Here is a 110,254-nt window from a genome sequence, read left to right on the forward strand (position 1 = left end):
GCGAACTTTTGCAGGTCGGCGGCCTTGTGAACGTTGAAGTTGTCCCGGACGAGAACGATCGGGCCACTGAGCTGCTGGTGTGCTGCGATCAACAGGTCCCGGTAGTCGCGCCAGGAGAAGCTCTTGCACCCATCGCGACGGCCGTCGTCATGGCGGGGCCGGTAGATGAGCCTGGAGCGGTGACCGGGTTTGTCGCAGGTCAGCGCGGCGATGGAGATCCATCTGCGGGAGCGGCCGCGGACCCGCACCATCGAGGTCCGGCCGCGCTGTGACCAGGTCTTCGCGTGCGGCGGCGTCAGAGACGTCGTGAACTGAGACGTCGGCCAGGAGCGGTGTGGTCGCGAGGAAACGGCGACCGATTGTGCAACACAAGACCATTTTCAGGGGCTGGTCCTGTTTGGGAGGCGAGCTAGACTCCCAGCTAGATGATCTTCGGTAAGTTCTGGGGCATGACAGTACCGCGGGTTGGCGCGACAAGAGATGCCAAGGGTCTGGGTCTCGGTCACAGCCAAACGGCTAGGGCAGGTCGTAGACCGTGACTGCGACGCCGCGCTCGGTCAGCTGCTTGAGGATGAGCGGTTCGATCTGCTCCCAGGAGCCCCCTGCGAGACCCGCGCCGATCCGAGGCATGTGGACACTAGCTTGCAGGCTCAGCGATTCGTCGCCCAAAGTGGACAGGCAACGCTCCAGGGAGTCGTAGCGGATGGGCGGGCCGTCTTTGGTGGGCCGGATGCCGTGCTGGCCGATCAGGTTGGCAACCCATAGCTCGGGCTCGACCTGTACCAGCTGGATTGCACCGAGCTGGAAGTCGTGACCAGAGCGGTGCCAGGCCCGGTAGCTTGCTTCCGGCTGTGGCCAGCGCCGGGAGAGGGCAAGGACGAAGCCCTTGCCCCAGCCGCCGACGTCGTTGCACACGTGGCTGATGACCTTTGGTCCCTGGCCGTGGGGATGGGTGGCGTCGCCGGTCACATAAGAGATCACGGTGTGGAAGGTACGCCTGCGCTCTGACATTGGTGCCCAAGCGATCTTCAGTAGAAGACGTTCTGCGGATGTCGAGCAGCGGAGGCTGTGGCTTTCGAACGTTAACCGGGGCGATCGGCTGCATGGTGGTGCGGGCGGTCTCGGCGAGGATCTGGCCGGCGTGGGTGATGCGCAAGGTATCGCCGACATCCTCGACGGTCACGGTCGTTCCAGCGTGGCTCGATACCGACACGGATGTGGTCGGTGATGAGAGCTGGCGGCGGCTGGTCGAGGCTCGGGGTCGGCAGGGAGCAGATGGCCAGGTTGCCTGAACCGGATGAACTCGACGGTCAGATCAACCACGTCGGTTCCGTCAGTCGTCATCACCAGCAGCTGTCGGCCTGATTGGCGGCATCAGCATTGGCTCAGGCTGTGGTTCGGCTCAGGATCGGATGGCGGATCGGGAGGACGTGCAGGGCCGATGGCAGCCGCGGCAAGTGGTACGACTGGACATGTTCGCGCTGGGCTGCGGTGGTGGCGGACTGTGCGGGACACGGCGCGTCGGTGCGAGGGCGGGAATCGGCGTTGCGCTGGGAGTGGCAGGGCCGGACGTTGCTGGCGTCTGCTCCATCGACGAAACCAAGCCGGGTGCGTTTTCCCGGCTTGGGTTGATTTCGCGGCCTCTAGGCGGGCGGTCTCGGTGTGGCCATGGAATTACAGTTGGTGGCGGGCGAAGAGCTCCAGGTGATGGCATTGGGGGCAGCGATGAGCGTCCACTATCCATTTGGGGCGGCCCATCAGCTTGGGGCCGCCCAACAGTCCCCGTTCCAACTCGCCTTCCACCCAGACGTCGAAGGTGGGCTGTTGACGGTCGCTCAGGAAGCCTGGCTCCAGGCCCTGATGGCCGCAATGGGTGCACTTTTCATCAGACATTGGGCGATCATACGGACTGCAATTGGATATTCGAAGAGGTATGCGGCCGCGGTTTCAGTGGTGCGGAGGCCTGGACAGGGTCGAGTGGCTCTGTGTGGGCACGAAACGGTCGTCGGCCTCAAGGCCTACGATGATCGCCTCTTTCCTCTTCTCGCTCTGTCCGCCGAGAAGATGGCCTCGAACGAGGTGGCACGGTAGGTAGCGGGTGCCCATGGCTGAGGGTATGAGAGCTTTCTCGCCGGGGTCATCGAGTAGCTTCCATACGGCTTCTCAGGTCATTGCTCCGTTGCGGACGGTCTTGGCGATGTGGGCACCCCTTCATCGATGGGTGGCCGGCCCCGTCCGGATGAGGCGAGGGCGGTTGCCTGGTTGGGTGCTTCGGGCCGTGTTGGTGGTGCGGTCGTCCTGGTTGCGGGCTCCCGCGATCAGGAGCACGACTGGGTCGCTTTGACTGGTCGAGCGTACGGGAAGACCACGGCGATGGATCGCGTGCGGAGACGCCTGCGCGATCGACTCAGGTGCTCCGGTTACGTGGAACGTTCAGCGCCGTCCGTGCTTCCTGCATGAATTGGTCGATCAAGTCGCGTCGGACCTTCAGTGCGCCTCGGATTTGTATGGTTGTTTTTTGTGCGTTTTCAGGGTGGTTGGTCAAGTCGAATAGCATGAGGCTTACCAGTTCGGCGTCCTTCAGTGTGAGCTTGTTGGTCGCCACCAAGAGTGCGTCGTCTGTCAAGTGGAGCAGCTCGATTTCGCGCTTTGCGCGCCAGAGGCGGTCAAATGTCCGGAGAAGTTCGATGCGTTCGTGTTTGGTGAGTGGCGGAATTGCTTCATTGAGATCCATCATTCCGCTGTTGGTTACTGTCTGCCCAGGTGGCGGGTCACGCAAGTCGCGGATCACACAACGGTACAGTTCATCGTCGGCCTGGACGAGCTTGAGGTATGACCTTCTTCGATCCTGCTGCCAGCGCCTCAGATCGTCGCGCAGCCAGTTGCCCTGCTGGAGCAATGATTGCCGCCAGGCGCCGACAAGCACCCCGACCACAACGCCGACAAGGCCGACAACAGCCGGCAATACCTGCATCAAATGACGATCACCTCCGGGTCCTTCATTAGGAGGAAGTTGGGGCTCGGCCAGGGCGCGCGACTTATGAAAGCCCTGTGAAACGTCGACAATCAGCGGAAGTTGCAGTAGTAACAAGGGTAACGGCGCGACCCCAGAACCGCCCAAGATCGGCATGTAGCGTAGTTTCTTCGAGCATCGCTGGGCCCATTCAACGATTTACGGCCTACGGTCTTCGCTTCATACATGATTTCGCGATACGCATATTGATCGTTACATAACGCTATCGGTCGACGGCCTGCAGGTCGGTGCGTATTCCACGAAAGCGCACGCTACGAAACCCGTGCCCAGCGGGTCGGGACCCTTTGGGTGCATGGATCCGCGAAGTGCTGGCGAACGATGACAGCGAACGGAAGTGTTTGCGCGGATGGCCCATGTTCGGAGTAGATACGTGCAGGTGGAACGAGGGTGATCGCCGGATCGGCGATCACCGCCCTGTCGCGAGCTGTGACACTCCTTGGATTACGCAGGGGCGCATGGCTGGGCCAGGCGGCGTGATCCTGGTGGCAACTGAGTGGGCAAGCGTGGACGCTCGTGAGTGGGCCGAGCTAATCGAAGATGTCCTGCCCCTCGCGGCCTGATGGGTCCATGGTGAGCAGGTCCTCGTGAAGACTTCGTACAGCCCTGCCAGTGAGCTCGCCTGACGGCGTGGTTTCCATGAGGCTCCAGCCAGGGGCGTCCGCGGGTGCGTCGTCGTCGCGGCCGGAGGCGGTGAGGGTGTGAAGGAGGCCGAACGCTGTTTCGTAGGCTGCCACCTGGGCGACCCTCGCGAGGTCGGCAGGGTTCGCGCCGGCGGCGAGTAGTCGAGCGGCCGCGGGGATGTTCTCCAGTGCGCCTGGTGCAGCCCAGGCATTGATCAAGTCTGGCCATATGCGTCGCAGCGCCAGGAAGCGAGCCAACTGGGGTATGTCCTCCGAGATTTCTGACGCAGCCCATCCCTGAGGATCGTCGGCGCCCAGCGCCGCGAAGAGGTTCTGCAAGGTGCGCACTTTGGCGCGATCGTTTTCGTTCATTCCGTCATCTCAGCATGGGGCTTGTGATCTGCGACGGCCTCGCGTGCGTGGGGGCGTTGGTGGGTTTGCCGAGCGCGGCGGAGGATGAGTAGGTGCGTGTGTGTGCTTCTGACGTCGTTGACGTAGCGGGGCAGATTCCAGCGCAAAAATGCATGCGGGTTCTGGTCATCGCATTGCCCTCGCGTAATGGCGTGCGGCCGCGCTGATCGTTCCCGCGAGAGCTCCCGATAATGCTGCCAAGGTGCGTGCCCCTCATAGGTCCTTCTTTCTAGAGGCTCGGGGCGTTCAGGCGTGGAACCTTTGCTGGACCGGTGCGGCTGTTCCTGGGCACGATGGTCGCCTGACGAACCCGTCGTCGACGATCCCCGGTCCTCGTCGTGCCTGCGAGGGCATGGCCATGTTGCGGAAGGCCTTCATGCTGCCTGAACCCCCTGTGACCCCAGCGGCTTCCGACCCGGTTGCTCTTTTGGCGCGGTTGGTTGCCCTCGACTCCGTCAATCCCGACCTGGTGCCCGGCGGGGCGGGTGAGAGTGCCATCGCGGACTTCTGTGGTGAGTGGCTGGCCGGTCGGGGGTTCGAGGTGCATCGGGTGGAGGAGCGGCCGGGGCGTCCTTCGGTGGTCGGGGTCGCGCGTGGCACCGGTGGTGGACGGTCGCTCATGCTCAACGGCCATCTCGACACGGTCGGTCTCGCTGGTTACGACGGTGACCCCCTCGACCCTCGCGTCCACGACGGCAGGATGTTCGGGCGCGGGACGTTCGACATGAAGGGCGGCGTCGCCGCCATGATGGTCGCCGCCGCTCGCGCCACGGCCAGCGGTTCCCTGCGCGGGGACGTGATCGTCGCCTGCGTCGCCGACGAGGAGCACGCCAGCTTCGGTACCGAGGAGGTGCTGAAGTCCTTCACCGCCGACGCGGCGATCGTCACCGAGCCGAGCCATCTCGAACTCACCCTCGCTCACAAGGGTTTCGCCTGGTTCGACGTGGAGATCGAGGGGCGGGCCGCCCACGGCTCACGTCCTGAGCTCGGTATCGACGCGATCGTCAAGGCCGGTCACTTCCTGGTGGCGTTGGAGGACTTGGGTCGTCGCCTCGCCCAGGGGCCCGGTCACCCGCTTCTGGGCAACGGCACTGTGCATGCGTCGGTCATTCGGGGCGGCGAGGAGGCTTCCACCTATCCGGCGTACTGTCGCGTGACCCTTGAACGGCGCACCGTCCCGGGTGAGAGTGCCGACAGCGTCGAACGGGAGCTGATCGGCGTACTCGATCGCCTCACCGACACCGTCGCGGACTTCCGGTACCGGCTGATCCGCGGGCTGTATCGAGAGCCCTTCGAAGCCGATCCGCAGTCCCTGATCGTCCGGACTCTGAGTCGCCATGCCGAGAAGGCGCTGGGGCGCCCGCCCGTGATACGCGGCGAGGCGTTCTGGACCGACTGCGCCCTGCTGGACCGCGCCGGCATCCCCTGCCTGCTCATCGGCGTCGACGGCGCGGGCGCCCACGCGGCCACCGAGTACGTCGACCTCGCCTCGCTGCACCGCCTCACCGGCATCCTCGCCGACACCGTCGCGGACTTCTGCGCCTGAGTCCTCGACGGTGGCTGTTGTGGGCTTGTGCGTCTGAATTCTCGACGGCCACTGTCGTTGGTTTCTGCGCCTGAATCTGCGAGGTTCGCCGTCGGTGTGGTCGGAGTGGCATGGCGAGTCGGTCGTGGTGGTCGGTGTGCTCCCGCCCGGGTCTTGGTGTCAGTCCGTGGGTTCCGTGCCTGGTCGGCCGTTCTCCGGGCTCGTCTCCTCCGCGGCGTCAGCGGCTACCTCGCGCCGTTCCTCCTCGGCTCGCTGTTCGGGGTCGAGGGGTGGGTCGATCGGTTCCGCAGGGATGGGGCGGCGGGTCTCTCGTACTTCGACGCCTGCTCGGGCGGCTCGGGTGTCGGATTCTCCGCTCACCTGCCCGACGGCGGGCGGCATTTCCTCGGGGCGGCGTTGCTCGTCCTGTTCTTCCATGACACCGCTCTCTGCCCGGACACGCGCGGCACGAACGGGGAGCCCCCGTGTCGTGCCGGCGCGTATGCGAGTCGTAGTGGTGCGGGGTTTAGAAGGGGCCGCCGTCCGGGTAGCCGGCCTTGACGACTGCCTTGCGGGTCTTCGCATTGAGTTTCTTCTCGCTGATGACCTTGGCGGCGGCCGGTGCGGTGATCTTCACCTTGGCGCCCCAGCCCGAATATCTGGTGTCGGTGCGGAAGATCATCTGGTCGTAGGCAGAGCTGCCCTCGTCCGGGTACGTCGTGCTGTTGACGACCGTGCGGGTGAGCAGGTTGTTCTTGTCGAAGTACAGGCGGAACTCGACGGTGCCTTCTCCTGCGTTCTTGTCCTGCTGGAAGTCGACGAGCGACGCGGTTCCCTCGTATTCACCGGTCGTCACCATCGTGGAGTTCTTCAGCATGAACTGAAGATCCGCTGGAGTGATGCCATTGGTGAGTATGGAGTTTTCGCGCTCGCTGGTCTTCTCGTGGACCCAGGAACGGCCGGAAGGCAGTGCCTTGGCGATGCCGGGATTGGTCACGTAGGCGTTTCTGCCTTCGGCGACGACGCGGTAAGAAGGCCTCGACCCGTTCACGCGTGACGACATCCGGACCCGGAGGTCGGCCGCAGCCACCTTGCCCTTGCCGAAGGCCAGGGCGCCGGCCGTGCGGGTGCTCACCTTCACCTGCATGGACTGGCCGTCGATGGTGGCGTCGACGGTGATGCTGCTCGTCTCGGTGATTTTCACGCCTTTACCCGCGACCAGTTGGGCCTTCAGGGCCTTCACCGGATCTGCCGAAGCGGCGGCCTGTGCGGAGGCGACGGGTGCCGACTGAGCGGGTACGGCCACCGTGGACATGGCCGCGGCCGCCGCGACGAGGCCTGCTAAGAAGAGCTTCATCAGCGTCCTTACTCGGGGGGATATGGCAGGGAAGAGAGTAAGGGCGTGATGCTGGTGGGATGAGGGTTTTCCGGTAACAATCTCGCGCGGGCAGAGAATCGCCTAATGGCGGCGATGACTTTCGGTGGTGTTCACCATCATTCGCCCGTCCAGGGAGACCATCGTGAACTCCGGTACGAAGCGTTCGGTGAACTGGCCCGCCATACTTCGCTTGTGACTCGAGAAGGCGTATCCGCAAGTGCTGGATGAGCAGGAGGCCGGCTCTACTGGCCGTGGCGGCGGCGGACGATTTCGGCGATCCAGGTGGGGGCGTACGGTGACGTGCAGCCGGGGGAGGTCGGGTAGTCCTTGAGCACCTCGAGGCGCTCGCCGATGCCGATCGCGCGGGCGCGGTGCTCGGCGTGGTCGATGCCGATCTGCGCCAGGCAGTTGTTCATCGCCCATTGCAGACGATCTGGGGCGTCCTTCATCTCCGCCTCGATGACGTCGAGCAGCCCGGTGAGGTCGAGGACGTCGGGCTTCTTGGTCACGCGCTCGGTGGTCAGCGCCCAGCCGGCGCTCGCGACCGCCGGGTCGGGGTCGGCGAACCAGGCCAGACGCAGCTCCTCGGCGTGCGGGCTCTTCTTCACCACGTAGTTCACGAGCCAGTCGTGCACCTTGGGCGCGCGGGCCTCGCGCACCATGGTGTCGAGTTCGTCCCGCGAGAACGCCTTGGGACGGGCGATCAGGAGCGCCAGCAGCCGCGCCGCCGTGTCGTCCGTCGCCCACAGCCGGTACGCCAGCTCCTGCTGCGTCTTCAGCCGCTTCGCGACCGCGCGCAGTTTGCCGAGGTTCACCCCGTGATCGTCGCCGTGGCGCTCGTTCACCTCGCGCATCCTGGGGTCTTCGAGCTCGGCCAGTTCGGCCAGCACCTCGGCGAGCAGCGTCTCGGTGGGTGTCGTCGTCTCGGGCACCTCGGCCTCCGTCCATCGCGTGCGAGCTTCACCATACGACGGACGCCCCGGTGCTGGGCCCGGGCGATTACGGGAACGGGTGGACGATGGAGGTCCCCGTACCGGATTCGCCGGTCTTTCTCCTGGACGGCGTGAAGTCCATCGCCGGACGGGACAGGAAATGGCAGGTGATGGCGGCCAGGATCCAGACGGCGCCGACCCCGATGCCAAGCCAGCCACCGATGATCAGCGCCTCGTAGGACGCGTCGGCGTGCGGCGTGGCGCCGAAGTACTGGTTGTCCCGCATCAGGGCCCAGTGTTCGCTGGACCGGGCTGTTTCCCTGGCGTCCATCGCGTGGCGTTCCAGGAGGATGCCGGGGACGAGAACCGCGCAGCCGATCCACAGCAGGACGAACCGTGCGCGTTTGATGGTCACGTGCCGATGATGCCCGTCGTGCGGGACGGCGTCGAGATCGCGAGCGTCATCGGCGCGGCATCAGCGTCGGCGCGATCAGTTTCATGAGGGCCAGGACGTCCGCGGCGCTGTCGCGACCGGGCACCCCGCGCTTGAGCCGGACGGCGACCTCGAATCGGTCCTTGAAGAGATAGGCCCGGGCTTCGCCGGACGGGTTCTCCTCGCCGGCTTCCGGGGACGGGCCGGTCCAGTAGACGCCGATCGCGCCGGGAAGCAGCTCCGGCATCGGCGTGCCGCCGGTGCGCAGCCGCCGATCCATCACGGCGTCCTTCCATCCCTCGCCGACCTCGGCGACGTAGATCTCCAGCACGTCCTCTTGAGCGGGATTCCGGCCGTCGCGCACCTTGCACAGGTTCGCGAGGAAGGCGGGAGTGGGCCCGAGATCGAAATAGCCGTGCACGTCCATCTCATAGGTGGACAGGCCGGTCATCAGCTCGACGGCCCGAGCAGGGACGCCCCCGTCCTCCCTGTCGCAGATGTACGCGCCGGGGGACGGGGCCGGAGGGTCGGCGGGTAAGGGGGTGAGGTCGACCGGGTCCGACCCGCAGCCGGACAGCGCGGTGCAGAGCACGAGCCCCAGTGTGAGCAGGGTCACGGCTCTCGCGGGTGGATCGTGGGCGGGGCGAGCGTGGGCCTGCGTGGCGGGTCGCGCGCATCGCCGGTTCCCGTGGCGGCCCAGGTCGGGCGCGGGTTTCCGGCTTGCCGTCCAGTGCGGGGATGCGGGGCCGCTGATCACCTTACGCCGCGGGAAAAACCGGGTGACATTTCGTGTCACTTCGCGGAATCCTGAAGACTGGCGATGAGTTTTGTCGGTGGCACCGGTCAGTCTGTGTATGACCGCAACGTCCGCTAAGGCCCGCAGCTGGGACTCCAGCCATGCCCACGCCATAACCGATGACAACCCCGATCGAGGTACCGTGTCCAGCCTTCAGCTCGATTCACCTGCCACGCCCGCGACCGCCGTCCCGGGTCGCACCCCGGCCGTGATCCGGCTGCTGGTGCTGGCCACGTTCGTGGTCATCCTCAATGAGACGATCATGCTCATCGCGATCCCTGAGCTGATGAGCGCCTTGCAGATCACCGAGGCCACCGCCCAGTGGTTGTCGACCGCTTTCATGCTGACCATGGCCGCGGTCATCCCGATCACCGGTTGGTTCCTGCAGCGGGTGACCACGAGGCAGGCGTACGCCACCGCGATGGGCTTGTTCCTGCTCGGCACGGCGTTGGGCGGTCTCGCGCCGACGTTCGAGGTGTTGCTCGGCGCCCGCATCATCCAGGCGTCCGGTACGGCCGTGATGATGCCGCTGCTGATGACCACCTTGATGCGGGTCGTCCCCGAGTCCGACCGGGGCCGCGTGATGGGCAACGTCACGCTGGCGATCTCGGTCGCGCCCGCCATGGGGCCGACGGTCTCCGGCGCGATCCTGCAGGTCGGCACCTGGCGGATGCTCTTCGCGGTGGTGCTGCCCATCGCCGCGCTGATCACCTGGGGCGGGCTGAAGCAGCTCAAGAACATCGGCGAGCCGAAGGTCAGCACCATCGACTGGCTGAGCGTGGTGACCGCCGCCGCCGGTTTCGGTGGCCTGGTCTACGGGCTCAGCAGGTTCGAGGGCGGCGAGACCGGCACCGCGTTCGCGATCGTGGGGGGCGGTCTGGTCGCCATCACCGTCTTCGTCGTCAGGCAGCTGCGGCTGCAGAAGCGCGGCACGCCGCTGATGGACCTGCGCACGCTGCGCAACCGTACCTATCTGATCGCGCTGATCATGATGTCGATGGCGTTCATGGCGATGCTCGGCTCGATGATCCTGCTGCCGCTGTACCTGCAGAACATCCGCGGGCTCACCCCGCTGGAGACCGGGCTCCTGGTGATGCCGGGCGGTCTGGCGATGGGTCTGCTCGGTCCGACGGTCGGCCGCCTGTTCGACAAGTTCGGCGGCCGGGTGCTGGTCATCCCGGGCGCGATCGGGATCACGCTCGCGCTCGCCGGCTTCACGCAGGTCACGATGACCATGCCGTTCTGGCAGCTGCTCGGCCTGCACGCGCTGCTGATGGTGAGCCTGGCCGCGACGTTCACGCCGGTCTTCACCCTCGGGCTCGGCGCGGTGCCGCCGCACCTCTACTCCCACGGCAGTTCGATCCTGAGCACGCTGCAGCAGGTCGCCGCGGCCATCGGCACCGCGCTGGTGATCACCGTGATGAGCGCGCGGGCCGAGGTGCTGAAGTCCGAGGGCGTCGAGACTGCGGTCGCCACCCTCGACGGCATGCGGCTGGCCTTCATCATCGGCGCGGCGTTGTCCGTGGTCGTGATCATCACCGCGGTGCTGCTCCCGGCCCGCGCGAACAACACCGGCGAGCTCGACGAGCCGGCCAAGGGACACTTCGGCTGAGCACGAGTGCGGGCGCGAGCGTGGGCGGGGCCGGACAGGCAGCGGGGCAGATTACCGGGCTTGGCGGAGGTAGGCGGCGACCTCGGGGTTGCCGCCGTACTCGGCCCAGCCGAGCGGGGTCGCCCCGTGTTCGGCATCCTTGATCGTTGGATCCGCGCCCAGCTCGATCAACGTCCTGGCCGTCTCCACGTCGTCGTTCCAGGCCGCCGCGTGCAGTGGGGTGGCGCGGCTGAGGTGGTTGACGTCGAAGCCGAGACCGGCGAGCAGCCGTACGGCGCCTGGCTTGCGTTGCTCGGCCGCGTGGTTGATCAGTTCGGGGTGCTGGGCGAGCGCCAGTGCCGGCAGGTCCGGGCCCAGCGCGGCCACCGCCGCCGCGTCGGCGCGCATGCAGGCCGCGGCGAACGTCTCCAGCTCCGTCAGATCGGCCGAGGCCCCAGCTGCGGCGAGGAGTTCGGCGACCTCGGTGTGGCCGTTCATGAGGGCGAGCTCGTAGGGGGTGTGGCCGCCGAAAGCGGGATGGCCGCCGCGTCCGTCCACCTCGGCGCCGTGGGCGAGGAGCAGCCTGGTCCGCCGTGGGCCGCCGCGCAGCGCGGCGGTGGACAGTTCCTCGCGCAGCAGTTGCCGCGGTGACGGCAGCGTCGGTCCCAGCCGGACGTGCCACGCCCCGCCGGAACCCCGGCCGAGCCCGAACTCCAGCAGCAGCTGCAGGTGAGCGGTGTCGTCGGTGAAGACGCCGCCGAGGCCCCGGTTGTACAGGGTCTGGCTGTCGTTGGGGTCGGCCCCGGCGGTCAGGAGCAGCCTGGCCAGCGCCAGAGATTCGGGATGCGGTGGCTGGTCGCCTTCCCCGCCGCCGAACGCCCCGGTGAGCGCGGTGAACGGCGAGGTCAGCCCGTCCCAGAGGAAGCCGGCATCGGGGTCGGCGCCGTGGTTGAGCAGGAGCCCGGCCGCCGCCAGGTACCGGCCCGGCGTCCGCGCCTCGGCCGGGTGCCGGTCCGACGTCCCCGGCCGTGCGTCGGCCGGGGGCCGGAGCCGGGCGTAGGCCAGGTACAGCAGTGGCTCCCAGCCGAACGGGCCGCCCTGGGCGCGGGCGAGCGCGGGATCCCCGGCCAAGGTCTCGGCCAGGGCGTCGGCCGAGCCGGTCGCGGCCATGGTGAAGACGTTCGCGGTGGCCAGCGCCGGATGCCTGGACAGCAGCAGGTCGGCTTCGCGGGTGCGGCCCGGGTGTTCGGCGCCGTAGGTGAGGCAGGCCAGGCGCAGGAACTCCGTCGGCAGGTCCGGGCTGGACGCGACCCGGTGCGGCGCGCGGGAGTAACGCTCGACGGTGTCGAGGTGCGCTTTCAGCCGGGGCCAGCCGGTGAAGCCGTATTCGCGGGCGGTGACGAGCTGCGCGTCGGACAGCCTGGGCGTCCGCGGCGGCCGGGGGTGGAACTCGGCGAGGAGGCCGAGCGCCTCGGGATCTCCCGCCAGCGCCTGGCGGAGCAGCGTCTTGGCCTGCTTGCGGAGTCGTTCGAGGCTGGGGTTGTCGGGCAGGCGACGGACGGCCATCGCGGCCTCCTTTCCATCTGGCCTGGCGTCCGCTTGATCAGACCGGAAAAGAGGTCGGCCGGTGGTTCGATGAGGTCGGGTGGGCTTGGCCCTTCCCGCGGACCGGGGGCGCCCCGAACGCGCCACTTTCAGCTTATCCCCGGCACGGCTTATCCCCGGCACGGCGAATTCGCCCGCCATAAAACCTGTACAAAACAGACAAAGCGTCATAATCTCGGTCATGCCCCAGCCGGGGAGTGGCTGGGGCGCCAAACCTCTTCGCTCCCGGGTGCCGAACCTCTCCGCGCCCGCCCGCGCTCCGGCTCATGCTGCCCGATCGGGCACCGCTCTCCCGGCCCTTCCGGCGGCAAGAACACGTCGAAGCCGCGGCAAAGAACGTCCGGGCCCGCGATCCCGCCTGACACTGTCGTGCTGGCCAGGCGACAAATACCGCGGAGAGAGAGCGCATGCATCTAGTCGGAGATGACGAACAGTTCGATCGCCTGATCATCGCCGCCGAGGCGTACTGGGCGCACCGCCCGGCTAGCGCCGCAACCAGCAGATACGTCGTGGCCGAGGCCATGCACGAGGACGTCCGGGTCATCGTACGCAACCTCCTGATGGCCAACGTGATCTGCGAGCTGACGTCGTCCAGGCTGATCGTGCTCACCGGCACGGACGCCGAGTGGACCGAGGCGCTGTGGGAGGAGTTCGACGTCGAACGGGTCAGGCGGCTGGCCGAGGCGTTCGGCGCGGCCGAGGTCATCGACGCCCACGACCTCGTGGACCGCCACCTGGCCGACGGCGGCGACGGTCCGGCGCCGGGGATCGACCCGGAGGCGATGACCGCGATGGAGAACGCCACCCTGGTCAGACTGGCCAGGGTGCCCCGAATCCCGGAGGGGCCGCAGGACGAGCGGCAGCTCGCCCGCCGCCGCCGCACCAGGGCGTTCGCGGCCGTGTACGAGCGCCTGTTCGCCGAACGGGACGTGGAGGCGCTGGTCACCAGCCACGTGGACTACGACCAGTGGGGACTGGCGGTCGACGCGGCCATGCGCGGGAACATCCCCGTCGTGCACGTGCAGAGCACCGGGTCGATGAAGGCGTACGCGCTCTTCCCCGAGCGACGCAGGGGGCTGGGCACGTTCAGGGCCGAGCTGACCTGCCTGATCGGCGAGTTCTTCGACGAGCACGTCTGGCCGCACCGGGACCTCATCAGGCCGAACGCCGAACTGGTGGCCTGGCGGGCCAAGGTCAACCTGGGCCGCCCGAGCTGGTGGCGGGCCGGTCACGTGAGCAACTTCGAGCTGCACACCGAGACGGAACGCCGCCAGCTGCGCCGGCACGCCTGCGACAGGCTCGGCCTGGACCCCGACCGCCCGGTGCTCACCGTCTTCAACCACGCCGTCTCCGACGCTCTCGGCACGAACCGGGAGATCTTCCACGATCTCGCTCAATGGTTCGAGGAGACCGCGGACTTCGCCGCTGCGCACGATTCGGTGAACTGGCTCTTCCTCGACCATCCCAGCCAGGTCCGCTACGACACCACCGAGCACTTCGCGTCGGTCGCCGCCGGGCACGCCGGCCGTGGCCACCTGGTCTTCGCGCCCAGCCTGGTGTTGTCGAAGAACCTGCTGTGGAGCATGACCGACGTGGGCGTGACCGTGCGCGGCAGCGTCTCGAACGAGCTGCCCGCGTTCGGCATCCCCGTCGTCCAGGCCGGCTGGTCGGAGTGGAGCGGCTGCGGCCTGTCGCACGTCGCCAGAACGCGGGACGACTACTGGCGACTGCTCGGCGAGGCCATGGCCGCGCACGCCAAGGGCGAGAGCGTGCTCGGCGCCGAGCAGCGGGAACGGGCCAGGCTGTGGCTCTGGCTCTACCGCGGCGGCGCCGACGTGCCGGGCCCGCTGACGCCGCACTGGGAGATCGGGCAGGGCGACGAGTACCTGCAGACGCTCGCGGTCGGCATGCGGCACGTGGAGCGCGACGGCGACCCGTTCGTGTGCGCGGTGCGCCGGATGTGGGAGCGGCGCGACCCGTTGTTGTGCCGGTTCGACCTGCGGGACCCAGGAGCGCTGTCGAGCGCGCTGACGGGGTCGAGGAGTGCGGCATGAGCAACACGCTGATCCCCGGCACCGCCACCGGCTTCGACCGGCTCGTCGCCCCGGCCGAGCCGCCCGTCACGTTCACCGGCGGCCAGGAGCCCGCGCTGAAGGCCGTCGACCAGTTGCATCGCGGGGTGCACATCGTGGGCCGGTTCGCGAACTCGGGCCTGGCCGGCTTCAAGGTGGCCGCGCGTGGCCGCCGGCTGCGGGTCAAGGTCGTGATGACGGTGGACGCGGCCTCCGTCCGCGGCTGGCAACACGGCGAGGAACTCGACGCGGCGGCGCGGCCGGGCAAGTGCCTGCCGCGGCTCGTCCAGGTCCGCTCCCAGGGACGGCTGCGCCAGTGCCTCATGCTGGCCGGCGGCGGCGAGGTGCGCAGGGGCGTGGCGGTCTTCGACCTGCTGCCGGACGAGACCCCGGACGACGGCCTGATCTGCGTCGAGGCGCTGGACGTCACCGAGGGCCGCGACGTCTCCGGGGCGTTCAGGACCGCCGTGGCCGGCGCGGTCGGCGACGACGGCGTGGCCGGGCTGCGCATCGACAGCGTCGAGTTCGCCGAGTGCGAAGGCGAGCGGGCCGCGGCGCTCGACCCGCTCGATCCGCTCGACCGGACGCTCGACGGCTCGCGGTGCGAGGCGTCCTCGCTGGTCAGCTCCGGCGGGCTGGCCGGGCTCGACCGGCAGGGGCCGCGTCCGCTGCGCTCGCGCATGCTCGTGGTCAACCCGGTGCCGCCGGGGATGTTCGGCTCGGGCGGCGTCCTGACGCTCAGGCTCGGCTGCAGGACGGGTTCCAGCGCGGGCCGGGGCCGGGGGCGGCGGCCGTGGTTCGGCGGCGGCGGGACGTCCGCGGCGGTGACCGTCAGGAAGCTGCTGAGCGTCAAGGACGGCGACCACGAGCCGCCCACGCAGTCGACCAGCGGGGACATCACCGAGCTCACGCTGCCCGCGCCGACGCACGCGCCCGCGCTGGCGATCGTGGAGGCGAAGAAGGGCGTCGTCCCGACCCTGCTGTCCACGGTCTGGGCGCCATAGCGCGCCGGGATCGGTGAAACCGGCCGGGGCCCGCTGCCGTCTGAGACGGTATGAGAGCCATCGGGTTCCTGGCCGGGTTCGTGCTGCTCGCCGCCTGTGGCAGCGTCCCGGCGAACCCCGCGTCCCCGGCGTCCGGCGTGCGTTATCAGGCGGACCTGACCGTGCTCTCGGACGCCGGGCACGGACCGCAGCTCTGCTGGGAGGTCCAGACGTCCGCGCCGCCGCAGTGCGCCGGGCCGGACATCGTCGGGTGGGACTGGAGCGCGGTCGAGCACACCGAGGAGCGCGGGACGCGCTGGGGCCGATACCACGTGGTCGGCACCTGGGACGGGGCGCGGCTCACGCTCACCGAGCCCCCGGGCCCCGTCGACCCCGACGCCGAGCGGGGCGAGGAGACCGATCTGCGCTCCTCGTGTACCGCGCCGCCCGGCGGCTGGCGGCCGGTGGACCCGGCGAAGGCCACGGAGAAGGCCATGCGGGCCGCGATCCGGCGCGCCGAGCGGCTCGACGGGCACGCGGCCACCTGGCTCGACCAGAGCTACCTGGACACCGTCGACGGCTTCGACCTCGACGACCCCGATTCGGTGGAGCGGTACGGCAACGACTCGAAACGTCTCGTGCTGAACCTGCTCTTCACCGGCGACCCCACCAGGCACGAGGCAGCGATCCGCGAGCTCTGGGGCGGCGCGCTGTGCCTGGGCCGGGCCGAGCGCAGCGCCGCGGAGCTGGCCGAGGCCACGAAGCGGGCGGAGAAGGAGATCACGGACCGCGTCTACGTCGTGACGGACGGACGGGCAGGCCGGGTCGAGATCGGGCTCTGGGTGGCCACGCCGGAGCGGCAGCGCGAGGCCAACCGAAGGTACGGCGAGGGCGTGGTGGTGCTCAGGGGCCTGCTCCAGCCGGTGACCGGGTAGCGTCACACTCGCGCGTCCCGGCGGGTCTAGCGTTTGACGACTCGCCGGAAGAAGGGGTGACGCGGTGGACGAGCGTGAGTGGCTGGCCGAGCGCTTCGAGGGGCATCGGCCCAGGCTGCGGGCGGTGGCCTACCGGATGCTCGGCTCGATGAGCGAGGCCGACGACGCGCTGCAGGAAGCCTGGCTGCGGCTCAGCCGCACCGACGCGGCCGCCGTGGAGAACCTCGGCGCCTGGCTGACCACGGTGGTCGGCCGCGTCTGCCTGAACGTGCTGCGCTCGCGGGCCTCCCGCCGTGAGGAGCCCTACGATGTGCGCGTCCCCGACCCGATCGTCAGCCCGGAGCACGGCGTCGACCCCGAGCACGAGGCGCTGCTCGCCGACTCGGTCGGGCTGGCCCTGCTGGTGGTGCTCGACACGCTGACCCCGGCCGAGCGGCTGGCCTTCGTGCTGCACGACATGTTCGCCGTGCCGTTCGACGAGATCGGGCCGATGATCGAGCGTTCTCCGGCCGCGGCCAGGCAGCTGGCCAGCCGGGCCCGGCGCCGGGTGCGCGGCCAGGCGCCGGCGCCCGATCCCGACCTCGCCAGGCAGCGCGACGTGGTGAACGCCTTCCTCGCCGCCGCCCGCGACGGTGACTTCGACGCGCTGGTCGCGGTGCTCGATCCGGACGTGGTGCTGCGTGCCGACGGCGGCGTCGTGCAGGCCGGGCGTTCGGTCGTGCTGCGCGGCGCGCGGGAGGTGGCCGGTCAGGCGGTCATGTGGGGACGGTTGTCGCCGTTCGCGCGTCCCGCGCTGGTCAACGGGGCGGCCGGGGTGCTGGTGGCGCCGAAGGGCCGGCCGCTGTCCGTCATGGGGTTCATCGTCACGAACGGCAGGATCGCCGAGATCGACGTGATCGCCGATCCCGATCGGCTGAGCCGGCTCGACCTCACCGTGCTCGACACCTGACGACCCCGCGCGGTCGCGATCAGCCGCGGACCGCGCAGAGCAGGCGGTTGTTGCCGCGCTGCCAGAGCGGCCCGACCTCGCTGAACCCGGCCGCGCGCAGCGCCGTGACGTGCTGCGACAACATCGGGGACTCGGTGTGGTCGGTCCGCACGGCGGCGCGGGCCGCCGACAGGTTGACGAAGGCCGGGTCGGCGTTGATCGCGTCCCACCACGACCGCCAGTCCTCCGGCGGGTTCTCGGCGAACACCCGCTCGGTCTCCTTGTCGTGCACGGCCCGCTCCAGCCGGGCGAGCACGGGCGTGAGCGCGGGGTCGGCGTCGAGGTGGTCGCCGTTGAGCAGCAGGCCGCCCGGCCGCATGACGCCGGCCAGCTCGGTGTAGGCGCGGGTCAGGTCCTCCTCGCCGATCCAGTGCAGCGCCGTGGTGCTGACCGCCAGGTCGACCGGACGGTCCAGGTCGAGCGCGCGCGTCCAGCCGGGTACGCGCAGGTCGGTCTGGACGAACGTGAGCTGCGGGTAGGCGGCGCGGCCCAGCCCGAGCAGCAGCGGATCGGCGTCGATCGAGATGACCTTGGCCTTGGGCAGCCGGTCGAGCAGCCGCGCGGACAGCGAGCCGGGGCCGCAGCCCAGGTCGAGAACGAGCGGGTCGGCGCGACCGGCGGCTTCCGCGGCGTCGATCAGCGCGGTGAAGCGGGCCTCGCGGTCGGGCAGGTAGCCCTCCTGCTGCCGATCCCAGCGAACGATCCACTCGAGTGCGGCTTCGTGGGTGAGCATCGTCGTCGTCTCCTTGTGACCGTCGTCTAAGCTTTTGGTAGTCACAACCGTAGACCGGAAAGGTGTAACTGGTCAAGTGGATTACAACAGTCACACGGATGGAGTCGTCCGGGCCGCGGTCGGGCTGGTCAACACGCTGACGCCGGGGGAGCGGCGCGGGCGGCCGTACACGCCGCCGGCCGGGGACCTGGGCGGCGCCGCGACGAACGGGCTGCGCGCGGTCTACCCGACCCATCGCGCGGTCGTCGAGTCGGAGGGCGCCGAGCTGGCCGAGGTCGCCACGCGGCTGCGGGTGGTGTTCGCGGCCATCGCGGACGGCGACATCGACGCGGCCGCCGAGCAGGTCAACCTGCTGCTGGAACAGACCGCCGCGCGGCCGATGCTGGAGCGGCACGACGGCGAGCCGTGGCACCTGCACTTCCACGGCCCGGGCGGGACGATGGCCGGAGACTGGGCGGCGAGCTGCGCCACCGGGCTGGCGATCGTGCTGGGCAGCGAGTTCCACGACCGGCTGGGCGTCTGCACGGCGCCGCACTGCGACCGGGTCTACGTGGACGTCTCACGCAACGGCACCCGCCGCTTCTGCGGGACCGCCTGCCAGAACCGGGTCAAGACGGCCGCGTTCCGGGCCAGGAGCAAGACGGACCAGCCGTGAGCCCGGCGCTCGGATTCGACGGACGAGGCCCGATCCCCCTGCTCCAGCTCCCCGGGTGCGGCCGGGGAGCTGGAGCCCGTCATTCGGCGGCCAGCCGGTCCGCCTCTTCGTGCAGCGCCGCGATGAGCACGAGTTCCCAGTGGAGCTCGGTCAGTTCGGGCGCCCCATCCAGCAAGACGTGCATATCGGGCCTCCCTGTAGATAAGACGCCCCATATGTCACAAAGGTTTACGGAGTTCTAAAACGCCCCCAAGCGGATTGGCGAGGGCGCGACCTGTCGCCGGCCTGCCGGTAAAGCGTCAGGCCACACCGGACAAGCCTGACTTGCGATCCCGCTCCATCTGCGCCTGCACGATCGACAACCGTTCCTCGTTGATGCGCCGGCTGATCGCGACATAGGCGATCAACACCTTGTCGTAGGACGCGCGCGCCTCCTCGAACCTGTCGCGCAAGATCGGCACCAGGTCCGCGTCGCCTCGCCCCTCGGCCGCCAGGAGCAGCGTGCGGGCCTCGTCGACGATCTCTTCGGACCGCATCCGCGTCCGCCGCAACAGGGCCGAGCACTCGTGCAGCTCGGCCAGCCGAGCCGACGAGACGATGAACTCGGCCGTGTGCACCGCCGAGCCGTTCGCCGCAGGCCTGCGGAGATTCGATCCCATACCCGCCACCTCTCAGGTCAAGGTTGCCTAACTGTAGACGCGCGCAAACCTTCCGCGGATCACTCGGCCTCTGGGGTGGTAAGGCATCTCTCCCGGTGGAGAGCTTTCTACTTCCCGGTGGAAAAAGAGGCTCCCTGAACCTCATTCGGCAGGGGCAAAATGTGCTACTAAACGCGCCTAGATAGGGCTATCGGCGGTATACGGCGAATCTACGGGGATGGCAAAACCAGGGGATGAAGACCGCCGGATCGCCCCCGCGACGAGCGGTCACCGTCACATACTGAAATCAGACGGGAGCACTGAGTGACTCTGGGGTGGGCGCCGTGGTGGCATTGTCAGAAGCAGGCAACGGCGACGACGCGGCGGACGTCAGCGTCGTCATCCCGGCGCGCGACTGCCGCCCCTACCTCGACAGGTGCCTGACCGCCGCGCTCGTCCAGCGGGTGAAGAAGGAGATAGTCGTCGTGGACGACGGCTCCACCGACGGCAGCACCGACCTGCTCCGGCTCTACGCCGCCTACCACCGCGCCAGCGTCAAGGTCGTCCGCGTCGAGCACCGCGCCGGCGGCCCGGGACGCCCGCGCAACATCGGCCTGGAACACGCCACCGGCAGATACGTCTTCTTCTGCGACGCCGACGACTACCTCGGCCCCGAGGCGCTGGAACGCATGGTCGCGGTGGCCGACAGGAACCGCTCCGACATCGTGCTCGGCAAGATCGTCGGACACGGCAGGCGGGCGCCGGTGTCGATGTTCCAGTGCGGCGCCGACCGGGTCGACCTCGGCGACAGCACCGTCTACAACAGCCTGAGCTGCTACAAGCTGTTCCGCAGAGAAATGCTCGAACGCCACCGCATCAGGTTCGGCGAGGGCCTGGGGCTCGGCGAGGACGTGCACTTCACCGTGCACGCCTACTGCCACGCCAGGACGATCTCGGTGGTCGCCGACCACGACTGCTACCACCTGGTCGCCAGGCCGGGCCGGGCGCGGCGCTCGGTGCGCAAGGACCCGATCGCCTGGCTCACCATGATCCGCGGCCCGATGCGGCTCATGGCCGAGCATGTCGAGCCCGGCCCGCTGCGCGACCACCTGCTGCGCCGGCATTTCAGGCTCGACGCGTTCGCCCAGCTCGGCGGGGTGTTCCTGGAGTCCGACGACATCCAGCGCAAGAACATCGCCCAGGAGGTGGCGGCGCTGTGCGACGAGTGGCTGACGCTCGGCGTGGTCGAGCGGCTGAACAGCATCGACACCCAGCGGCTCGCCGCGCTGGGCGACATCGACCGCCTGGTCCGCCTGGCCCGCATCGAGAACGCCACCGTCCGGCGAAGACTGACGGGCCTGCGCTGGGACGGCGACCACCTGGTCATCACCGGCACCGCCGTGCTCGACGGGATCGGCAACGACGACGGGATCTCGATCGTGCTGCGGGCCAGGCACGTGCCGGGCTCGGAACTGGTCGTGCCGGCCGAGCGCAAGGGCGCCGCGTTCACCGCCAGGCTCGACGTCTCCGCCCTCGACTCGGGCGTGTGGGACCTGCGGGTGGCGGTCGAGGTCGAAGGCGTGGTGCGGTTCGGCAGGCTGGGCGCCGACCGCGACAGCGAGGTCACCAGGCCGCCGGCCAAGCTGTTCGACCGGGTCGTCGCGCTGCCCTACTTCACCAGGGACAACGGCAACCTCAGCGTCGACGTCGGCGGCCACGTGCTGGCGGTGCCCGGCGGCGCGACACTGACCGCCACCCGCTGGACGTTCGGCCGCCGGCTGGCCATGGACGGCCGCGTCGAGGTCGCGGGCGAGTCGCCGCCCCCGGCCGCGATCGGGCGGCTGGTCTGGCGCGAGCGCGACACCGGGCTGGAACGCGCCGAGCGGGTCGCCGGGCTGCCCGGCGGCTGTTTCACGGCCAGACCGGCGGTGGGCAGGTTCGGGCCGGGCACCTGGGACGCCTACCTGGAGGTCGAGCTCGGCGGCCCGCCCGCCCGCTTCAGGATCGAGGCCGACAACCGGACCGTGGCCCTGCCCCGCAGGTGGTGGGGGATGACCTTGCTGCGCAGCGTGCGGCCGTACGCGACCTCGGGCAAGGGGCGGCTGAGCGCGGCCGTGCGCAGGCTGACGCCGCGATCGGCGTTCAAAAGAATCACGCGCTAATTGCCATCCATATGCAGGTGCAAGACGATGTCCTAAAGTAGGGAGGCTTGTCCGTCCTCTTTGGGAGGGTTTGTCGTGCACGTACCCGATGGCTTCTTCAACGCGGCCGTCTCCGTCTCCGCGGGCGTGGTGGCCGCCGCCGGTGTCGCCGTCTGCCTGCGCGGGGCCAAGCGCGAGCTGGACGACAGGACCGCGCCCATGGCCGGACTCGTCGCCGCGTTCATCTTCGCCGTCCAGATGCTCAACTTCCCCGTCGCCGCGGGCACGTCCGGGCACCTGCTCGGCGGCGCGCTGGCCGCGATACTCGTCGGACCCTATACAGGCGTGCTCTGTATGGCGGTCGTGCTGCTCGTCCAGGGCGTCTTCTTCGCCGACGGCGGCCTGACCGCGCTCGGGATCAACATCACGATCATGGGCATCGTCACCGTGCTGGCCGGCTGGTGGATCTTCCAGCTCGTCACGCGGGTCGCCCGCGGCAAGGGCGGGGTGACGGCGGCGGCCTTCATCGCCTCGCTGATCTCCGTGCCGGTGTCCGCGCTGACGTTCACGCTGCTGTTCTGGCTCGGCGGCACCGCGCCGATCGAGGTGTCGGCGGTGGCCGCCGCGATGGGCGGCGTGCACCTGCTCATCGGCATCGGCGAAGGCGTGATCACCGCGGTGACCGTGGGCGCGGTGCTGGCCGTCCGTCCCGACCTGGTGTACGGCGCGCGCGGCCTGGCCAGGCCGCTGGTGCTGCGCGGCGCGGCGGGCACGACCACCGTGGCGGAGCCCGCGGCGCCGGCCGCGCCCGCCGCGCGCCCGCTCGGCTGGGTGTTCGCGGTCAGCGGCCTGGTGCTCACGCTGCTGCTGGCCGGGATCGTGTCGTTCTTCGCCTCGGGCGACCCCGACGGTCTCGAGCGGGTCGCCGAGGACAAGGGCTTCCTCGACCGGGCCACCGACCACCTGTTCGGCTCATCGGCCCTGGCCGACTACGGTGATGTCGGCGGCATCCCCGTCGGCGCGGCCGGGGTGCTCGGCGTGGTGATCATGCTGATCGTCGCCGGTGGCGTGGCCTACGCCGTCAGGAGCCGCGGCAGGGCGGCGAGCGAGAGCCGGTGATCGACGAGTGAGCGCGGGGCACCGGCACCAGCTCTACCTGCCAGGCGACTCGGCGGTGCACCGGCTGCCGCCGCAGTGCAAGCTGCTGGCCGTCTTCGCGTTCGCCGTCGTCGTGGTGGCCACGCCGCGCGAGCACTTCTGGGCCTTCGCCCTGTACGCGATCCTGCTCGCGGCCGTCGCGCTGACGGCCCGGGTGCCCCTGACGTACGTGCTGCGCCGGATGGTCATCGAGCTGCCCTTCGTGCTGTTCGCCTTCCTCATCCCGGTGATCGGCATGGGGGAGCGCACCACGGTCCTCGGGCTCTCGCTGAGCGTGGCCGGGCTCTGGGCGGCCTGGAACATCCTGGCCAAGGCCACGCTCGGGGTGATCGCCTCCATCCTGCTCGCGGCCACCACCGAGCCGCGGGTCATCCTCATCGGGGCGCAGCGGCTCCGGCTGCCGAGCCTGCTGGTGCAGATCGCCATGTTCATGCTCAGATACCTGGACGTGATCGTGGACGAGATGCGCCGCATGCGCGTGGCCAGGGAGTCGCGCGGATTCGAGGCCAGGAACTTCCGCCACGTCCCGGTCATCGCCCGCTCGGCCGGGGCCTTGTTCATCCGCTCCTACGAGCGCGGAGAAAGGGTGCATCTGGCCATGCTGAGCCGCGGCTACACCGGCCAGATGCCAACCATCCACGATATTTCGGCATCTGCCCGCGAATGGGGGACGGCGCTCGCCCTGCCCCTGCTGGCACTCGCTGTGTTGGGACTGACCTGGTGAACCCCGTGAACTCGCTCGAAGTCGACCGGCTGGCCTACGCCTACCCTGACGGCACCCAGGCCCTGTACGGCGTGGACCTGGCCATCGGGCGCGGCGAACGGGTCGCGCTGCTCGGACCCAACGGCGCCGGCAAGACCACGCTCGTCATGCATCTCAACGGCATTCTCACCGCCGGGCACGGCACCGTCACCGTGGCGGGCACCCCGGTGCGCAAGGACACGCTCAAGGAGATCAGGCAGCGCGTCGGCCTGGTCTTCCAGGACCCGGACGACCAGCTCTTCATGCCCACCGTCCGCGACGACGTCGCCTTCGGCCCGGCCAACGCCGGCCTGCGTGGCGCGGAGCTGGACCGGGTGGTCACCGAGGCGCTGGATCGGGTCGGCATGCTGGCCGCCGCCGACCGGCCGCCACACCACCTGTCGTTCGGGCAGCGCCGCCGGGTGGCGGTGGCCACCGTGCTGGCCATGCGGCCGGAGATCCTGGTGCTGGACGAGCCGTCGTCCAACCTCGACCCGGCCGCGCGCAGGGAGCTGGCCGAGATCCTGCGCTCGCTGGACGTCACCGTCCTCATGGTCACGCACGACCTGCCGTACGCGCTGGAGCTGTGCGAGCGCTCGCTCATACTCTCCGACGGCGTGATCGCCGCCGACGGGCCCACCCGCGACCTGCTCGGCGACCCCGAGCTGCTGGCCAGGCACCGCCTCGAGCTGCCCTACGGCTTCGCGGTGCCGGCCGCCGCCGTCAGTCGCGCAGAGGGGGAACGTGGATGACCACCAGCCGGTCGCCGGCCAGCAGGGCCGAGGCCCGGGGATCGGCGTAGGTGAGGGTCTGGCCGTCGCGTACCACGGCCACCACGAACCCGTCGGAGACCGAGGGGGCCTTGCCCACCTCCAGTGAGGTCACCGGCCGCTCGTAGAGGTCCAGGCCCTTGCCGTAGGCCAGGAAGTCCTCGATCAGGCTGCTGACGGCCGGGCTCTGGGTGGCCACGCCGAGCATGCGCCCGGCCGCGTCGGAGGAGGTGATGACCACGTCCGCGCCGCTCTGGCGCACCAGCGGGTCGTTCTCCGCCTCGCGGACGGCGGCCACGATCATGGCCGCGGAGTTGAGCTGGCGGGCGGTGAGCGTCACCAGGGCGGCGGTGTCGTCCCGCTGCGTGGCGATGATGATCTCCTTGGCGACCGGGACGCCCGCGCGGTTGAGCACCTCGCTGCGGGTGGCGTCGCCGTGGACGCCGACGAAGCCGTCGGCCGCCGCCTCCTGGATGATGCCGTGGTCGGGATCGACCACCACGATCGAGTCCTTGGTGCGGTCGTTCTCCAGGAGCGTCCTGCTGGCCGCCCGGCCCTTGGTGCCGAAGCCGATGATCACCGTGTGGTCGCGCAACCTGGCCCTCCAGCGTCGGATCCTGATGGCGTCGTGCGTCCGCCTGGTGAGCACTTCCAGCGTGGTGCCCACGAGGACGACGAGGAAGGCGATGCGCAGGGGCGTGACCGCCAGGATGTTCACGATCCTGGCCTCGGGTGAGACCGGGGTGATGTCACCGTAACCGGTGGTGGAGATGGAGACGGTGACGTAGTAGAGCGCGTCGAGCGCCGAGACCTGGCCGTCGGCGCCGTCGCGGTAGCCGTCCAGATCCATCATGACCAGCGCGAACATCGCCAGCACGATCGCCAGCGCGATGGCCACCCGGACGAGCACCGCGCGCAACGGGCCCAGTGCGATGGACGGCAGACGTACGCCTAGTCCCGTCTCGTCCTCCTGCATACACCTGATCGTAGTTTGTGCATGCCCGTACTTCGGGGATGTCGAAGTACAGTGGCTCATCGAGGAGGGGCCAAATGAAGCTGCGGCTTGCGCGACACGCCCTGGGTGACGCCGTGGTGGTGGCCGTTGAGGGCGAGCTCGACCTGTTCACCGCACCGTTCCTCCGAGATGAGGTGCGCGACGCCATCAAGCAGGACGGCGCCAGGCTCGTGCTCGATCTGCAGCAGCTGTCGTTCATGGATTCCAGCGGCCTGTCGGTGCTGATCGAGGCCTGGCGGCTGGCGACGGGCGAGGGCGGTGGGGTGTCACTGGCCGCGCCCCAGGCGCCGGTCGCGCGCATTCTCCGCACGACCGGGCTCGACCGGCGCATCAAGGTGTACTCCGACGTGGACAGCGCCGTGGGCGAGATTTAACCCACCCCGAGTAGAACTTCATTCGGTTGGCGGGTTAGGGTCCGGGATATGGACGTCAACGGATCTGCAGCAATCATCTCCGGCGGTGCCAGCGGCCTCGGCGAGGCCACGGCCCGCGAGCTCGCCAGGGCGGGCGCCACGGTGGTCATCGCCGACCTGAACGAGGAGCGCGGCAAGGCCGTCGCCGACGAACTGGGCGGCGTGTTCGCCAGGACGGACGTGTCGGACGACGACCAGGTGCAGGCGGCCGTCGACGCCGCCGTGGCCACCGGCAAGCCGCTGCGCGTGATCGTCAACAGCGCGGGCATCGGCTGGGCCGAGCGCACGGTCAACCGCGAAGGCAACCCGCACCACCCGGCCTCCTACCGCAAGGTCATCGAGGTCAACCTGATCGGCACGTTCAACCTCATGCGCATCGGGGCCGCCGCGATCGCCAGGACCGAGCCGGCCGACGCCGACGGCCAGCGCGGCGTGGTGATCAACACCGCCTCCGTGGCCGCGCTGGAAGGACAGACCGGGCAGCTCGCCTACTCCGCCTCCAAGGGCGGCATCGTGGGCATGACCGTGCCGGCCGCGCGCGACCTGGCCGCGATCGGCGTCCGGGTGAACACGATCTGCCCCGGCATCATCGACACCCCGATCTACGGCTTCAACCCCGACTCCGACGCGTTCAAGGCCAAGCTCGTCGCGCCGGTGGTCTTCCCCAAGCGCATGGGCCGCGCCGACGAGTTCGCCCACCTGGTGCACTCGCTCGTCCAGAACGACTACATGAACGCCGAGGTCATCCGCTTCGACGGCGGCATCCGCTTCCAGCCCAAGTGAGGTCTCGTGTCTGAAGAAGTGCTCGTCGAGGAATCCGGCGGTGAGTCCAACAGGGTCGCCGTCATCACGATCAACCGTCCCGCCGCGCGCAACGCGGTCAACGGGGCGGTCGCGCGCGGCATCGCGGCGGCGCTGGACGAGCTCGATGCCCGCCCGGACATCTCCGCCTACGTCCTGACCGGGGCGGGCGGCACCTTCAGCGCCGGCATGGACCTGAAGGGCTTCCTGTCCGGCGACTTCCCGGTGGTCGAAGGCCGCGGCTTCGGCGGGCTCACCGAGGCCCCGCCGAACAAGCCGCTGGTGGCCGCGGTCGAGGGCTACGCGCTCGCGGGCGGGTTCGAGCTGGCGCTGTCGTGCGACGTGATCGTGGCGTCGTCGGAGTCGAAGTTCGGGCTGCCCGAGCCCAAGCGCGGCCTGGTGGCCGGGGCCGGCGGCATCATGCGGCTGCCGCGCAGGATCCCGTACCACGTGGCCATGGAGATCGCGCTGACCGGCGACCACTACCCGGCCGCCCGCCTGTACGAGCTGGGCCTGGTCAACCGCATCACCGAGCCGGGCCAGGCACTGGCCGGCGCGCTCGAACTGGCCGCGAAGATCGCCGCCAACGCCCCGCTGGCGCTCGCCGCCACCAAGAAGGTGGTCATCGAGTCGCAGGACTGGCCGCTGGAGGAGATGTTCAAGCGGCAAGGGCCGATCATCAACCCGGTGTTCGGCTCCAAGGACGCCATGGAGGGCGCCGCGGCCTTCGCCGAGAAGCGCGCGCCCCAGTGGAAGGGCGAGTAGCGCACGCTCCCGCGCCCCTCCCGCCGGCCTGGCGCGGACGGGAGGGGCGTACCCGACGCATCCGGTCGTCTTCCTGCGTACGGTAAAGGAAGACGACCTTCTGGGGAGAGCGCATGAGCGAGCATTCGAGTTCCCGATTCGAGTCGGCCAAGCGCGGCGCCGGAGCACTCCTGTCGGGCGCGGCCGCCGCGCTCCTCGTCATGATCGGGCTGCTCGCCGCCATGTGGGCCATCGAGGTCATCGACTACATGCTGCCCGGCTCGTTCGACACCGAGTTCGGCATCGCCGGCTGGATGCCGTCCGGGCTGTTCGGGATCTTCTTCGCGCCCTTCCTGCACGTCGGATTCGCGCACCTCATGGCCAACTCGCTGCCGCTGCTCATCCTCGGCTTCCTGGCCGGGCTGCGCGGTCTGGGCAAGTTCTTCGCGGCCAGCGGCCTCATCGTGGTGATCGGCGGCCTGGGCACCTGGCTCACCAGCCCGGGCATCATCACCGTGGGCGCCAGCGGGCTGGTGTTCGGCTACTTCGGCTACGTCCTGGCCCGCGGCCTGTTCGACCGCAGCGCGATCGACATCGTCATCGGGATCGGCGTGGCCATCGCCTACTACTCGATCCTGTGGGGCCTGCTGCCGAACCAGGAGGGCATCTCCTGGCAGGGGCACCTGTTCGGCCTCATCGGCGGCGTGGTGGCCGCCTGGGTCTTGCGCCGTAAACGCCCGAGTATCTCCTACTAGCCCGCGTTATAGGCAAGAATGTTGCCTAAACGAGCCGGAAGGTAGATCAGTTGGCGAACCTGGGATCCCTCGAACGCGCGATCATGGACGTGGTGTGGGACACAGGCAAGCCGATGCGTGTCAGGGAACTGCTCGCCGCGCTGAACGAGGAGCGCGAGCTGGCCTACACCACCGTGCAGACGGTGGCCGAGCGGCTGGTGAAGAAGGGCCTGCTGACCCGTACGCCCTACCGCAACGCCTTCCGCTACGCCGCGACCAAGACGCGCGACGAGCACGTCACCGCGCTCATGCTGGAGGCCCTGGCCGGGAGCACGGACCGGCTGCCGGTGCTGGCCAGGTTCGCGCGGAGCGTCGCCGAGGAGGACGCGCTGGCCCTCCTCGACGAGCTGTCACGCAGGACGAATCAAAGACGCTCGACCACGTAGTCGACGCACGCCGTCAGCGCCTCGACGTCGGCCGGGTCGATGGCCGGGAACATGGCGATGCGCAGCTGGTTGCGGCCCAGCTTGCGGTACGGCTCGGTGTCGACGATGCCGTTGGCGCGCAGCGCCTTGGCCACCGCCGCCGCGTCGACCTCGTCGGCGAAGTCGATCGTGCCGACCACCTGCGAGCGGAACTCCGGCGCGGCGAACGGCGTCGCGTACGACGACTTCTCGGCCCAGGTGTAGAGCCGCTGGGAGGAGTCGGCGGTGCGGGCGGTGGTCCAGGCCAGGCCGCCGTTGCCGTTCATCCAGTCGAGCTGGTCGGCCAGCAGGAACAGCGTGGACACCGCGGGGGTGTTGTACGTCTGGTCCTTGGCGGAGTTGTCGATGGCGATCGGGAGGCTGAAGAACTCCGGCACGTACCGGTCGGTGGCGGCGATCTCCTCGACCCTGGCCAGCGCCCGCGGCGACATGACGGCGATCCACAGGCCGCCGTCGGAGGCGAAGCTCTTCTGCGGCGCGAAGTAGTAGACGTCGGTCTCGGCGATGTCGACGGGCAGGCCGCCGGCGCCGGAGGTGGCGTCGACCAGCACCAGCGAGTCGTCGGAGCCCACGCGCGTGATTGGCATGGCCACGCCGGTGGAGGTCTCGTTGTGGGTGAGCGCGTAGACGTCGATCCCGTCCTCGGCCACGGCCGTGGGGTGGGTGCCGACCTCGGACTTGATCACGCTCGGCTCGCCGAGCCACGGGGCCTTCTTGGCCACGGTGGCGAACTTCGAGGAGAACTCGCCGAACGCCAGGTGCTGGGACCTGGACCGGATGAGACCGAAGGACGCGATGTCCCAGAACGCGGTGGTGCCGCCGTTGCCGAGCACGACCTGGTAGCCCTCGGGCAGCGAGAACAGGTCGGCCAGGCCGGAGCGCACGCGGCCGACCAGGTTCTTGACCGGCTTCTGGCGGTGGGAGGTGCCCATGACGCTCGCGCCGGAGGAGGCGAGCGCGGCCAGTTGCTCGGTGCGAACCTTCGAGGGCCCGCAGCCGAATCGGCCGTCGGCGGGCTTGATGTCAGCGGGAATCACGATGTCAGCCACGTGCCCAGCGTACTGAGCCCGCCGAAATGCCTTCGCCCGGGTCCGGATTCTGAGACGGTGGCCTGCGCATTTCGGGGCGAGACATGAAAAACGGCCCGCGCGGGCGCTGCGGGCCGTTTGTCAGGTGCGGTGAGACGTCAGACGGTGCCGACGACCTCGGCGGCGCCGGGCACGTCGCTGAGCGGACGCGAAGCCGGGCCGGTGTAGTTCGCGCTCGGGCGGACGAGCCTGCCGGTGCGCTTCTGCTCCAGGATGTGCGCGGCCCAGCCGGCCGTGCGGGCGCAGGTGAACATCGAGGTGAACATGTGCGAAGGCACCTCGGCGAAGTCCAGCACGACCGCGGCCCAGTACTCCACGTTGGTGGCGAGCACCCGGTCGGGCTTGCGCGCGTGCAGCTCCTCCAGCGCGGCCTGCTCCAGCGCCGCGGCGACCTCGTAGCGAGGCGCGTCGAGCTCCTTGGCGGTGCGGCGCAGCACGCGGGCCCGCGGGTCTTCGGCGCGATAGACGCGGTGGCCGAAGCCCATGAGCCTGTTGCCCTTGTCCAGCTCGCTCTGGACGTACTTCTTGGCGTCGCCGAGCTGCTCGACGCCCTCGATCATGTGCAGCACCCGGGCCGGGGCGCCGCCGTGCAGCGGACCCGACATGGCGCCGACGGCGCCCGACAGCGCGGCGGCCACGTCAGCGCCGGTGGAGGCGATGACGCGGGCGGTGAACGTGGAAGCGTTCATGCCGTGCTCGGCCGCGGAGGTCCAGTACGCGTCGATGGCCTTGACGTGCTTGGGGTCGGGCTCACCGCGCCAGCGGACCATGAAGCGCTCGACGATGGTCTTGGCCTCGTCGACGCGGCTCTGCGGAACCATCGGCAGCCCCAGGCCGCGCGCGGACTGCGCGACGAACGACAGGGCCATCACAGAGGCACGGGCGAGCTGGTCGCGAGCCTCTTCGTCACTGATGTCGAGCAGGGGCTTGAAGCCATAGGCCGGAGCCAGCATGGCCAGCGCGCTCTGCACGTCTACGCGGATGTCACCGGAGTGGACAGGGATGGGGTACGGCTCCGCCGGGGGCAGGCCCGGCTGGAACTTGTTGTCGACCAGCAGGCCCCAAACGTGCCCGAACGGGACACGGCCGACCAGCTCTTCGATGTCGACGCCCCGGTATCGAAGGGCGCCCCCTTCTTTGTCCGGTTCCGCGATCTCGGTCTCGAAGGCTACAACCCCTTCGAGGCCGGGTTTGAAGTCGGACATACTCGGCCGCCTCCCTTTCTTGCCATGTTCCGGCAATGCCTTGATGTCGAGATACCGGCGGGTCAATTTAACCCCCTCCCAGCTCGTGCTCGGTTCTCGGACCCGCCGAAAGGCCAAACCCGCTGGTCGGGAGCGGTGCGTGGGATCTTCCACACAAGCGCGCAAGAATACCGTCTCGTGGATGCCACCCCGCGCCCGCCCGTGCTGGCGGGGCTTCGCCGGACGTACGAGGGCGAGCCGATGCTCGAAGCCGACCTCGCGTCCGACCCCATCGCCCAGTTCACCGTCTGGTTCCAGGACGCGCTCGAATCCGGACTGCCGGAACCCAACGCCATGGTGCTGGCCACCGCCTCGGCCGGCGGCCGCCCCAGCGCCAGAACCGTGCTGCTCAAGGGCTACGACGAACGAGGTTTCGTCTTCTACACCAACTACGAGTCGCGCAAGGGCCGCGACCTGACCGAGAACCCCCGGGCCTCCCTGCTGTTCCCCTGGCACCCGATCCGCCGTCAGGTGCGCGTCGAGGGCTCGGTGCGGCGGCTGTCGCACGAGGAGTCGGCCGAGTACTTCGACTCCCGCCCGTACGGCTCACGCATCGGCGCCTGGGCGTCCAGGCAGTCGGCCGTCGTGCGTTCGAGACAGGAGCTGGACGACCGCTACGAGGAGCTGGCCGCGCGCTGGCCCGAGGACCCGCCGGTGCCCGACTTCTGGGGCGGGTTCCGCGTCACCCCGGTCGAGGTGGAGTTCTGGCAGGGCCAGCTCGACCGCATGCACGACAGGCTCCGCTACCGCCGCACGCCACCCGGCTGGGCGCTGGAGCGGCTCGCACCGTAATCTCCGTGGAATGGCTATCGGGGAGCTGGTGAAACGTCACCTGGTGGACACCGCGCCCCTGTCCGTGCCCGCCTACCGGCGGTTGTGGATGGGGCAGGCGTTCTCCCACGTCGGCGTGGCGGTCACCGTGGTGGCCGTCAGCCAGCAGGTGTGGGAGCTGACCGGCTCCTCGCTCTGGGTCGGCCTGCTCGGCCTGGCCAACCTGGTGCCGCTGGTGGTGTTCGGCCTGTGGGGCGGCGCCGTCGCCGACGCGATGGACCGCCGCAAGCTGCTCATCACCGGCTCCTTCGTGGCCTGGGGCGGCACGCTGCTCATCCTGCTGCAGGCGCTGATCGGCCTGAACAACGTGTACGTCCTGCTCGCCCTGGTCGCGGTGAGCGCCACCGGCTTCGCCGTCACCTCGCCGGCCAGGGGCGCGATCATCCCCAGGGTGCTCGAACCCGAGCTGGTGCCCGCGGCCAACGCGCTCAACTCCCTGGTCTTCAGCCTCGGCGCGGTGGCCGGCCCGATGATCGGCAGCGTCGTGCTGGCCGGCGGCGGTTTCGCGGCCGCCTACGCCGTCGACGCGGTGCTGTTCGCCGGCGGCCTGTACGCCGCGCTCAGGCTGCCGCCGGTGCCTCCGCTCGGCCAGGTGCGCCGGCCGGGCGCGCGGGCCGTGTTCGAGGGCCTGCGCTTCATCGCGGGCAGCCCGGTGCTGCTGATGTCGTTCGTGGTGGACATCATCGCGATGGTGTTCGCGCTGCCCCGGGCGCTGTTCCCGCAGGCGGCGGCCGAGCAGTTCGGCGGCTCGCTGATCGCGCTCGGCTGGCTGACCTCCGCGATGGCCATCGGCTCGGTGCTGGGCGCGCTGTTCTCCGGCTGGGTCGGGCGGATCAAGCGTCAGGGCCTGGCGCTGGTCGTGGTGATCGCCGTCTGGGGCCTGGCGGTGGCGGCGGCCGGGCTGGTGGGCCCGCTGTGGCTGGTGGTGGCGTTCATGGCGGTCGGCGGCGCCGCCGACGTGGTCTCGTCGGTGTGGCGGCAGTCCATCCTGCAGCTCTACGCGCCCGACGAGATGCGCGGACGCCTGCAGGGGGTGTTCATGGTGGTCGTGGCCGGCGGGCCGCGCCTGGGCGACATCAGGGCCGGCGCGACGGCCACCGCCTTCGGCATGACCGGGGCCTGGGTCGGGGGCGGGCTGGCGTGCGCCGTCACCGTGCTGGTCGTCGGGCTCTCGGTGGCCGGCTTCAGGAAGTACCGGGCGGATTAGCGCCGGGCCCGGCCTGGGCGCGCGCTGTCAGGTCGCTGCGCGCGGCTAGGCCACGCGCTTGGCGGCCTGGAGATCGGCCAGGAAGCCCGCGTAGGCCGCGTCCCTGTCCGGGGCCCGCAGCACCGCCGACGGGTGGATGGTGGGCACCGCCAGCGCCTCGCCGAGCGGCACCGCCTCGCCGCGGTGCTGCGTCACCTTGAACGCACGCCCCAGCAGCGCCCGCGCGGCCGTGGCGCCCATCACCACCACGACCTCCGGACGCACCACCGACAGCTCGGCGTCGAGCCACGGATGGCAGGCGTCGATCTCGGCGGCCGTCGGTTTCTGATGGATGCGCCGTTTGCCGCGAGGCACGAAGGAGAAGTGCTTTACGGCGTTCGTCAGATATACGTCGTCCCGCGCGATCCCGGCCTCCTGCAGCCCTTTGTCGAGAATGCGGCCCGCCGGGCCCACGAACGGGTGCCCCCGCAGGTCCTCCTGGTCGCCGGGCTGCTCGCCGACGAGCATGAACCGCGCACGCGCCGGGCCTTCGCCGAACACCGTCTGGGTGGCGTTCCGGTACAGGTCACAGCCTTCGCAGCAGGCCGCGGCCCCGCGCAACGCGCCCAGATCCCGGCGATCGGGAAGGAACTGGGCTGCTCCGTTGTTTGCGTCCTTTGCCATCGCTGGTCGTTCTCCCCATAGGGTTTCCTGTAACCCCTGTGCCCGCGACGGACGGGCTCAGTCCCCGCTACGACCGGCGTAGCATGCAGATGGGAGGAGCCTTGACCGCACACGGCCTGATCGACACCACGGAGATGTATCTCCGTACGATTTACGAGCTCGAAGAGGAGGGCATCGTCCCCCTCAGGGCCCGCATCGCCGAACGCCTCCAGCAGAGCGGGCCCACGGTGAGCCAGACCGTCGCCAGGATGGAACGTGACGGACTGGTCCGCGTCGAAGGCGACAGGCACCTGTCGATGACCGACCTGGGCCGCACCCTGGCCACCCGCGTGATGCGCAAGCACCGCCTGGCGGAATGCCTGCTCACGCAGGTCATCGGCCTGCCATGGGAAGAGGTGCACATCGAGGCGTGCCGCTGGGAGCACGTCATGTCGGAGTCCGTCGAGACGCGCCTGGTGACGTTGCTCGACAACCCCACGGTCTGCCCGCACGGCAACCCCATCCCCGGGCTGAGCGAGCTGGGCGCCAGGGAGCCCGCCGAGGGCGGGGCCAACGCGCTGGCGTCGATGTCGGATCTCGCCGGACCCAGAGATGTACCCGTCGTGGTCCGCCGAATCAGCGAACAAGTGCAAAGTGATCCCGCTGTGATGCTTAAACTCAAGCAAGTTGGGATACAACCCGGACGCGAGGTGACGCTCGCGGCGAGCGACGACGGTGTGCGGGTGACAGGTGACGGAGACGCGAACGACACTCCCGCGGAGCTTCCGCGCGATGTTGCCGCGCACGTTTTTGTCTCCAAGCGCTGACGCGCGCGCGGCGGCTTGGTTGAATCCCTCCTGGGAGACCCTCCACTCCTACCTGGCCAAGACTGTTGCAGGAGCGCCCGTGGTCCGCTTTGCGCACATGCCACCCCGAGGAGTGGTCGCCGGATGAAGCGATGGGGGGATTTGTCGCAGGAAACGGCTGATCACCTTGCTGCCGGATCCGTGCTAGATCATGCAGAGATGGCGGTGGTGGTCACCGACCGTTTCAGCAATCTCCTCTACTGGAACCCGTTCGCGGAGAAACTGTTCGGCCGTCCGGGCAAGAGCGCCGCGCGCGATACGTCCGTGTTGTCGCTCGGCATCATGGAGAAGGATCACCCGCTGGCCGTCGAGCTGGCCAAGCACGTGCTCAAGGGCGGCGTGTGGGAGGGCACGTTCGACGTCAAGCGCGGCGACGGCACGATCGTCTACGTGCGCGCGCAGGCGGTGCCGCTGCGGCACGCGTCCGGCTCGGTGACGGGCATCGTCATCCTGGCCAGGGAGGCGCTGCGCAGCAACGAACGCGAGAAGGACCGCTTCGGCCTGCTCGAACGCATCGGCGAGCGGCTGGCGGGCTCCCTCTACGTCGAGGAGACGCTCAAGCGGGTCGCCGAGATGCTCGTGCCGCAGTTCGCCGACCACTGCTTCATCGAGCTGATGGAGGGCGACAGGCTCGTCCGCCGGGTCTCACAGCACGTGCAGGGGTGGAATCCGCCGTCGGGAACATGGATGCCGGTGGGCGCGGAGATCCGCTACCCCTCCGGCCACTACGCCGACACCGCCATGCGCCGCCAGGAGACCATCCTGGTGGAGGACTTCGCGACCAGCAGCTTCCCGATCCCGCACGAAGGCAGCGCCCGGCTGTGCGGTGAGATCGGCATGAGCTCGGCCATCGTGGCCCCCCTGTGCGTGCGCGGCGAGACACTCGGCCTGATGTACCTGGGCCTGTCCAACCTGACCGACCGCCGCAGCCCCCACTACGACGCCTTCGACCGCGACTTCGTCGGCGCGATCGCCACCCGGGTGGCGCTGGCCATCGACAACGCGCTGCTGTTCGAGGAAGAGCGGCACACCGCCGAGTCCTTTCAGAAGCACCTGCTGCCCAGGGCGCTGCCCCAGCTCGACGGCCTGGAGATCGCGGTCCGCTACTACCCGGCCGCGCCGCTGGCCTCCCACGGCCAGGGCATCCAGACCCAGGTGGGCGGCGACTGGTACGACGTCATCCCGCTGTCGGCCGGCCGCGTCGGCATCGTCATCGGCGACGTGGAGGGCCGGGGCGCCAAGGCCGCGGCCATCATGGGCCAGCTGCGCGCCGCGCTGCGCGCCTTCGCTCAAGACGACAAGTCGCCCGCCGACATCCTGGCCAGGCTCGACGAGTGGACCCGCATCATCGCCACCCCCGAGCAGGACGACACCGGCGCCGACATCAGCGTCCCGCCGATCGTGACCTGCCAGTACCTGGTCTACGACGCCTGGTCGCGGCAGCTCTCCTTCGCCAACGCCGGGCACGCGCCGCCGCTGCTGCTGGTCAACGGCCAGTGCGTCGAGCTCGACATCGAGGAGGTCGGCCAGCCGCTGGGCGTGCGGGCCAAGGGCATGCACGCCGACCTGGTCTACAAGGAGGAGACCCGCACGCTGCCGCCGGGCGCGGCGCTGCTGCTCTACACCGACGGCCTGGTCGACCGGCGCCCGGCCCGCGACGGGCGCATGCCGTCGGAGGCCGAGACGCTGGGCGTGCTCTGCGAGAAGCTGGCCAAGCTCTCCGACGCCGAGGTGGAGCAGATCGCCGACGCCGCCACGGTCGCGGTGCCCGGCGAGATCGACGACGACATGGCCATCCTGGTGGTGCGCTCCAGCGAGATCGACCTCGACGTCGAGGAGCGCACGTTCCCCGCCCAGCCCATCATGGTGGGTGAGGCGCGCCGCATGGCCTCCGAGGCGTTCTCCGGCTGGAACGTGCCGGAGGAGCGCGCGGAGCTGGCCTGCCTGCTGGTCTCCGAGGTCGTCACCAACGTGGTGCTGCACGCCTCCACCGCGAACGTGCCGCGCAGGGAACTGGTCGTGGAAGGGCCGCCGCTGCCGTTCGAGGAGTCCTGGGACATGCCGGGCTTCGAGGACGAAGTGATCAGCGACAAGGAGTTCACCCTCCGGCTGCGCAGGGGCGACGAATCGGTCTGGGTCGAGGTGTTCGATCAAGACCTGCGCCTGCCCCGCATCCGCAGCGCCGGCGAGAACGACGAGGGCGGCCGCGGCCTCTACCTGGTCGACCAGCTCGCGAAGCGCTGGGGTTCGCGTCCCACCAGGGAAGGCAAAGCGGTCTGGTTCGAGATTCCCACGCGCAGCCGCTGAATGATTCACTCGACCCCATGGAGCTGGCCTTCGAACGCCGGGGCACCGGCGAGCCGCTGATCCTGATCCACGGCATCGGCCACCACTGGCAGGCCTGGCTGCCGGTGCTCGACCGGCTGGCCGCCGAGCGCACCGTGATCGCCGTCGACCTGCCGGGGTTCGGGGTGTCTCCCGGGCTGCCCGACGGGATCCCGTACACGCCTGAGGCGCTGGCCGACGCGGTGGAATCGTTCTGCGCGCTGCTCGGCATCAGGGAGCCGCACGTCGCGGGCAACTCCCTCGGCGGGTACGTGGCGCTGGAGCTGGCCTCGCGCGGCGGGGTGCGCACGGCCACCGCGCTGTCGCCGGCCGGGTTCTGGACCGGGCCCGAGCTGCTCTACTGCCAGGCGGTGCTGCGGGCGATGCGGGCCTCGGCCAGGTCCATGCCGTTCGAGCGGCTCATCCGGACCGCCGAGAATCCGGCGTTGCGCGCGGTGAGCGCGGGCGTCCTGGTGGCGCGTCCGTCCAGGCTCTCGCCGACGGCGCTGATCGCCGCCTCCCAGGCGCTGGGCGCGGCGGCGGGGTTCGACGAGACGCTGGAGTCGTTCTCCGGCCTGATGCCGCCCGCGCCGCCCAAGGCGCCGATCACCATCGCCTGGGGCGAGCACGACCGGCTGCTGCCGCGCCGCCAGGCGGTACGCGCGGCCAAGTGGTCGGGGCAACGGGTGAAGCTGCTCAAAGGGTGCGGGCACGTGCCGATGAGCGACGATCCCGAACTGGTCGCCCGGGTGCTCCTGGAAGCCACCGTCTGAGCCGCTGACCTGCGGTTGTAACCCTTTTGTCGGTTCTCGCCAAGCAGGGGTGCGAATCGACGAAGGGAGCTCGACCGGTGCGTCGCGAACAGGCGAAGATCGCCACGGATCCAGTGGCTTTCGAAGCCTTCTACCGGCGGCACGTCGATGCGGTCACCCGTTTCCTGGCCCGCCGCGTCGACGACCCGCACACGGTCGCCGACCTGGTGGCGGAGGTGTTCGTGGCGGTGCTCGACTCGGCCCACACCTACCGGGCCGAGCTCGGCACCGAGATCGCCTGGCTCTACGGCGTGGCGCGCAAGACGATCTCGGCCGAGCGGCGGCGGGCGTACCGGCGGATGATGCTCACGGACCGGGTGAACGGACGGCGTCAGCTCGACACCGACGACCTCGCCAGGCTCGAGGAACGCATCGACGCGGAACGGGAGTCCAGGCGGGCCTTCGAGGCCATGGCCGAGCTGCCCGAGGGCGAGCGCGCCGTGCTGGAGCTGGTCGTCATCGACCAGCTCTCGGTCACGGAGGCGGCGCTGGCCCTCGGCATCCGGCAGGGGACCGCCAAGGTACGTCTGCACCGCGCCCGCAACACGCTGCGCAAGCTGCCCTTCGTCATGGATGGAGCATCTGGATGAGATACGAGGAGCAGTTGCTGATGGAACTCAAGGCCGAGATCACGCACCGGGCCGAACGCCGCCGCCGCCTCACCCGCCGGCTGTACGCCGGAGGGGCGGTGGCCGCGCTGGCCGCCGCGGCGGCGTTCGCGGTGCCGCTGCTGACGGGCACGGAGTCGCCGGCGTACGCGGTGAGCAAGAAGTCCGACGGGACGATCGGGGTGGAGATCCGCGAGTTCAAGGACGCCGACCGGCTGGAGCAGGACCTACGGGAGGCGGGCGTCCGAGCGGACGTCACATACATGGGTTCGGGCAAGATGTGCGCGAAGAACCGGGGGGAGATCCGCACGCTGCCCGACGACGCCATCCGCATGCGGCAGGGCGGCCTGGACATCGACCCCAGGCTCGTCGACGAGAACAGCACGCTGGTGCTGGAGTTCGCCGGGAACGACCGGGCGGACGACACTACTCCGGCGCCGCGGACGTGGTGGGTGCTGGCGACGCTGCAGATCGCCGGTGAGGTCGGGCCGTGCACCGTCATCGAGGACCCGACCTGGGACGACCCGGGCGGCCCCGAGGGCCGGCCGCCGGCCGGGAGCTAGCCGGGCGTCAGGCCAGGTTGGCGGCCATGCGGCGGAGCACGTCCACGGTGGTGGCGTACTCCTCGGGCGTGAGACCTTCCGCGGCCTTCCAGCGGAAGGCCCGCACCCGGTCGCTGATCGCCTCGTGCGCGGCCCGGCCGGCGGGGGTGAGCTCGGCGCCGGCCAGCCAGCCCCTGGCGGTCAGGCCGGCCATCGCGTCGTCCACCCCGGCGAACGGGGCCAGCGCGGTGACCGGGTCGTCTCCGGTGGTGGCCAGCGTGTTGAGCGCCTGCCATTCGCGCCGGCTCACGCCCTGCGCGGCCAGTTCCCGATCCATGGCCTCGTCGAGCAACGTGTCGAGCCGCTTGGCCCAGTAACCGATCGGCTTGTTCATGCATGTAATATAGCAACTATATGTATGAAGACAATGAAGTGGTCGCGGCCGTCGCCGTCGAACGGGCGATGGTGGCGATCAGGCGGCGGCAGAGCAGGCGGGCGCTGGCCCGCGCGCACGGCGCGCACACGGCGCCGGGCCCGGAGTTCGACGTGCTCGACGTGATCGAGGCCGCCGCCGAGCCGGTGTCGGTGGCCGGCGTGGCGCAGGCGCTCGGCGTCGACCAGCCGCGGGCGAGCAGGCTCGTCGCGGCGGCCGTGGCGGCGGGCACCGTGCGCAGGCAGGCCGACCAGGCCGACGGGCGGCGGGCGTGGCTGGTGCTCACCGACGCCGGGCGGGCGGCGCTGGAACAGGCCCACGGCCACCGGCAGGCGGCGTTCGCCGCGGCGATGTCGGAGTGGACGGAGGCCGAGCGGGCCGAGTTCGCCCGGCTGCTGACCCGGTTCGTCGCCGCCCTGCCCGGCGCCTGACCACGACTTCGGCGGTCGGCGGAGCGCCTGACCACGACTTCTGGGGTCAGCGGAGTGTCTGACCCCAGACCAGCAGCATGGCGATGACGAACACGATCATCACGCCGACGTAGCCCACCGGGCCCAGGCGCAGGGCGCGGCGCACGCGGTTGAGTCCCCAGGCGAACAGCAACGCCAGGAAGACCAGGAGGATCAGGCCGCTGTCCATGGTGACCAGTATGCGGCGCGACGCCGCTTCCCGCGCGGGGGAGGCGGCGCCGGATATGGGTCAGAAGCCGAAGGACCGGCCGATGATCTCCTTCATGATCTCGGTGGTGCCGCCGTAGATCGTCTGGACGCGGCTGTCGAGCCAGGCCTTGGCCACCGGGTACTCCATCATGTAGCCGTAACCGCCGTGCAGTTGCAGGCAGCGGTCGATGACCTTGTTCTGCAGCTCGGTCGTCCACCACTTGGCCTTGGCGGCGTCGACCACGGTGAGCTGCCCGGCGTTCAGCGCCAGGATGCACTTGTCCACGTAGTGGCGGGCGATCTCGGTCTCGGTGGCCAGCTCGGCCAGCACGAACCGGGTGTTCTGGAACTTGCCGATGCTGCGGCCGAAGGCCTGGCGGGTCCGGCAGTACTCGATGGTCTGCTCCAGCACCGCCTCGGCCGCGGCCACCGCCGCCACCGCGATCGACAGGCGCTCCTGCGGGAGGTTGTTCATGAGCTGGATGAAGCCCTCGCCCTCGGCCGGGCCGAGCCGGTTGGCGACGGGCACGCGCACGTTCTCGAAGAACAACTCGGCCGTGTCCTGCGCCTTCATGCCGACCTTGTCCAGGTTGCGGCCGCGGCCGAAGCCGTCCATGCCGCGCTCGACCATCAGCAGCGTGGTGCCGCGCGCCCCGGCCTCCGGGTCGGTCTTGGCCACCACGACCACCAGGTCGGCGTTGATGCCGTTGGTGATGAACGTCTTCTGCCCGTTCAGCACGTAGTGGTCGCCCTCGCGCACCGCCGTGGTCCTGATGCCCTGCAGGTCGCTGCCGGCCCCGGGCTCGGTCATGGCGATCGCGGTGATCAGCTCCCCGGTGACGAAGCCGGGCAGCCACCGCTGCTTCTGCTCGTCGTCGGTCAAGTCCACCAGGTACGGCGCCATCACGTCGTTGTGCAGCGAGAACCCGAGCCCGGACGCCGCGTTCCCGATGATCTCCTCGACGATCACCGCGTTGAACCTGAAGTCCGTGATGCCCGCCCCGCCGTACTCCTCGGGCACCGAGAAGCCGAACATCCCCAGCTCCCCGGCCTTCTTCCAGACCTCGCGGGGCACGATGCCGTCCTTCTCCCACTGCTCGTGGTGCGGCACGACCTCGCGGGCCATGAACTCGCGCACGGTCTCCCGGAACAGCAGGTGTTCCTCGTCGAAGAGGTCTCGCTGCATCAGTCGCCTCCCAGCGGATGTCGTGCACGACAGAATACGATTCTGTTACCCGGAGGTATACCCGGTTTCGGGGGACGGCAGGCTGCTGGGGACACGGGTTCATCACAAGTGCCGGAAGTTGTGGCGTTAGGCCTGCGTTACAGGTGGTTGCGACCCTAAGATCTACACTCGGTCTATTTGTGTGTGATCGGAGTGTCCCGTGACTCGGTGGCGCAAGGCGTTGCTCGCCGCATCGGTCGGATCCGTGGCTGCCTTAGGTCTAGTGGCGTTGCACAACGCCCCTGCCGCCGCCGCACCCGCCAACCTCGTGGTCAACTACAACTGCAAGCCTGCTCCGGGAACCACGAGGAGCATCGTCAAGTACGGCGATGTCAAGCTGGAGACGCGGCTCACCTTCGCCACCGACCTGTACAAGGGCGAACCGCTCAACTTCACCTGGAAGCTCGACCAGATCGGGGTCAACCGCTTCCTGTCGCCCGGCTACTACGAGGCCGGCGGCACGGTGCACGTGGTCGGCAAGGTCGAGCTCGCGAGCAGCTGGTTCGGGACCGTCAAGCCGCAGGGCGAGGCCACCCAGGCGCAGGCGTTGCGCCCGGAGTCGGTGCTCTCGCTGCCGGAGACGCTCTCCGACCCCGCGCACATGCATGAGACCGGCACCATCAGCGTCACCCCGAGCGACATCGAGGTCGACTTCCTGCCGCCCGACGGCGCCGCACTCGTCAACGACGGCAACGACAACGACAACCCGTCGGATCTGCAGATCCAGTACGGCGGAGCGTGGACGTCGCTGGACGACCGGCCGTCCTCGGAGAACCACGAGCACAACGACCTGCACGCGACCAGCCAGTCCGGCGCCTCCGCCGAGCTCAAGTTCGTGGGTACCGGCGTGCAGTACATCGGCCCCAAGGACAAGGACGCGGGCCCGGTGGACATCTACCTCGACGGCGAGAAGGTGGCCACGGTCAACCCCTCGCGCGACGAGTCCGACGACCCGGTCAACTCCGACCTCGACGGCGGCTTCGTCATCTGGGAATCCCCGGTGCCGCTGAAGTACGGCGAGCACACCATCAAGATCGTCAACGCTTCCGCCAAGGAGGCCTGGCTGGACGCGTTCCGGGTGATCACCGACTCCTCCCGGGTGCCGACCGGATACCACAAGGCGATCTGCACGCTCATCAGCGACCCGGTCTCCATCGAGGTGACCGTCAAGGAGCGGACGACTCAGCCGCCGACGAGCAACCCGCCGTCCAGCACTCCGCCGCCCACCAGCGGCGGCCCGACGACGCCTGGGCCGACCACCAACGGTCCGTCCACGCCGCCGCCGACCACCAACCACCCCGGTCCCGGGCATCCCAACCCGCACTACACCTGGCCGACCGGACGGCACGTGGCCGTGGCGCCCCCGGCCACCAGCACCACCACGACCACGGCCACACCCACGAAGACCGGCGCCACCGCCACCAAGTACGTCAAGGCGCAGGTGGCCAAGACGCCCCAGGGCGGTGTGGACACCGGCGAGGCGCCGGAGAGCCCGGCGAACGCCCCGTACGGCCTGATGGCCGCCGGATCCGTGATGCTGATCGGCAGTGCCGGCAGTGGGCTGCTGCTGCGCAGGCGTAAGGCCGCGCACGCGGGAGGAGTGAAGTGATGTCCGAGCGGAAGACGCCGATGCAGCGGGCGATGCCCGGGTTGCTGATCGCCGGCTCGCTGGCCGGTGTCGGCGCCGTCATGGTGGGCCTGCTGTCGCTCGCCCCGACCGTGGACGACGGCTCCAGCCCCGCGCTGGTGGCCCAGGACCAGCCCGGCGTGCAGATCGAGAACGCGGGCGCGTTCGTGCTGCCCGCCACCGTGGGTCCCGGCGGCGACGCGCCGCTGACCCCGGCCAGGCTGGAGGCGCCGCCGCCCCCGGCCGCCCTGCCCACCGTGGCCCCCATCAAGGCGCCCAAGACGAAGGCGGCCAAGGCCAGGCCGACGCGGATCAGGATCCCGAAGCTCAAGGTCAACGCCCCGATCGGCGCGGTCACCGTGGACATCAAGGGCAACCTGGGCGTCCCGCCGCTGTCCAGGCCGAACCAGACCGGCTGGTACCGCTTCTCGCCGGTCCCCGGCGAGGTCGGCCCGGCGATCATCAACGGCCACGTCAGCACCCGCAAGGGCCCGGCCGTCTTCGACCGCCTGCGCAACCTGGCCAAGGGCGACCAGATCTACGTCTACCGCTCCGACGGCAAGGTCACCCGGTTCACGGTGAGCGGCATCGAGCAGGCCAGCAAGTCCGCGTTCCCGACCAACCGCGTGTACGGGAACACGAACGACTCACAGCTTCGGTTGATCACGTGTGGCGGCGTCTACAACAAGCAGGCGCACAGCTACACGGACAACATCATCGTGTACGCAACGTTGTCCAAGAAGAAGGGCTGAGGGAAACCCGGGTGTGGGTTTCACGGTTTACGGGAACTTGACAGGGACAGTTCGTAGGATCCTTACCTAACCGTGACCCACGGCTGCAATTCTGGTACGCCTGTTGAAACTGCGCTGAAACGGAGAAGGACAGTGCCGACGTCCAAGGCGCACCGACGCCTTGCCATCAAGTCATCTGCTCTGGCTCTTCTCGGTGCGGGTATCTTCGGCGGGTTACCGGCCATCGCGGCTCTCGCGGAGCCCGTGACCGTCACGTACACCTGTGTTCCGCAGGGTGGCGGGAACAGCGTCTCGGTTCCCTTCGAGATGGAGCTGGAAGCCCCCTACACGACGCCGACCCCCAGCTCGACCGTCACCCTGAGCTGGGTGATCAACCAGCCGACCTCCACCGCCAGCGGCACACCGCTGCCGGCGTTGTCGAGCATCGCGCCGACGAGCACGATCGGGGCCACGGGCACGATCAGCCCGTCGGGCAGCGCCCTTCCTTCGGCGCAGGTGACGGCGACGGCCGTGGCCACGAACTACGCCAGCGTGGCCGCCCGGTCCCCGATGCCGCTGGCCACCATGGACTTCGTGGTCAAGCCGACCGCCACCGGCAACGTCATTCTCAAGGGCGCCGGTTTCTCGCTCAGCGTGAACGGCACCGTCTGGTACAACTGCGCCCCCGGCACCGGCGGCGGCCCGTCGATGACGCTGACCGTCGCCACCGGGACCAGCACCGCCACCACCAGCGCCAGCAACTCGCCCACCACGTCCAACTCGCCGACGAACACGCAGACGTCCAGCAGTCCCAAGCCGACCAAGACCACCACCCACTACAAGACCATCACCCCCAGCAGGAAGTCCCAGACCCCCAAGGCGGGTGCGGACACCGGCTTCGGCGGTGACATGGGTCCCGACGGGCGGATCTTCATCCTGGCCGGCGGCGCGCTGATCGGCGCCGCGGCGGTCGGCGGGCTGGTCATGCGACGGCGTTCCGTCCGCAAGGGCTGAGCGGCGTGTCGGGGCACTATCCGTACGGCGGCGCGCCGGTTCCGCCCGAGGACAAGGGCAGTACGGCGCTCAGGACCGTGCTGATCGTGGCGGCCATCGCGGGCATCGTGACCGTGGTGGCCGGGCTGCTGATCGTGGTGAAGTCGCCGGAGGAGTACGGCCTGGCGGCCAGGGACACCCTGGAGCTGCAGGCGCAGCCGAAGGAGAAGGCGAGCGGGCAGCCGCAGCAGGCGCTGTTCCAGGCGGCGCCCGAGGTGCCCGCCCCGCTGCCGCCGATCAAGGCCGCGCCGGCGATGCTGCCGTCCAGCCCGACCCGGCTGATCATCAGGAAGCTGGGGATCAACGCCCCGGTCAAGTCCCTCGGCCTGGCCAAGGACGGGACGATCCAGGTGCCGGCGGCGGAGAACTCGAATCTGGTCGGCTGGTACCGGAACATGTCCACCCCCGGCGAGGCCGGGCCCGCCGTGATGCTCGGGCACAAGGACACGCGCACGCGCAGCGCCGTCTTCAGCCGGCTGTACGAGCTGAAGAACGGTGACACGATCGAGGTCAAGCGGCAGGATGGCATCACGGCCGTGTTCCAGGTCGGCGGCATCGAGCAGGCGAACAAGAAGACTTTCCCCACCCAGCGCGTCTACGGCACGTACGAGAACGCGCAGCTGCACCTGATCACCTGCGGCGGCACGTACGACCGGACGAGCGGACACTACACCGACAACATCATCGTCTACGCGACGATGACGAGCTCCTATCGAAGCTGATCGCGGAGGCGGGCATGGGCTGGATGGCGAAGCGGAGACTGCGTACTGGCCCCACGGCGGCACTGCCCGCCAAACCGGCGCACGACGAGCTGCTGCGGCTCGTCCGGCTGGCCGATCCCGACGCCAGGAGCGATGGCGGCGACATCGTGGCGGTGGACGTGCGCATCCACGCCCCGGTCGAGGCCGAGCCCGAGCTGGTGGGCGGCGAGCTGGAGAAGGTGTGGGCGTGCCGGGTGTCGGCTGAGGGCCCGCTGCCGTTCGACTTCTTCGACCGCTACCTGGCCGAGGGCCTGGCCTTCCGGCTGGGCGGGCTGGCGGTGTGCCGGGGCGAGGTGAGCGATCCCGCCGACGCCGACCAGGGTGGTCCGGCGGTGATCGTCCCGGTGCGTCCGGAGCCGGAGGAGCTGGCGCCGCTGCTGGAGCTGCAGGAGGACGGGTTCACCTTCACCGCGGGCGAGGTCAGGGCGGCGCTGGTGCCGCAGGCGGGCCGGCCGCCGGCGGTGCGCGATCTGCTGCCGTACGCCACCGAGTTGACCGCGATCGAGTTGCGCGGTGACGAGCCGGTCAAGCTGGGCACGCTCGCGCTGGAGCTGTCCGAGGCCTTGAACGGCCTGGTCGTGGACCGGTGGCGGTTCCGGGTCGATACGGCGGAGGACCTTCTGCCTCCGGCGTAGCAGCCACAGAGCATCGTTCTGTTGTAGTCTCTCCTTAACAACCGAATAATGCTCGGTTTTCAGGAGGCACTGTGGCAGAGGCGTACATCGTTGGGGCGGTCCGCACCCCGGTCGGCAAGAAGAAGGGCGGGCTGTCCGCCGTCCACCCCGTTGACCTGGCCGCCCACACGCTGAAGGCGCTGATCGACCGCACCGGCGTCGACCCCTCGGCGGTGGAGGACGTCATCATGGGGTGCGTCATGCAGTTCGGCCCCCAGAGCCTGGACATCGCGCGTAACGCGTGGCTGTCGGCCGGCCTGCCCGAGACCACGGCCGGTGTCACGATCGACCGGCAGTGCGGCTCCTCGCAGCAGTCGATCCACTTCGCCGCGCAGGGCGTCATGTCCGGCACTCAAGACCTGGTCGTGGCGGCCGGGGTCGAGTCGATGAGCATCGTCCCGATGGGCTCGTCGATCACCGCCGCGCTCGAGAAGGGCATGCCGTTCCCGTTCGGCGAGATGTGGGTCGAGCGGTACGGCAAGCAGGAGATCTCCCAGTTCCGCGGCGCCGAGCTGATGTGCGAGAAGTGGGGACTCAAGCGGGACGAGCTGGAGCGGTTCGCCTTCGAGTCGCACCAGCGCGCTGCCAAGGCCATCGCGAACGGCTACTTCAAGGACCAGATCGCGCCCATCGCCGGCGTCGAGGACGACGAGGGCCCGCGCCCCGACTCCACGCTGGAGAAGCTGGCCGGGCTGAAGACGCTCAAGGAGGGCGGCCAGATCACCGCGGCCACCTCCTCGCAGATCTCCGACGGTTCCGGCGCGGTGCTGATCGCCTCGGCGCAGGCGGTCAAGGACCACGGCCTGACCCCGCGGGCCCGCATCCACCAGCTCGCCCTCATGGGCGACGACCCGGTCTACATGCTGACCGCGCCGATCCCGGCCACCCAGCGGGCGCTGCAGAAGGCCGGCATGTCGATCGACGACATCGACGTCACGGAGATCAACGAGGCGTTCGCGCCGGTGCCGCTGGCCTGGATGAAGGAACTGGGCGCCGACCCGGCCAAGGTCAACCCGAACGGCGGCGCGATCGCGCTGGGCCACCCGCTGGGCGGCACGGGCGCGATCCTGATGACCAAGCTGCTGCACGAGCTGGAGCGCTCCGGCGGCCGCTACGGCCTGCAGACGATGTGCGAGGGCGGCGGCCAGGCCAACGTCACGATCATCGAGCGTCTCTGAGCGAGGCGGGAGCGAAGGGGTGAGCCGCCGCCTCCATGGCGTTGGGAGGCGGCGGCTCGTTTCACTACCCATCCCGGTAGTTGTCTAGCGGCCCTTGGGCGGGATGCGCCTGGGCGGGGCGATGGGACGCTGCGGCAGTCGCTTCGGCAGCGGCAACGGCGGGAGCCCCTGACCGTTCTTGCGTGGGTTCTTCTTGGCTGCGCGGACGCGCATGAGACCAGCTCCTTTACGTAACTCACGACGCGGCGCGAACGGCCGGTCGGCAAGCTCAGCTGCCGCGTCTGCACGGACGAAGGCGGGAACGCACACCGCCGGACGGTTTCGCTGAGTTGGGCGCGTGGCCCGTTACTGGTAAAGGCGCATGTCGGTGACCCTACGCGGGCCCCGGATCCGGCCGCAAGCGATTTATCGGCCGACCAGCTGGCGCTCGAACCCGGTCACCATGGCCAGCAGCCCGGCGTCGAACCACTGGTCGTAGAACGCGGCCGCGGCCGGCTCCTGTGCGGTGCCGGGGGTGGTGCCGGGGGTGGTGCCGACCTGGGCCAGGGCGTGGCCCAGGACGTACACGCCGACCGACTGGACGGCGGTCAGCGCGTCGGACTGCGCGACGCCGCCCGCCTCGAACCGTGTCAGCAGCCCGGTGAGCAGGCGCAGCCCCAGATCGACGTCCACCGGGTGGGTGGCCAGCAGCGGGACGGCGTTCGGATGGGCCAGCAGCACCCGCCGGTACGACGCGCCGAACGCCATCAGCGCCTCCGGCCAGGCCGTCTCCTCGGGCTGCTCGGTGACGGACTCGGCGAAGATCCGGTTGACCACCTCGGCCAGCAGCGCCTCCCTGTTCGGCACGTGCCGGTAGAGGGACATGGCCGCGACCCCGAGTACGGTGCCCAGGCGGCGCATGGTCAGGGCGTCGAGGCCTTCGCCGTCGAGGATCTCGACGGCCGCCGCCACGATGCGTTCCGTGGTCAGCACGGCCGGCCGGCCGGGTCGTCCCTTCATGGGGTCAGCGTAGCGGCGAGCGTGGTCGCCAGCATGATCACGGACAGCACTCCCACCACCAGGTGCTGGACATCGATGACCACGTCCCGGCCCGCGGTCGGCAGGATCTTGAGCGTGCGGGCGTAGTCGGTGCGGTAGACCTCGTGCTGCGCCTCGGTGCTGAACCCGAAGTAGGGCAGCCACCAGCTCCACACGTGCCCGGCCAGGATCAGCGCGCACAGGGCGCTGGCCGCGATCAGTGACCAGGTCTGGTCCAGCGCGATTCCGGCCGCGATGAGCAGCGGGAACGGGTAGTTGATCGCGGCGGCGAGCAGCCGGTGCTTGAGGTTGCCCGGGGCCAGGTCGTTGAGCGGGTACATCGGGACCCATTCGGTGAGTGCGAGCCAGCCGAGCCAGACGAAGGGGACGACGAACGCGATCGTGTGCATGAACCGCTCCTCTTCTATTTGTGTACGACGTAAGCTTACGTCGTACACAAATTCTGCGCAAGCGCGTCAGGCGAACGGCCGCGGTCAGCGTCCCGGCGACGGCGGCGACCAGGAGGGTGATCGACAGCGGCACGGCGAAGTAGGTGAGCTGGCTCCAGGTGACCGCACGGCCGTTGAGCAGGAACGAGACCAGGTTCGGATAGAAGGCGAACAGCGCGGCGGGCAGCAGCACCGGGATCATCCGCAGCCCGATCCGCAGCCGGCTCCGGCCCGCCCGACGCGCGGCCCAGCGGCGGGCCCGCAGCACGCCCAGCGCGCCGAGCGCGGCCGACAGCAGCGCGATCGCGGCCAGCACCAGCTCAAATTGCTGCCGCTCACCCCCGCCCGGCGCCGGCGTCCTGCCCTCGCTCATCGCCGCCAGCCCCATGGCCACCGCGTACGTCTCGTCGGTCAGCGCGGCGTTGTTCGTCATGACGGCGAACCCGTAGCCGGTCTTCGGCGAGATGGCCTGGGCGGCGTTGTAGGTGAACAGGTTGCCCGAGTGCGTGAGCAGCCCGCTCTCGCCGTCGACGCCCCAGCCCATGCCGTAGTCGCGCAGCTCGCCCGGCGTGTGCATGGTACGCAGGCTCTGCGCCGAGACCAGCGGGGCGCCGTCGCCGGTCTGCGCGCTCAGCCACCTGCCCATGTCCGCGGCGGTGGTGATGACGCCGCCGCCTCCGCTGTCGTCGTGGAAGCCGGGCATCTCCGGACGAGACACCCACAGGCCGAAGACCGAGTTGTAGCCGTCGGCCGGCTTGATCTCGTCGTCGCTGAGCGCGCTGGTCTTCATGCCGAGCGGGCCGAAGACGCGCTCGCGCATGTAGTCGCCGAAGCGGCGGCCGCTCGCGGTCTCGACCAGCCGCGCGGCCAGGTCGTAGTTGACGTTGCAGTACTCCCACTTGGCACCGGGCTCGCCGGCGAGCTCGTCGTCGGCCAGGCGGGCGGTGTAGTCGGCGAGCGAGGTGGCGCTCTCCAGGTCGTCGATGTCGATCGTGCGGTCCGACAGGCCGGAGGTCTGGTTCAGCAACTGGCGCACGGTGATCCTGGACGCCCGCGGGTCGGCCATGCGAAATCCCGGCAACTGGGCGGCCACCGGCTCGTCGAGCGCGATCTTCCCGTCCTCCACCAGCGTCATGACGGCCATCGCGGTGAACGACTTGCTCAGCGAGGCCACCCGCATGGGGGTGTCGGCGGTGACCGGGGCGCCCGAAGAGTCATGGCCGTAGCCGGCCGCGTGCACGGTCTTGCCGCCCTGGGTCACCACGACCGACATGCCGGGCACGCCGCTGGACTCCATCGTCTGCCGGACATAGGCGTCGATGGCGGCGGGGGTCAGCTCGGCCGCCGAAGCGGTGGCCGCGGCGGGGGTCGCGGTGAACGTCAAGGCCGCGGCGAGGCCGATCAACAGGGATTTCATGCGAGAAACCTACGAAGCGGCGGCATCGCCGCGGATCGGCCGACCGGCCAGTCCCGACCCTGACGAAAGTAAGGAGTTCAGCCGTCCTCGGGGTCGGGCAGGCGGCCCGGCGCCGACTTCTGCACCTGCTGGAAGATCACCGACGTGCGGAAGCCGGTGATCTCCCTGCGCTTGCTGAGCCGGTCGAGCAGGAAGGCGTGCAGGTGGTCCAGGTCCTGCACGGCCACGTGCAGCAGGAAGTCGTCGCCGCCGGCCAGGACGAAGACGCTGAGCACCTCGGGCTGCTCGGCCACGGACTGCTTGAACGTGTTGATGACCGTGCGGCTGAGCGGGCGCACCTGGACCGAGACCATGGCCTGCACGCCGCGGTTGAGCGCCGCCGGGTCGATGTCGGCGTGGTAGCCGCGGATGACGCCGCGCCTGGTCAGCGCCCGCACCCGCTCCAGGCAGGTGGAGGGCGCGATGCCCAGCTTGCGGGCCAGTTCGCGGTTCGACTGCCGCGCATCTGTTTGGAGCAACCGCACGATCTCCGAATCAAGTTCGTCCATGACCGGATTCTCGCAGCTTGTTCCGGCCGTACGTTCGATCGGGCGGGGGTAGCGCCGAACGTCCGGACTAGCTTGGGCGCTCGTGACGACACGAATGACTGGACGGATGAGCGCGATGCAGGGCGCGGCGCTGCTGGTGGGCTGGTTCGCGGCGGGCGGCGAGCCGGGCAGGACACCGCTGCGCAGCCTCGGGCTGCTGGCCGCGCTCACCGTGCCGGTGCTGGTCACGGCGGCCGACCTGGACGTGCTCATGCGGGCCACCTCCGCCTGCCTGGCGGCCGTCACGGCGGTGGGCGTGCTGGCCGCGGTCCGCGCCCTGCCCGCCGGCCGGCAGCGGGGGACGGCCGTGGTGGCCGGTGCGCTGTCGGTGGTGGCGCTGGCGTGCTGCGGCGCGTACCTGCTCGTGCCGGCCGCGCTCGCCGTGGTGGCGCTGGTCGTGTCGCTGGTCGTGGCGCGGCTCGGGACTCGGCGCGGTTTTGGGGGTAGGGGCCTCTGAGCAAGCGGGTTATAAACGGGAAAAGGGCGCGGCCGTCGCCGGGAGGTGCCGATGAGCGAGCACGTCAAGTACGCCGAGGCCAGGCAGGTCGGAGAGCAGGCGCGGGAGAAGGAGTGGACGCGCCCGAGCTTCGCCAAGCAGTTGTTCCTCGGGGACTTCCGGCTGGATCTGGTGTATCCGGCTCCCCAGTTGTCCGAGGAGGCGGCCAAGCGGGGCGAGGAGTTCGTCCGGGCGGTACGCAGGTACCTCGACGCGCACGTCGACCCCGCGCTCATCGAGCGCACCGGGCAGATCCCCGACGAGGTGGTCAAGGGCTTGGCCGGGCTGGGCGCGTTCGGCATCACGACCAGCGAGCAGTACGGCGGGCTGGGCCTGCCCTACCTGTACTACTGCCGCGCGCTCACGCTGGTCGGCTCGTACTGCCCGGCGCTGGCCACGCTGCTGTCCGCGCACCAGTCGATCGGGGTGCCGCAGCCGCTGAAGATGTTCGGCACCGAGGAGCAGAAGCGCGAGTTCCTGCCGCGCTGCGCGGCGGGCGAGGTCTCGGCGTTCCTGCTCACCGAGCCCGACGTGGGCTCCGACCCGGCCCGCCTGTCCACCACCGCGGTACGCGACGGCGACGAGTACGTGATCGACGGCGTCAAGCTGTGGACCACCAACGGCGTGGTCGCCGACCTGCTCGTGGTCATGGCCAGGACCGGCAAGAAGATCAGCGCGTTCGTGGTCGAGGCCGACTCGCCCGGCATCACGGTCAAGCGGCGCAACACGTTCATGGGGCTGCGTGGCATCGAGAACGGCGTCACCGAGTTCTCGCAGGTCAGGGTGCCGGCCAAGAATCTGATCGGCAAGGAGGGCGAAGGGCTCAAGATCGCGCTCACCACGCTCAACACCGGACGGCTCTCGCTGCCCGCCACCTGCGCGGGCGGCGCCAAGTGGGCCGTCAAGATCGCCCGCGAGTGGGGCAACGCGCGGGTGCAGTGGGGGCGCAAGGTCGGCGAGCACGAGGCCGTGGCCACCAAGATCGCTTTCATCGCGGCCAGCGCGTACGCGCTCGAAGCCGTCTGCGACCTGACCGCCAGGATGGCCGACGACAAGCGCAACGACATCAGGATCGAGGCCGCGCTGGCCAAGCTCTACGCCTCGGAGCTGTCGTACCAGGCGCTGGACGAACTGGTCCAGATCAGGGGCGGGCGTGGCTACGAGACCGCCGAGTCGCTGGCCGCCCGCGGCGAGCGCGGCGTGCCGGCCGAGCAGATGCTGCGCGACTCGCGCATCAACCGCATCTTCGAGGGCTCGTCGGAGATCATGCGGCTGCTCATCACCAGGGAGGCGGTCGACGCGCACCTGTCGGCGGCCGGCGAGCTGATCAACCCCGAGGCGTCACGCCAGGAGCGCGCCCAGGCGTTGCGCCGGGCCAGTCGTTTCTACGCCAAGTGGCTGCCCTCGCTGGTGGCCGGCTCGGGCAACCTGCCCACCGCGTACGCCGACTTCGGCCCGCTCGCCGCCCACCTGCGCTTCGTGGAGCGGACCAGCAGGAAGCTGGCCAGGTCCACCTTCTACGGCATGTCACGCTGGCAGGGCAGGCTGGAGCACAAGCAGTCGTTCCTGGGCCGGATCGTGGACATCGGGGCCGAGCTGTTCGCCATGACCGCGGTCTGCGTCAAGGCCGAGGAGGACTCCCGCGACCTGGGACGGCGGCCGTACGAGCTGGCCGACACCTTCTGCCAGCAGGCCAGACGCCGGGTCGACGCGCTGTTCGAGCGGCTCTGGGACAACAGCGACAACGCCGACACCCGGCTGGCCCGATACGTGCTCGACGGCCGTTACACGTTCCTGGAGGAGGGCGTGCTCGACCCGTCCACGGACGGTCCGTGGATCGGGACGCCGCAGGGTGGGGAGAACGTCAGGCGAAAGATCCTTTGACGGGCGGTCTAGACCGGTTGTGAGCATTTTCCGATCCGACTGTTTTCAAACCGATACCGACCGGTATAGACCGGCTGGTGAACGCGGGCTTACTCTGGCGAAAACGCGTCGAGCTGCGGCTCGCGCACCCCCAATCCCTTTGGGCGGGGTCCGGTAGCTGGTACGGACCAGCCTCACCCGTCCGATGAGAAGGCGGTATCTCCAGTGAACATGAAGCTTGTGGGCGGCGCCGCTCTCGGCCTGGCGACCATGCTGGTCCTGTCCAGCTGCGGCTCCAGCACGCCCAGCACCGGTGGCGGCGAGACCAAGGCCAGCGGCGGCGGTCCGGTCACCCTCAAGATGGTGGCCGCCGACTACGGCGACGGCCCCGGCGCCCCGAACGCGGGCGAGGCCTTCTGGAAGGAAGTCGTCGACGGCTTCCAGGCGGCCAACCCGAACATCAAGGTCGAGGTCCAGGTCATCAACTGGAACGACATCGACAAGCAGGTCGCCACCATGGTCCAGAACGGCCAGGTGCCCGACATCCTGCAGACCGGCGACTACTCCGGTTTCGCCAAGGACGGCCTGCTGCACAAGGTCGACGAGGTCCTGTCCCCGAACGTGTCCGGCGACATGCTGCAGAAGTTCGCCGAGTTCGGCAAGGTGGACGGCAACGCGTTCGGCATCCCGTTCGTCTCCTCCGCCCGGGCCCTGTTCTACAACAAGGACCTGTTCACCAAGGCCGGCATCGCCGAGCCGCCGAAGACCTGGGACGAGCTCAAGGCCGCGGCCGAGAAGCTGAAGAAGGCCGGTGTCACCCAGCCGTTCGGCATGCCGCTCGGTCAGGAGGAGGCCCAGGCCGAGTCCTTCCTGTGGATGCTCGGCAACGGCGGCGGCTACAAGGACGCCTCCGGCAAGTGGGCGATCAACTCCCCGCAGAACGTCGAGACCTTCACCTACATGAAGGGCCTCGTCGAGGCCGGTCTGACCACCCCGAACCCGGGCACCAAGGACCGTAAGACGGTCTGGGAGGACTTCGGCGCCGGCAAGGTCGGCATGGTCAACGGCGGCCCCATGTCGATTCCGATCTTCGACAAGGCCGGTCTGAAGAACTACGGCGTCGCGCCGATCCCCGGCAAGGCCGGCCCGCTCGACACCACGCTGGGCGTCATGGACTGGATCATGGCGTTCAACAAGAACGGCCACGCCGAAGAGATCAAGAAGTTCATGGACTACTTCTACACCGGCCCGGCCGCCGAGAAGATCTCCGAGCTGTACAAGCTGCTGCCCGTCACCAACGGCGGCATCCAGAAGCTGTCCGGCGACGAGAAGCTCAAGCCGTTCCTCGACGCGCTGCCCAACGCCAGCTTCTACCCGTTCCAGGACCCCAAGTGGGCGGACGTGAACCCGGCGATCAAGCAGACCATCGGCGGGGCCGTCAAGGACGACCCGGCCACGGTCCTGGGTGAGCTCCAGAAGACCGCCGAGGCCAGCTGATCCATCGGTGGGCTGTACGGCCGGCGCTCTCGGGCGCTGGCCGTACCGTCATGGAAGGTTCCTCATGAAGAGATTGCGCGCCCTGGAGCCGATCGCCTGGGTCGGGCCCGCCGTCGTGCTGATCGCGTTGGTCGTCCTGTGGCCCGTGATCGAGATGATCCGCTCGTCGTTCCTCAGGATCAACCGGTGGGGCCTGGTTCAAGGGAGCAACTTCCCGGACAACTACGACAAGTTGTTCAACGAGAAGGACTTCTGGGACATCATGTTCCGCAGCGTGATCTGGGTGGTCGCGGTCGTCGGCCTCACCGTCCTGATCTCGCTCGCCCTGGCCCAGCTGTTCAACCAGCGCTTCCCCGGCCGCAAGGTCGCCCGTTGGGCTCTCATCGCCCCCTGGGCCGCCTCGGTGCTGATGACGGCGATCATCTTCAAGTGGATGCTCGACCCCGAGGTCGGCGTGATCAACCAGATCCGCGTGAAGCTCGGGCTGATCGACGCCATGGGCGGCGCGGCCGCCGACCAGCTCGGCGACGCCGCCAGCGCCATGCCGTGGCTGGTGTTCGTGGCCGTGTTCGTGTCGGTGCCGTTCACCACGTACGCGCTGCTGGCCGGCCTGGCCACCATCCCGGCCGACGTCTACGAGGCCGCCAAGATGGACGGCGCCACCAAGTTCAGGACGTACTGGTCGATCACGCTGCCGCTGCTGCGCCCGGCGCTCACCGTGGCCGCGCTGATCAACATGATGAACGTCTTCAACAGCTTCCCGATCATCTGGGCCATGACCCACGGCCAGCCCGGCTACTCCACCGCGACCTCCACGATCCTGATGTTCATCCTGAAGAACCGGGACATCGGTGAGTCCGCGGCGATGTCGGTGGTCAACTTCGCCATGGTGGTCGTGCTGACCGGGATCTTCCTCAAGGTCTCCCGCTGGAACAAGGAGGTGGCGTGATGGCCGTCAAGACCGCTCCCCAGGCCAGGCCGCGCCCCCACGCCAAGCCGCGCGGCGCCACGCCGCGCCGCATGCCCAAGATCAAGACGGTGCTCGTGGCCGCCAGCGCCTACGTCATCGCCTTCATCTTCCTGTTCCCGTACGTGGTGATGCTGCTCACCTCGCTGCGCTCCGGCGACTCGCTGCGCGAGGTGTCGTTCTGGCCGGAGGAGTGGGTGTGGTCGAACCTCACCAACTTCTGGACCAGCGGCCTGGCCGGCAACCTCTGGGTCACGCTCAAGGTCGCCTTCGGCTCCACGATCCTGGTCCTGCTGGTGGCGCTGCCGGCCGCGTACTACTCGGCCAGGCACAACTTCCGGGGACGCACCGCGTTCCTGATCTTGGTGCTGATCACCCAGATGTTCCAGCCCACGGCCATGCTGGTCGGCATCTACCGCGAGTTCTACCAGTTCGGCCTGGTGGACTCGATCTGGTCGCTGATCCTGGTCAACGGCGGGTTCAACCTGGCGTTCGCGGTGTGGATCCTGAACGCGTACTTCGCCTCGATCCCGCGTGAGCTGGAGGAGGCCGCGTTCATCGACGGCAACGGCCGCTTCGGCGCGCTCTTCCGGGTCACCCTGCCCCTGGCCATGCCGGGCGTGATCACCGCGCTGATCTTCACGTTCATCGCGGCCTGGAACGAGTTCGTCGTCGCGCTGACCCTGACCACCACGCCGGAGAAGCAGCCGCTGACGGTGGCGCTGAACTCGTTCATCGGCCAGTACCAGGTGGACTGGCAGAACCTGTTCGCGGGCTCGGTCATCGCCACCATCCCGGTGATCATCCTGTTCGCGCTGATCGAGCGGAAGGTCGTCGGCGGTCTCACCGCCGGATCGATCAAGTAGCTCCCTTCCCCGGGCCACTCCTCCCGCCCGGCCGACCCGCCCCACGTTCCTCCACGCGTGGGGCGGTTCGCGTTTTCAGTGGAAGGCTGACGGCGCCCTGGACGTTCCGGCACCTGGTCTAGGGTGCACGTCATGACCGATGACACCATCATCAACGAACCATCCCTGACCGCGGGCGAAGTGGAGATGTTGCGGTTCGCGCTGGACCGTTCCCGCGCCATGTTCGCCTGGAAGACCGGCGGGCTGGACGCTGCCGCGCTGAACCGGCCGCAGCCGCCGAGCTCGATGACCCTCGGCGGGCTGATCAAGCACCTGACGCGGGTCGAGGACGACACGGCGACCTGGCGGTTGTTCGGTGAGCGGCCCACGGCGCCTTGGGACACCGCCGAGAACGGCTGGGAATGGCAGTCCGCCGCCGCTGACACGCCCGATGAGCTCTACACCCGCTGGCGCGAGGCCGTCGCGCGCACCCGGGCCGCCGTCGACAAGGTGCTGGCCGACGGCGGTCTCGACCGGCCCGCCGGGTTCACGCCCAGCCGCGGAGGGCCGCCGCCCAACGTGCGCCGCGTCCTGGTCGACCTGCACGACGAATACGCCAGGCACGTGGGTCACGCGGACCTGTTCCGCGAGGCGGTGGACGGCCTGGTGGGCGAGGACCCGCCCCAGCCGTCGTAGGCGCACCGGCTGTGAGAATCCCGGCCCGGCCGGCATAGATCGAGGCGCTGCCCACGTCCTTGCCTGTGAACGGCGCGAGGAGGATGGGTGGATCCAGGATTTGATGCGGACTTCCGGCAGTTCGTCGTCGACCGGTCGGGGGCGTTGTTCCGCACCGCGTACCTCCTGACCGGCGACCGGCACGCCGCCGAGGACCTGGTGCAGTCGGCCCTGGCCAAGACGGCCGCGAAGTGGCGCGGTCTGCGCGATCCCGCCGCCGTCGAGGGCTACGTCCGCCGAGTCATGTACCACGAGCAGGTGAGCTGGTGGCGGCGGCGCTCACGGGTGGCGGAGGTGTCCACCGGCCGGCTGCCCGACCCGGCCGGCGACGGGCACGCCGACGCCGCGGACCTGCGCATGGTGATGCGCGCGGCGCTCGCCCGGCTCACCCCCAGACAGCGGACCATGCTCGTGCTGCGCTACTTCGAGGACCTCTCCGAGACCGAGATCGCGCGGTTGCTCGGCATCCGGGTCGGGTCGGTACGCAGCCAGATCTACCGCTCCCCGGAACGCCTGAAGCGGACGGCGCCGGAACTGACCACGGTGAGGGAGTTCGGATGAACCTCGAGAACCTGCTGCGTGAGACCCTCACCGACATGGCCGACGAGGAGCGGCCACCCGCGCCCGACCGTTTTCTCCGGGTTCGCGAGCGCCGTTCCCGTGGCCGCGGGCTCGCCCTGGTGGCGGCGTCGGCCGTGGCCGCGATCGCGATCGGCGCCGCGGTCGTGGTGCACGGGCCGTCGTCGCGGGCGCCAGGCGACGTCGCCGGGCCGCCGACCGCTCTCTCGCGGCCGGACGTGCGCGTGACCGTGGCGGCGGGCACGCGGCTCTCGCGGCTCTTCGCGGAGTTGTCGTCGCGCACCGGCCGGCCGGTGGCGGAGTTCGAACGGGCCGCCGCGGACGGCGCGGCGCTCGGCCTGCCGTCCTATGCCGGGGGGAAGCTCGAAGGGTTCGCCTTCCCCGGCGTCTACGAGTTCTCGCCCACCGCCGGCCCCGACGAGATCCTCAGGACGATGCTGACCCGGTTCGCAGCGGCGGCCGAGGACACCGGCCTGGTCGCCGGCGCCCGGCGGGCCGGCCGGACACCGCTGGAGGTGCTGACCATCGCCAGCATCGTCCAGGCCGAGGCGGGCCGGGCCGAGGACATGCCCAAGATCGCCCGGGTCATCCACAACCGGCTGAACAGGAAGATGCGGCTGCAGATCGACAGCACGGTCAGGTACGGCCTGGGCGAGCAGGCCACCGGCACGCTGCGCGCGCGGGATCTCAAGAGCCCGTCGCCGTACAACACCTACCAGCGCGTTGGCTTGCCGCCCGGGCCCATCGGCAACCCGGGCGAGGACGCCATCAGGGCCGCGCTGCGGCCGGCCGCCGGGCCCTGGCTCTACTACGTGACCACGGACCCGGCGAACGGCATCACGAAGTTCGCCGCCACCGAGGCTGAGTTCGCCGAACTGGTCGACGAGCAGCGCGGCGAGTAGCCCGGCGAGTAGCCCGCTAGGGGGCGGTGGCGCCGTCGGCGGCGGCCCGCTCGGTGAGCCGTTCGTGACGCTGGCGGGCGGCCTGCGGGCTGCCCAGGCCGAGACCGAACGCGATCTCCTGCCAGGTCATGCCGCGGCCCCTGGCCATCTCCAGCAGCGCCGTCTCCAGGTCGTCGAACTCGGCGCGGGCCCGGGGGAGCAGGGTCAGCGCCGCCATCAGGTCGGCCCGGTCCACCTCCGCCTCGCCGTCCATGGCCGGGGCCGCGCCGGAGAGCAGGAAGGTGACGAGCCGGACGGCCTCGTGCGGGCCGAGAACGTCCGGATGCACCTGGCGCGAGCGTGCCTGCGAATCGGCCGCGTGCCGCCCGGCGATCCTGAACAAGGCTTCGACCTCGCGCTGGGCCCGGGTCTGGTTGGGGTCGGGAGCCGTGAAGGGGTCGTCGGACGACCGCGTCGTGGAAGCCATGCCATCACGATGCCGTGCAAACTTCGTGTTGTCAACAAGTTGTTTTGAACGAAATGTTCAAGCGCTCTACTTGGTGAAACGGGCCAGGAGCAGCGCGAGCCGGTGGTCGTGGTATTCGCGCGGGAGCCGGCCGCCGCGCATCAGGGTCACCAGGCCGTGCAGGGCGGCCCAGAACGTCTCGGTCAGCAGGCCGACGTCGTCGCCGTCCGCGTGCGGGGCGATGGCCGCGGCGATCGTGTTGAACGACGCGTGCAGGGTGGCCGGCGCCTGCGGCGTGGCGAAGGGCAGGTCGACGCTCTGGCGGAACATGGCGTCGTAGAGCGCCGGGCGCTGCTCGGCGAACGCCACGTAGGCGGCGCTGATGCGGGCGAGTGCCTGGGCCGGGTCGGGAACCTGGCGGGCGGCCGCGTCCAGCTCTTCCGCCATGACCCCGAAGCCCTCCAAAGCGACGGCCGTCATGATCGCGTCCTTGCCCTTGAAGTGGCTGTACAGGACGGGCTGGCTGTACTCGACGCGCTCGGCCAGCCGGCGGGTGGTCACTGCCTCCCAGCCCTCGGCCTCGGCCAGCTCGCGCGCGGCCGTGATGATCAGTTTCTCGCGCTGGGCGCGTTCACGCTCCTTGCGTGCCTGAATCGACATGCTCAGAAATCTAGCACCGCTAGCGCCAGGGGCAATGCTCTGCTAGCGTCAATTCTGCTCCTAGCAGTGCTAGAAAATTTTTGGAGAAGTCATGCTCGTCACCATCGCCTACGGCCTCGCCATCGCCCTGAACCTGCTCTGCCTGCTCATCGGCGCGCGCTTCCTGTTCACGCCGCGCGCCGCCGCCGCGGGGTACGGCGTCCCCGCGAAGGAGGACGGCGCGTACCTGACGATCAAGGGATTGCGCGACGGCACCTACGGGCTGCTCGGCCTGGCCCTGCTGATCTTCGCCGGTCCCCACGCGGAGGCGGTGTTCATGCTGGTCGTCGCGCTGCTCCCGCTGGGCGACACCCTGATCGTGCTGCGCAACGGCGGCGCCAAGGCGGTGGCGTTCGGCGTGCACTTCGCGACCGCCGTCGCCATCCTGGTCAGCGCCGCCCTGCTCTTCGCCGTCTGAGCCGCGTCTTGGCCGCGTCTTGTCGGTGCCGGCTGGCATGCTTTCCCGCCATGGACACCTCCCGGTTCTGGAAGATGATCGAGGACACCCGCGCCCAGGTCTCCGACCCCACCGGCGACGCGGTTCCCGACCGGCTCACCGCGTCGCTGGCGGCGCTGCCACCGGCGGAGATCGCCGCGGCTGAGCGGGTGTTCTGGGATCTGATGGCCGCGTCCTACCGCAACCCCCTCTGGGCCGCCGCCTACCTGATCAACGGTGGCTGCTCCGACGACCTCTTCGACTACTTCCGCGGCTGGCTGATCAGCCAGGGGCGTGAAGTGTTCGAACGCGCCGTCGCCGACCCCGACACGCTGGCCGAACTGCCGGTCGTCAGAGCGGCGGCGGAGAACGGCGAAGACCTCGAGTGCGAGGAGATGCTGGGCGTCGCCCGGCGGGCACACGTCGCGGCGACGGGTGCGGAACCTCCGGCCGGCTCCTTCACCGTCCGGTACCCGGAACTCGATCCCGAGTGGAACTTCGACTTCGACGACGTCGCGGAGATGACCCGGCGGCTGCCTCGCCTGGCCGCCCTGTACTTAGCGCCGATCGGGCGCTGAGGCCGGGCCGCGCGAGGTCACTTGGGGACGCGGGCGACGCAGAAGACGGTCTGGCCGAAGGGCGGGCGGATGAACCGCTCGATGAGCCGGGTCGCCGGCACCACCGTACGGTCGTAGATCTTGACCAGGCGCGGGTCCGGGTAGCCGACGCCGCCCCGGCGGACCGCCGCCCACCAGGCGATGCCGCCCAGGAAGTTGATCGGCTTGAGCACGTCGATGTCGAGACCGGCCTTGGCGACCGTGGCGCGCAGGGTCTTGGGGGTGTAGCGCTGCACGTGGCCGACCTTGCGGTCGAAGTCTCCGTACAGCTGCATGTAGCCGGGCACCCAGATCACGATGCGGCCGCCCGGGAGCGTGACGCGGGCCAGCGAGCGGAGGGCTTCCGCGTCGTCCTCGATGTGCTCCAGCACGTTCATGAGCACGACCGTGTCGACCTTGTCCTTGAGCGGGATCTCGGTCGGCAGGCCGAACTGCAGGACGTCGATCTCGTCGCGGCCGGCGAAGCGCTTCTGCAGCTGCTCCACGCAGTACGGGTCGAAGTCGCTGACCACGAGCCGGTCGAGCCGCGGCAGGAACTGCTCGGCGAAGTGGCCCAGACCGGAGCCGATCTCCAGCATGGAACGGCCGACGTGCGGGGCGACCATGTCGAACTCGTACTGCCGATAGTTCTTGGCCTCGTCCCCACCCAGGTGGTTCTCCAGGGCCTCGTCACCGGCCGCCGGTTGCACTACACGGTCATACCCAGAAGACATAGTCCCGTTCCTTCGAGGGGGCACACGGATTTGCCTGAGTCTAGTGCCCAGATCGAAGGCCGACGGTCAAACGCTCTTCCCCCGGCGGCCTCGAATACGGTGGAATCTGACCCGACATGGACGACGACGAGGCGATTGCCCGTGCGCTCGAAGGTGACCTGGCGGCCTATGAGGTGCTGGTCGCTCGCTACAGCACGCTCGCCCATCGCACGGCCGCCATGCTCGGGGCCGGCGACGAGGCCGAGGACGTGGTGCAGGAGGCGTTCGTCAAGGCGTTCAGGCATCTGTCGAGCTTCCGGCGGGACGCGCCGTTCCGCCCGTGGTTGTTGCGTATCGTCGCGAACGAGACGCACAACCTGACCCGGTCGCGCGGGCGTAGGTCCGAGCTGGCGGTGCGGCTGAGCGCCACCGCCGACGTCAGGTCGCCGGACGATCCCGAAGGCGCGGCGGTCGCCACCGACCGGCGGGCCCGGCTGCTGGCGGCGGTGCGCGGGCTGCCCGAACGGGAACGTCAGGCCGTCGTGTGCCGGTACTTCTTACAGCTGACCGAAGCGGAGACCGCCCAGGTGCTCGATTGGCCCGTCGGCACCGTCAAGTCCAGCACGCATCGGGGGCTGGCCCGGCTGAGGGAGGAGGTGGGCGATGAACTCGGATGAGCGCGACCCTTCCGACGAGCCGACGCCTGCGTCCGACTCCGTCCCAGGCTCCGTGCCAGCCCCTGGGCCAGCCTCTGAACCCGCCTCTGAGCTGGAGGCCGAGTTGCTGGCGCTCGGCGGGCTGCTCGACCTCGACGCGCCCGCACCGCCGCCCGCGGACGTGGCCGCCCGCGTCCGCGCCCGCCTGGAATCCCCCGACGAAGCGCCCGGCGAAGCCTCCAGCGAAGCGCCCGACGAATCTCCCGACGAAGCCCCCGATGAAACGCCCGGCGAAGCCCCCGACGAGGTGTCCGGCGGGGCGCCCGTCAGGCGGCATCGGCCGGCCGGGCGTCCCACGCGTCCCGGGTGGTCCCGGCGGACCAGGTGGAAGGTGGTGACGGCGGTCGTTCTCGCGATCGTCGCCGTCACCGCGGCCACCCCCCAGGGCCGGGCGGCCGTGGCGCGGATCCTGCGCTTCGCCGGCATCGAGCTGCAGGTCGGGGAGACCACCCCGCCACCCGTCACCACCACCGCGCCGCTGCCGGGCGAACGCACCGTCCCGCCGAGCGACCTCGGCGGCCGGGCGAAGTTCCCGGTCAGGACCATCACCGCGCTCGGACCGCCAGAGAAGACCACCGTCGCCGACGCCGGCCGCGTGGTCTCGATGTTCTGGCCGGGCGGCATCAGGCTCGACCAGTTCGACGGCGGGGTCAGCCCGTTCTTCTTCAAGAAACTCGGGCCGCCAGGACCCGAGTACGTCCAGGTCGGCGGGCGGCAGGCGTGGTGGGTGCCCGGCGAACATCCGCTCGGCTACCTGTGGCGCGAGGACGGCTCGGTGCTGCCGCTGCGCCAGGCCGAGCCCACGCTCATCTGGCAGCGGGACACGGTCGGCTTCCGGCTGGAAGGCGCGGGGAGCAGGGAACGCGCGATCGAGCTGGCCGAATCACTCCGGTGAGCCTGCCGAATCACTCCGGTGAACTGACCAGCCAGCCGTCGATCTCCGTCAGCAGCTCCTTGCGCACCGACTCGGGCGCCGTGGACGACCTGATCGACTGCCTGGCCAGCTCGGAGATCTCGGCGTCGGTGAAGCCGTAGGTGTCGCGGGCCAGCTCGTACTGGCGCAGCAGCCGCGCGCCGAACAGCAGCGGGTCGTCGGAGCCCAGCGCGATGGGCACCCCGGCGTCGAACAGCCGCCGCACCGGTACGTCGCCGGCCCGCTCGGCCACGCCCAGGCCCACGTTGGACGTGGGGCAGACCTCGCAGCAGATCTGCCGGTCGGCCAGGCGTTCCATCAGCCGCGGGTCCTCGGCGGCGCGTACGCCGTGGCCGACGCGGTCGGCGGCCAGGTCGTCCACGCACTGGGCGACGCTGCGCGGCCCGAGCAGCTCGCCGCCGTGCGGCACGGCCAGCAGCCCGGCGCGCTTGGCGATCCTGAACGCGCGCTCGAACTCGCGTGCCTCGCCGCGCCGCTCGTCGTTGGACAGCCCGAAGCCGACCACGCCCTTGCCCGCGTACTGGGCGGCGAGCCTGGCCAGGGTGTTGGCGTCGAGCGGGTGCTTGGTCCGGTTCGCCGCCACGACCACCGCCATGCCCACCCGGGCGTGCTCGGCGGCCTTGGCGACGGCGTCCAGCATGAGTTCGAGCGTGGCGGTGAGCCCGCCGAAGCGCTGCGCGAACCCGGACGGATCGACCTGGATCTCCAGCCACCGCGACCCGGCGGCGGCCTCGTCCTCGGCGGTCTCGCGCATCAGCCGGTAGACGTGCTCGGGAGTGCTCAGCACGGACCTGGCGATGTCGTAGAGCCGCTGGAAGCGGAACCAGCCGCGTTCGTCGGTGGCCCGCAGCTTGGGCGGCCAGTCCTCTTCGAGCGCGTCAGGCAGGTGCAGTCCCTGTTCCCTGGCCAGTTCGATCAGCGTCGAGTGCCGCATCGAGCCGGTGAAGTGCAGGTGCAGGTGAGCCTTCGGGAGCGAATGTAGAGGCCGTGGCATTTCCATATCTTGCCACTCAACCCGCGGCCGGATTCGCGCGTCGGGGAGGTCGCCCCGGCTGCCTGAAGCGGGTGGACGGAGAGACCGGCCACAAGAAGATCGCCGAAGAGATCACAGCCACCGGCTGAACCAGCGGTATGGATGGGGCAAATTGGGGATCAACCCTTCATGACGCCTGAGGGTCAGATGAGCGGGCAGGGATGGCGTGCGTTACTCGCGCTGACCGCGCTGGGTGTGACGGGTGCCATCATTTACGGACTCTTCTCCTCAGGTTTCGGGCGAATCCAGCGGCCCGTGGCGCAGCCGCCCGAACCCGTTCCGGTACCCGTCTCCGCCCTGGCGGCCCCGCCGGCCCGGGTGCCGTCGCCCACACCGCAGCAAGCGGCGGCGACAGGCGACGACGCGTCGGGCTCGGTCGGCAGCACCTCACCCCCCGCCACGCCACGGCACACCGCGAGCGCCTCGGGGACGGCGCTCGCGGTGATCTCCGACAACTTCTGGCTCACCTACCTGCCCGCCGGGCTCGAACGCACCGGCGGCGGGGCGATCGAGCCCGAGCCCGGCGTGGCCGGCGGCTGGGCCAGGTTCGGTTCGGCGGACGGATTCGTGGAAGCGCAGGTGGAGCACGGTAGGGTAGCCGCCGACTGGGACGGCTACCGAGCCAGGACCACACTGCTGAACGCCCGCGCGACCACGATCCGCGGCAAGCCGGCGGTGGTGGGCAAGCACCCCAGCGGCGGCCGGATGATCGTCTGGCTGGAGCGCGTGGGCACCGGAGCGTGGATCCGCGTGAGCGAATCGCTGGGCAAAGAGCTGCTGGCTATTGCCGCCTCGGTCAAGGCTCCTGTAGGAGACTAGGAGCCTTTTCCCAGATATCTCATGACAGTCACGGGGGAGCGATGCGGCGTCTTGCGGCGATCGTCCTCGTGCTCGGGTTGTCCGCGTGCGGCGCGGCGGAACCCGCGGCGGTGACGCCGTCGCCGTCGCAGAAGGCGGTCGCGCGCAAGGGCGTGACGCTGGCCTGCGGCACCCGCAAGGTGGTGATCCCCGCACCGGCCGAGAATCTGGAGCGGGCGGGCTCGTTCGCGCGGCTGGGCTCGCTGCGCCGCCGGCTCAAGGTCAGGGGCGTGCTCTGGCGCGACGGTGACGAGCAGCTTCGCGTGGGCGTGGTGTGCGGGGTGCGCACGGCCGAGCAGTTCGCCACGCTGGTGGCCGGCTCCCGGCTGACCGCGTACCAGGGGAAACCGGCGCTGCGCTGGAACACCCGCGGCGGCCTGCGTCATCATCTGTGGCTCGACCGGCCGGGCGTGGCCGTCTACCTGGCCGCCACCCCGGGCGTGGCCGCCCAGATCAGCAAGGTCGCGGCCGGCGTCAAGTGACCGGGCGCCCGGTGTTCGGGGCGTTCGGGCAACCCTTTGGGCGGTTCGGGCGTAGGTAGAGGTCATGGACAGTCCGATGGGGTTCGCGGAGTTCGTCGCGGCCCGGGGCACGAGCCTGCTGCGGCTGGCGTACCTGACGTGCGGCCAGGCCGGCGGCGCCAGGGACGAGGCCGAGGACGTGCTGCAGACCGCGCTCGAACGCGCCTGCCGCCACTGGTCGCGGCTGCGCGCGGGCGCCGACCCTGAACCGTACGTACGCAAGATCATCGTCAACACGGCGATCAGCCGGGCGCGGCGCAGGGCGATCCTGCGGATCATCCCCACGGGCACGCTGCCCGAGCCGCCCGTGCCCGCGCCGACCGGCGGCGTCGAGCTCAGGCAGGTGCTCAGCGAGGGCCTGCGGGCGCTGCCGCCCAGGCAGCGGGCGGTGCTGGTGCTGCGGTTCTGGGAGGACCTGACCGAGGCGCAGACGGCCGAGGTGCTCGGCTGCTCGATCGGGACGGTCAAGAGCCAGGCCGCCAAGGGGCTGGCCAAGCTGCGCGGAATGGTCGTGCTGGAGGGAGTGTCCGAGGATGCTTGAGCAGGAGCTGCGCAGGGCGATGGCCGAGGACACCGCGGAACTGCGCGCCACGCCCGACCTGGCGTCCAGGGCGGTGCGCGGGTCGCGGCGCCGGGCCAGGACGCGGTTCGCCGCGGTGTCGGTGGCGCTCGCCATGGCGGCGGGATTCCTCGTGTTCTTCACGTCGGCGAGGCCCGCGCCCGTCGTGGCCGCGGTCGTGGACCAGGTCGAGGTGGTCGGGCTGCCGCCCGACCCGGGCACCGCCCGTCCTGGACGCGTCACGCACGGATCCCTGCGCGGCGCCACGATGACCTGGGGCTCCGGTGGCGACCTGATCCGCGTCACCGTCTACCGCGGCGCCGGCGTGGTGAACCCGGCCGACCTCGGCCGGCTCCGCCTGCTGGGCGAGGGGGCGCAGGGCAGCCCCACCAGCGTCAGGGGCAGGGCGGGACGGCTGGCCCACGGGGGCACCGACCTCCTCTGGATGGAACGGCCCGGCCTGCTGCTGCGCGTCACCGTCGGCGAGCGCCGCACGGAGTACCTGCGTCCCGTGGCGGAAGGGCTGCGGCCCGCCGACCCGACGGGCCCGGCCGGCGGCGTCTTCGAGGGCATGCGCATCGGCTACCTGCCGGACGGCGTGCACCTCTCCGGCGTGTCTGAACTCGGCGGCGCGGACGTCCACCCGCGGGTCAAGCGCTGGGAGGGCGCGGACGGCCGGGCCGTGGCCCTGTACTCGGAACGGCGGCCCGGGCTCGACCTGGCCCGGTGGGCCGACGAGCTGAAGGGCCTGCGGCTCGGCCCGCCGACCCAGGTCAACGGCCGCAACGTGCACCCCGCCCTGACGGGGGACGCCCGGGTGTGGACGGCGCCCACCGGGCAGACGTTCGCGCTCAGCGTCACCGGGAACCTGGCGGACGAACTGGACCGGATACTCGCCGGGATCGTCCCGGTCCCTCCCCGCGCGGGGGCCGTGTTCGAGGGGATCGACGTCGGGTTCGTCCCGCAATGGCTGGAGACCGGCGGCCAGGTGACCGAGCGGCACGGCGCGCGCGGCGTGGACTGGCGCGACGTCGACGGACGCCTGCTGCGCGTCGAGACGATCACCGGCGCGGACACGCTGGACGAGCTCGCCGAGACCGCCTGGCCGCCGGGCGAGCGGCCGGTGGAGCTCCGCCGCACGACAGAGCACCACAAACCCGCCTACGAGGGATGGGTGCGCCTCGCCGACGGCTCGCCGCAGCGACGGGTCGTCATGTGGCTGGAACGCCCGGGATTCGGCGTGCGCGTGCAGGTCAGCGACGATCTCGCGGGCAAGCTGCGCGACGTGCTCGACGGCATCTTCGTGCCAGGCCCGAACGACCCGACGCCGGAAAGCTCATGAACCGGCGGCGAGGCTCCATGCGGGCCCCGCCGCCGACTCACTCGTCAGTGCGCTTCCGACAGCAGCTTGGCCATCCGGCTGACGCCCTCGACCAGGTCGTCGTCGCCCAGCGCGTACGACAGGCGGAAGTAGCCAGGCGTGCCGAACGCCTCACCGGGCACCACCGCGACCTCGGCCGCCTCCAGGATCAGCTCGGCCAGCTCGGCCGACGACTGCGGCCGCCGCCCGCGCAGCTCCTTGCCGATCAGCTCCTTGACCGAGGGATATACGTAGAACGCCCCCTTCGGTTCCGGGCACAACACGCCCGGGATCTCGTTGAGCATCCGAACCATCGTCTGGCGGCGCCGGTCGAAGGCCGCGCGCATCTCGGCCACCGCCGACAGGTCGCCGGAGACGGCGGCGAGCGCGGCCATCTGGGAGACGTTCGAGACGTTGGACGTGGCGTGCGACTGCAGGTTCGTGGCCGCCTTGACCACGTCGGACGGGCCGATCAGCCAGCCCACCCGCCAGCCGGTCATCGCGTACGTCTTGGCCACGCCGTTCAGGATCACCACCCGGTCGCCGAGCTCGGGCACGGCGGTGGCGATGCTGGTGAACTCGGCGCCGCCGTACGTCAGGTGCTCGTAGATCTCGTCGGTGACGACCCACAGGCCGTGCTCCGCGGCCCAGCGGCCGATCGCGATCGTCTGCTCGCGCGAGTAGACGGCGCCCGTCGGGTTGGACGGCGAGACGAACAGCAGCACCTTCGTGCGCTCGGTGCGCGCCGCCTCCAGCTGCTCGACGCTCGCGAGGTATCCGGTGGACTCGTCGGTGACCACGTCCACCTGCACGCCACCGGCCAGCTTGATCGCCTCGGGGTAGGTGGTCCAGTACGGCGCCACGACCAGGACCTCGTCGCCCGGGTCGAGCAGCGTCGCGAACGCCTGGTAGACGGCCTGCTTGCCGCCGTTGGTGACCAGGACCTGCGACGCCTCGACCCGGTAGCCGGAGTCGCGCAGCGTCTTGGCGGCGATGGCCTGCTTGAGCTCGGGCAGCCCGCCGGCCGGGGTGTACTTGTGGTGACGCGGGTCGCGGGCCGCCGCCACGGCGGCGTCCACGATGTAGCCGGGCGTCGGGAAGTCGGGCTCGCCCGCGCCGAAGCCGATGACCGGGCGTCCCGCCGCCTTCATCGCCTTCGCCTTGGCGTCCACGGCGAGTGTGGCGGACTCGGAAATCGAGGAAATTCTGGTGGAGATACGGGGTCGGGTGGACATGCCTCCATGCTCCCACGCGGCTCCAACGCGGTCGTGACCTGGGCGATCAGGTTCCGGTTCGACGTAACGGTCATTCCCCCGTATGATTTCGCCTGGTCGTACCGCCGCATGTCGACGGAGGTTCGGTCCAGGCAGTGAGTCGATCAGGGTAGTGTGGTTGACGACATAGGGCACTGGCGCAATTGGTAGCGCACCGGTCTCCAAAACCGGCGGTTGGGGGTTCGAGTCCCTCGTGCCCTGCGAGTGCGGTCCGCGCAAACGAGGCGTGTAAGCGCGCCGCAAAACTGCGTTGGATACGACAGATTCAGGTGAGGACTGTGGCGATCGACACGCGCGGCGAGACCGCAGGCAAGCCTAGTGGCGAGAAGAAGACACGCACTTCGCCTGCCCTTTTCTACCGGCAGGTCGTCAACGAGCTTCGTAAGGTCATCTGGCCGACACGCAAGGATCTCATCACCTACACCACGGTCGTTCTGATATTCGTTCTGATCATGGTGGCGATCGTGTACGGGCTCGATGCCGCTCTCGGCTGGGCCGTCCTCCGGATCTTCGGCGGCGACGGGGCCTGAGCCTGACCCCGCCGGTGTCGCTGACGGAGTCGCCATTCGATACGACGAAAGAGGAAGAGTCACCGTGTCCGAGTCTTCAGTGCCGGCGGAGGAGCCCCGCGACGAGTGGGGCGACGAGTCGGAAGAGGCCGTAGAGGCCGCTGAGGAGACCGTCGACGAGGCCGAGGTCGCCGAGGGCGAAGAAGAGCCCGCCGACGAGGCTCCCACCGTCGACGAAGTCGGTGAGGTCGACCCTGACGTCGATCCCGTCGAGGAGTTCAAGCGCTCGCTGCGCGGGCTCCCCGGTGAGTGGTACGTGATCCACTCCTACGCCGGTTACGAGAACCGGGTGAAGTCCAACATCGAGAGCCGCAACGTGTCGCTCAACATGGAGGACTACATCTACCAGGTCGAGGTGCCCACGCACACCGTCCAGGAGTTCAAGAGCGGCAAGAAGGTCCCGGTCAAGGAGCGTGTGCTGCCCGGCTACGTGCTGGTGCGCATGGAGCTGACCGACGAGTCCTGGGCCGCGGTCCGCAACACGCCCGGCGTGACCGGGTTCGTGGGCCTGTCGAACAAGCCGAGCCCGCTCAGCCTCGACGAGGTCGCCAAGCTGCTGGCGCCCGAGCCGACCGAGGAGAGCAAGAAGGCCACGGCCAAGACCGCCACGGGCCCGACCGTCGAGTTCGAGATCGGCGAGTCCGTCACGGTCATGGACGGCCCGTTCGCCACGCTGCCCGCCTCGGTGAGCGAGATCAGCCCCGAGTCGCAGAAGCTCAAGGTCCTCGTCTCGATCTTCGGCCGCGAGACCCCGGTGGAGCTCTCGTTCAACCAGGTCTCGAAGATCTAAGACGATCACATACACTTAGACGTTCGGTTGGCCGCCTCTCGCGAAGGGCGGCCTTCCGACATGTCCGGGCCGCAACCGCGGGCCGGACGGCACTGCAATTCGACCCGGAGAAGGACAAATGCCTCCGAAGAAGAAGATTGCCGCGCTGGTCAAGGTTCAGCTTCCCGCTGGCCAGGCCACCCCGGCTCCGCCGGTCGGTACCGCCCTCGGTCCGCACGGCGTCAACATCATGGACTTCGTCAAGCAGTACAACGCTGCCACGGAGGCCCAGCGGGGCAACATCATCCCCGTTGAGATCACCATTTTCGAAGACCGCAGCTTCACCTTCGTCACGAAGACGCCGCCGGCGCCCGAGCTGATCAAGAAGGCGCTGGGTCTCGACAAGGGCAGTGCGGTCCCGCACAAGGAGAAGGTCGGCAAGCTCTCCCGCGAGCAGCTGCGCAGCATCGCCGAGACCAAGATGCCCGACCTCAACGCCAACGACATCGAGGCGGCCGAGAAGATCATCGCCGGCACCGCCCGGTCGATGGGCATCACCGTAGCCGAGTAATTTCCCCAAGTCCGTAGGAGGGCTTGGGAGCCCTCTTGTGGGAGGACCCCGTCCGAGCGACCGGGGCCCGCAGACCACTCAGGAGTCATGCAATGAAGCGCAGCAAGGCGCACAAGGACGCGACGGCCAAGGTCGACCGCGACAAGCTCTACACGCCCGCCGAGGCCGCGAAGCTGGCCAAGGAGACGTCCACCACCAAGTTCGACGCCACCGTCGAAGTGGCGCTGCGACTGGGCGTCGACCCTCGCAAGGCCGACCAGATCGTGCGCGGCACGGTCAACCTCCCGCACGGCACCGGTAAGACCGCCCGGGTCCTGGTCTTCGCGACCGGTGACCGTGCCGAGGCTGCCCGCGAGGCGGGCGCCGACATCGTCGGCGCCGACGAGCTGATCGACGAGATCGCCAAGGGCAACAGGCTCAACGAGTTCGACGCCGTGGTCGCCACGCCCGACCTCATGGGCAAGGTCGGCCGCCTGGGCCGCGTCCTCGGCCCGCGTGGTCTCATGCCGAACCCCAAGACCGGCACCGTGACGCCCGACGTCGCCAAGGCCGTGACCGAGATCAAGGGCGGCAAGATCGAGTTCCGCACCGACCGGCAGGCGAACCTGCACTTCATCATCGGCAAGACGTCGTTCCCCGAGCTTCAGCTCATCGAGAACTACGCCGCCGCTCTCGACGAGGTGCTGCGTCTCAAGCCGTCGGCGGCCAAGGGCCGGTACCTGAAGAAGGTCACCTTCTCCACCACCATGGGCCCCGGCGTCCCGGTCGACCCGAACCTCACGCGCGGCCTCACGGCCGAGCTCGAGGCGTAGTCCTCACCCAGGTTCATTCGAAGGCCCCCGTCCCGGATCTCCCTTTCCTTCTAGCGGTCGTCGCAACACCCCAGGTTGGGGAGTGCGATGGAAGAGTTCGAGATCCGCAAGATCCGATCTCCGCAGGGCCCGAAGAAGCTGATCCGTGAGCGGGAGGAATACTTCCGGCTTATGGATCAAGGTTTCAGCAGCCGGGAAGCGTGTCGGATCGTTGGGATCAACATCCGGACCGGGAAGCGGTGGCGGAACGGCTGGAACCGCACCAAATGGAACAAGGGGGCACCGCCCGCACCACGGACGGTGCCCCCACCAGGTGAGTCCCGCTATCTGCGGGAAGACGAGCGGATCTACATCGCCGACCGGGTACGGGAGAAGGCGTCGATCCGCGAGATCGCCCGCGAGATGGGCCGTGCGCCGTCCACCATCAGCCGGGAGATCCGCCGCAACCGGCACCCCACAGGCGGCCAGTACCGGCCGCACGCGGCCCAGGCCCGCGCCGACGCCCGCCGGCCCCGCCCCAAGCCCAGCAAGATCGGGCAGAACCCGGAGTTACGGGCCTACATTCAGGAGCACCTGCACAAGCGCTGGAGCCCGGAGCAGATCGTCCAGAGCCTGCGCCGGACCTTTCCCGAGCGGGCGGAGATGCACGTGTGCCACGAGACCATCTACCAGGCTCTCTACGTCCAAGGCCGCGGCGAGCTGCGCCGCGAGCTGACCCGGGCGCTGCGCACCGGCCGCGCGATGCGCAAGCCCCGTCGCCTGGCCCAGCAGCGCCAGCCCCGCTACAGCACGCCCATGGTCATGATCAGCGAGCGGCCCGCCGAAGCTGACGACCGGGCCGTCCCCGGCCACTGGGAAGGGGACTGCATCATCGGCAAGAACGGCAGCTCGGCCATCGGCACGCTGGTCGAACGCACCACTCGCTACGTGATGCTCGTCCACCTGCCGACCGACCGCAGTGCCGAGCGCATGCGCGACGCCCTGCTGGACACCGTCGCGACGCTGCCGGCCCATCTCAAGCGCTCTCTGACCTGGGACCAGGGCAGTGAGATGGGCCGTCACCACGAGTTCTCCGTCGCCGCCGACATGCCGGTCTACTTCTGCGATCCGGCCAGTCCTTGGCAGCGCGGCTCCAACGAGAACACCAACGGCCTGCTGCGCCAGTACTTCCCGAAGGGCACCGACCTGTCGGTCCACACGCGCGACCAGCTCGACGCCGTCGCTGCTGAATTGAACGCCAGACCAAGAAAGACGCTCGACTGGGAGACCCCAGCCGAGCGTCTCGCTATGCTGCTCGCGGCTACTAGTTGATCATGCGTGTTGCGACGACCCCTGGAATTCACCTCCGGGGCGGGGGCTTTTGTCTTTCCCGCGTACCTGCTCGCGGGACGTGGGGTGCCCGGCGCCCATTCTCAGTCGCCGGTCGCGCCCAGCCCCCAGACCCCCACGGTGCCGTCGCCCCCGCCGGCGGAGACCGCCACCGTCTCGCCGCCCAACCGCCCGATGGCCACCGACCAGATCCTGTCGGTGTGCCCGGTGAGCGTGTTCCCGAGCTGCTCGCCCGCGGCCAGGTCCCACACGCGTACGGTGGCGTCGTGGCCGCCGGTGACCGCGATCGTCCTGTCGCCCAGCCGTCCCACGGTCACCGAGCGCACGTCGCCGGTGTGGCCGGTGAGCGGGGCGCCGAGCTGTTCGCCCGCCGCGAGGTCCCACACGCGTACCGTGCCGTCCTTGCCGCCGGACACCGCGATCGTCCTGCCGTCGAGCTGTCCGACCGCCACCGCATAGACGTGGCCGGTGTGCCCGGTGAGCGTGTTCCCGAGCTGCTCGCCCGCGGCCAGGTCCCACACGCCGACCCGGCCGAGACGGTCTCCGGCGACCGCTGTCGGCCGGCCGTCGAGCTGCCCGAGCGCCACCGAGGAGCCGGCTCCGGTGAAGGTGCCCGCCTCTTCGCCGGACGTCAGGTCCCACAGGCGGACGAGTTCGCCGCCCCCGCTGCCGGCGACGATCGGCCTGCCGTTCAGCCGGCCGGTTGTCAGCGCGGTGATGAAGTCGCCCCCGGCGAGCGCCGGTTCGCCGATCTTCTCGCGCGTCGCCAGGTCCCACCGCTGGGCCTGGTCGCCGTGGGCGATCCAGGCGATCGGGCGGCCGTCCGGCTCCGTGAACGTCACCGCGCCCGCCCACCGTACGGCGCCCGTGATCGGCTCGCCCAGTTGCCGGAACGCCGGGGCGGACGAGCGTCCGAGCACGACCCAGGCCACCGCCGCAGTGATCACGACGGCCACGGCCACCGTGCGCAGTCGCGGACGCCGAGCCGGGCGGACCTCGGTCACGACGGGCGGCCGAGGCTCGGGTGACACGGGCTGGTGATGGGTCATCGGGCCTCCGGCGCTTACCCGGCCTCGGCAGGCGAGACGGGTGACAAACCTTAGGGCAACTCGGGGCTACGACTGGAGTCTCAGGGTTGTGTTCAGGAAATAGGGGACTTGTAAGGGATCACCCTGGGTTTTCCACGAATTGTGGGGGAAAGGTGCTACGGCGGGATTTCCGAAACGTAGGGTCAAGACATGCTGAAGCGCAGGATTACTCTCGCCACCGCCGCGGCAGGCGCCGCACTCGTCGTCGCCGCGGCCGCTGGTTGTGGAACCACCGCGCAGCCCCTCCAGGTCAACCTGGCCGCCGCCGAGGTGCTCACGCAGGCCGCGCAGAAGACCGCTGAGGTCAGCAGCTACACCGTTGACATCGTGGCGAACGCGACCCACCCCGAGCAGGGTGGCGGCAAGGTGCAGGGGCGGATGCTCTACCAGGGCAAGCCGACGCTGGCCGTCGACCTCACACTGGACGCCATCGACGTCGGCGACAAGAGCGTGCCCGGCGGCGTCCGGGCCGTGCTCCAGGGCGACGTCGTCTACGTCAAGATCGACGCGCTCAGGGAGCTCGTCGGGGCGTCCAAGCCGTGGATCAAGGTGTCGCTCAGCGAGATGGGCGGCGGCGACCAGGTCAAGCAGTACACCGACCAGATCCAGCAGTTCGACCTGGCCACCGTCACAAAGATGATCACGGCGTCGCAGGACGTCAAGGCGGTCGGGAACGAGAGCGTCAACGGCACCGACACCACCCACTACAGCGGCACGTTCCCGGTCGACGCCGCCGTGCAGCAACTGCCCGCCGACCAGCAGCAGAACGCGCGCACGAACCTGGCCGAGCTCAAGGACCTCAAGTTCGACCTGTGGGTCGGCAGCGACAACCTGCCGCGCAAGCTGGCGATGAACGGCGGCAAGGACGGCGTCACGTTCGACGCCACGCTGTTCTTCAAGGGGTTCAACGAGCCCGTGAACATCCAGGCCCCGCCGGCCGACCAGGTGGGCGAGCTGCCCAAGGGCACCACCAACTGACAGGTTTTACCGAGAACGATTTGGAAACTCGGCGGCCAGCACGTAGGCTGGGCGTTGCCGAAGACCGCCGGTCGTCGTCAGGTGCCTCAATACCTGGCGGCCGAAGGATCCACACTATGTGGGCGACCCGCGCAGGTGTGAATGCGAGTTTCCCACATGGTTGATCCGTGTGCGTGAGCCCCGTGTGCGCCCTGCGCCCGGGGCCGTTCTCATTTCTGGGCCTTCGCCGGTGGCACATCTGGAAGGAGGCCCATGGCGAGGGCGGATAAGGCGACAGCGGTTGCCGAGCTCAAGAGCGAGTTCGAAGGCAGCGCCGCCGCCGTTCTGACCGAGTACCGCGGTCTCACCGTCGCTCAGCTCAAGCAGCTGCGCGTTGCTCTTGGTGAGAATGCGAAGTTCGCCGTGGCGAAGAACACCCTGACCAAGATCGCGGCCAACGAGGCCGGCGTCTCTGGTCTGGACGACCTGCTGATCGGCCCGACGGCCGTCGCCTTCGTCAAGGGCGACGTGGTCGAGGCTGCCAAGGGTCTGCGTGACTTCGCCAAGGCCAATCCCCTTCTGGTGATCAAGGGCGGCGTCCTCGACGGCAAGGCGCTGGACGCTACCGAGATCACCAAGCTCGCCGACCTCGAGTCCCGCGAGGTTCTCCTCGCGAAGCTTGCTGGCGCGCTCAAGGCGAAGCAGAGCGCTGCTGCCGCGATGTTCGCCGCGCTGCCCACCAACATGGCTCAGCTGGCCGAAGCCCTTCGCGCGAAGCGCGAAGAGGCGGGCGAGTAGCTCGGGGATTGCCGCACAACCCGCGGTCCCGTTCTTAGTTTTAGCTAGTCCTATACGGAGGAAATCAAAATGGCGAAGCTCAGCACCGACGAGCTGCTCGACGCTTTCAAGGAGATGACCCTCCTCGAGCTTTCCGACTTCGTGAAGCTGTTCGAGGAGACGTTCGACGTCAAGGCCGCCGCCCCGGTCGCGGTCGCCGCCGCCGCCCCCGCCGCTGGTAGTGGCGAGGCCGCCGCCGTTGAGGAGCAGGACGAGTTCGACGTCATCCTCGAGGCCGCCGGCGACAAGAAGATCCAGGTCATCAAGGAGATCCGCGCCCTGACGTCCCTGGGCCTCAAGGAGGCCAAGGACCTGGTCGACGGCGCTCCGAAGCCGGTCTTCGACGGCAAGGTCAACAAGGAGCAGGCGGAGAAGGCCAAGGCTGCCCTCGAGGGCGCCGGCGCCACCGTCACCGTGAAGTAATTTTCACGATCTTCAAAAAGAGGCGACACACCCTGGTGCCGGGTGTGCCGCCTCTTTTTTATTGATTGTCCCGTTCCACGTGGGAGCGGGTAACGTGCGCCTGTGAAACTCCTGTCGGTGAACGTCGGCCGTGCCATGCCCGTCGACTACACAGATGCGCCCACCGGGATGACCGGAATCGACAAACGGCCCGCGCCGGGAGGGGTCCTGGTGACGCCGCCCAGCGCCAAGGGCAGCGGGGTGAGCGGCGACGACGTCTGCGACTCGCGCTTCCACGGCGGCGAGGCCCGCGCGGTCTACGCCTTCGCCCGTGAAGACCTGGACACCTGGGAGCGATCGCTCGACCGCACCTTCGCCAACGGCGCGTTCGGCGAGAACCTGACCACCTCCGGCCTGGACGTCAACGAGGCGCTGATCGGCGAACGCTGGCGGATCGGCGCCGACCTGGTGCTGGAGGTGACCGGGGGCCGCGTGCCGTGCCGCACGTTCGCGGGCTGGGTCGGCGAGAAGGGGTGGATCAAGAAGTTCACCGCGGTCGGCCGTACCGGGGCGCTGCTGCGGGTCATCACGCCGGGGGAGATCCGCGCGGGTGATCCGATCGAGGTCGTGCACCGGCCCGACCACGACATCACCGTCGCGCTGGCGTTCCGCGCCGTGACCCTGGAACGTCACCTGCTGCCCCGGCTCCTGGTGGCCGCCGAGTGGCTGGAACCGGAGATGGCGCAGACGGCGCGTACGTACGTGGAGAAGTACGCCACCGACGCCTGATCGGTGCCTTCGGCCGGGTCTTCGCTGCTCAGGCCGACCGGTCGAGGGCCGTCGCCAGGTCGGCGAGGTGCCGCTCGACCGGGCCCAGGGTGAGCAGGCCGCTGCCCGCGCCGGCCAGTTCCGTCGCGGCCGGGGTGAGCGCGGCGTGGGCGCGTCGCATCGTCCGGCGATCGCTGACGGCGACGGCCGCCCGCGCGGTGAGGCACCACAGGGCCTCCATCAGCAGGTCGTGCGGCGGGTCTGGGACCTGGGCGAGCGCTTGCGCCGCCGCCGTCCGCCGGCCTCGCGAGAGCAGCAGGAACGGACGGACCCACGGCTCGTACGGGCCCCAGTCCGTCGCGTCCTCGCGGGCGGGTTCCTCGATCGGCAGGCCGTGGTGCAGCCGCAGGCACAGGAGGGCGAGCGGCAGCAGGCCGCGCTCCAGCCCGGGCATGCCGGCCCCGCGCAGCCGCTCGGCGGCGGCCAGGTACGCCTCCTCCGCCGCACCGCCGGGCGGCGTGGTGGACGCGCCGCCCGGGCTCGCCTCGGCCTCGGTCGGGGTGTCGGTCTTGGTGTCGGTCGGGGTGTCGGTTGGGGTGTCGGTCTTGGCGTTGGAGCCGGTGGCGGTGAGCCGGAGCGCCCGGTACCACGTGGTGAACACGCCCACCAGCGGCAGTTCGTGCCGCTCGGCCAGGCGATCGGCGGCGTCCGCGTGCCGGTCGGCCGCAGGGAAATCCGAGAGTGCGCCGCGTGCCTGCATGCGGAGGAGGTGACCGAGCACCTCGTACGTCGTCAGCCCATGCCTGGCGGACAGCGCGACCAGCTCGGCGCCGATCTCGTCCCTGCGCGGTGCCAGGCCGGTGCGGTGGAAGGTCTGCATGAAGACGCCGTTGAGCGCGAACGCCAGCAGCATGGGGTCGTCCAGGCGGCGGGCCAGGTCCTCGGCCTGGCGGGCGGCCTGGAGCGCGCGTGCGCTGCCGGTGCCGCGCGACTCCACCGCGATGGTCGCCAGCAGCCGCGCCCGCGCCGGTTGGAGCGTCCCCGGCGGGAGCGCGGCGAGGGTGCGCTCGGCGGCGGCGAGCACCTGAGCGGTCTGCTCCGGGTCGTCCACGCGGGTCCACACGGCTGGGACGTCGTACCTGCCGATCACCCGGGCGGTCAGCTCCGGATCACCCAGTTCCTCGGCAGCCGCGATGGCCGCCACCCGATGCCCCCGCGCCGCCTCCAGCCCGCCGCCCCCGGTCACGGCGAGGGTACGCAACAGGCTCACCGTCGACTCCAGGCGCGCCCGAGCGCCGGCGGAAACGGCACGCTCGTAACTCGCGGCTGCCTGCGCCCACACCCGATCGGACGCACCCCGACCGGAAGCCGTCGACCCGTCGCCCACCCCCTCAGCCGCCTGTGCGGCATGCGGCGCGCGTGTCTCATCACGCACACTTGCCTCATCGCGGGCGCTCGCCTCACCGCGGAGACGGGTCTCATTGTGGGGGTTCGCTCCGTCTCGGGGGCGCGTCTCATCACGGGGGCGCGTCTCATCACGGGGGCCCGCCTCATTACGCGGGCCGGCCCCATCGCGTGGGCTCGCTTCATCGTGGAGGCGGGCCTCATCGTGGGGGCGCGTCTCATCTCGGGGGCGCACCTCATCGCGAGGGCTTGCCTCATCTCGGGGGCGCACCTCATCGCGGGGCCCCGCCTCACCACGGGCGCCTGTCTCATCGCGGGAGCCCGCCTCATTACCGGCGCCCGGCTCATCGCGGGCGGCTGGCTGAGCGGGTGCGCCTGCCTTTTCCGTCGTGCCCAGCCCGCTCGGTGCGGCCGGCCTGGTCGGTGCGATCGGCGTGGCCTGCGGGGTATCGGCGTGGACACCCGCGACCGATTGGGGATGGGCCGGTTGGAGGGGTGGCGGTTGGAGGTGGGGGGCTTGTTGGAGTATGTCGGTCTCCAGGCGGCGTAGATCCGGGCCGGGGTCCACGCCCAGTTGTTCCACCAGCAGCGTCCGGGCGCGGCGTAGTACCGCCAGTGCGTCGCCCTGGCGGTCGGTGCGGTAGAGGGCGAGTGCCAGCAGTCCCCACGCGTTCTCGCGCCAGGGATGCTCAGTGACGTGCGCGTCCAGGTCCGGGATCGCCGCCGCCGCCCGGCCCAGGGACATGCGTGCCTCGGCCAGGTGTTCCACCGCCTGCAGCCGCAACTCGGCCAGCCGGGCCCGCTCGGCCCGCGCCCAGGGCTCCTCGGCGAAGTCCGCATAGGCAGGCCCACGCCACCAGCCCAGAGCCTCCTCCAGCGTGGCCTCCTCCAGCGTGGCCTCCTCCAGAGCGGCCTCCCGAAGTCGCGCCTCCTGAAGTCCCGCCTCCCGAAGCTGCGTCTGCTGAAGTCGCGTCTCCCGAACGGGCGCTGCGCGTCCGCCCACCGTTCGCTCGAAGCGCCAGGCGTCCACCGTGTCGGGTTCGGTTCGCAGGGCGTACCCCGGACCCTCCGTGACCAGCAGGCGGGCCGGGGTGCGTGGCGGGCGGGCCGGTTCGAGTGCGCGGCGCAGTGCGGCGACGAACGTGCGTAGCGCGCCCACCGCGTCCGGCGGCGGTACCTCCCACAGGTCCTCGGCCAGGACGCCGACGGGCACCACCCGGCCGCGCGCGACGATCAGGCGGGCCAGGACGGCGCGGTGCCGCGGCCCCTTGAGCGCGATCGTCCGGCCGTGCTCGTCCCAGGCCGTCACCGGCCCGAGCACCCCGAACTCGACCCGCACCCCGAACTCGACGCGCACCCCCGAACCCGTCCTTCCCGGGGCGACCACGCTTTTCGCAGGGTCGTCCCAGGTCACGGTATCGCGTGCTCATCGGTTGCTCATCGGGCGCGGGCAGGCTGAAGCCATCGGTCAATCCGCCTAGGAAAGAGAACGCGAACCATGACCCCTGTGATCGACGGTTTCGAGTACCGCCGTGTCCGCGTCGCCGACGGCGTGTCGCTGAACGCGGCCGTCGGCGGCTCGGGCAGCCCGATCGTGCTGCTGCACGGCTTCCCGCAGACCCACCTGATGTGGCGGCACGTGGCCGCCGACCTCGCGGCCGACCACACCGTGATCGTCCCCGACCTGCGCGGCTACGGCGCCAGCGACAAGCCCGCCGAGACCGGCCCCGACACCTACGCCAAGCGCACCATGGCCGCCGACATCGTGGCCCTGGCCAGGGAGCTGGGCCACGAGCGATTCGCGCTGGCCGGGCACGACCGCGGCGCGCTGGTGGCCTTCCGCGCCGCGCTCGACCACCCCGAGAAGATCACGCATCTGGCCAGCCTGGACGTCCTGCCGACCCTGGACATGTGGCAGGCGATGCACGGCGTCAGCGCGGCGGTCGGCTTCCACCTCTACCTGATGGCCCAGCCGCCCGGACTGCCCGAGCGGATGATCGCCGCCTCCTCCGACGAGTTCTTCGGCCACTTCCTCGACCTGTGGACCGGGGATCCGGCGGCGATCCCGGCCGAGGTCAGGGCCGCCTACCTGGACGCCTGCCGCGCCGCGGTGCCGTCCATCGTGGCCGACTACCGTGCCTCGGCCGGCATCGACGTCGAGCACGACCAGGCCGACAAGGACGCGGGCACCCGGCTGCGGATGCCGGTCACCGTGCTGCAGCAGGACTGGGGCGCGATGCTCGGCTTCGACGCGGCGGCCCTGTGGGGTGCCTGGGCCGACGACCTGCGCCACCTGACGGTCGGGTACGGCCACTTCATGGCCGAGGAGGCGCCGGCGGACATCGCGAAGATCCTGCGCGAGCTGCTGACCCGCTGACCCCGATGACCCGCTGATCGCCGCCGGCTCATTCGTTGGCGGCGTCCGCGGGTTGGTGGACAATCCTCGGGTGACACAACCCGCGGGCTCGGTCGTCCGCCTCCGGCTCGCCTCCAGGTCTCACCGGTGTTTCGCCGCGCTGATCGACCTGGCCCTGCTCGGCCTGCTGGGATGGGGTGTCGAAGAGCTGGCGGAGACCTTCACCACGCGCTGGGACGAGACCATCGCCCTGGTCCCCGGTTTCTTCTACTACTGGTTGCTGCACGCCCGGTTCGGCCGGACGTTCGGCAAGTGGGTCTTCGACATGAAGGTGATCTCACCGCGGACCGGACGCCCGCCGTCGCTGAGCGCGTCCGCGCTCCGGGCGCTGGCCTACTGGGCGCCGCCGCTGATCCCGTCGGTGGGCTGGATCCTCGTCCTGATCAACATCACGCAGATCTACGGGAACGACGCCAAGCAGTGTCACCACGACAGGTTCGCGGACACGATGGTGGTCTACCTGCCGCCCTCGCCGGCGTCCTGATCACTCGTCAGGACCCGGGCGACGGCGCTCACGTCCAGGTAGTCGCGGTTGTGGACGATCACGCCGTCCTTGATCCGCAGCACGATCACCCCGGGGACGGTGATCCTCCGGTCCCCGACGACGACGTCGGTCTCCTGCTCGACGACCACGACCTCCGGGTCGTCCCCGGTGTGCACGGCCACCCGCCGCACCTCGGCCACCCGGCCGGGTGAGGCGTCCCACGCGGCCCGGTAGCCGGCCCGGACCTGCTCCCTGCCCTGGTAGGCGGGCATGCCGCCGAACGGGAACTCGTGCTCGGCGTCCTCGGCGTAGAGGTCGGCCAGGGCGTCGGCGGACTTGGCGAGCATGGCCGCGTGATAGCCGGTGACGATCTTCTCGATGGTGGACATGTCAGTCTCCCGCATTCGCTCAACCGGTGTTGACTCAACGAGCGTAGAGTGAAATCCGGGAATCGGTCAACGCCTGTAGAGTCAGAGTGTGAGTGAGACGCGGGCCGAGCGGCGGCGTAGAACCGAGGAGAGGATCCTCGGCGCGGCCAGGGCGCTGTTCGCCGAGCTGGGGTTCGAGCGGGCCACAATCAGGGCCGTCGCCAAGGCGGCGGGGGTCGACCCCGCGCTGGTCATGCAGTATTTCGGCAGCAAGCAGGAGCTCTTCCAGCAGGCCGTGCGGGTCACGCCGGCGGTGCGTTCGGAGGCGGGCGTGGACGGCTTGGTCGAGGAGTTGCTCAGCACGCTGAGCGTGAAGATGGGCGAGCTGCCCCAGGGCACGCTGGCCATGATGCGGTCGATGCTCACGCATCCCGAGGCGGCGGCGTCCGCGCGGTTCGTACTGAAGGCCCAGATCGACCGGCTCGAAGAGGCGCTGCCCGCCGCGGACGCGCGGTTGCGCGCGGCGCTGATGACCATGGTCATGCTCGGCGTGACCATCGGACACCAGCTCCTGGAGCTGGACGAACTGCGCAGCGCGCCGCCGGAGGAGATCGCCGCGGCGCTTCGTCCGGCCCTGCGCGCGCTGGCCGAAGCCGAGAAGCCCGCCGACGAGCCCGCCGACGAGCTCATAACCGGCCAGTAACAAGTTATTGGATCGCATTCCAATTCCACCGGACGCCGCTAACGTGTTGGCAACGCCTGAATGCGCTCTGCTGCGAGTGGGATGGTGACCGGTGGGTGTCGAAGTCGTCGTCGACGGGCTGACCAAGTCGTTCGGCAAGCAGGTCATCTGGGAGGACGTCTCGCTGACCCTGCCCGCCGGCGAGATCTCGGTGCTGCTCGGACCGTCGGGCACCGGCAAGTCGGTGTTCCTGAAGACGCTGGTCGGGCTGCTCAGGCCGGATCGCGGGCACATCTGGATCGACGGCTACGACCTGGCCAACTGCACCGAGAACAAGCTCTACGAGCTGCGCCGCCTGTTCGGCGTGCTGTTCCAGGACGGCGCGCTGTTCGGCTCGCTGAACCTCTACGACAACATCGCCTTCCCGCTGCGCGAGCACACCAAGAAGACCGAGACCCAGATCCGCCAGATCGTGATGGCCAAGATGGAGCTCGTCGGCCTGGTCGGGGCCGAGGGCAAGCTGCCCGGCGAGATCTCCGGCGGCATGCGCAAGCGGGCCGGCCTGGCCAGGGCACTGGTGCTCGACCCGGAGATCATCCTGTTCGACGAGCCCGACTCCGGCCTCGACCCGGTGCGCACCGCGTACCTGAACCAGACGATCGTCGATCTCAACGCCGACATCGAGGCGACGTTCCTGATCGTGACGCACGACATCAACACCGCACGCACCGTGCCCGACGACATCGGCCTGCTGTTCCGCCGCGAGCTGGTCATGTTCGGGCCGCGCGAGATGCTGCTGTCGAGCGACGAGCCGGTGGTGCGGCAGTTCCTGAACGCCCGCAGGCACGGCCCGATCGGCATGTCCGAGGAGAAGGACGTCTCCGAGCTGGAGGCCGAGGCGCAGATGGGGCACGACCCGGGCGCGCTGCCGCCGATCCCGCCGCAGCTCATGCCCACCGGCAACCGGCTGCGCAGGACCCAGCAGCCGCCCGGCGCCTGGCTGGCGGCCAACGGGGTGATCCCGCCGCGGGGCTCGTTCGTGGACGATCGCGGGCGCAACTGGCTGGAGGAGTACCCCCGGCTGATCAACGCCCATCTCAACGGCGTCAGGTAGCGGGCCGAGGCTACGGCCCCGGGGAACGGGCGTTCGAGGCTCAGCGGGCGGCTGAGGCCCCGCTGCGGGGCATTGTGGGACCTGGGTGACTTGACTGATCTGCGGCATGCAAGATCAGAAGAGCGGTCAGGTCCCTTTCGTGTGCATGAGCGTGCACCCGTACGGCCTCTGAGGCGTCTGAATCAGGCGTGTCCGGACGGCGGGCGCGCTGCCGCCTGCGTCGATTCCGGGGCTCCAGGTGACGGCGGCGGGTTATGATCCGGCGACTGGCCGGGGAAGGAGAGCAGACGTGGCGGTACCCGCTGCTCGGCCCGTTCACATCGTGATCGGCGTGCTCAGCGCGCTGCTGGCGCTGCTGGTCGCCGCGGGCGTGTGGATCTCCGTGCAGGCGCGCGGCGAGCAGGTCAGGGCCGATGACAAGCAGGCGGTGCTGCTGGCCGCGGGCACGCACGCCAAGAACCTGCTCTCGCTCAACTACAAGACCGTCGACGCCGACGTGAAGCGCCTGCTCGCCTCCTCCACCGGCGGGGCCAGGGCGGAGTACGTGGCCAACGCCGAGCGGCTGAAGAGCACGACCGTGGCCAACAAGGTCGTCCAGCAGGGGGTGCTGCGCGCGACGGGGCTGGTCTCGCTGGCGGAGGGCACGGCGAAGGTCCTGGTCGTGGCCGACGTGGAGATCCGCTGGGACGGCTCCAAGAGCCCGCCGCAGGAGCGGTTCTACCGATGGTCGATGGACGTCACCAAGGTCGGCGGCGTCTGGCTGGTCTCGAAGGCGGTGCAGGTGCTGTGAGGATCGTCGTGGCCGTGCTGCTCGGCGTCATCGTGGCCACCGCGGGCTGGCTGGTCACGGTGATGTGGCTGGACCTGCGCGACCTGCGGGCCGCCGACGTCTCGGCCGCCGAGGCCATGGTGGCGGCCAAGGCGGTCGCGCCCGATCTGCTGTCGTACGACTACCGCACGATCGAACGCGACCTGGCCCGCGCCGCCACCCACACGACCGGCGAGTTGGCCGCGCAGTACAAGAAGTTGACCACCACGCTGGTCGCCGAGGCCAAGGCCCAGAAAATGGTGCAGACCGCCACCGTGGCCGGCGTGGCCGTGGAGCGGGCCGAGCCGGACCGGGTCGAGGTCCTGCTGTTCGTGAACACTGGTACGGTCAAGGAGATCCCTGGTAAAGCCACACCCCAGCAAGAGATCAACCACAACCGGGCCAGATTCGTCATGGTCAAGCAAGATTCCGCCTGGCGGGTGGCGGGCCTTTCGACCCTGCTGGGGACCGCCTGACCTGCCGGGCGCGCCGCGTCGTTCAATTGTTACCAAAAATCAGGTTTAGCGCAGCCAATGAAGCGGGTACCTCAGTCACAGCTACACCGGTCGAGCGCATGGGTTCGACCCTCGGTGTGACGGAGCGTTAACCGCCCCCGTTCGCGGGTATCGTCTTGGGCCTGGCGGTAGGCGACCGATCACGCAGGGGAGAAAACCCAGCGTCCGGGCCTCAAGGCGGCTAAAAGTCGGGCTCGCGGGCTTGACGTTTCCGTCTGAACGGGCGATGCTGCGACCAACGTGGAGCATGCAGCGAGAGCGAAGTGGACAGGCGTGTGCCGTTCGGCTACACTGCCCCTTTGCGCTGCCCTTTGACGACCCGCTCCGCTTGCTCACGTTGCGAGGTTGTCTGGCGTGCGTGTAGTCAGTCCGCCGCGAGCCCTCGGAAGGACATCTGTTGGCAGCCTCGCGCAACGCCTCCGCCGTACCCGCTGGTCCCCGTCGCGTCTCTTTCGCGCGCATCCAGGAGCCCCTCGAAGTTCCTGACCTTCTCGCCCTGCAGACCGAGTCGTTCGACTGGCTGCTCGGCAACGAGAAGTGGAAGGGCCGGGTCGAGGCGGCTCGTCAGGCCGGGCGCAGGGACGTCCCGACTCAGTCGGGCCTCGAAGAGATCTTTGAAGAGATCAGTCCCATCGAGGACTTCTCGGGGACCATGTCCTTGTCGTTCCGCGACCACCGGTTCGAGCCGCCCAAGTACTCAGTCGATGAGTGCAAAGACAAGGACATGACCTTCTCCGCCCCGATGTTCGTCACGGCGGAGTTCATCAATAACACCACCGGTGAGATCAAGAGCCAGACGGTGTTCATGGGCGATTTCCCGCTCATGACGCCGAAGGGCACCTTCATCATCAACGGCACCGAGCGTGTCGTGGTCTCGCAGCTGGTCCGCTCGCCCGGCGTTTACTTCGAACGCAACGTCGACAAGACCTCGGACAAGGACCTGTACGGGTGCAAGGTCATCCCGTCGCGGGGGGCCTGGCTCGAGTTCGAGATCGACAAGCGTGACAGCGTCGGCGTGCGTATCGACCGTAAGCGCAAGCAGGCCGTCACCGTGCTTCTCAAGGCACTGGGATGGACCACCGACCAGATTCTGGAGCGTTTCGGCCAGTACGAGTCGATGCGGGCCACGCTGGAGAAGGACCACACCGCCGGTCAGGACGACGCTCTGCTCGACATCTACCGCAAGCTGCGTCCCGGTGAGCCGCCGACCAAGGAGTCGGCGCAGACCCTGCTGGAGAATCTGTACTTCAACCCCAAGCGGTACGACCTGGCCAAGGTCGGTCGTTACAAGATCAACAAGAAGCTGGGCGTTGACTCTGAGATCACCCAGGGCACGCTGACCGAAGACGACATCGTCGCCACCATCGAGTACATCGTCCGCCTGCACGCGGGCGAGGAGTCGATGCCCGGCGCCAACGACCGTGAGGTCATCGTCGAGGTCGACGACATCGACCACTTCGGCAACCGCCGTCTGCGCAGCGTCGGCGAGCTGATCCAGAACCAGGTGCGCCTGGGCCTGGCCCGCATGGAGCGCGTCGTCCGCGAGCGCATGACCACGCAGGACGTCGAGGCGATCACGCCGCAGACCCTGATCAACATCCGCCCGGTGGTGGCGTCGATCAAGGAGTTCTTCGGCACCTCGCAGCTGTCGCAGTTCATGGACCAGACCAACCCGCTGGCCGGTCTGACGCACAAGCGTCGTCTGTCCGCGCTGGGTCCCGGTGGTCTGTCCCGTGAGCGGGCCGGCTTCGAGGTCCGAGACGTGCACCCGTCCCACTACGGCCGGATGTGCCCGATCGAGACCCCGGAAGGCCCGAACATCGGTCTGATCGGCTCGCTGGCCTCCTACGGCCGGATCAACGCCTTCGGCTTCGTCGAGACGCCGTACCGCAAGGTCGTCGACGGCAAGGTCACCGAACAGATCGACTACCTCACGGCCGACGAGGAAGACCGCTACGTCAAGGCGCAGGCCAACACGGTGCTCAACCCCGACGGGTCGTTCGCCGAGTCGCGCGTCCTGGTCCGCACCAAGGGTGGTGAGACCGAGCTCGCCCGCGCCGAGGAGGTCGACTACATCGACGTGTCGCCGCGCCAGATGGTGTCGGTCGCCACCGCGATGATCCCGTTCCTCGAGCACGACGACGCCAACCGCGCGCTCATGGGCTCCAACATGCAGAGGCAGTCCGTGCCGCTGCTCAAGAGCGAGGCGCCGCTGGTCGGCACCGGCATGGAATACCGTGCCGCGACCGACGCCGGCGACGTCATCAGCGCCGAGAAGGCCGGTGTGGTCGAGGAGGTCTCCGCCGACTACATCACGGTCATGAACGACGACGGCACGCGCACCACCTACCGTGTCGCCAAGTTCAAGCGCTCCAACCAGGGCACCTCCTTCAACCAGAAGCCCATCGTCGCCGAGGGCGACCGGGTGGAGGTCAACCAGGTCATCGCCGACGGGCCGTGCACCGACAACGGTGAGATGGCGCTCGGCAAGAACCTGCTGGTGGCGTTCATGCCGTGGGAGGGTCACAACTACGAAGACGCGATCATCCTGTCCCAGCGCCTGGTGCAGGACGACGTGCTGTCCTCGATCCACATCGAGGAGCACGAGGTCGACGCCCGTGACACCAAGCTGGGCCCCGAGGAGATCACCCGCGACATCCCGAACGTGTCGGAGGAGGTGCTGGCCGACCTCGACGAGCGCGGCATCATCCGCATCGGCGCCGAGGTCGTGCCCGGTGACATCCTGGTCGGCAAGGTCACCCCGAAGGGTGAGACCGAGCTGACCCCCGAGGAGCGGCTGCTGCGGGCGATCTTCGGTGAGAAGGCCCGCGAGGTGCGTGACACCTCGCTGAAGGTGCCGCACGGCGAGCAGGGCAAGGTCATCGGCGTGCGCGTGTTCTCCCGTGAGGAGGGCGACGAGCTGCCGCCGGGGGTCAACGAGCTGGTGCGCGTCTACGTCGCGCAGAAGCGCAAGATCACCGACGGTGACAAGCTGGCCGGCCGGCACGGCAACAAGGGCGTCATCTCCAAGATCCTCCCGGTCGAGGACATGCCGTTCCTGGAGGACGGCACCCCGGTCGACATCATCCTCAACCCGCTGGGCGTGCCCGGCCGGATGAACGTGGGCCAGGTCCTGGAGACCCACCTGGGCTGGATCGCGGCCCGCGGCTGGGACATCTCCGGCGTCCAGGAGGCGTGGGCCGAGCGGCTGCGCGACAAGGGCTTCGAGACGGTCGAGCCGCGCACCAACATGGCCACCCCGGTCTTCGACGGCGCCCACGAGGAGGAGATCGTCGGGCTGCTGAGCAACACCGTGGCCAACCGCGACGGTGACCGCATGGTCCAGGCCAGCGGTAAGGCCAAGCTGTTCGACGGCCGCTCCGGCGAGCCGTTCCCGTACCCGATCTCGGTCGGCTACATCTACATCCTCAAGCTGCTCCACCTGGTCGACGACAAGATTCACGCGCGTTCGACCGGCCCGTACTCCATGATCACCCAGCAGCCGCTCGGCGGTAAGGCCCAGTTCGGTGGCCAGCGCTTCGGTGAGATGGAGGTGTGGGCCCTGGAGGCGTACGGCGCCGCCTACGCCCTGCAGGAGCTGCTGACGATCAAGTCCGACGACGTCCTGGGCCGCGTGAAGGTCTACGAGGCGATCGTCAAGGGCGAGAACATCCCCGAGCCGGGGATTCCCGAGTCCTTCAAGGTCCTCATCAAGGAAATGCAGTCGCTGTGCCTGAACGTCGAGGTGCTCTCCAGCGACGGCATGTCCATCGAGATGCGCGACACCGACGAGGACGTCTTCCGCGCCGCGGAAGAGCTTGGAATCGATCTGTCCCGGCGTGAGCCGAGCAGCGTGGAAGAAGTCTGAGGGGGAGATCGCACAAAATGCTAGACGTCAACTTCTTCGACGAGCTCAGGATCGGTCTTGCGACCGCCGACGACATCCGTCAGTGGTCGCACGGCGAGGTCAAGAAGCCGGAGACCATCAACTACCGCACCCTCAAGCCGGAAAAGGACGGGCTCTTCTGCGAGAAGATCTTCGGTCCGACCCGCGACTGGGAGTGCTACTGCGGCAAGTACAAGCGCGTCCGGTTCAAGGGCATCATCTGTGAGCGCTGTGGCGTCGAGGTGACTCGCGCCAAGGTGCGTCGTGAGCGGATGGGCCACATCGAGCTGGCCGCGCCGGTCACGCACATCTGGTACTTCAAGGGCGTCCCGTCGCGCCTCGGCTACCTGCTCGACCTCGCGCCGAAGGACCTGGAGAAGGTCATCTACTTCGCCGCGTACATGATCACGCAGGTCGACACCGAGATGCGTGAGCGCGACCTGCCCTCGCTGGAGGCGAAGATCTCCGTCGAGCGGCAGCACATCGAGCAGCGCCGCGACGCCGACGTCGAGGCCAGGCAGAAGAAGCTCGAAGGCGACCTCGCCGAGCTCGAGGCCTCCGGGGCCAAGGGCGACGCGCGCCGCAAGGTGCGTGAGGGCGCCGAGCGCGAGATGCGCCAGCTTCGCGACCGCGCCCAGCGTGAGCTGGACCGGCTCGACGAGGTGTGGAGCCGCTTCAAGAACCTCAAGGTCCAGGACCTCGAGGGCGACGAGCTGCTCTACCGCGAGATGCGCGACCGCTTCGGCCGCTACTTCAAGGGCGGCATGGGCGCGCAGGCGATCCAGGACCGCCTGATCAGCTTCGACCTCGACGCCGAGGCCGAGAACCTGCGCGAGACCATCCGCAGCGGCAAGGGCCAGAAGAAGGCCCGCGCGCTCAAGCGGCTCAAGGTGGTCTCGGCGTTCCTGAACACCACCAACTCGCCGCGCGGCATGGTGCTCGACTGCATCCCGGTCATCCCGCCGGACCTGCGCCCGATGGTGCAGCTCGACGGTGGCCGGTTCGCCACCTCCGACCTGAACGACCTGTACCGCCGGGTCATCAACCGGAACAACCGCCTCAAGCGTCTGCTCGACCTCGGCGCGCCCGAGATCATCGTGAACAACGAGAAGCGGATGCTCCAGGAGGCCGTCGACGCGCTGTTCGACAACGGCCGCCGCGGTCGCCCGGTCACCGGTCCCGGCAACCGTCCGCTGAAGTCCCTCAGCGACATGCTGAAGGGCAAGCAGGGTCGGTTCCGCCAGAACCTGCTGGGCAAGCGAGTCGACTACTCCGGCCGTTCGGTCATCGTCGTCGGCCCGCAGCTCAAGCTGCACCAGTGCGGCCTGCCCAAGCAGATGGCGCTGGAGCTGTTCAAGCCGTTCGTGATGAAGAGGCTCGTGGACCTCAACCACGCGCAGAACATCAAGTCGGCCAAGCGGATGGTCGAGCGCGCCCGCCCCGTGGTGTGGGACGTGCTCGAAGAGGTCATCACCGAGCACCCGGTGCTGCTCAACCGTGCGCCGACGCTGCACCGTCTGGGCATCCAGGCGTTCGAGCCGCAGCTGGTCGAGGGCAAGGCCATCCAGATCCACCCGCTCGTCTGCACCGCCTTCAACGCGGACTTCGACGGCGACCAGATGGCCGTGCACCTGCCGCTGTCGGCTGAGGCCCAGGCCGAGGCACGCATCCTGATGCTCTCGACCAACAACATCCTCAAGCCGGCCGACGGCAAGCCCGTGACGATGCCCACCCAGGACATGGTCATCGGCCTCTACTGGCTGACCACCCAGAAGGACGGCGCGCTGGGCGAGGGCCGCGTGTTCGGCTCGATCGCCGAGGCGCAGATGGCCTTCGACCGCCGCGAGCTGGAGATCCAGGCCAAGATCCACATCCGGGTCAAGGACGTTCTCCCGCCGCGCGACTGGGTGGCTCCCGAGGGCTGGGAGCAGGGCGACCCGATTCGCCTGGAGACGACGTTCGGGCGGTGCCTGTTCAACCAGACGCTCCCCGAGAGCTACCCGTTCGTCAACTTCCAGGTCGGCAAGAAGCAGCTGTCCACGATCGTGAACGAGCTGGCCGAGACCTACCCCAAGGTCGAGGTCGCCAACTCGCTCGACGCGCTCAAGGACGCCGGCTTCCGCTGGGCGACCCGTTCCGGCGTCACGATCTCGATCGAGGACGTCGTCGCGCCGCCGAACAAGACCGAGATCATGGAGAACTACGAGCGCCGCGCCGACAAGGTGCAGCGCGAGTACGAGCGTGGTCTGATCACCGACGAGGAGCGCCGTCAGGAGCTCATCGAGATCTGGACCCACGCCACGGCCGACGTCGAGACCGACATGGTCAACGCCTTCCCGGCGACCAACCCGGTCTGGATGATGGTCAACTCCGGCGCCCGCGGTAACAAGATGCAGGTGCGTCAGATCGCCGGTATCCGTGGTCTGGTGTCCAACACCAAGGGTGAGACGATCCCGCGGCCGATCAAGGCCTCGTTCCGCGAGGGCCTGTCGGTGCTGGAGTACTTCATCTCCACCCACGGTCAGCGGAAGGGTCTGGCCGACACCGCCCTGCGTACCGCCGACTCGGGTTACCTGACCCGCCGTCTGGTGGACGTCGCGCAGGACGTCATCGTGCGTGAGATCGACTGCGGCACCGACCGCGCGGTCCCGCTGCACGTCGGCGAGCGTGACACGGCCGGCAACCTGGTCAAGGCGGAGAACGCCGAGTCCAACGTGCACGGCCGCATCCTGGCCGAGGACGTCGAGGTCGACGGCAAGATCATCGCGACGGCCGGTGTCGACATCAACGACATCCACGTCACCGCGCTGGTCGAGGCCGGCATCGAGACCGTCCGCACGCGCAGCGCGCTCGTCTGCGAGGCCAAGATCGGTGTCTGCGCGACCTGCTACGGCCGCTCGCTGGCCACCGGCAAGCTCGTGGACGTCGGCGAGGCGGTCGGCATCATCGCCGCCCAGTCGATCGGTGAGCCCGGCACGCAGCTGACCATGCGTACGTTCCACACCGGTGGTGTGGCCGGCGCCGACATCACCCACGGTCTGCCCCGTGTCCAGGAGCTGTTCGAGGCGCGCATCCCCAAGGGTGTCGCCCCGATCTCCGAGGCCGAGGGCCGGGTTCGCATCGACGAGACCGACAAGACCAGGAAGATCGTCATCACGCCGGACGACGGCTCGGAGGAGATCGCCTACCCGGTCTCGATGCGTTCGCGCCTGCTGGTCCAGGACGGCGTGCGCGTCACGGTCGGCCAGCAGCTCGTGGCCGGTGCGGTCAACCCGAACGAGGTGCTGCGCATCCTCGGCCCGCGGGCCGTGCAGCTGCACCTGGTGGCGGAGGTCCAGCAGGTCTACCGCTCGCAGGGTGTGTCGATCCACGACAAGCACATCGAGATCATCGTGCGGCAGATGCTCAAGCGCGTGAACGTGCTGGAGTCCGGTGACACCGACCTGCTGCCCGGCGAGCTCGTCGAGCGTCCGCGCTTCGAGCAGATGAACCGCGAGACCGTGGCGGAAAGCGGCTCTCCGGCCGCCGGTCGTCCGGTGCTCATGGGCATCACGAAGGCGTCGCTGGCCACCGAGTCGTGGCTGTCGGCGGCCTCCTTCCAGGAGACCACCAGGGTCCTGACGGACGCGGCGATCCACGCCAAGTCCGACTCGCTCCTGGGCCTGAAGGAGAACGTCATCATCGGTAAGCTCATCCCGGCCGGTACCGGCATGCCGCAGTACCGCAACATCCGGGTCGAGCCGACCGAAGAGGCCAAGGCCGCGATGTACACCGTGGGCGGCTACGACGGGTCCGCGGCCGACTACACGTTCGGCACCGGCAGCGGCGAGGCCGTTCCGCTGGAGGAGTACGACTTCGGGCAGTACAACCGATAAGTCGGGCTTAACGAAACGCCCGGTTCCCTCTCGGGGGAGCCGGGCGTTTCGGCGTTCCGGGCATGTCTGGGTTCCGGGTATCAGAGCATCGCGCCGATCGTGTCCTTGAGCTTGGCGACCGCCTCCGTCACGGCCGTCACGCTGCCCGCCGACGTGGTCAACGCGTTGAGGAAGGCGGTGAGCCGCTTGGGGCTGGGCCGGCCGCCGTCCACCTCCTCGCGCAGCAGCTCGACCGCGTCACCCGCGCCCTCGGGGTCGGCCAGCTCGGCGCGGTGCCCGGCGACCGCGGCCTCCAGCTGCCGCACCAGGGTCTGCAACTGCGCCGGCGCGCCCATGTTGACGTAGGCGGTGTTGCCGGAGCCGCCGATGTTGTTGCCCTGTCCGGACAGGTTGTCGATGCGGATGCTCTCCCCGCGCGGCCAGGTGTCGTCGCGATCCCTCATGTGTCGCCGCCTTTCGTGTTGGTGACGGTCGAGCGGTTGTTGCTGCCGCCGATGTTGTGGCCCTGCCCGGAGACGCTGCCGATGCGGATGGTCTTGTTGTTGATGATCTGGGTCAGCCGGTCGGCGGCCTCGCCGGTGTCGATGTTGTGGTCGGCCAGGAACCGGCTGACGCCCTTGAAGATCGCCTCGTGCACGACCTTGTCGAACATCTCGGCGTCCCTGGCGATGAAGAAGCGCCGCATGTCGTCACCCATGGCCAGCTCGCGCACGCTCAGGCCGGCGCCGTAGTCGTACAGGCCGCGGCTGAGGATGACCGCGCGGTCCTCGCGGGCCTGGCGGCGCCTGGCCGCCGTCCGCGCCCACCGGGCCGCCACCCGCCGCGGCGCGGTGAGCAGCAGCGGGACGGCACGCGCCGCGCCCAGGCTCACCGCGACGGCCAGTCCGGTACGCACGTCGGGCGACACCCGGTCCACCGCGAAGTACTCCGGCCGCAGCGGCGGCAGCACGAACGTCGAGCCCTCCAGGAACAGCGAGCGGCGCAGCCGCACCGCCCTGATGAAGACGGTCACCATGAGCTGCCCGCCCCAGCCCAGCACCTCCACGCTCAGGTACGCCCGCGCCGACGACTCCGGCGCCCGTGACACCGCCCTGACCAGCTCGGGATCGGCCGTGGACACCGGGGGCGCGAGCGGCTCGGGCAGGAGCTGGGGCGCGTTGTTGACGTCCACCCCGTTGATGAACAGCCGCTCGCCCAGCCGCAGGTTGGGCAGCCCGGTGGCGGAGATCTCCGCGGCCAGGTAGCCGTGCACGTCGTCGGAGTGGAACGGCAGGGGCGGCCGGTCCTTCTTGGCGGCCTTGGTGATGTCGAAGGCGAACGACCACCGGTCGTGGGCGTACCCGCTGCCGGCGAACGGCAGATAGTCGGTGAAGACCACGACGTTCCCGCGCTGAGCGCGCACGAGCCGCTCGATGCCGCGCCTGGTCTCCGGGCCCATCGGGGACGGCGCCCTGGACGGGCTGAAGCGGCGGCTGGACATGCGCCTGCCCAGCACCACCACCCGCTGGTGGAACAGGTGCGTGGCGGTCACCAGCCAGGCCAGGGCCAGCGGGACCAGCGCGAAGACCCCCAGCTTCAGCACGGCGGGCACGGCGTCGCGCGGGCCGTCCAGATCGGGCAGCAGGCCGGACAGCCCGGTGGCCAGGACCCCGAGCGTGGCGCAGGCGATGAGCAGGAGCAGCAGGTCGCGGGCCGCGCGGTGCCGCTCGGCGGCCAGCGCGTGCTTGACCACGGCGGGCAGGTCCACGCCGTAGGCGGGGGCGCAGGCCCGGTACGGATGGCCCAGGGTCTCCTGGATGACGAGCTGGCCGAACGACTCGTCGATGTATCCGGCGGCGCACAGGTAACGGGTGGTGTTGGTGGGGCGCTGGATGGGCGCCGAGGTGGTCGCGTGCTCCTCGGCCACCTGGTGGACCCGCCCGTTCGCGTCAGGCCCGGGCATGTGCGGCTGGGGCTCCGTGCCCTCGACGCGCAGGATGGCCTCCACGCCGCCCAGACGCACCTGCTGGCCGACCGCGACCGGTACCGGGTGTTCCACCTTGGCCCCGTTCACCCAGGTGCCGTTGGTGGACCCGCAGTCCGTGATCCACGTCGAGCCGCCCGCCAGCCAGATCCTGGCGTGCCGCCGGCTGATCACCTCGGAGTCGATCAGCAGCTCGGCCGCCCGGCCGATCTCGGCCGGCCGCTCCCGTACGGGGATGCGCCGCCCGTGCAGCTCCGGCGGCCGGGTGATGAACAGTTCGAACGACGGCGGCATGCGTCATCCCTCCCGGCAGGGGTCGAGGTGACCGTAGTGCGCCAGGGGGCCGCAGCGCGTCAGAGAGCGCCCTGGGGAAAGCCCTGGGGTCCGCCCCGCGACGGGCGGCTTCGGGCCTCACTTGGGCGAACCTGGCGCGAAGTGTGCCAGGGTGCGGATATCATGTCGGCGGCGCTATGGACGGGCGAGAAGACCGCAGGCCCCGGCGACACGGAGTGGCAAAGCTCATGGCTCTGCCGCGCCGTTTTGACGTGTCGACTGGGCCTGGGTAGTCTTGAGCTTCGTGCCCGTCTCTAGCGGGCTCTCGGCTGTGCGCTCATACCCGTTAGGGGAGCGCAGGCTGGCCTCTCAGGCTCGCAAGTCCTCGCGGATGTGTCTGTGTGAACAGCGCGACACGCCCGAGCGCGGGGGCACCGAGATGAGGAAAAACAGCAGGTCATGACACCGGCAGAACCTGCGAAACGCAAGACCCATGACGTAGCACCGGCCAAGGCACGAAACGGAGTGGCAGTGCCCACTATTCAGCAGTTGGTCCGCAAGGGCCGGCAGGACAAGGTCTCCAAGACCAAGACTCCTGCCCTCAAGGGGAGTCCGCAGCGGCGCGGCGTGTGCCAGCGCGTTTACACCACGACTCCGAAGAAGCCCAACTCGGCACTGCGCAAGGTGGCCCGCGTTCGGCTCACGAACGGCATCGAGGTCACGGCCTACATTCCTGGTGTGGGCCACAACCTGCAGGAGCACTCCATCGTGCTCGTGCGTGGCGGTCGTGTGAAGGACCTGCCTGGTGTTCGCTACAAGATCATCCGCGGTTCGCTCGACACCCAGGGTGTCCGCAACCGCAAGCAGGCCCGTAGCCGCTACGGCGCGAAGAGGGAGAAGAGCTAACAATGCCTCGTAAGGGTTCTCCTGGCCGTCGTCAGCTCATGTCTGACCCGGTTTACAGCTCGCCGCTGGTCACCGCTCTGATCAACAAGGTGCTCCTCGACGGCAAGCGTTCCATCGCGCAGTCGATCGTCTACGGCGCCCTCGAAGGCTGCAGGGAGAAGACGGGCAACGACCCGGTCGTCACCCTCAAGCGCGCGCTTGACAACGTCAAGCCCACCCTCGAGGTCCGCAGCCGTCGCGTCGGTGGCGCGACCTACCAGGTGCCGGTCGAGGTGCGCGCCGCGCGCAGCACCACCCTGGCCCTGCGCTGGCTGGTGCAGTACTCCCGCGCCCGCCGCGAGAAGACCATGACCGAGCGCCTCATGAACGAGCTCCTCGACGCCAGCAACGGCCTCGGGGCGAGCGTCAAGAAGCGCGAGGACACCCACAAGATGGCCGAGTCCAACAAGGCCTTCGCCCACTACCGCTGGTAACAGCGGGTTCGACGAGACGACGAGGACGCGAGAGAAGTGGCCACCACGACCGCTCTTGACCTGGCCAAGGTCCGCAACATCGGGATCATGGCCCACATCGACGCGGGCAAGACCACCACGACCGAGCGCATCCTGTTCTACACCGGTATCAACTACAAGATCGGTGAAGTCCACGAGGGCGCTGCCACGATGGACTGGATGGAGCAGGAGCAGGAGCGCGGCATCACGATCACGTCGGCCGCGACCACCTGTGAGTGGACCGGTCACACGATCAACATCATCGACACCCCGGGTCACGTCGACTTCACCATCGAGGTGGAGCGTTCGCTCCGCGTCCTCGACGGTGCCGTCGCCGTGTTCGACGGCGTCGCGGGTGTCGAGCCGCAGTCGGAGACGGTGTGGCGCCAGGCCGACCGCTACGAGGTCCCCCGCATCTGCTTCGTGAACAAGATGGACCGTGTCGGCGCGGAGTTCCACCGCTGCGTCGACATGATGGTCAGCCGCCTGGGCGCGACCCCGGCGGTCATCCAGCTTCCGTGGGGCGTTGAGGCCGACTTCAAGGGCGTCATCGACCTCATCAAGATGAAGGCCCTCATCTGGAGCGCCGAGGCGGCCAAGGGCGAGATGTACGACACCGTCGACATCCCGGCCGACCACGCCGACGCCGCTCGCGAGTGGCGCGACAAGCTGGTCGAGACCGTCGCCGAGAACGACGACGAGCTGATGGAGCTCTTCCTCGAGGGCACCGAGCCCACCGAGGAGCAGCTGATCGCGGCCATCCGCCGCGCCACGCTGGCCAGCTCCATCAACCCGGTCCTGTGCGGCACCGCGTTCAAGAACAAGGGCGTGCAGCCGCTGCTCGACGCGATCGTCGCCTACCTCCCCGCCCCGACCGACATCCCGGCCTTCAAGGGCCACGCGGTCGGCAACGAGGAGAAGGTGATCGAGCGTCACGCGGACCCGGCCGAGCCGTTCTCCGCCCTGGCGTTCAAGATCGCGAGCGACCCGCACCTGGGCAAGCTCACCTACATCCGCATCTACTCCGGAACGCTCGACACCGGTTCGCAGGTCGTGAACTCGGTCAAGGGCAAGAAGGAGCGGATCGGCAAGATCTACCAGATGCACGCCAACAAGCGCGAAGAGCGCCCGCAGGCGATCGCCGGTCAGATCGTCGCCGTCATGGGTCTGAAGGACACCACGACCGGTGACACCCTGTCCGACCCGGCGAACCAGGTCGTGCTCGAGTCGATGACGTTCCCGGCTCCGGTCATCAACGTCGCCATCGAGCCCAAGACCAAGGGCGACCAGGAGAAGCTGTCGACCGCGATCCAGCGTCTGGCCGAGGAGGACCCGTCCTTCCAGGTCCGCCGCGACGAGGAGACCGGCCAGACCGTCATCTGGGGCATGGGCGAGCTTCACCTCGAGATCCTCGTCGACCGTATGCGTCGCGAGTTCAAGGTCGAGGCCAACGTCGGCCGTCCGCAGGTCGCCTACCGCGAGACCATCCGCCGCAAGGTGGAGAAGGTCGACTACACCCACAAGAAGCAGACCGGTGGTTCCGGTCAGTTCGCGCGGGTCATCATCGACCTGGAGCCGCTGGGCGAAGGCAACGACGGCTACGAGTTCGAGAACAAGGTCTCGGGTGGCCGTGTCCCGCGGGAGTACATCCCGTCGGTCGACGCGGGCGCCCAGGAGGCCGCCGAGTTCGGTGTCCTGGCCGGTTACCCGATGGTGGGCGTGAAGGTTACGCTGACCGACGGCGCCGCCCACGACGTCGACTCCTCGGAAATGGCCTTCAAGATCGCCGGCTCGATGGCCTTCAAGGAGGCCGCGCGCAAGGCCGATGCTGTGCTCCTCGAGCCGATGATGGCCGTTGAGGTCACCACGCCCGAGGACTACATGGGTGACGTCATCGGTGACCTCAACGGTCGCCGCGGGCAGATCCAGGCGATGGACGAGCGGGCCGGCGCCCGAGTCGTCCAGGCGCTCGTGCCGCTGTCTGAGATGTTCGGCTACGTGGGCGACCTGCGTAGCAAGACGCAGGGGCGCGCGAGCTACAGCATGCAGTTCGACTCCTACGCGGAGGTGCCCCCGGGCATCGCCAAGGAGATCGTCGCGAAGGCCCGGGGCGAATAGTCTCCGCTGCCAAGCGGAACCTACGAGTTCCGGCCCTGGTGGGGTGGCGAGAGTCACCCCACCGCCTAGGGGTTCGGGTTTACCCGGGCCCGAGTGTGTAGACGAAAGTCAGTCAGATTCTCAAGGAGAGAACCAGTGGCTAAGGCCAAGTTCGAGCGGACCAAGCCGCACATGAACATCGGCACCATTGGGCACATCGACCACGGCAAGACCACGCTGACCGCGGCGATCACCAAGGTGCTTCACGACCGTTACCCCGAGCTCAACAAGGCGACCCCGTTCGACAAGATCGACAAGGCGCCGGAGGAGAAGGCTCGCGGTATTACGATCTCCATCGCGCACGTCGAGTACCAGACCGAGAAGCGTCACTACGCGCACGTCGACTGCCCCGGTCACGCCGACTACGTGAAGAACATGATCACCGGTGCCGCCCAGATGGACGGCGCCATCCTGGTGGTCGCCGCCACCGACGGCCCGATGCCGCAGACCAAGGAGCACGTGCTCCTGGCCCGCCAGGTCGGCGTTCCCTACATCGTCGTGGCCCTGAACAAGTCCGACATGGTGGACGACGAGGAGATCCTGGAGCTCGTCGAGCTCGAGGTTCGTGAGCTCCTGTCCGCTCAGGAGTTCCCCGGCGACGACCTGCCGGTCGTGCGCGTCTCCGCTCTCAAGGCCCTCGAGGGCGACGAGAAGTGGGCCGACAGCATCATCGAGCTGATGAACGCCGTCGACGAGAACGTGCCGGAGCCCCCGCGTGAGACGGAGAAGCCGTTCCTCATGCCGGTCGAGGACGTCTTCTCGATCACCGGCCGTGGCACCGTCGTCACCGGTCGTATCGAGCGCGGTATCGTGAAGGTCAACGAGCAGGTTGACATCATCGGTATCAAGGAAGAGAAGACCACCACCACCGTCACCAGCATCGAGATGTTCAACAAGATGCTCGACGAGGGTCACGCCGGCGACAACGCCGCCCTTCTCCTCCGTGGCATCAAGCGCGACGACGTCGAGCGCGGCCAGTGCATCATCAAGCCGGGCACGACCACCCCGCACACCGAGTTCGAGGGCCAGGTCTACATCCTGTCCAAGGACGAGGGCGGCCGCCACACGCCGTTCTTCAACAACTACCGCCCGCAGTTCTACTTCCGTACGACTGACGTGACCGGTGTCGTGCACCTCCCCGAGGGCACCGAGATGGTCATGCCGGGCGACAACACCGAAATGAAGGTGGAGCTGATCCAGCCCATCGCCATGGAGGAAGGCCTCAAGTTCGCGATCCGCGAGGGCGGCCGCACCGTCGGCGCCGGTCGGGTCACGAAGATCCTCAAGTAGTACCGATCGTCGGGGCGGCGGTCGGCCCCAAATCACAGGGGCCGACCGCCGAACCACGAGAGGGGTGGGAAGAGATTCCCGCCCACCCGGCTCCACGGGAAAGCCGTGATCTAGCAGTCACTTCGGTCCGACGCACAGTGACCGAAGTAACTGCAGGATCACGGAAGAAATGGCAGATCATCAGCGTCTGTCTCCTGGGGCCACGCGGGCTCGGCCCGCACCAGAACAGCGGCAACCTGCCGCACGATACTTTTTCAGACGACAGCGAAGGACACCGAGGCCACTATGGCGGGACAGAAGATCCGCATCCGGCTTAAGGCCTATGACCACGAGGTCATCGACAGCTCGGCCAAGAAGATCGTCGAGACGGTGACGCGGACTGGCGCGAAGGTCGCGGGCCCGGTGCCGCTGCCGACCGAGAAGAACGTGTACTGCGTCATCCGCTCGCCGCACAAGTACAAGGACAGCCGCGAGCACTTCGAGATGCGCACGCACAAGCGGCTGATTGACATCATCGACCCGACCCCCAAGACGGTCGACTCGCTCATGCGACTCGACCTCCCCGCGGGTGTCGACATTTCGATCAAGCTCTGAGGGAACGCACTGACATGGCTAAGACGATCAAGGGCGTCCTGGGCAAGAAGCTCGGCATGACCCAGGTCTTCGACGCGGACAACCGGATGGTGCCGGTCACCGTGGTCGAGGCCGGTCCGTGCGTGGTGACCCGCGTCCGCACCGCTGAGAAGGACGGCTACTCCGCCATCCAGCTCGGCTTCGGGCAGGTCGACCCCAGGAAGGTCAACAAGCCGCTCGGCGACTACCTGCGTAAGCACGACATCACCCCGCGCCGTTACTTCGCGGAGATCCGCACCGACGACGCGAGCGACTACACCCTCGGCCAGGAGCTGCTGGCCGACACCTTCGAGGCCGGCCAGTTCGTCGACGTGACGGGCAAGAGCAAGGGCAAGGGCTTCGCCGGTGTCATGAAGCGGCACGGCTTCGGTGGTCTGGGCGCGTCGCACGGTACGCAGCGCAAGCACCGCTCGCCGGGTTCCATCGGTGGCTGCGCCACCCCGGGCCGCGTTTTCAAGGGTCTGCGCATGGCTGGTCGGATGGGTAACGTCCGCACCACCGTCCAGAGCCTGAAGGTTCACGCCGTGGACGCCGAGAAGGGCCTCATCCTCATCAAGGGTGCGATCCCCGGCGCCAACGGCAGCCTGGTCCTCGTCCGCACCGCTGCCAAGAAGGGGGCTGCCAAGTGAGCACCACTGTTGACGTCCTCGACGCCAGCGGCGCCAAGACCGGCACCGTCGACCTTCCCGAAGACATCTTCGGCGCCAAGGTCAACGTGCCGCTGATCCACCAGGTGGTCGTGGCCCAGCTCGCCGCTCGCCGGCAGGGCACCCACAAGGCCAAGACCCGTGGTGAGGTCTCCGGCGGCGGCAAGAAGCCGTACCGCCAGAAGGGCACCGGCCGCGCCCGTCAGGGCTCGACCCGCGCGCCGCAGTTCACCGGCGGTGGCACCGTCCACGGCCCGGTTCCGCGTGACTACTCGCAGCGGACGCCCAAGAAGATGAAGGCCGCCGCCCTGCGTGGCGCCCTCTCCGACAGGGCCGGCGGCGGTCGCGTCCACGTGGTCAGCACGCTGGTCAGCGGGGAGACCCCCAAGACCAAGGCTGCCCTGGAGGCCCTGCGCAAGATCACCCAGGCTCCGCGCGTCCTCGTCGTGGTCGACGAGACCGACGAGCTCACCTGGCTGAGCCTGCGCAACGCTCCCGAGGTCCACCTGCTGGACGCCGGGCAGCTCAACACCTACGACGTGCTCGTGTACGACGACGTGGTCTTCACCCAGGAGGCCTACCACCAGGTCGTGGCGCGGCTTAGTGGCGGGAAGGAAGACGCCTGATGGAGAAGATCGCCGACCCGCGCGACATCATCATCAAGCCGGTCGTCTCTGAGAAGAGCTACGGCCTGATCGATGAGAACAACAAGTACACGTTCCTGGTGAAGAAGACCGCGAACAAGACCGAGGTCAAGATCGCCGTTGAGCAGATCTTCGGGGTCAAGGTCACCAGCGTGAACACCATCAACCGGCAGGGCAAGCGCAAGCGCACCCGGTCCGGTTACGGCAAGCGTCCCGACACCAAGCGCGCGATCGTGAGCCTGGTCGAGGGCGATCGGATCGACATCTTCGGTCAGATCGGCTAGCAGCGCCATAGATAGGAAAGCGGTCCGAAAGGCCCGCCGAGGGACGAGACCGTCGCACTCCGGTGCGGCGGGCTCACCCATGTAACCGACGAAGGATGAACGAAAAAGATGGGCATCCGTAAGTACAAGCCGACGACTCCGGGTCGCCGCGGATCGAGTGTCTCGGACTTCTCCGAGATCACCCGCAGCACGCCGGAGAAGTCGCTGCTTGCGCCCCTTCACAGCAAGGGCGGCCGCAACGTACACGGCCGGGTCACCGCTCGCCACCAGGGCGGCGGTCACAAGCGCGCCTACCGGATCATCGACTTCCGTAGGCATGACAAGGACGGCATTCCGGCGAAGGTCGCTCACATCGAGTACGACCCGAACCGCACCGCCAATATTGCTCTGCTGCACTACGCCGACGGTGAGAAGCGCTACATCATCGCGCCGACCGGCCTCAAGCAGGGCGACCGCATCGAGAACGGCCCCGGGGCCGACATCAAGCCGGGCAACTGCCTGCCGCTGCGCAACATCCCGACCGGTACCTTCATCCACGCGGTGGAGCTCCGTCCGGGCGGTGGCGCCAAGCTCGGCCGTTCCGCTGGCGCTCAGATTCAGCTGCTCGCCAAGGAAGGCCAGTACGCCACGCTGCGTATGCCGTCCGGCGAAATGCGCATGGTCGACGTGCGCTGCCGCGCGACGGTGGGTCAGGTCGGCAACGCCGAGCAGGCCAACATCAACTGGGGCAAGGCCGGCCGTATGCGGTGGAAGGGCAAGCGCCCGACCGTCCGCGGTGTCGCCATGAACCCCGTCGACCACCCGCACGGTGGTGGTGAGGGTAAGACCTCCGGTGGTCGTCACCCGGTGAACCCCAAGGGCAAGCCCGAGGGCCGTACCCGTCAGGCGAACAAGGCCAGCGACAGGCTGATCATCCGCCGTCGGTCCAAGAGGAAGAAGCGGTAGGAGCAGCCGAAATGCCACGTAGCCTTAAGAAGGGTCCCTTCGTGGACGACCACCTTCAGAAGAAGGTGGACGCCCAGAACGAGAAGGGCACCAAGAACGTCATCAAGACGTGGTCGCGGCGCTCCATGATCGTCCCCGACATGCTCGGGCACACGATCGCCGTGCACGACGGCCGCAAGCACGTCCCGGTGTTCGTCACCGAGTCGATGATCGGTCACAAGCTCGGAGAGTTCGCCCCCACGCGGACGTTCCGCAGCCACGTCAAGGAAGACCGCCGCAGCCGGCGATAAGCCTTCAGAAGCATTAGAGGAGTAAGCGATGGAAGCCAGGGCTCAGGCGCGGTTCGTCCGCGTCACGCCCCTCAAGGCCCGCCGCGTGGTGGACCTTATTCGCGGGCTGCCCGCTTCGGAGGCGCAGGCCGTGCTGCAGTTCGCTCCCCAGTCGGCGAGCGAGCCGATCTACAAGGTGCTGTCGAGCGCCATGGCGAACGCAGAGCACAACTTCAACCTCGACCCGGCCACGCTCGTCGTGAGCCGTGCCTGGGTCGATGAGGGCCCGACGCTGAAGCGGTTCCGCCCGCGTGCCCAGGGTCGTGCCTATCGGATCAACAAGCGGACGAGCCACATCACCGTGATCGTGGAATCGCGCGAGCCGAAGGGAAGGACCCGATAGTGGGCCAGAAGGTTAACCCGCACGGGTTCCGCCTCGGCATCACGACCGACTTCAAGAGCCGGTGGTACGCCGACAAGCTGTACAAGTCGTACGTCGCCGAGGACGTGGCGATCCGTCGCATGCTGCAGAAGGGCATGGAGCGGGCCGGCATCTCCAAGGTCGAGATCGAGCGCACCACGGACCGCGTGCAGGTGGACATCCACACCGCGCGTCCCGGCATCGTGATCGGCCGCCGCGGCGCCGAGGCCGACCGCATCCGCGGCGACCTCGAGAAGCTGACCAAGAAGCAGGTCCAGCTCAACATCCTCGAGGTGAAGAACCCGGAGATCGACGCTCAGCTCGTCGCTCAGGGTGTCGCCGAGCAGCTGTCGAGCCGTGTCTCGTTCCGCCGTGCCATGCGCAAGGCGATGCAGTCCGCCATGAAGTCCGGCGCCAAGGGCATCCGTGTCCAGTGCTCCGGTCGTCTCGGCGGCGCTGAGATGTCGCGGTCGGAGTTCTACCGTGAGGGTCGCGTGCCGCTGCACACCCTTCGCGCGGACATCGACTACGGCTTCTACGAGGCCCGTACCACCTTCGGCCGCATCGGCGTGAAGGTGTGGATCTACAAGGGCGAGGCTCCGACGAGCCGCGCCGAGCGCGAGGCGGCCGCCGCCGGCGCTCGTGCCGGCCAGCGTCGTGAGCGTGACGACCGTCGGGGTGGCGGCGAGCGTCCCCGCCGCGGTGGCGCCGGTGGCGCCCGCCGTGGTGGCGGCCGTGGCGACCGCGCCCCCAGGACTGAGGCCGCCGCACAGGCTGCCCCCGAGACCGGCCCGGCTGCGCAGCCGGGTGCTGAAGGGAGCTGACCATGCTGATCCCGCGCAGGGTCAAGCACCGCAAGCAGCACCGGCCCGACCGCAGTGGCGCCGCCAAGGGCGGCACCAGGGTCACGTTCGGTGAGTTCGGCATTCAGGCGATTGAGCACTCCTACGTGACCAACCGCCAGATCGAGTCGGCTCGTATCGCGATGACCCGCCACATCAAGCGTGGCGGCAAGGTGTGGATCAACATCTACCCCGACCGTCCCCTCACCAAGAAGCCTGCCGAGACCCGCATGGGTTCCGGTAAGGGTTCGCCGGAGTGGTGGATCGCCAACGTCAAGCCCGGACGCGTGATGTTCGAGCTGTCCGGTGTCGCCGAGCCGATTGCTCGTGAGGCGCTCACCAGGGCGATCCACAAGCTGCCGATGAAGTGCAAGATCGTAAAGCGTGAAGTGGGTGAGGCGTGATGGCTAAGGGCCTGACCGCCGGCGAGCTGCGAGTGGAGGACCAGGACACCCTGGTCCAGAAGCTCAAGGAAGCCAAGGAGGAGCTGTTCAACCTCCGCTTCCAGGCGGCGACCGGTCAGTTGGAGAGCCATGGGCGGCTGCGCGCCGTCCGCCGCGAGATCGCCCGTATCTACACCGTGATGCGCGAGCGTGAGCTCGGGATCGTCACGGTCGAGAAGGAGACGAGCGATGGCTGAGAACGAGACCACCACTGAGGCGCGGAACTTCCGCAAGGTCCGTGAGGGCCTGGTCGTCAGCGACAAGATGGACAAGACCGTCGTCGTCGCCGTCGAGGACCGCGTCAAGCACCGTCTGTACGGCAAGGTCATCCGCCGTACGACCAAGTACAAGGCGCACGACGAGGCCAACGCCTGTGGCGTCGGCGACCGCGTGCTGCTGATGGAGACCCGCCCCCTCTCCGCCACCAAGCGGTGGAGGGTCGTGGAGATCCTCGAGAAGGCGAAGTAACTTCCCTCCTCGGATATACCGCGCCTCGTGGGGGCTCTCAGAGCCCCCATGACGGCGTCCAAGGACGCGGGGGTCTCACGACCCTCGCGTCGCCTGCGGTGCGGCCCCTACGGGGGCTGTGGCCGGAGGAACAAGACAATGACAGGTTCCGCCAGGCTCAGAAATGAGAACCGGCGCGACTAAGGAGAAATCGTGATCCAGCAGGAGTCGCGGCTCAAGGTCGCCGACAACACGGGTGCCAAGGAGATCCTTTGCATCCGTGTTCTCGGTGGCTCGGGCCGACGCTACGCCGGTATCGGCGACATCATCGTCGCCACTGTCAAGGACGCCCTCCCCGGCAGCACGGGCGTCAAGAAGGGTGACGTGGTCAAGGCCGTCGTCGTCCGCACGGTCAAGGAGCGCCGCCGGCCTGACGGCTCCTACATCCGCTTCGACGAGAACGCCGCCGTCATCATCAAGGACAGCGGTGACCCTCGCGGCACTCGTATCTTCGGCCCGGTCGGCCGCGAGCTGCGCGACAAGAAGTTCATGCGCATCATCTCGCTCGCTCCGGAGGTGCTGTAATGCCTAAGTCGTTGCATGTGAAGAAGGGTGACCTGGTTCAGGTCATCGCCGGCAAGGACAAGGGTGCCAAGGGTCACGTGATCGCCACCTACCCGCGGGAGGACCGCGTGGTGGTCGAGGGCGTCAACATGATCAAGAAGCACGCCAAGGAGAACCTCCAGGGTCCGCGCGGCGCCAAGCAGGGCGGCGTGCAGACGATGGAGGGCCCGATCCACGTCTCCAACGTGAAGAAGCTCAAGGACGACAAGCCCGCCGAGAAGAAGGCCGACGAGAAGAAGGCCGACGAGACGGGTGAGGACAGCTGATGACCGCCACCACCACTGAGACCGAGCGCCCGACGCCGCGACTCAAGACGAAGTACCGCGAGGAGATCGCGGCCAAGCTTCGCGAGGAGTTCGGCATCGAGAACGTCATGCTGATCCCCGGTCTGACCAAGATCAAGGTCAACATGGGCGTCGGCGAGGCCGCTCGTGACTCCAAGCTCATCGAAGGCGCCGTCCGCGACCTCACCGTGATCACCGGCCAGAAGCCGGCCGTCGTCCGGGCGCGCAAGTCCATCGCGCAGTTCAAGCTGCGTGAGGGCATGCCGATCGGCGCGCACGTCACGCTCCGCGGCGACCGCATGTGGGAGTTCCTCGACAGGCTGCTGTCGCTGGCGCTGCCCCGCATCAGGGACTTCCGCGGCCTGTCGCCGAAGCAGTTCGACGGCAACGGCAACTACACGTTCGGTCTGACCGAGCAGGTCATGTTCCACGAAGTCGACCAGGACAAGGTCGACCGGCCGCGGGGCATGGACATCACGATCGTGACCACCGCGAAGAACGACGACCAGGGCCGGGCGCTGCTGAAGCTCCTCGGCTTCCCCTTCAAGGAGGCCTGATCACATGGCGAAGAAGTCGCTGATCGCCAAGGCGGGGCGCAAGCAGAAGTTCGAGGTCCGGGCCTACACCCGTTGCTCGCGTTGTGGCCGGCCCCGCGCCGTCTACCGCAAGTTCGGGCTGTGCCGCGTGTGCTTCCGTGAGATGGCGCACCGTGGCGAGCTGCCTGGCATCACCAAGTCCAGCTGGTAGTTACCCTTGGGGGCGGCACCACCGCCCCCGTCTACCGGAAGTAAACCCGGGTGTTCCCACCGGAACGCCCATGACCGCGCCGAAGGTCCACCGGCAGAGCACCTGCTTGGCTGGTTGCGAAACCGCGGCGAGGAAGGCCATTGGCCATGACGATGACCGACCCGATCGCAGACATGCTCACGCGTCTGCGTAATGCGAACTCGGCGTACCACGAGAGCGTGTCGATGCCGTATTCGAAGATCAAGGCGCACATCGCCGAGATCCTCCAGCAGGAGGGTTACATCCAGTCCTGGAGCGTCGAAGACGCCAAGGTTGGCAAGAACCTCGTGGTGGAGCTCAAGTTCGGGCCTACCCGTGAGCGTTCGCTCGCGGGCCTGCGCCGGGTTTCCAAGCCCGGTCTGCGGGTTTATGCGAAGAAGGACAACCTGCCTCGGGTTCTGGGCGGGCTGGGCGTCGCGATCATCTCGACGTCCGCCGGGCTCATGACCGACAAGCAGGCCGGCAAGCGTGGTGTGGGCGGGGAAGTCCTCGCCTACGTGTGGTAGAGGGGAGGAACACAGCATGTCGAGAATCGGACGGCTGCCCATCCCTGTGCCCAGTGGCGTAGACATCACGATCACCGGCCAGGATGTCCAGGTCAAGGGCCCGAAGGGCACGCTTTCTCACAAGGTCGCCGAGCCCATCGCCGTGGCTCGTGACGACGACGGCGCCATTGCCGTCACCCGGCCCAACGACGAGAACAAGGTCCGTGCGCTGCACGGCCTGTCCCGCACCCTGATCGCCAACATGGTGCAGGGCGTCACCCAGGGTTACTCCAAGACCCTGGAGATCGTCGGCGTCGGTTACCGCGTTCAGGCCAAGGGCCCGACGCAGCTGGAGTTCTCGCTGGGCTTCAGCCACCCGGTCATCGTCGACGCCCCCGAGGGCGTCTCCTTCCGCGTCGAGAAGCCGACTCTGTTCCACGTCGACGGCATCGACAAGCAGAAGGTCGGCGAGGTCGCGGCCAACATCCGCAAGTTGCGCAAGCCTGACCCGTACAAGGGCAAGGGCGTGCGCTACCAGGGCGAACAGATCCGCCGCAAGGTCGGAAAGGCTGGTAAGTAGGCATGGCTCCGAAGACTGCGTTCAGCAAGCACACGGCTGCCCGCACCGTCTCGCGGGCTCGCCGTCACCGCCGCGTCCGCAAGAACGTCGTCGGCACGGCCGCGCGTCCGCGCCTGGTCGTCAACCGCTCGACCCGTCACCTCTTCGTGCAGATCGTGGACGACACCGTCGGCCACACGCTGGTGAGCGCGTCCACCATGGACGCCTCGCTGCGCGCGCTGGAGGCGGACAAGACCGAGAAGGCGAAGAAGGTCGGCGAGCTCCTCGCTCAGCGGGCCAAGGAAGCCGGGATCACGGCGGTCGTCTTCGACCGTGGTGGCAACCGCTACGCCGGGCGCATCGCCGCCCTGGCGGACAGCGCCCGCGAAGGCGGGCTCGAGTTCTAATGGCTACTGAGAAGAGGAACCACTGATGGCTGCAGCTCCGCGTCGCGGTGGCGGCACCGGTGGCGAGCGGCGGGACCGTCGTGACGATCGCCGCGGTGGCGCCGCCGACAAGGGCGTCTCGTACATCGAGCGCGTAGTGAAGATCAACCGAGTGGCCAAGGTCGTGAAGGGTGGTCGTCGCTTCAGCTTCACCGCCCTGGTTGTCGTCGGTGACGGCAACGGCCTGGTCGGCGTCGGCTACGGCAAGGCCAAGGAAGTCCCCGCGGCCATCGCCAAGGGTGTCGAAGAGGCCAAGAAGCACTTCTTCAAGGTCCCGAGGATCCAGGGCACCATCCCGCACACCGTGCAGGGTGAGGAGGCGGCCGGTGTCGTCTTCCTGCGTCCGGCCTCGGCCGGTACCGGCGTCATCGCCGGTGGCCCGGTCCGCGCGGTCCTGGAGTGCGCGGGCATCCACGACGTGCTGTCCAAGTCGCTCGGCTCGGACAACCCGATCAACATCGTGCACGCCACCGTGGCGGCTCTGAAGGGCCTTTCCCGCCCCGAGGAGATCGCCGCCCGCCGTGGCCTGCCGATCGAGGACGTCGCTCCGCCGGCCATGCTGAAGGCTCAGCGCGAAGGCATCGCCGAGGCTGCGGCTGCGAAGGCGGTGAGCTAGTCATGGCACGCCTGAAGATCACTCAGGTTCGCTCGAAGATCGGTGGCAAGCAGAACCAGCGTGACTCGCTGCGTTCGCTTGGCCTGAAGCGAATCGGCGATGTCGTCGTCAAGGAGGACCGGCCCGAGATTCGTGGCATGGTCTCCGTGGTGACGCACCTCGTCGAGGTGGAAGAGGTCGACTAGTCATGACTGACAAGGCTCCGCTCAAGATTCACGACCTGCGTCCCGCCCCCGGTGCCAACAAGGCCAAGATCCGCAAGGGTCGTGGCGAGGGCTCCAAGGGCAAGACGGCCGGTCGCGGCACCAAGGGCAGCCACGCCCGTACCACGGTTCCCCTCGGTTTCGAGGGTGGCCAGGTGCCGCTGCAGAGGCGTCTGCCGAAGCTCAAGGGCTTCTCCAACGCGCTGTTCAAGACGACCTACCAGGTCGTCAACCTGGACAGGATCGGCGAGCTGTTCCCCGAGGGTGGCGACGTCACCGTCGAGGCGCTGGTCGCCAAGGGTGCTGTTCGCAAGAACCAGCCGGTCAAGGTCCTCGGCACGGGCGAGATCTCGGTCGCGGTGAACGTTTCGGCTCACGCCTTCTCGTCCGCCGCGAAGGAGAAGATCGCCGCTGCTGGCGGTTCCGTTACCGAGCTGTAGTTGTGCTATGACGAGGCGTGGGAGTCCTGACCATGGGCTCCCACGCCCGTTGTGCGTTAGAGTTCGCGAGACGGCAGGATTCTGTCCGGCTCGTTTGACCTGAGACTTCAGATGGCAGATCCCCGCACCATCGCATACTCACATCGCCTTATAGGCGCGCAGGAGGGACCGTGCTGACCGCGTTTACCCGGGCGTTCCGGACGCCGGACCTGCGCAAGAAGTTGCTCTTCACCCTGGGCATCATCGCGCTGTTCCGTCTCGGCTCGGTTCTTCCGACTCCGGGCGTTCATGTCGAGAACCTCGCTCTCTGTTACGAAGGGGCCCGTAGTGGGGCCTCCGGCAACATTTACGGGATGGTGCAGCTGTTCAGCGGCGGCGCTCTCCTGAAGCTGTCAGTCTTCGCGCTGGGCATCATGCCGTACATCACCGCGAGCATCATTCTGCAGCTGCTCGTCGTGGTGATTCCGCGGCTGGAGGCCCTCAAGAAGGAGGGCCAGGCCGGCCAGGCCAAGATCACCCAGTATACGCGTTATCTGACGATCGGCCTCGCGATTCTTCAGTCGACGGCCTTCATCGCGCTCGCGCGTACCGGACAGCTTTTCCCCGACTGTCAGCAGGATGTTCTGCGTGATCCCGACAATATTTTCGGGATTGTCACGATGGTCGTCATCATGACCGCCGGCACCTCGGTGATCATGTGGCTGGGCGAGCTCATCACCGACCGTGGTGTGGGCAACGGCATGTCCATTCTGATCTTCACGCAGGTCGTCGCGGTCTTCCCGTCCGAGCTGACGAACATCTTCCAGGCCAACAAGTTCACCTTCGCCGTCGTCATGGTGGTGGGTGTGTTCATGATCGCGGCCGTGGTCTTCGTCGAGCAGGCGCAGCGCCGCATCCCGGTGCAGTACGCCAAGCGGATGGTCGGCCGCAGGATGTACGGCGGCACGTCCACCTACATCCCGCTCAAGGTCAACCAGGCCGGCATCATCCCGGTCATCTTCGCCTCGTCGCTGCTGTACCTGCCGCAGCTCATCACCTCGCTGTTCCAGAGCACCGAGAACCCGGTCCTGCTGTGGATCTCGCAGAACCTGGCCACGGGTGACACTCCGATCTACATGGCGACCTTCTTCCTGTTGATCGTGTTCTTCACGTACTTCTACGTGTCC

The 110,254-nt window shown here is 69.0% G+C and carries 121 protein-coding genes, 1 tRNA gene and 1 pseudogene (1 of these 123 cut by a window edge); 90 read left to right on the top strand and 33 right to left on the bottom strand.

The genetic code is table 11. From position 1 onward, the window contains the following. From HII36_RS55505 to HII36_RS02510, 5 genes and pseudogenes are all read right to left on the bottom strand, one after another. Nucleotides 1-251 (bottom strand): annotated as a pseudogene (locus HII36_RS55505) (IS630 family transposase); the annotation flags it as partial. 265 nt (nucleotides 252-516) lie between these two features. After that, nucleotides 517-981: a macro domain-containing protein gene (locus tag HII36_RS02495; RefSeq protein WP_328807566.1), complete on the bottom strand. Its 465-nt coding sequence runs from the start codon at nucleotides 979-981 to the stop codon at nucleotides 517-519. A 693-nt stretch (nucleotides 982-1,674) separates the two neighbouring features. Then, nucleotides 1,675-1,893 (bottom strand): hypothetical protein, encoded by a 219-nt coding sequence (locus HII36_RS02500; protein WP_173521378.1) that lies wholly within the window; start codon nucleotides 1,891-1,893, stop codon nucleotides 1,675-1,677. Nucleotides 1,894-2,407: 514 nt separating this feature from the next. Then, nucleotides 2,408-3,130, bottom strand: a complete 723-nt coding sequence (locus HII36_RS02505) for a hypothetical protein (RefSeq protein ID WP_173521379.1) — start codon at nucleotides 3,128-3,130, stop codon at nucleotides 2,408-2,410. 431 nt (nucleotides 3,131-3,561) lie between these two features. Next, a complete protein-coding gene (locus tag HII36_RS02510) occupies nucleotides 3,562-4,026 on the bottom strand; it encodes a hypothetical protein (RefSeq protein WP_173521380.1) in 465 nt (154 codons plus the stop codon). Nucleotides 4,027-4,423: 397 nt separating this feature from the next. On the opposite strand from HII36_RS02510, the gene HII36_RS02515 reads away from it, so the two are divergent. Further along, a complete protein-coding gene (locus HII36_RS02515; RefSeq protein WP_236003137.1) occupies nucleotides 4,424-5,611 on the top strand; it encodes an ArgE/DapE family deacylase in 1,188 nt (395 codons plus the stop codon). Nucleotides 5,612-6,116: 505 nt separating this feature from the next. On the opposite strand, the gene HII36_RS02520 is transcribed toward HII36_RS02515, so the two are convergent. From HII36_RS02520 to HII36_RS02535, 4 genes are all read right to left on the bottom strand, one after another. Next, nucleotides 6,117-6,947, bottom strand: a complete 831-nt coding sequence (locus HII36_RS02520) for a hypothetical protein (protein ID WP_173521381.1) — start codon at nucleotides 6,945-6,947, stop codon at nucleotides 6,117-6,119. Nucleotides 6,948-7,210: 263 nt separating this feature from the next. Then, nucleotides 7,211-7,900 (bottom strand): DNA alkylation repair protein, encoded by a 690-nt coding sequence (locus HII36_RS02525; protein ID WP_173521382.1) that lies wholly within the window; start codon nucleotides 7,898-7,900, stop codon nucleotides 7,211-7,213. A gap of 67 nt (nucleotides 7,901-7,967) precedes the next feature. Further along, nucleotides 7,968-8,315, bottom strand: a complete 348-nt coding sequence (locus HII36_RS02530; protein ID WP_173521383.1) for a hypothetical protein — start codon at nucleotides 8,313-8,315, stop codon at nucleotides 7,968-7,970. A gap of 46 nt (nucleotides 8,316-8,361) precedes the next feature. Continuing rightward, complete coding sequence (locus tag HII36_RS02535; RefSeq protein ID WP_173521384.1) at nucleotides 8,362-8,949, bottom strand: hypothetical protein; 588 nt, start codon at nucleotides 8,947-8,949, stop codon at nucleotides 8,362-8,364. 322 nt (nucleotides 8,950-9,271) lie between these two features. Between HII36_RS02535 and HII36_RS02540 the strand changes: the two genes are divergently transcribed. Then, nucleotides 9,272-10,741, top strand: coding sequence for an MDR family MFS transporter (locus HII36_RS02540; protein WP_328807567.1), 1,470 nt, complete (start codon nucleotides 9,272-9,274; stop codon nucleotides 10,739-10,741). Between the two features lie 51 nt (nucleotides 10,742-10,792). Here HII36_RS02540 and HII36_RS02545 read toward each other — a convergent pair whose 3' ends face one another. Further along, nucleotides 10,793-12,286 (bottom strand): ankyrin repeat domain-containing protein, encoded by a 1,494-nt coding sequence (locus HII36_RS02545; RefSeq protein ID WP_173521386.1) that lies wholly within the window; start codon nucleotides 12,284-12,286, stop codon nucleotides 10,793-10,795. 446 nt (nucleotides 12,287-12,732) lie between these two features. On the opposite strand from HII36_RS02545, the gene HII36_RS02550 reads away from it, so the two are divergent. From HII36_RS02550 to sigJ, 4 genes are all read left to right on the top strand, one after another. Next, nucleotides 12,733-14,379, top strand: a complete 1,647-nt coding sequence (locus HII36_RS02550) for a hypothetical protein (protein ID WP_173521387.1) — start codon at nucleotides 12,733-12,735, stop codon at nucleotides 14,377-14,379. Beyond that, entirely contained in the window at nucleotides 14,376-15,401 is a 1,026-nt protein-coding gene (locus HII36_RS02555; RefSeq protein ID WP_173521388.1) for a hypothetical protein, read from the top strand. Before HII36_RS02550 ends, HII36_RS02555 begins: the two co-directional genes overlap by 4 nt. Before the next feature lie 50 nt (nucleotides 15,402-15,451). Continuing rightward, nucleotides 15,452-16,315 carry a hypothetical protein gene (locus tag HII36_RS02560; protein ID WP_173521389.1) on the top strand — a complete coding sequence of 288 codons (864 nt, stop codon included), beginning with the start codon at nucleotides 15,452-15,454 and terminating at the stop codon, nucleotides 16,313-16,315. Between the two features lie 64 nt (nucleotides 16,316-16,379). Further along, entirely contained in the window at nucleotides 16,380-17,264 is an 885-nt protein-coding gene (gene sigJ / locus HII36_RS02565) for an RNA polymerase sigma factor SigJ (protein WP_173521390.1), read from the top strand. 19 nt (nucleotides 17,265-17,283) lie between these two features. Here the strand turns inward: sigJ and HII36_RS02570 are convergent, their stop codons facing one another. Continuing rightward, nucleotides 17,284-18,036 carry a class I SAM-dependent methyltransferase gene (locus HII36_RS02570; RefSeq protein ID WP_173521391.1) on the bottom strand — a complete coding sequence of 251 codons (753 nt, stop codon included), beginning with the start codon at nucleotides 18,034-18,036 and terminating at the stop codon, nucleotides 17,284-17,286. A gap of 76 nt (nucleotides 18,037-18,112) precedes the next feature. On the opposite strand from HII36_RS02570, the gene HII36_RS02575 reads away from it, so the two are divergent. Next, on the top strand, nucleotides 18,113-18,691 hold the full coding sequence (locus HII36_RS02575; protein ID WP_173521392.1) for a CGNR zinc finger domain-containing protein: 579 nt from the start codon (nucleotides 18,113-18,115) through the stop codon (nucleotides 18,689-18,691). A gap of 299 nt (nucleotides 18,692-18,990) precedes the next feature. Here the strand turns inward: HII36_RS02575 and HII36_RS02580 are convergent, their stop codons facing one another. Then, nucleotides 18,991-19,350 carry a hypothetical protein gene (locus HII36_RS02580; protein ID WP_173521393.1) on the bottom strand — a complete coding sequence of 120 codons (360 nt, stop codon included), beginning with the start codon at nucleotides 19,348-19,350 and terminating at the stop codon, nucleotides 18,991-18,993. Nucleotides 19,351-19,673: 323 nt separating this feature from the next. Between HII36_RS02580 and HII36_RS02585 the strand changes: the two genes are divergently transcribed. The 4 genes from HII36_RS02585 (at nucleotide 19,674) to HII36_RS02600 (ending at nucleotide 24,122) form a co-directional block, all read left to right on the top strand. Next, nucleotides 19,674-21,491, top strand: a complete 1,818-nt coding sequence (locus HII36_RS02585) for a glycosyltransferase family 2 protein (RefSeq protein WP_173521394.1) — start codon at nucleotides 19,674-19,676, stop codon at nucleotides 21,489-21,491. 75 nt (nucleotides 21,492-21,566) lie between these two features. Continuing rightward, nucleotides 21,567-22,589, top strand: coding sequence for an energy-coupling factor ABC transporter permease (locus HII36_RS02590; protein WP_173521395.1), 1,023 nt, complete (start codon nucleotides 21,567-21,569; stop codon nucleotides 22,587-22,589). Between the two features lie 7 nt (nucleotides 22,590-22,596). After that, nucleotides 22,597-23,352, top strand: coding sequence for a cobalt ECF transporter T component CbiQ (gene cbiQ, locus HII36_RS02595; RefSeq protein ID WP_173521396.1), 756 nt, complete (start codon nucleotides 22,597-22,599; stop codon nucleotides 23,350-23,352). Between the two features lie 5 nt (nucleotides 23,353-23,357). After that, nucleotides 23,358-24,122 carry an energy-coupling factor ABC transporter ATP-binding protein gene (locus tag HII36_RS02600; protein ID WP_173521397.1) on the top strand — a complete coding sequence of 255 codons (765 nt, stop codon included), beginning with the start codon at nucleotides 23,358-23,360 and terminating at the stop codon, nucleotides 24,120-24,122. Here the strand turns inward: HII36_RS02600 and HII36_RS02605 are convergent. Further along, nucleotides 24,094-25,116 (bottom strand): potassium channel family protein, encoded by a 1,023-nt coding sequence (locus HII36_RS02605; RefSeq protein ID WP_173521398.1) that lies wholly within the window; start codon nucleotides 25,114-25,116, stop codon nucleotides 24,094-24,096. The genes HII36_RS02600 and HII36_RS02605 overlap by 29 nt on opposite strands. Before the next feature lie 74 nt (nucleotides 25,117-25,190). Between HII36_RS02605 and HII36_RS02610 the strand changes: the two genes are divergently transcribed. The 5 genes from HII36_RS02610 (at nucleotide 25,191) to HII36_RS02630 (ending at nucleotide 28,293) form a co-directional block, all read left to right on the top strand. Continuing rightward, complete coding sequence (locus HII36_RS02610) at nucleotides 25,191-25,529, top strand: STAS domain-containing protein (RefSeq protein WP_090946873.1); 339 nt, start codon at nucleotides 25,191-25,193, stop codon at nucleotides 25,527-25,529. A gap of 48 nt (nucleotides 25,530-25,577) precedes the next feature. Next, complete coding sequence (locus HII36_RS02615) at nucleotides 25,578-26,351, top strand: SDR family NAD(P)-dependent oxidoreductase (protein ID WP_173521399.1); 774 nt, start codon at nucleotides 25,578-25,580, stop codon at nucleotides 26,349-26,351. Nucleotides 26,352-26,357: 6 nt separating this feature from the next. Then, entirely contained in the window at nucleotides 26,358-27,134 is a 777-nt protein-coding gene (locus HII36_RS02620; protein ID WP_173521400.1) for a crotonase/enoyl-CoA hydratase family protein, read from the top strand. Nucleotides 27,135-27,247: 113 nt separating this feature from the next. Then, nucleotides 27,248-27,868 (top strand): rhomboid family intramembrane serine protease, encoded by a 621-nt coding sequence (locus HII36_RS02625; protein WP_173521401.1) that lies wholly within the window; start codon nucleotides 27,248-27,250, stop codon nucleotides 27,866-27,868. A gap of 50 nt (nucleotides 27,869-27,918) precedes the next feature. Beyond that, nucleotides 27,919-28,293, top strand: coding sequence for a BlaI/MecI/CopY family transcriptional regulator (locus HII36_RS02630; RefSeq protein WP_173521402.1), 375 nt, complete (start codon nucleotides 27,919-27,921; stop codon nucleotides 28,291-28,293). On the opposite strand, the gene serC is transcribed toward HII36_RS02630, so the two are convergent. Together serC and HII36_RS02640 are read right to left on the bottom strand one after the other, a co-directional pair. Continuing rightward, on the bottom strand, nucleotides 28,272-29,381 hold the full coding sequence (gene serC / locus HII36_RS02635) for a phosphoserine transaminase (protein ID WP_173521403.1): 1,110 nt from the start codon (nucleotides 29,379-29,381) through the stop codon (nucleotides 28,272-28,274). The two genes, HII36_RS02630 and serC, sit on opposite strands and share 22 nt — an antisense overlap. A 137-nt stretch (nucleotides 29,382-29,518) precedes the next feature. Further along, nucleotides 29,519-30,625, bottom strand: coding sequence for a citrate synthase 2 (locus tag HII36_RS02640; protein ID WP_173521404.1), 1,107 nt, complete (start codon nucleotides 30,623-30,625; stop codon nucleotides 29,519-29,521). Between the two features lie 177 nt (nucleotides 30,626-30,802). Between HII36_RS02640 and pdxH the strand changes: the two genes are divergently transcribed. Then, nucleotides 30,803-31,456 carry a pyridoxamine 5'-phosphate oxidase gene (gene pdxH / locus HII36_RS02645; RefSeq protein WP_173521405.1) on the top strand — a complete coding sequence of 218 codons (654 nt, stop codon included), beginning with the start codon at nucleotides 30,803-30,805 and terminating at the stop codon, nucleotides 31,454-31,456. A 10-nt stretch (nucleotides 31,457-31,466) separates the two neighbouring features. Then, on the top strand, nucleotides 31,467-32,702 hold the full coding sequence (locus HII36_RS02650; RefSeq protein WP_173521406.1) for an MFS transporter: 1,236 nt from the start codon (nucleotides 31,467-31,469) through the stop codon (nucleotides 32,700-32,702). A gap of 45 nt (nucleotides 32,703-32,747) precedes the next feature. On the opposite strand, the gene HII36_RS02655 is transcribed toward HII36_RS02650, so the two are convergent. Beyond that, entirely contained in the window at nucleotides 32,748-33,365 is a 618-nt protein-coding gene (locus tag HII36_RS02655; protein WP_173521407.1) for a UdgX family uracil-DNA binding protein, read from the bottom strand. Nucleotides 33,366-33,466: 101 nt separating this feature from the next. Between HII36_RS02655 and HII36_RS02660 the strand changes: the two genes are divergently transcribed. The 5 genes from HII36_RS02660 to HII36_RS02680 all read left to right on the top strand — a co-directional run bounded on the left by HII36_RS02660 (nucleotide 33,467) and on the right by HII36_RS02680 (nucleotide 38,518). Further along, nucleotides 33,467-34,171: a metal-dependent transcriptional regulator gene (locus HII36_RS02660; RefSeq protein WP_173521490.1), complete on the top strand. Its 705-nt coding sequence runs from the start codon at nucleotides 33,467-33,469 to the stop codon at nucleotides 34,169-34,171. Between the two features lie 123 nt (nucleotides 34,172-34,294). Continuing rightward, entirely contained in the window at nucleotides 34,295-36,517 is a 2,223-nt protein-coding gene (locus HII36_RS02665) for an ATP-binding SpoIIE family protein phosphatase (RefSeq protein ID WP_173521408.1), read from the top strand. A gap of 17 nt (nucleotides 36,518-36,534) precedes the next feature. Continuing rightward, a complete protein-coding gene (locus HII36_RS02670; RefSeq protein ID WP_173521409.1) occupies nucleotides 36,535-37,308 on the top strand; it encodes an alpha/beta fold hydrolase in 774 nt (257 codons plus the stop codon). A gap of 77 nt (nucleotides 37,309-37,385) precedes the next feature. Then, nucleotides 37,386-37,937, top strand: a complete 552-nt coding sequence (locus HII36_RS02675; RefSeq protein ID WP_173521410.1) for an RNA polymerase sigma factor — start codon at nucleotides 37,386-37,388, stop codon at nucleotides 37,935-37,937. Then, nucleotides 37,934-38,518: a hypothetical protein gene (locus HII36_RS02680; RefSeq protein ID WP_173521411.1), complete on the top strand. Its 585-nt coding sequence runs from the start codon at nucleotides 37,934-37,936 to the stop codon at nucleotides 38,516-38,518. Before HII36_RS02675 ends, HII36_RS02680 begins: the two co-directional genes overlap by 4 nt. A gap of 7 nt (nucleotides 38,519-38,525) precedes the next feature. Here HII36_RS02680 and HII36_RS02685 read toward each other — a convergent pair whose 3' ends face one another. Further along, nucleotides 38,526-38,891 carry a MarR family winged helix-turn-helix transcriptional regulator gene (locus HII36_RS02685; protein ID WP_173521412.1) on the bottom strand — a complete coding sequence of 122 codons (366 nt, stop codon included), beginning with the start codon at nucleotides 38,889-38,891 and terminating at the stop codon, nucleotides 38,526-38,528. Nucleotides 38,892-38,911: 20 nt separating this feature from the next. Between HII36_RS02685 and HII36_RS02690 the strand changes: the two genes are divergently transcribed. After that, nucleotides 38,912-39,361 carry a MarR family winged helix-turn-helix transcriptional regulator gene (locus tag HII36_RS02690; RefSeq protein WP_173521413.1) on the top strand — a complete coding sequence of 150 codons (450 nt, stop codon included), beginning with the start codon at nucleotides 38,912-38,914 and terminating at the stop codon, nucleotides 39,359-39,361. Between the two features lie 46 nt (nucleotides 39,362-39,407). Here HII36_RS02690 and HII36_RS02695 read toward each other — a convergent pair whose 3' ends face one another. After that, the gene (locus HII36_RS02695) at nucleotides 39,408-39,569 is read right to left on the bottom strand and encodes a hypothetical protein (RefSeq protein ID WP_173521414.1); all 162 of its coding nucleotides are present in this window, start codon (nucleotides 39,567-39,569) and stop codon (nucleotides 39,408-39,410) included. A gap of 60 nt (nucleotides 39,570-39,629) precedes the next feature. Beyond that, entirely contained in the window at nucleotides 39,630-40,775 is a 1,146-nt protein-coding gene (locus tag HII36_RS02700) for an acyl-CoA dehydrogenase family protein (RefSeq protein WP_173521415.1), read from the bottom strand. A 262-nt stretch (nucleotides 40,776-41,037) separates the two neighbouring features. Between HII36_RS02700 and HII36_RS02705 the strand changes: the two genes are divergently transcribed. After that, a complete protein-coding gene (locus tag HII36_RS02705; protein WP_173521416.1) occupies nucleotides 41,038-42,423 on the top strand; it encodes a hypothetical protein in 1,386 nt (461 codons plus the stop codon). After that, nucleotides 42,423-43,193, top strand: coding sequence for a class F sortase (locus HII36_RS02710; protein WP_173521417.1), 771 nt, complete (start codon nucleotides 42,423-42,425; stop codon nucleotides 43,191-43,193). The genes HII36_RS02705 and HII36_RS02710 overlap by 1 nt, the downstream gene beginning before the upstream one ends. A 323-nt stretch (nucleotides 43,194-43,516) precedes the next feature. On the opposite strand, the gene HII36_RS02715 is transcribed toward HII36_RS02710, so the two are convergent. Further along, nucleotides 43,517-43,711, bottom strand: a complete 195-nt coding sequence (locus HII36_RS02715) for a hypothetical protein (RefSeq protein ID WP_173521418.1) — start codon at nucleotides 43,709-43,711, stop codon at nucleotides 43,517-43,519. On the opposite strand from HII36_RS02715, the gene HII36_RS02720 reads away from it, so the two are divergent. From HII36_RS02720 to HII36_RS02735, 4 genes are all read left to right on the top strand, one after another. Continuing rightward, nucleotides 43,704-44,186: a hypothetical protein gene (locus HII36_RS02720; protein ID WP_173521419.1), complete on the top strand. Its 483-nt coding sequence runs from the start codon at nucleotides 43,704-43,706 to the stop codon at nucleotides 44,184-44,186. The genes HII36_RS02715 and HII36_RS02720 overlap by 8 nt on opposite strands. A gap of 5 nt (nucleotides 44,187-44,191) precedes the next feature. Next, nucleotides 44,192-44,947: a class F sortase gene (locus HII36_RS02725; protein WP_173521420.1), complete on the top strand. Its 756-nt coding sequence runs from the start codon at nucleotides 44,192-44,194 to the stop codon at nucleotides 44,945-44,947. A 23-nt stretch (nucleotides 44,948-44,970) separates the two neighbouring features. Beyond that, a complete protein-coding gene (locus tag HII36_RS02730) occupies nucleotides 44,971-45,621 on the top strand; it encodes a hypothetical protein (RefSeq protein WP_173521421.1) in 651 nt (216 codons plus the stop codon). Between the two features lie 71 nt (nucleotides 45,622-45,692). Further along, complete coding sequence (locus tag HII36_RS02735) at nucleotides 45,693-46,838, top strand: acetyl-CoA C-acetyltransferase (RefSeq protein WP_173521422.1); 1,146 nt, start codon at nucleotides 45,693-45,695, stop codon at nucleotides 46,836-46,838. Between the two features lie 84 nt (nucleotides 46,839-46,922). Here the strand turns inward: HII36_RS02735 and HII36_RS57720 are convergent, their stop codons facing one another. The 3 genes from HII36_RS57720 to HII36_RS02745 all read right to left on the bottom strand — a co-directional run bounded on the left by HII36_RS57720 (nucleotide 46,923) and on the right by HII36_RS02745 (nucleotide 50,269). Further along, nucleotides 46,923-47,051 (bottom strand): hypothetical protein, encoded by a 129-nt coding sequence (locus HII36_RS57720; RefSeq protein ID WP_268959431.1) that lies wholly within the window; start codon nucleotides 47,049-47,051, stop codon nucleotides 46,923-46,925. Between the two features lie 192 nt (nucleotides 47,052-47,243). Then, nucleotides 47,244-49,721, bottom strand: a complete 2,478-nt coding sequence (locus HII36_RS02740) for a serine hydrolase (RefSeq protein WP_173521423.1) — start codon at nucleotides 49,719-49,721, stop codon at nucleotides 47,244-47,246. Between the two features lie 77 nt (nucleotides 49,722-49,798). Further along, nucleotides 49,799-50,269, bottom strand: coding sequence for an Lrp/AsnC family transcriptional regulator (locus HII36_RS02745; protein WP_173521424.1), 471 nt, complete (start codon nucleotides 50,267-50,269; stop codon nucleotides 49,799-49,801). A gap of 106 nt (nucleotides 50,270-50,375) precedes the next feature. Here HII36_RS02745 and HII36_RS02750 point away from each other — a divergent pair, with 106 nt between their 5' ends. The 8 genes from HII36_RS02750 to mltG all read left to right on the top strand — a co-directional run bounded on the left by HII36_RS02750 (nucleotide 50,376) and on the right by mltG (nucleotide 58,192). Beyond that, the gene (locus tag HII36_RS02750) at nucleotides 50,376-50,765 is read left to right on the top strand and encodes a hypothetical protein (RefSeq protein ID WP_173521425.1); all 390 of its coding nucleotides are present in this window, start codon (nucleotides 50,376-50,378) and stop codon (nucleotides 50,763-50,765) included. A 51-nt stretch (nucleotides 50,766-50,816) separates the two neighbouring features. Then, a complete protein-coding gene (locus HII36_RS02755) occupies nucleotides 50,817-52,688 on the top strand; it encodes an acyl-CoA dehydrogenase family protein (RefSeq protein ID WP_173521426.1) in 1,872 nt (623 codons plus the stop codon). A gap of 210 nt (nucleotides 52,689-52,898) precedes the next feature. Next, the gene (locus HII36_RS02760) at nucleotides 52,899-54,164 is read left to right on the top strand and encodes an extracellular solute-binding protein (RefSeq protein ID WP_173521427.1); all 1,266 of its coding nucleotides are present in this window, start codon (nucleotides 52,899-52,901) and stop codon (nucleotides 54,162-54,164) included. 64 nt (nucleotides 54,165-54,228) lie between these two features. After that, on the top strand, nucleotides 54,229-55,113 hold the full coding sequence (locus HII36_RS02765) for a carbohydrate ABC transporter permease (protein ID WP_173521428.1): 885 nt from the start codon (nucleotides 54,229-54,231) through the stop codon (nucleotides 55,111-55,113). Further along, complete coding sequence (locus HII36_RS02770; RefSeq protein WP_236003151.1) at nucleotides 55,113-55,997, top strand: carbohydrate ABC transporter permease; 885 nt, start codon at nucleotides 55,113-55,115, stop codon at nucleotides 55,995-55,997. The genes HII36_RS02765 and HII36_RS02770 overlap by 1 nt, the downstream gene beginning before the upstream one ends. 132 nt (nucleotides 55,998-56,129) lie before the next feature. Further along, the gene (locus HII36_RS02775) at nucleotides 56,130-56,672 is read left to right on the top strand and encodes a mycothiol transferase (protein ID WP_173521429.1); all 543 of its coding nucleotides are present in this window, start codon (nucleotides 56,130-56,132) and stop codon (nucleotides 56,670-56,672) included. An 87-nt stretch (nucleotides 56,673-56,759) separates the two neighbouring features. Next, a complete protein-coding gene (locus HII36_RS02780) occupies nucleotides 56,760-57,272 on the top strand; it encodes a SigE family RNA polymerase sigma factor (protein WP_173521430.1) in 513 nt (170 codons plus the stop codon). Beyond that, the gene (gene mltG / locus HII36_RS02785; RefSeq protein WP_173521431.1) at nucleotides 57,269-58,192 is read left to right on the top strand and encodes an endolytic transglycosylase MltG; all 924 of its coding nucleotides are present in this window, start codon (nucleotides 57,269-57,271) and stop codon (nucleotides 58,190-58,192) included. The genes HII36_RS02780 and mltG overlap by 4 nt, the downstream gene beginning before the upstream one ends. Nucleotides 58,193-58,208: 16 nt before the next feature. Here the strand turns inward: mltG and HII36_RS02790 are convergent, their stop codons facing one another. Together HII36_RS02790 and HII36_RS02795 are read right to left on the bottom strand one after the other, a co-directional pair. After that, a complete protein-coding gene (locus HII36_RS02790; protein ID WP_173521432.1) occupies nucleotides 58,209-58,658 on the bottom strand; it encodes a DNA-binding protein in 450 nt (149 codons plus the stop codon). Between the two features lie 66 nt (nucleotides 58,659-58,724). Continuing rightward, entirely contained in the window at nucleotides 58,725-59,297 is a 573-nt protein-coding gene (locus HII36_RS02795) for a TetR/AcrR family transcriptional regulator (RefSeq protein ID WP_173521433.1), read from the bottom strand. A 91-nt stretch (nucleotides 59,298-59,388) separates the two neighbouring features. Here HII36_RS02795 and HII36_RS02800 point away from each other — a divergent pair, with 91 nt between their 5' ends. Together HII36_RS02800 and HII36_RS02805 are read left to right on the top strand one after the other, a co-directional pair. Next, complete coding sequence (locus HII36_RS02800; RefSeq protein ID WP_173521434.1) at nucleotides 59,389-59,754, top strand: DUF4267 domain-containing protein; 366 nt, start codon at nucleotides 59,389-59,391, stop codon at nucleotides 59,752-59,754. Between the two features lie 50 nt (nucleotides 59,755-59,804). Then, nucleotides 59,805-60,350, top strand: coding sequence for a DUF4240 domain-containing protein (locus HII36_RS02805; protein WP_173521435.1), 546 nt, complete (start codon nucleotides 59,805-59,807; stop codon nucleotides 60,348-60,350). Between the two features lie 17 nt (nucleotides 60,351-60,367). Here the strand turns inward: HII36_RS02805 and HII36_RS02810 are convergent, their stop codons facing one another. Then, entirely contained in the window at nucleotides 60,368-61,102 is a 735-nt protein-coding gene (locus HII36_RS02810; RefSeq protein ID WP_173521436.1) for a class I SAM-dependent methyltransferase, read from the bottom strand. Nucleotides 61,103-61,218: 116 nt separating this feature from the next. Between HII36_RS02810 and HII36_RS02815 the strand changes: the two genes are divergently transcribed. Both HII36_RS02815 and HII36_RS02820 read left to right on the top strand, forming a co-directional pair. Next, nucleotides 61,219-61,758: an RNA polymerase sigma factor gene (locus HII36_RS02815; protein WP_173521437.1), complete on the top strand. Its 540-nt coding sequence runs from the start codon at nucleotides 61,219-61,221 to the stop codon at nucleotides 61,756-61,758. Nucleotides 61,759-61,861: 103 nt separating this feature from the next. Continuing rightward, complete coding sequence (locus HII36_RS02820; protein ID WP_173521438.1) at nucleotides 61,862-62,692, top strand: hypothetical protein; 831 nt, start codon at nucleotides 61,862-61,864, stop codon at nucleotides 62,690-62,692. 10 nt (nucleotides 62,693-62,702) lie between these two features. On the opposite strand, the gene HII36_RS02825 is transcribed toward HII36_RS02820, so the two are convergent. Continuing rightward, on the bottom strand, nucleotides 62,703-63,731 hold the full coding sequence (locus HII36_RS02825) for an adenosine deaminase (protein WP_407940732.1): 1,029 nt from the start codon (nucleotides 63,729-63,731) through the stop codon (nucleotides 62,703-62,705). A 288-nt stretch (nucleotides 63,732-64,019) separates the two neighbouring features. Here HII36_RS02825 and HII36_RS02830 point away from each other — a divergent pair, with 288 nt between their 5' ends. The 4 genes from HII36_RS02830 (at nucleotide 64,020) to HII36_RS02845 (ending at nucleotide 67,044) form a co-directional block, all read left to right on the top strand. Then, nucleotides 64,020-64,583, top strand: coding sequence for a hypothetical protein (locus HII36_RS02830; protein ID WP_173521440.1), 564 nt, complete (start codon nucleotides 64,020-64,022; stop codon nucleotides 64,581-64,583). Between the two features lie 41 nt (nucleotides 64,584-64,624). Beyond that, nucleotides 64,625-65,104: a hypothetical protein gene (locus HII36_RS02835; RefSeq protein WP_173521441.1), complete on the top strand. Its 480-nt coding sequence runs from the start codon at nucleotides 64,625-64,627 to the stop codon at nucleotides 65,102-65,104. Nucleotides 65,105-65,168: 64 nt separating this feature from the next. Then, nucleotides 65,169-65,684 carry a SigE family RNA polymerase sigma factor gene (locus tag HII36_RS02840; protein ID WP_173521442.1) on the top strand — a complete coding sequence of 172 codons (516 nt, stop codon included), beginning with the start codon at nucleotides 65,169-65,171 and terminating at the stop codon, nucleotides 65,682-65,684. Continuing rightward, nucleotides 65,677-67,044: a hypothetical protein gene (locus HII36_RS02845; protein ID WP_173521443.1), complete on the top strand. Its 1,368-nt coding sequence runs from the start codon at nucleotides 65,677-65,679 to the stop codon at nucleotides 67,042-67,044. The genes HII36_RS02840 and HII36_RS02845 overlap by 8 nt, the downstream gene beginning before the upstream one ends. A 44-nt stretch (nucleotides 67,045-67,088) precedes the next feature. Here HII36_RS02845 and HII36_RS02850 read toward each other — a convergent pair whose 3' ends face one another. After that, on the bottom strand, nucleotides 67,089-68,297 hold the full coding sequence (locus tag HII36_RS02850; protein WP_173521444.1) for a pyridoxal phosphate-dependent aminotransferase: 1,209 nt from the start codon (nucleotides 68,295-68,297) through the stop codon (nucleotides 67,089-67,091). Nucleotides 68,298-68,464: 167 nt separating this feature from the next. On the opposite strand from HII36_RS02850, the gene HII36_RS02855 reads away from it, so the two are divergent. From HII36_RS02855 to HII36_RS02880, 6 genes are all read left to right on the top strand, one after another. Next, nucleotides 68,465-68,537 (top strand) — tRNA-Trp (locus HII36_RS02855). Between the two features lie 77 nt (nucleotides 68,538-68,614). Then, complete coding sequence (gene secE / locus HII36_RS02860) at nucleotides 68,615-68,866, top strand: preprotein translocase subunit SecE (RefSeq protein WP_173521445.1); 252 nt, start codon at nucleotides 68,615-68,617, stop codon at nucleotides 68,864-68,866. Nucleotides 68,867-68,930: 64 nt separating this feature from the next. Beyond that, nucleotides 68,931-69,695 carry a transcription termination/antitermination protein NusG gene (gene nusG, locus HII36_RS02865; RefSeq protein WP_173521446.1) on the top strand — a complete coding sequence of 255 codons (765 nt, stop codon included), beginning with the start codon at nucleotides 68,931-68,933 and terminating at the stop codon, nucleotides 69,693-69,695. 118 nt (nucleotides 69,696-69,813) lie between these two features. Continuing rightward, nucleotides 69,814-70,245, top strand: coding sequence for a 50S ribosomal protein L11 (rplK, locus tag HII36_RS02870; RefSeq protein ID WP_173521447.1), 432 nt, complete (start codon nucleotides 69,814-69,816; stop codon nucleotides 70,243-70,245). 92 nt (nucleotides 70,246-70,337) lie between these two features. Beyond that, the gene (gene rplA / locus HII36_RS02875; protein WP_173521448.1) at nucleotides 70,338-71,057 is read left to right on the top strand and encodes a 50S ribosomal protein L1; all 720 of its coding nucleotides are present in this window, start codon (nucleotides 70,338-70,340) and stop codon (nucleotides 71,055-71,057) included. 87 nt (nucleotides 71,058-71,144) lie between these two features. Next, complete coding sequence (locus tag HII36_RS02880; protein ID WP_173521449.1) at nucleotides 71,145-72,368, top strand: IS30 family transposase; 1,224 nt, start codon at nucleotides 71,145-71,147, stop codon at nucleotides 72,366-72,368. A 101-nt stretch (nucleotides 72,369-72,469) separates the two neighbouring features. Here the strand turns inward: HII36_RS02880 and HII36_RS02885 are convergent, their stop codons facing one another. Beyond that, entirely contained in the window at nucleotides 72,470-73,417 is a 948-nt protein-coding gene (locus tag HII36_RS02885; RefSeq protein WP_173521450.1) for a WD40 repeat domain-containing protein, read from the bottom strand. A 207-nt stretch (nucleotides 73,418-73,624) separates the two neighbouring features. On the opposite strand from HII36_RS02885, the gene HII36_RS02890 reads away from it, so the two are divergent. The 4 genes from HII36_RS02890 to HII36_RS02905 all read left to right on the top strand — a co-directional run bounded on the left by HII36_RS02890 (nucleotide 73,625) and on the right by HII36_RS02905 (nucleotide 76,459). Continuing rightward, entirely contained in the window at nucleotides 73,625-74,452 is an 828-nt protein-coding gene (locus tag HII36_RS02890; protein ID WP_236003139.1) for a LolA-like protein, read from the top strand. A 252-nt stretch (nucleotides 74,453-74,704) separates the two neighbouring features. Further along, nucleotides 74,705-75,229 (top strand): 50S ribosomal protein L10, encoded by a 525-nt coding sequence (gene rplJ, locus HII36_RS02895; RefSeq protein ID WP_173521451.1) that lies wholly within the window; start codon nucleotides 74,705-74,707, stop codon nucleotides 75,227-75,229. Between the two features lie 69 nt (nucleotides 75,230-75,298). Further along, nucleotides 75,299-75,691 (top strand): 50S ribosomal protein L7/L12, encoded by a 393-nt coding sequence (rplL, locus tag HII36_RS02900; RefSeq protein WP_173521452.1) that lies wholly within the window; start codon nucleotides 75,299-75,301, stop codon nucleotides 75,689-75,691. Between the two features lie 102 nt (nucleotides 75,692-75,793). Continuing rightward, nucleotides 75,794-76,459 (top strand): MOSC domain-containing protein, encoded by a 666-nt coding sequence (locus HII36_RS02905; RefSeq protein ID WP_173521453.1) that lies wholly within the window; start codon nucleotides 75,794-75,796, stop codon nucleotides 76,457-76,459. A 28-nt stretch (nucleotides 76,460-76,487) separates the two neighbouring features. On the opposite strand, the gene HII36_RS02910 is transcribed toward HII36_RS02905, so the two are convergent. After that, entirely contained in the window at nucleotides 76,488-79,181 is a 2,694-nt protein-coding gene (locus tag HII36_RS02910; RefSeq protein WP_173521493.1) for a BTAD domain-containing putative transcriptional regulator, read from the bottom strand. A gap of 159 nt (nucleotides 79,182-79,340) precedes the next feature. Here HII36_RS02910 and HII36_RS02915 point away from each other — a divergent pair, with 159 nt between their 5' ends. Then, complete coding sequence (locus HII36_RS02915; RefSeq protein WP_173521454.1) at nucleotides 79,341-80,219, top strand: alpha/beta fold hydrolase; 879 nt, start codon at nucleotides 79,341-79,343, stop codon at nucleotides 80,217-80,219. 70 nt (nucleotides 80,220-80,289) lie between these two features. Then, a complete protein-coding gene (locus HII36_RS02920; protein ID WP_173521455.1) occupies nucleotides 80,290-80,742 on the top strand; it encodes an RDD family protein in 453 nt (150 codons plus the stop codon). On the opposite strand, the gene HII36_RS02925 is transcribed toward HII36_RS02920, so the two are convergent. Beyond that, nucleotides 80,715-81,131, bottom strand: a complete 417-nt coding sequence (locus HII36_RS02925; protein ID WP_217369091.1) for a nuclear transport factor 2 family protein — start codon at nucleotides 81,129-81,131, stop codon at nucleotides 80,715-80,717. The genes HII36_RS02920 and HII36_RS02925 overlap by 28 nt on opposite strands. 88 nt (nucleotides 81,132-81,219) lie before the next feature. Between HII36_RS02925 and HII36_RS58515 the strand changes: the two genes are divergently transcribed. The 6 genes from HII36_RS58515 to HII36_RS02955 all read left to right on the top strand — a co-directional run bounded on the left by HII36_RS58515 (nucleotide 81,220) and on the right by HII36_RS02955 (nucleotide 91,990). Beyond that, complete coding sequence (locus HII36_RS58515) at nucleotides 81,220-81,813, top strand: TetR/AcrR family transcriptional regulator (RefSeq protein WP_173521457.1); 594 nt, start codon at nucleotides 81,220-81,222, stop codon at nucleotides 81,811-81,813. Nucleotides 81,814-81,904: 91 nt separating this feature from the next. Continuing rightward, the gene (locus HII36_RS02935; RefSeq protein WP_173521458.1) at nucleotides 81,905-82,906 is read left to right on the top strand and encodes an ABC transporter ATP-binding protein; all 1,002 of its coding nucleotides are present in this window, start codon (nucleotides 81,905-81,907) and stop codon (nucleotides 82,904-82,906) included. Between the two features lie 289 nt (nucleotides 82,907-83,195). Continuing rightward, nucleotides 83,196-83,696, top strand: a complete 501-nt coding sequence (locus HII36_RS02940) for a hypothetical protein (RefSeq protein WP_173521459.1) — start codon at nucleotides 83,196-83,198, stop codon at nucleotides 83,694-83,696. Further along, the gene (locus tag HII36_RS02945; RefSeq protein WP_328807568.1) at nucleotides 83,693-84,190 is read left to right on the top strand and encodes a hypothetical protein; all 498 of its coding nucleotides are present in this window, start codon (nucleotides 83,693-83,695) and stop codon (nucleotides 84,188-84,190) included. Before HII36_RS02940 ends, HII36_RS02945 begins: the two co-directional genes overlap by 4 nt. Before the next feature lie 436 nt (nucleotides 84,191-84,626). Next, nucleotides 84,627-88,097 (top strand): DNA-directed RNA polymerase subunit beta, encoded by a 3,471-nt coding sequence (rpoB, locus tag HII36_RS02950; protein WP_173521460.1) that lies wholly within the window; start codon nucleotides 84,627-84,629, stop codon nucleotides 88,095-88,097. A gap of 17 nt (nucleotides 88,098-88,114) precedes the next feature. After that, the gene (locus HII36_RS02955; RefSeq protein ID WP_173521461.1) at nucleotides 88,115-91,990 is read left to right on the top strand and encodes a DNA-directed RNA polymerase subunit beta'; all 3,876 of its coding nucleotides are present in this window, start codon (nucleotides 88,115-88,117) and stop codon (nucleotides 91,988-91,990) included. A gap of 80 nt (nucleotides 91,991-92,070) precedes the next feature. Here the strand turns inward: HII36_RS02955 and HII36_RS02960 are convergent, their stop codons facing one another. After that, nucleotides 92,071-92,433: a DUF5955 family protein gene (locus HII36_RS02960; protein WP_173521462.1), complete on the bottom strand. Its 363-nt coding sequence runs from the start codon at nucleotides 92,431-92,433 to the stop codon at nucleotides 92,071-92,073. After that, on the bottom strand, nucleotides 92,430-94,247 hold the full coding sequence (locus HII36_RS02965) for an FHA domain-containing protein (protein WP_173521463.1): 1,818 nt from the start codon (nucleotides 94,245-94,247) through the stop codon (nucleotides 92,430-92,432). Before HII36_RS02965 ends, HII36_RS02960 begins: the two co-directional genes overlap by 4 nt. Before the next feature lie 510 nt (nucleotides 94,248-94,757). On the opposite strand from HII36_RS02965, the gene rpsL reads away from it, so the two are divergent. The 26 genes from rpsL to secY all read left to right on the top strand — a co-directional run. Continuing rightward, complete coding sequence (gene rpsL, locus HII36_RS02970) at nucleotides 94,758-95,132, top strand: 30S ribosomal protein S12 (RefSeq protein WP_049572713.1); 375 nt, start codon at nucleotides 94,758-94,760, stop codon at nucleotides 95,130-95,132. 2 nt (nucleotides 95,133-95,134) lie between these two features. Next, nucleotides 95,135-95,605, top strand: a complete 471-nt coding sequence (gene rpsG, locus HII36_RS02975; protein WP_043623423.1) for a 30S ribosomal protein S7 — start codon at nucleotides 95,135-95,137, stop codon at nucleotides 95,603-95,605. Between the two features lie 87 nt (nucleotides 95,606-95,692). Further along, entirely contained in the window at nucleotides 95,693-97,741 is a 2,049-nt protein-coding gene (gene fusA / locus HII36_RS02980; RefSeq protein WP_217369104.1) for an elongation factor G, read from the top strand. 135 nt (nucleotides 97,742-97,876) lie between these two features. Continuing rightward, nucleotides 97,877-99,070 (top strand): elongation factor Tu, encoded by a 1,194-nt coding sequence (tuf, locus tag HII36_RS02985; RefSeq protein WP_173521465.1) that lies wholly within the window; start codon nucleotides 97,877-97,879, stop codon nucleotides 99,068-99,070. 285 nt (nucleotides 99,071-99,355) lie between these two features. After that, the gene (gene rpsJ / locus HII36_RS02990) at nucleotides 99,356-99,664 is read left to right on the top strand and encodes a 30S ribosomal protein S10 (RefSeq protein WP_012887830.1); all 309 of its coding nucleotides are present in this window, start codon (nucleotides 99,356-99,358) and stop codon (nucleotides 99,662-99,664) included. A 14-nt stretch (nucleotides 99,665-99,678) separates the two neighbouring features. Next, on the top strand, nucleotides 99,679-100,332 hold the full coding sequence (gene rplC / locus HII36_RS02995) for a 50S ribosomal protein L3 (RefSeq protein WP_173521466.1): 654 nt from the start codon (nucleotides 99,679-99,681) through the stop codon (nucleotides 100,330-100,332). After that, the gene (gene rplD / locus HII36_RS03000) at nucleotides 100,329-100,976 is read left to right on the top strand and encodes a 50S ribosomal protein L4 (protein ID WP_173521467.1); all 648 of its coding nucleotides are present in this window, start codon (nucleotides 100,329-100,331) and stop codon (nucleotides 100,974-100,976) included. Before rplC ends, rplD begins: the two co-directional genes overlap by 4 nt. Continuing rightward, nucleotides 100,976-101,278, top strand: a complete 303-nt coding sequence (gene rplW, locus HII36_RS03005) for a 50S ribosomal protein L23 (RefSeq protein ID WP_217369092.1) — start codon at nucleotides 100,976-100,978, stop codon at nucleotides 101,276-101,278. Before rplD ends, rplW begins: the two co-directional genes overlap by 1 nt. A gap of 108 nt (nucleotides 101,279-101,386) precedes the next feature. After that, entirely contained in the window at nucleotides 101,387-102,223 is an 837-nt protein-coding gene (gene rplB, locus HII36_RS03010; RefSeq protein ID WP_173521468.1) for a 50S ribosomal protein L2, read from the top strand. Between the two features lie 11 nt (nucleotides 102,224-102,234). Next, nucleotides 102,235-102,513, top strand: a complete 279-nt coding sequence (rpsS, locus tag HII36_RS03015) for a 30S ribosomal protein S19 (protein ID WP_030451498.1) — start codon at nucleotides 102,235-102,237, stop codon at nucleotides 102,511-102,513. Nucleotides 102,514-102,541: 28 nt separating this feature from the next. Further along, the gene (gene rplV, locus HII36_RS03020) at nucleotides 102,542-102,895 is read left to right on the top strand and encodes a 50S ribosomal protein L22 (RefSeq protein WP_173521469.1); all 354 of its coding nucleotides are present in this window, start codon (nucleotides 102,542-102,544) and stop codon (nucleotides 102,893-102,895) included. Then, on the top strand, nucleotides 102,895-103,737 hold the full coding sequence (gene rpsC / locus HII36_RS03025) for a 30S ribosomal protein S3 (protein ID WP_173521470.1): 843 nt from the start codon (nucleotides 102,895-102,897) through the stop codon (nucleotides 103,735-103,737). Before rplV ends, rpsC begins: the two co-directional genes overlap by 1 nt. A gap of 2 nt (nucleotides 103,738-103,739) precedes the next feature. After that, on the top strand, nucleotides 103,740-104,159 hold the full coding sequence (rplP, locus tag HII36_RS03030; protein WP_173521471.1) for a 50S ribosomal protein L16: 420 nt from the start codon (nucleotides 103,740-103,742) through the stop codon (nucleotides 104,157-104,159). Next, on the top strand, nucleotides 104,159-104,395 hold the full coding sequence (gene rpmC / locus HII36_RS03035) for a 50S ribosomal protein L29 (protein ID WP_080047279.1): 237 nt from the start codon (nucleotides 104,159-104,161) through the stop codon (nucleotides 104,393-104,395). Before rplP ends, rpmC begins: the two co-directional genes overlap by 1 nt. Then, on the top strand, nucleotides 104,388-104,666 hold the full coding sequence (rpsQ, locus tag HII36_RS03040; RefSeq protein ID WP_173521472.1) for a 30S ribosomal protein S17: 279 nt from the start codon (nucleotides 104,388-104,390) through the stop codon (nucleotides 104,664-104,666). The genes rpmC and rpsQ overlap by 8 nt, the downstream gene beginning before the upstream one ends. 192 nt (nucleotides 104,667-104,858) lie before the next feature. Then, entirely contained in the window at nucleotides 104,859-105,230 is a 372-nt protein-coding gene (rplN, locus tag HII36_RS03045; RefSeq protein WP_090769698.1) for a 50S ribosomal protein L14, read from the top strand. Between the two features lie 11 nt (nucleotides 105,231-105,241). Next, nucleotides 105,242-105,535, top strand: a complete 294-nt coding sequence (gene rplX / locus HII36_RS03050) for a 50S ribosomal protein L24 (protein ID WP_173521496.1) — start codon at nucleotides 105,242-105,244, stop codon at nucleotides 105,533-105,535. Continuing rightward, on the top strand, nucleotides 105,535-106,110 hold the full coding sequence (gene rplE / locus HII36_RS03055; protein WP_173521473.1) for a 50S ribosomal protein L5: 576 nt from the start codon (nucleotides 105,535-105,537) through the stop codon (nucleotides 106,108-106,110). The genes rplX and rplE overlap by 1 nt, the downstream gene beginning before the upstream one ends. A gap of 4 nt (nucleotides 106,111-106,114) precedes the next feature. Then, nucleotides 106,115-106,300 carry a type Z 30S ribosomal protein S14 gene (locus tag HII36_RS03060; RefSeq protein WP_020542298.1) on the top strand — a complete coding sequence of 62 codons (186 nt, stop codon included), beginning with the start codon at nucleotides 106,115-106,117 and terminating at the stop codon, nucleotides 106,298-106,300. Between the two features lie 146 nt (nucleotides 106,301-106,446). Beyond that, nucleotides 106,447-106,845 (top strand): 30S ribosomal protein S8, encoded by a 399-nt coding sequence (gene rpsH / locus HII36_RS03065; protein WP_173521474.1) that lies wholly within the window; start codon nucleotides 106,447-106,449, stop codon nucleotides 106,843-106,845. A 16-nt stretch (nucleotides 106,846-106,861) separates the two neighbouring features. Then, the gene (gene rplF, locus HII36_RS03070; protein ID WP_173521475.1) at nucleotides 106,862-107,404 is read left to right on the top strand and encodes a 50S ribosomal protein L6; all 543 of its coding nucleotides are present in this window, start codon (nucleotides 106,862-106,864) and stop codon (nucleotides 107,402-107,404) included. A gap of 2 nt (nucleotides 107,405-107,406) precedes the next feature. Then, entirely contained in the window at nucleotides 107,407-107,790 is a 384-nt protein-coding gene (gene rplR, locus HII36_RS03075) for a 50S ribosomal protein L18 (protein ID WP_173521476.1), read from the top strand. Nucleotides 107,791-107,815: 25 nt separating this feature from the next. After that, on the top strand, nucleotides 107,816-108,445 hold the full coding sequence (rpsE, locus tag HII36_RS03080; RefSeq protein WP_173521477.1) for a 30S ribosomal protein S5: 630 nt from the start codon (nucleotides 107,816-107,818) through the stop codon (nucleotides 108,443-108,445). Between the two features lie 2 nt (nucleotides 108,446-108,447). Next, nucleotides 108,448-108,630, top strand: coding sequence for a 50S ribosomal protein L30 (rpmD, locus tag HII36_RS03085; protein WP_080043226.1), 183 nt, complete (start codon nucleotides 108,448-108,450; stop codon nucleotides 108,628-108,630). Between the two features lie 2 nt (nucleotides 108,631-108,632). Next, nucleotides 108,633-109,088 (top strand): 50S ribosomal protein L15, encoded by a 456-nt coding sequence (gene rplO, locus HII36_RS03090; protein ID WP_173521478.1) that lies wholly within the window; start codon nucleotides 108,633-108,635, stop codon nucleotides 109,086-109,088. Nucleotides 109,089-109,258: 170 nt separating this feature from the next. Then, nucleotides 109,259-110,254, top strand: the 5' portion of a protein-coding gene (gene secY, locus HII36_RS03095; RefSeq protein WP_173521479.1) for a preprotein translocase subunit SecY. 309 nt of this gene lie beyond the right edge of the window; only the first 996 of its 1,305 coding nucleotides appear in the window; it begins with the start codon at nucleotides 109,259-109,261; the stop codon falls past the right edge of the window.

This window comes from Nonomuraea antri (genome assembly GCF_013283785.1).
GTDB classification, from domain to species: Bacteria; Actinomycetota; Actinomycetes; order Streptosporangiales; family Streptosporangiaceae; genus Nonomuraea; species Nonomuraea antri.

Excerpts from the sequence above, each read along its gene's own strand:
- rplV (WP_173521469.1), top strand. The coding sequence starts at position 102,542 with ATGGAAGCCAGGGCTCAGGCGCGGTTCGTCCGCGTCACGCCCCTCAAG.
- HII36_RS02805 (WP_173521435.1), top strand. The coding sequence starts at position 59,805 with ATGGACACCTCCCGGTTCTGGAAGATGATCGAGGACACCCGCGCCCAG.
- HII36_RS02655 (WP_173521407.1), bottom strand. The coding sequence starts at position 33,365 with ATGGCAAAGGACGCAAACAACGGAGCAGCCCAGTTCCTTCCCGATCGC.
- HII36_RS03060 (WP_020542298.1), top strand. The coding sequence starts at position 106,115 with ATGGCGAAGAAGTCGCTGATCGCCAAGGCGGGGCGCAAGCAGAAGTTC.
- HII36_RS02695 (WP_173521414.1), bottom strand. The coding sequence starts at position 39,569 with ATGGACAGCGGCCTGATCCTCCTGGTCTTCCTGGCGTTGCTGTTCGCC.
- HII36_RS02890 (WP_236003139.1), top strand. The coding sequence starts at position 73,625 with ATGCTGAAGCGCAGGATTACTCTCGCCACCGCCGCGGCAGGCGCCGCA.
- rplL (WP_173521452.1), top strand. The coding sequence starts at position 75,299 with ATGGCGAAGCTCAGCACCGACGAGCTGCTCGACGCTTTCAAGGAGATG.
- HII36_RS02925 (WP_217369091.1), bottom strand. The coding sequence starts at position 81,131 with ATGTCCACCATCGAGAAGATCGTCACCGGCTATCACGCGGCCATGCTC.
- HII36_RS02605 (WP_173521398.1), bottom strand. The coding sequence starts at position 25,116 with ATGCAGGAGGACGAGACGGGACTAGGCGTACGTCTGCCGTCCATCGCA.
- rpmD (WP_080043226.1), top strand. The coding sequence starts at position 108,448 with ATGGCACGCCTGAAGATCACTCAGGTTCGCTCGAAGATCGGTGGCAAG.
- rplC (WP_173521466.1), top strand. The coding sequence starts at position 99,679 with ATGGCTAAGACGATCAAGGGCGTCCTGGGCAAGAAGCTCGGCATGACC.
- rplF (WP_173521475.1), top strand. The coding sequence starts at position 106,862 with ATGTCGAGAATCGGACGGCTGCCCATCCCTGTGCCCAGTGGCGTAGAC.
- HII36_RS02670 (WP_173521409.1), top strand. The coding sequence starts at position 36,535 with ATGGAGCTGGCCTTCGAACGCCGGGGCACCGGCGAGCCGCTGATCCTG.
- HII36_RS02545 (WP_173521386.1), bottom strand. The coding sequence starts at position 12,286 with ATGGCCGTCCGTCGCCTGCCCGACAACCCCAGCCTCGAACGACTCCGC.
- HII36_RS02665 (WP_173521408.1), top strand. The coding sequence starts at position 34,295 with ATGAAGCGATGGGGGGATTTGTCGCAGGAAACGGCTGATCACCTTGCT.
- HII36_RS02955 (WP_173521461.1), top strand. The coding sequence starts at position 88,115 with ATGCTAGACGTCAACTTCTTCGACGAGCTCAGGATCGGTCTTGCGACC.
- HII36_RS02710 (WP_173521417.1), top strand. The coding sequence starts at position 42,423 with ATGTCCGAGCGGAAGACGCCGATGCAGCGGGCGATGCCCGGGTTGCTG.
- rpsH (WP_173521474.1), top strand. The coding sequence starts at position 106,447 with ATGACGATGACCGACCCGATCGCAGACATGCTCACGCGTCTGCGTAAT.
- HII36_RS02745 (WP_173521424.1), bottom strand. The coding sequence starts at position 50,269 with ATGGACGAACTTGATTCGGAGATCGTGCGGTTGCTCCAAACAGATGCG.
- HII36_RS02775 (WP_173521429.1), top strand. The coding sequence starts at position 56,130 with ATGACCGATGACACCATCATCAACGAACCATCCCTGACCGCGGGCGAA.
- rpsQ (WP_173521472.1), top strand. The coding sequence starts at position 104,388 with ATGGCTGAGAACGAGACCACCACTGAGGCGCGGAACTTCCGCAAGGTC.
- HII36_RS02800 (WP_173521434.1), top strand. The coding sequence starts at position 59,389 with ATGCTCGTCACCATCGCCTACGGCCTCGCCATCGCCCTGAACCTGCTC.
- rpsG (WP_043623423.1), top strand. The coding sequence starts at position 95,135 with ATGCCTCGTAAGGGTTCTCCTGGCCGTCGTCAGCTCATGTCTGACCCG.
- HII36_RS02755 (WP_173521426.1), top strand. The coding sequence starts at position 50,817 with ATGAGCGAGCACGTCAAGTACGCCGAGGCCAGGCAGGTCGGAGAGCAG.
- HII36_RS02520 (WP_173521381.1), bottom strand. The coding sequence starts at position 6,947 with ATGAAGCTCTTCTTAGCAGGCCTCGTCGCGGCGGCCGCGGCCATGTCC.
- rplR (WP_173521476.1), top strand. The coding sequence starts at position 107,407 with ATGGCTCCGAAGACTGCGTTCAGCAAGCACACGGCTGCCCGCACCGTC.
- HII36_RS02850 (WP_173521444.1), bottom strand. The coding sequence starts at position 68,297 with ATGTCCACCCGACCCCGTATCTCCACCAGAATTTCCTCGATTTCCGAG.
- HII36_RS02845 (WP_173521443.1), top strand. The coding sequence starts at position 65,677 with ATGCTTGAGCAGGAGCTGCGCAGGGCGATGGCCGAGGACACCGCGGAA.
- HII36_RS02740 (WP_173521423.1), bottom strand. The coding sequence starts at position 49,721 with ATGAAATCCCTGTTGATCGGCCTCGCCGCGGCCTTGACGTTCACCGCG.
- HII36_RS02625 (WP_173521401.1), top strand. The coding sequence starts at position 27,248 with ATGAGCGAGCATTCGAGTTCCCGATTCGAGTCGGCCAAGCGCGGCGCC.
- rpsE (WP_173521477.1), top strand. The coding sequence starts at position 107,816 with ATGGCTGCAGCTCCGCGTCGCGGTGGCGGCACCGGTGGCGAGCGGCGG.
- HII36_RS02505 (WP_173521379.1), bottom strand. The coding sequence starts at position 3,130 with ATGCCGATCTTGGGCGGTTCTGGGGTCGCGCCGTTACCCTTGTTACTA.
- HII36_RS02690 (WP_173521413.1), top strand. The coding sequence starts at position 38,912 with ATGTATGAAGACAATGAAGTGGTCGCGGCCGTCGCCGTCGAACGGGCG.
- rplE (WP_173521473.1), top strand. The coding sequence starts at position 105,535 with ATGACCGCCACCACCACTGAGACCGAGCGCCCGACGCCGCGACTCAAG.
- rplO (WP_173521478.1), top strand. The coding sequence starts at position 108,633 with ATGACTGACAAGGCTCCGCTCAAGATTCACGACCTGCGTCCCGCCCCC.
- rpsJ (WP_012887830.1), top strand. The coding sequence starts at position 99,356 with ATGGCGGGACAGAAGATCCGCATCCGGCTTAAGGCCTATGACCACGAG.
- HII36_RS02510 (WP_173521380.1), bottom strand. The coding sequence starts at position 4,026 with ATGAACGAAAACGATCGCGCCAAAGTGCGCACCTTGCAGAACCTCTTC.
- HII36_RS02610 (WP_090946873.1), top strand. The coding sequence starts at position 25,191 with ATGAAGCTGCGGCTTGCGCGACACGCCCTGGGTGACGCCGTGGTGGTG.
- mltG (WP_173521431.1), top strand. The coding sequence starts at position 57,269 with ATGAACCTCGAGAACCTGCTGCGTGAGACCCTCACCGACATGGCCGAC.
- HII36_RS57720 (WP_268959431.1), bottom strand. The coding sequence starts at position 47,051 with ATGCGCGTCCGCGCAGCCAAGAAGAACCCACGCAAGAACGGTCAGGGG.
- HII36_RS02560 (WP_173521389.1), top strand. The coding sequence starts at position 15,452 with ATGAGAGCCATCGGGTTCCTGGCCGGGTTCGTGCTGCTCGCCGCCTGT.
- HII36_RS02810 (WP_173521436.1), bottom strand. The coding sequence starts at position 61,102 with ATGTCTTCTGGGTATGACCGTGTAGTGCAACCGGCGGCCGGTGACGAG.
- HII36_RS02815 (WP_173521437.1), top strand. The coding sequence starts at position 61,219 with ATGGACGACGACGAGGCGATTGCCCGTGCGCTCGAAGGTGACCTGGCG.
- rplP (WP_173521471.1), top strand. The coding sequence starts at position 103,740 with ATGCTGATCCCGCGCAGGGTCAAGCACCGCAAGCAGCACCGGCCCGAC.
- HII36_RS02500 (WP_173521378.1), bottom strand. The coding sequence starts at position 1,893 with ATGTCTGATGAAAAGTGCACCCATTGCGGCCATCAGGGCCTGGAGCCA.
- HII36_RS02640 (WP_173521404.1), bottom strand. The coding sequence starts at position 30,625 with ATGTCCGACTTCAAACCCGGCCTCGAAGGGGTTGTAGCCTTCGAGACC.
- HII36_RS02960 (WP_173521462.1), bottom strand. The coding sequence starts at position 92,433 with ATGAGGGATCGCGACGACACCTGGCCGCGCGGGGAGAGCATCCGCATC.
- rpsS (WP_030451498.1), top strand. The coding sequence starts at position 102,235 with ATGCCACGTAGCCTTAAGAAGGGTCCCTTCGTGGACGACCACCTTCAG.
- HII36_RS02880 (WP_173521449.1), top strand. The coding sequence starts at position 71,145 with ATGGAAGAGTTCGAGATCCGCAAGATCCGATCTCCGCAGGGCCCGAAG.
- rplJ (WP_173521451.1), top strand. The coding sequence starts at position 74,705 with ATGGCGAGGGCGGATAAGGCGACAGCGGTTGCCGAGCTCAAGAGCGAG.
- HII36_RS02615 (WP_173521399.1), top strand. The coding sequence starts at position 25,578 with ATGGACGTCAACGGATCTGCAGCAATCATCTCCGGCGGTGCCAGCGGC.
- HII36_RS02685 (WP_173521412.1), bottom strand. The coding sequence starts at position 38,891 with ATGAACAAGCCGATCGGTTACTGGGCCAAGCGGCTCGACACGTTGCTC.
- HII36_RS02680 (WP_173521411.1), top strand. The coding sequence starts at position 37,934 with ATGAGATACGAGGAGCAGTTGCTGATGGAACTCAAGGCCGAGATCACG.
- HII36_RS02915 (WP_173521454.1), top strand. The coding sequence starts at position 79,341 with ATGACCCCTGTGATCGACGGTTTCGAGTACCGCCGTGTCCGCGTCGCC.
- rpmC (WP_080047279.1), top strand. The coding sequence starts at position 104,159 with ATGGCTAAGGGCCTGACCGCCGGCGAGCTGCGAGTGGAGGACCAGGAC.
- HII36_RS02790 (WP_173521432.1), bottom strand. The coding sequence starts at position 58,658 with ATGGCTTCCACGACGCGGTCGTCCGACGACCCCTTCACGGCTCCCGAC.
- HII36_RS02730 (WP_173521421.1), top strand. The coding sequence starts at position 44,971 with ATGGCGAAGCGGAGACTGCGTACTGGCCCCACGGCGGCACTGCCCGCC.
- HII36_RS02825 (WP_407940732.1), bottom strand. The coding sequence starts at position 63,731 with ATGGAAATGCCACGGCCTCTACATTCGCTCCCGAAGGCTCACCTGCAC.
- HII36_RS02795 (WP_173521433.1), bottom strand. The coding sequence starts at position 59,297 with ATGTCGATTCAGGCACGCAAGGAGCGTGAACGCGCCCAGCGCGAGAAA.
- HII36_RS02760 (WP_173521427.1), top strand. The coding sequence starts at position 52,899 with ATGAAGCTTGTGGGCGGCGCCGCTCTCGGCCTGGCGACCATGCTGGTC.
- rplK (WP_173521447.1), top strand. The coding sequence starts at position 69,814 with ATGCCTCCGAAGAAGAAGATTGCCGCGCTGGTCAAGGTTCAGCTTCCC.
- HII36_RS02650 (WP_173521406.1), top strand. The coding sequence starts at position 31,467 with ATGGCTATCGGGGAGCTGGTGAAACGTCACCTGGTGGACACCGCGCCC.
- HII36_RS02750 (WP_173521425.1), top strand. The coding sequence starts at position 50,376 with ATGAGCGCGATGCAGGGCGCGGCGCTGCTGGTGGGCTGGTTCGCGGCG.
- HII36_RS02555 (WP_173521388.1), top strand. The coding sequence starts at position 14,376 with ATGAGCAACACGCTGATCCCCGGCACCGCCACCGGCTTCGACCGGCTC.
- rplW (WP_217369092.1), top strand. The coding sequence starts at position 100,976 with ATGGAGAAGATCGCCGACCCGCGCGACATCATCATCAAGCCGGTCGTC.
- HII36_RS02700 (WP_173521415.1), bottom strand. The coding sequence starts at position 40,775 with ATGCAGCGAGACCTCTTCGACGAGGAACACCTGCTGTTCCGGGAGACC.
- HII36_RS02840 (WP_173521442.1), top strand. The coding sequence starts at position 65,169 with ATGGACAGTCCGATGGGGTTCGCGGAGTTCGTCGCGGCCCGGGGCACG.
- HII36_RS02580 (WP_173521393.1), bottom strand. The coding sequence starts at position 19,350 with ATGGGATCGAATCTCCGCAGGCCTGCGGCGAACGGCTCGGCGGTGCAC.
- HII36_RS02835 (WP_173521441.1), top strand. The coding sequence starts at position 64,625 with ATGCGGCGTCTTGCGGCGATCGTCCTCGTGCTCGGGTTGTCCGCGTGC.
- HII36_RS02515 (WP_236003137.1), top strand. The coding sequence starts at position 4,424 with ATGTTGCGGAAGGCCTTCATGCTGCCTGAACCCCCTGTGACCCCAGCG.
- HII36_RS02550 (WP_173521387.1), top strand. The coding sequence starts at position 12,733 with ATGCATCTAGTCGGAGATGACGAACAGTTCGATCGCCTGATCATCGCC.
- HII36_RS02965 (WP_173521463.1), bottom strand. The coding sequence starts at position 94,247 with ATGCCGCCGTCGTTCGAACTGTTCATCACCCGGCCGCCGGAGCTGCAC.
- HII36_RS02765 (WP_173521428.1), top strand. The coding sequence starts at position 54,229 with ATGAAGAGATTGCGCGCCCTGGAGCCGATCGCCTGGGTCGGGCCCGCC.
- rplA (WP_173521448.1), top strand. The coding sequence starts at position 70,338 with ATGAAGCGCAGCAAGGCGCACAAGGACGCGACGGCCAAGGTCGACCGC.
- rplB (WP_173521468.1), top strand. The coding sequence starts at position 101,387 with ATGGGCATCCGTAAGTACAAGCCGACGACTCCGGGTCGCCGCGGATCG.
- HII36_RS02770 (WP_236003151.1), top strand. The coding sequence starts at position 55,113 with ATGGCCGTCAAGACCGCTCCCCAGGCCAGGCCGCGCCCCCACGCCAAG.
- fusA (WP_217369104.1), top strand. The coding sequence starts at position 95,693 with ATGGCCCACATCGACGCGGGCAAGACCACCACGACCGAGCGCATCCTG.
- HII36_RS02570 (WP_173521391.1), bottom strand. The coding sequence starts at position 18,036 with ATGCTCACCCACGAAGCCGCACTCGAGTGGATCGTTCGCTGGGATCGG.